Consider the following 113,665-nt stretch of genomic DNA (forward strand, 5'->3'; position numbering starts at 1 on the left):
ACACGATGGAGTTCGCCGCCGTCCGCGACCAGGTCGGCGTGAGCGACTCGGTGCTGTCCAAGCACGTCAAGCAGCTCGAGGAGGCCGGCTACGTGCGGGTGAGCAAGGCGACCGTCGCGGCCCGCCAGCGCACCAGCCTGTCGCTCACCCGGGACGGGCGGCGGGCGTTCGACGCGCACGTCGCCGAGCTGCGCCGCATCGCCGGCGTGTGAGGATGCCCCGGCCCGACCCGCGACGGCTCGCCGACGGCGCCCTGGTCCTCGCCGGTGCGGTCCTCGCCGGCTGGCTGCTCGACCGCCTCGGCGTCCCGTCGGGCGGGCTGTTCGGCGGGCTGCTCGCCGGGCTGGTGCGCGGCCTGGGCGGGCGCCGGCCGCTCGACGTGCCGCGGGCGGCGACGGCCGCGGCGCAGTCGGTCGTCGGCGTCTCGATCGGCTCGCTGGTCGACCCCGACACCCTCGCCGCGATCGGCGAGGAGTGGCTGCCGGTGCTGCTGGTCACCGTGGCCACCCTGCTGCTCACCGTCGCCGCCGGGCTGCTGCTGCGGCTGCAGCCGGGGATCAGTCCGGTGACCGGGGCGTTCGCGATGATCGCCGGCGGCGCCTCGGGCATCACCGCGATGGCCCGCGACCTCGGTGCCGACGACCGGATGGTCGCCGTCCTGCAGTACCTGCGGGTGCTGCTCATCGTCGTCGCGATGCCGGTGGTCGCGACGACGGTCTACGGGGCCGACCCCGCTGCCGGGGGCGCCGTCGTCGAGGTGACCGGGCCCGGCTGGCCGGCCGGGCTGGTGTTCACCGTCGCCTGCGCGGTGGCCGGCGGGTGGCTGGCCCGGCGGGTGCGGCTGCCGGTGCCGGCACTGCTGGGCCCGCTGCTCCTCGCCGCCGCGGCCGACCTCGGCGGGCTCTCCGGTGGGGCCGCCGTGCCCGGGCCGGTCGAGGCGGCGGCCTTCGTGCTCATCGGCCTGCAGGTGGGCCTGCGGTTCACCGTGGCCAGCCTGCGCACCGTCGGCCGGGCGCTGCTGCCGGCGCTGGCGGTGATCGTCGGCCTCGTCGTCGCCTGTGCCGGGCTGGGCGTCGTCCTCTCGGCGGCCACCGGCGTGACCAGGCTCGATGCCTACTTGGCGACGACGCCCGGCGGGCTCTACGCGGTGCTGGCCACGGCCACCGGCACGGGGGCCGACGCCACCTTCGTCCTCGCCGTCCAGGTGTTGCGGCTGTTCGTCATGCTGCTCAGCGCTCCGCTGGTGGCCCGACGTCTGGGGCGCCGGGAGGACTGATCCCGTCGTCCGGGCGCCTACCCTCGACCGGGTGAGCGCAGCCAGGAGGGGGAGCGACCTGTCCGACGTCGAGCCGTCCGGGGTGCCCGAGCGAGTGGGTCAGGAGGACGCCCAGGACACCGTGCTGCTCTTCGTGGGCGGCCCGCTCGACGGGCGGGTCGAGGTCCGCGCCGCCCGCCACGGCGACCCGCTGCCCACGGTCACCCACGTGCACCTGCACGACGGCCCCAAGGTCGTCTCCCGCTACGACCTGCACCCGCTGCCCGGGCAGACCGGGGTCTACCACCTGCGCCCGCCGGTGCGGCAGGTGGCGCGGGACGAGTCCGCGGCCGACTGACGGCTGTTCGCCTGGGCCGGTGACCGCCGGCACCGGCGCCCGCGGCGGCCGGACCGGTCACCAGCCCTGGGTGCGGCGGGCGGCGGTGACCACCCGGTCGAACACCTCCCGGTCCAGCGCGGCGCCCTCCCGCCGGACCCGCCCGGGGTCGAGCACCAGCAGCCGGTCGAGCCGGACCTCGCTCGGCCGGTGGCGGCTGTCCCACCCGCCGGTGCCGACGTCCATCCAGGTCCGCCCGTGGCGGGCCTCGTCGGCGGCGTCGCGGTCGTGGTCCTGGCTGCTCAGCGCCAGCCCGACCAGCTCGTCGCCGCGCCGGCCGAGCACCAGCACCGGGCGGTCCTTGCCGCGGCCGTCCCCCTCGTCGAAGGGCACCCAGGCCCACACGACCTCGCCGGGGTCGGGCCGGCCGTCGGCGCGGGGCCGGTAGGCGACGTCGATGCCGGCGGGCGCCGAAGCGGCCGGACGCCCCGCCGGGGGACGGGACCGGGGCGCGGCGGCACGCACCAGCCGGACGAGGGTGTCCACGAGACGGCGCGGGCGGTCCATCCCCGCACCGTACGGACCGGCGCGGCCCGGCGAGGTGCCGGCGACGGCCCGGGAGGTCCCGCTCGTCCCGTTCGTCACACCAGTACCAATTCGTGTCGGTACCGGTTCAGGTGGCCCTCGCGCGGGCACCATCGTCGCCACGGGGCACAGGGCGTGGGTCGCCGGCGCCCCGGGAGAGGGGGCTCCCATGACCTCGGCCCAGCCCGTGATCCCGACCGGTCCGCGTCCGCGGGAGGTGCGGGCGAGCGTCCTCGCCGCGTTCCAGCTCGTCGAGGACGCCCGCTACCTGGGCACCGGACGCGGTCCCCGGCGCCGCCGCGCCCGCCGCGTCACCGAGCGCACCATCGCCTACCGCCGGCTGGCGCGCGACGTCCGTCTCGGCTGACGGTCCCCGCCGCGGGCCGGCGTCAGGTGACGCAGAACTCGTTGCCCTCGGGGTCGGCGAGCGTCACCCACTCGGAGGGGCCCTGCGCCCCGCGCCACAGCTCGGTGGCGCCCGCGCCGACCAGCCGGGCGACCTCGGCCTCCCGCCGCTCCGCGCCCACCCGCAGGTCCAGGTGCAGCCGGTTCTTGACGGTCTTCGCCTCCGGCACCCGCTGGAACAGCACCCGCGGCCGGTGCGGGTCCGGTGAGGTGATCGCCGCGCCGACCGCCCACACCAGCGCACCACGGTGGGTGGTGGTGTCGCTCTCGGCGGCGGCGCCGGTGTCGACCATCCGCCGGATGAACGCCTCATCCTGCCGCTCCACCTGCCACCCCAGCGCCTCGGCCCACCAGTCGGCCAGGGCGTGCGGGTCGGCGGCGTCGATCACCACCTGGAAGTCGGTCGCCATGGCCGCAGCCTGGCACCGGCCACCGACAGGTCAGAGCTCCAGGGCCAGCTCCGCGCGGATCGTCGCGTCGTCGGGCAGCGGCGTCTCCAGCCGGCAGTGGTCGCGGATCATGACGCCGAACGGCGGCAGGGCCGAGCGCTCCACCCGCGCGGCCGGGTCCCACAGGCCCGAGCGCATGACCGCCTTGGCGCACTGCAGGTAGGCCCGCTGCACGGTGACCACGAGCACCGAGCGGGGCGCCCGGCCGAACTCGGTGAGGTCGACGTCGAGGGCGTCGGCGGCCACCACCTCGGCGGCGCCGAACACCTTGAGGGTCTCCTCGACGCCCGGCACGAGGAACAGCAGCGCCACCTGCGGGTTGGCCGCCACGTTGCGCAGGCTGTCGAGCCGGTTGTTGCCCTGCCGGTCGGGCAGCGCCAGGCGGTGCTCGTCGAGCACCCTGACGAAGCCCGGGTCGCCGCCGCGGGGGGAGACCTCCGGTGCGCCGGCGGCGTCGGCGGTCGACAGCACCGCGAACGGGGCCAGCTCGACGAAGGCGCGGCAGTGGGCGTCGAGGTGGTCGACCTCCTTGTCCATCACCAGTTGCGAGGGCGGCCGGTAGGACGCCAGGACGGGGTCGGGGGAGCCGTCGGCCTGCACGGGGGGACGGTAGCCCCCGCTACCGTCCCCGGACGTGTCCGTGTCCTGGAGCTTCCCCGGTCCGCTTCGTCGAGTGCGACCAGCAGGGGGTGGTGTTCAACGCCCACTACCTGGTCTGGGCCGACGAGGCGTCGATGGTGTGGTGGTCCTCGGCCGGGCTGCCGTGGGACGACCTGGTGACCCGGGCCGACCCGGTGGTCAAGGCCAGCGCGCTGGAGTGGTCCGCGCCGGCCCGCTGGGGCGACACGGTCACCGTCGACGCCCGGACCGAGCGGCTGGGCCGCACCAGCGTCACCGTGCGGTTCACCGTCCGCGTGGGCGAGCGGGTGTGCTGCGTCGTCCGGAACACCTACGTCGCCACCGTGGGCGGCGCCGCCGTGCCGTGGCCCGACGACGTCCGGGCCCGGCTGGAGGCGGTCAGCGCGGGCTGAGCCCGGCGCCCGGCGGCAGCAGCGGCAGGCCGTCCGGCGGCCCCTGCTCGACCAGCCGCCACAGCGCGCCGGTGTCGGCGTGCTCGGCCACCAGGTCGCCCAGGGCGTCCAGCCGCTGCTCGCGCACCGCGGCGAAGGAGGTCCCCGGCGCCGGGACGAAGCGCCGTCCGGCCGCCCGCGCCACCTCGGCGAGGAACGCCCGCCGGAACCCGTCGTTCTCCAGCGCGCCGTGCCAGGTGGTGCCCCACACCGGCCCGGCGCGGCCGCCGTCGAGGAACGGCTCGGCGCCGGCCTCGTCGTAGGTGACCACCCCGTGGTGGATCTCGTAGCCGCGCACCGGGTGCCCCAGCGCCTCCCCGGCCGGGCGGCCGAGCGTCTTCGCCCGCGCGAACCGGACGTCGGCCGGGAGCAGCCCGAGCCCGGCGACGGCGCCGGCCCGCGACTCGACGTCGTCGGTGATGGTGCGGGCCAGCATCTGGTGCCCGCCGCAGATGCCGAGCACCGGCCGACCCTCGGCCGCCCGCCGGGTCACCGCGTCGGCCAGCCCGGTGGCGCGCAGCCAGCCGAGGTCGGCCACCGTCGCCCGGCTGCCGGGCAGGACCAGCAGGTCGGCGTCGGCGGCCTCCTCGGGGCGGGTGACGAAGCGGACCAGGACGCCGGGCTCGGCGGCCAGCGCGTCGACGTCGGTGGAGTTGGACAGGCGGGGCAGCCGGGCGACGGCCACCCGCAGCACGTCCTCGCCGTGGGGCGGGCCGGCGGAGGAGACGCCGGTGGGGATGCCCAGGGAGTCCTCGACGTCGAGCGCCGCGCCGGGCAGCCACGGCAGGACGCCGAGGGTCGGCCGCCCGGTGAGCGCCGCCAGCCGGTCGAGGCCGGGCGCCAGCAGCCGGACGTCGCCGCGGAACTTGTTGACGAGGAACCCGGCGACCAGCCGCTGGTCGCCCGGCGGCATGAGCGCCACCGTGCCGTAGAGCGCCGGGAAGACCCCGCCGCGGTCGATGTCGCCGACGACGACCACCGGCAGCCCCGCGGCGGTGGCCAGCCCCATGTTGGCGATGTCGTCGGCCCGCAGGTTGATCTCGGTGGGGGAGCCGGCGCCCTCGCAGACGACGACGTCGAAGCGGGCGCGCAGGTCGGCCAGGCAGCTGAGCACCTGCTCGAGCAGCGCCGCCTTCATCGGCCGGTAGGACAGCGCCGTCACCTCGGCCACCGGCCGGCCCAGGACGACGACCTGGCTGGCGTCCTCCCCGCCGGGCTTGAGCAGCACCGGGTTCATCGCCGCCTCGGGCTCGACGCCGGCGGCGGCGGCCTGCATGACCTGGGCGCGGCCGATCTCGGCGCCGTCGGCGGTGACCACCGAGTTGTTGCTCATGTTCTGCGCCTTGAACGGCGCCACCCGCACGCCCTGGCGGGCCAGCCAGCGGCAGATGCCGGCGGTGACGACCGACTTGCCGGCGTCCGACGTCGTCCCGGCGACCAGCAGGGCGCCGCTCACGAGACCCCGCGCGGCGTGCCCGAGGCGGCCCTCCCCCGGCCCCAACCGGCCTTCTCCTGGCCCGACAGCTCCGCGATCGCCTCCATGACCCGGTCGGTGACCTCGCGGCGGACCCGGTTGCTGCCGGCCTGGCCGCGGTGCTCGGGGAAGGTGAGCGGCTCGCCGAAGGTGACGGAGAAGCGGTGCGGCCGGGGCCAGCGCGAGCCCACCGGCTGGATGCGGTCGGTGCCGCGGACGCCGACGGGGACCACTGGGCAGTCGGCGGTCAGCGCCAGCCAGGCCACGCCCGTCTTGCCCCGGGCCAGGCGGCCGTCGCGGGAGCGGGTGCCCTCGGGGTAGATGCCGAAGCCGCCGCCGGCGCGCAGCACCCCGAGCGCGGTGTCCAGCGCCTCCTGGGCCGCCCGGTGCGTCTGCCGCTCGACCGGCAGCGCCCCGAGGGCGGTGAACAGGTTGCGGGTCAGCCAGCCGCCGACGCCCGGGGCGGTGAAGTACTCGGCCTTGGCCAGGTAGCCGACCCGCCGCGGCGCCGAGAGGGGGATGACCATGCTGTCGATGAACGACAGGTGGTTGCTCGCGATGATGAAGGGCCCGGTCGTCGGCACGTTGGCCCGCCCGGTGACCCGAGGCCGGAACACCAGCCAGAACAGCGGCCGCAGCACGAACCGCACGACCAGGTAGAACACGCCGGCCTCCCCTCGCTCGGACGGGGCCGGCGTCGGCGACCCCGTCCCGGTCCCGGGCATCCTCCCCCGCGGCCCCGGTCACCGGGGAGGCAGGGCGACCGGGGACGGGGAGACGGGTCAGGGCACGGGCCGGCCGGGCGGGCAGGCGTCGCGCAGGATCGCCCGGATGTCGGGGGGCAGGGTGCCGTGACCGGACGCCGAGGCGACGAGGTCGACGGCGACCTCGCGCACCTTGCGGTGGGTGTGGCTGGAGATGTGCGCGAGCAGGTCGAAGGCCACCTGGTCACCGCAGCCGGTGAGCAGCATGAGCACGCCCTTGGCCTGCTCGATCGGCGCCCGGCTGGCCATGGCCGTGCGCAGCTGCCCCACCTCGGTCTCCAGGTCGCGGATCCGGTCGTCGGCCGGCGTCGCCGGCCGCGGGACCTCGACCACCACGCCCTCGACGGCCGTCACCGCGCCGTCCGCGTCGAGCTGGGGCTCGCCGAGGAAGAGGACGGGACGGTCGGGGCCGTGCTCGCGCTGCAGCCGGACCTGCAGGCAGAAGGCCTCCGCGCCGGTCGCCGCGCCCGAGAGCGCGTCGATCGCCCGCGGCCGGTCGTCGGGGTGCAGGGCGGCGACGAGGCTCTCCGTGCACGGCCCGGGGCCCTCGAGCCCCAGTCCGTGCAGCGTGGCCATCTCCTCCGACCACTCCCACTCGCCGGTGGTGCGGTCGTAGCGCCAGCGGCCGGCCACGCGGGTGCGCCGGTTGCCCAGGGGCGTGGGCGCCGGCGGGCGGGGGAGGGGCGTGGCCGTGCGCGGGGACGGGGTGCTGTGCCGGGAGATGACACGGGACTGGGTCGACGTCATGGCGTGCTCCGGTGACGCGCGCCGGGCGGGGCCCGGGAGAGCGCCGCGCAGCCGTGTGTTCGACCATCCGCGGGATGCCGGGGTGAGCCGGCCGCTCGGAACGCCCCTGACGGTAGCCGTCCGGCGGTCCCGATGCACGCCCTCGGACCGGCTCCACGGCGTGTTCACACGACCGTGACCGGCCGGGCCGGGGAGCGCACGGGCGGGCCGGTGCGCAGTGCGGCGTCGACGGCGGCCAGCGTGGCGACGGCCGAGCGCAGCTGGTCCGGGGGCAGCGTGAACGGCAGCCGCACGTGGTCGTCGAACGCCGTCCCCGTGCCGAAGGCGCGGCCCTCGGCGAGCACCAGCCCGAGCGGCGCGGCGGCGGCGGCGAGCGCGGCCGAGCCGGGCCCGGGCGGCAGCGCGCACCAGGCCGACAGCCCGCCGGAGGGCCGCGGCGCCGACCAGTGCGGGAGCCGGGCGGCCAGCTCGGCGAGCAGCACGTCGCGGCGCTCGCGGAGCAGGGCGCGGCGGGGGGCGAGCACCTCGTCGAGGCCGCGGACGAGGACCGCGGCGGTGAGCTGGTCGAGCGCGCCGACCGAGAGCTGCCGGCGGCCGAGCGCGGCGCCCAGGGAGGCGGCCAGCGCGGCGTCGGTGCGCAGCCAGCCGATCCGCAGGCCGCCCCAGACCGCCTTGGACAGCCCGCCCACGGTCACCGTCGCCGCGTCGGGCAGGCCGGCGGCGTAGGGCGGCAGCGGCCCGTCGTCGTCGAGCCACAGCTCGGCGGTCACCTCGTCGACGACGGTGAGCACGCCCTGCTGCCACAGCGTGGCGGCCAGCCGGCGGCGGCCGGCCGCCGAGAGGCGCGCGCCGCTGGGGTTGGAGAAGTCGGGCATGAGGAAGGCCATCCGCGGGCTGCTCTGCCGGACGGCGAGGTGCGCGGCGCCCACCACCGCGTCGGGGGAGGCGGCGTCGACGGCCACGGGCACGCAGCGGCCCCCGGCGGCGGTGACCAGACCGAGCGCCCCCGGGTAGGTCGGGTGCTCGACGAGCACCCGGTCGCCGGGCTGCAGCAGCGCGTCGACGACGAGGGCGGTGGCGTCGCCGGTGCCGGCGGTGACCACGACCTGCTCGGGGTCGGTGGGCAGGCCGCGGGCGGTGTAGCGGTCGGCGATCGCGGCCCGGAGCTCCGGCAGGCCGCTGGGCGCGTAGCCGTGGCCGGCCAGGACCGCGGGCAGCCGGGCGAGGGCCCGCTCGTAGGCGGGCAGCAGCTGCGGAGCGGCCTCGGGTGCCGCGTGCGCGAGGTCGAGGACGGCGGGGTCGGTGGTCGGGGCGCTCCAGACGGGGTCGGCCGGGGGCGCCTCGACGACGGTGCCGGCGCCGTGCCGGGTGCTCGCGTGCCCCTCCTCGCGCAGCAGCCGGTAGGCCGAGGCCACGGTGACCCGGCTGACCGCCAGGGCCGCGGCCAGGTCGCGCTCGGCGGGCAGCCGCGTGCCCACCGGCAGCCGGCCGAGGGCCACCAGCTCCCGGACGCGGCGGGCCAGGCCGGCGTAGCGGGAACCGGGCAGCTCGTCGAGGGGGCCGACCAGTGCGGCCAGTTCCGCCGCGGTGGACTGCTCGCCGGGAAGTGGCATGCAGACCACCATGCCGGATTGGACTGGTCCCGTCCAGGTCCGGTGGTGCCACTGTTCGGTCATGACCCCCGGTGGAGTGCTCGTCCTGCTGTTCCTGCTCGCGCTCGGCGGCCTGTCGGTCGCCACGCTCGTCGTCGCCGTCCGCGGCGGCCGCGGCCCGGCGGACCCGCCGGCCAGCCACCCGCGGACCGACCCGGCCGGCTTCCCCGTCCTCCCGGAGCCGCGCGGCGCCCTGCACGGGCGGGGCCCGCGCACGTCCCCGGCCCGGATGCGTCCTCAGCCGCGGCGGGCCAGCCTGCTCGCCGCGGCGAGGGCCGCGGCGGCCAGCCACACCGCCCGCGACAGCCGCACGGCGCGGACGACGTCGTTGCTGCCGGGGGCCCGGCCCTCGCCCAGCACCGGCCGGTCCTCGACCCGGCTGCCGTAGACGTTGCGCCCGCCCAGCCGCAGCCCCAGCGCACCGGCCGCCGCCGCCTCGCAGCGGCCGGCGTTGGGGCTGGGGTGGGCGGCGCCGTCGCGGACCCAGACCCGCAGCGCGCCGCGCGCCGAGCCCCGGGCCAGCGGGGCGGTGGCCGCGGTGAGCGCGGCGGTCAGCCGGGCGGGCAGCCAGTTGGCGACGTCGTCGCCGCGGGCGGCGGCCCAGCCGAAGCGGGTGTGGCGCGGTGAGCGGTGGCCGACCATCGCGTCGAGCGTGTTGACCGCGCGGTACCCGAGCAGACCGGGCAGTCCGGCGAGCGCCCCCCACACCAGCGGCGCGACGGCGGCGTCGGAGGTGTTCTCCGCGACCGACTCCACGGTGGCCCGCGCCAGCTCCCCGGCGTCCAGCACGCTCGGGTCGCGCCCGGCCAGCGTGGGCAGCAGGCCGCGGGCGGCGGGCAGGTCACCGGCCTCGAGCACGCCGGCCATCGCCGTGGCGGCGCGGCCGAGGGAGGTGCCGCCCAGCACCGTCCAGGTGGCCGCGGCGACGGTGAGGGTCCGCGCCACCGGCCGGTCCCGGGTGAGGCGGGTCCCGGCCGCCCCGGCGGCGGCCGCGCCCGCCACGAGGACCGCCGCGTAGCCGGCGCCGGCGGCCCGCGAGTCCCGCCAGACCCGCCGCTCGAGCGCCGCGGCCACCGTGCCGAAACCGGCGACCGGGTGGTGCCGCCGCGGGTCGGCCAGCAGCAGGTCCGCACCCGCGCCGAGCGCCAGGCCGAGGGCGGTGGGGAGGTCCCGGCGGCCGGTCCCGCGGTGGTCGAGCACGGCGCCCATCCTGCCCAGGGCCCCCGGCGCGGACCGCGACGTGTGCACACACCGCGACCGGCCGGGCCCGCGGACGGCGGTCCGTGCACACCGTGCGCGTCGCACCGCGTCGCACCGCGTCGCACCGCGCCCTGAGCGGCCGACGCGCGCCCGGTCGGCCGCTCAGGGCGCTTCCTAGGATCGCCGCATGCGTCTGCCCGGCCGTTACGACGGCGTCGCCCGGCCGATCGTCACGTACGGCAGCGACGAGGTGCTGCACCGCCCGTGCGCGCCGGTGACCGACTTCGACGAGCGGCTGCGCCGGCTGGTGCTCGACATGTTCGCCTCGATGCGCGAGGCCGACGGGGTGGGCCTGGCGGCCAACCAGATCGGCGTCGACGCGCGGGTGTTCGTCATCGACTGCCCCGACGCCCGCGGCGAGGACGTCGTCGGCTACGTCGTGAACCCGTCGCTCACGCTGCTGCCGCCGGCCGACGGCGAACCGGCCGAGGAGGTCACCGAGGAGGGCTGCCTGTCGGTGCCGGGCCCCTACGCCGAGCTGCCGCGGGCCTTCCGCGCCCGGGTCGACGGCGTGGACGTGAGGGGGAGGCCGGTCACGATCGAGGCCACCGGCATGGCCGCGCGCTGCCTGCAGCACGAGGTCGACCACCTCGACGGCGTCGTCTACGTGGACCGGCTGCCCGAGGACCAGCGCGAGCGGCTGCTGGCGGAGGCCGCCGGGCCCGAGGGGGAGCTGCCGGCGTGAGCGGGGTCGTGACCGCGACCCCCGTCGTGGTGGTCGGGATCGGCGCCGACGGGTGGGACGGGCTGGCGCCGACGTCGCGGGCCGAGGTCGAGCGGGCCGACGTGCTGCTCGGCAGCGCCCGCCAGCTCGGCCTGGTGCCGCCGGAGGTGACCGCCGGGCGGGTGCCGTGGCCCTCGCCGCTCACCGAGGCGCTGCCCGGGCTGCTCGCGGAGCACGCCGGCCGCGCCGTGGTGGTGCTGGCCAGCGGCGACCCGATGCTGTCGGGCATCGGCACCACCCTCACCCGGCTGCTCGGCGCCGACCGCGTGCGGGTGCTGCCGGCGCCGTCGTCGGTGTCGCTGGCCTGTGCCCGGCTGGGCTGGGCGGTCGAGGACGCCGACGTGGTCAGCGTCGTCGGCCGGCCGGTGGAGCTGCTGCACCCGCACGTGCAGCCCGGGGCGCGGCTGCTGGTGCTCGGCTCCGACGGCGGCACCCCCGCGCAGGTGGCCGCGCTGCTGGCCGGCCGCGGGTACGGGCAGAGCCGGGTCACCGTCCTCGGCGGGCTCGGCGGCCCCGACGAGGAGGTGCGCACCGGGACGGCGGCCACCTGGTCGCAGCCGGCGCCCGCGCTGGTGGTCACGGCCGTCGAGTGCCGGGCCGACCGTGGCACCGCGCCGCTGCCCACCACCCCCGGCCTGCCCGACGGCGCCTACGAGTCCGACGGGCAGCTGACGAGGTCGGAGGTGCGGGCGGTCACGCTGGCCCGGCTGGCTCCCGTCCCCGGGCAGCTGCTGTGGGACGTCGGCGCGGGTGCGGGTTCGATCGGCATCGAGTGGATGCGCGCCGCCCCCACCAGCCGCGCCGTCGCCGTCGAGGCCTCCGCCGAGCGGGCCGCGCGGATCGCCCGCAACGCCGCCCGCCTCGGCGTCCCGTACCTGCGCGTCGTGCACGGGCACGCGCCCGAGGTGCTGTCCCGGCTGGGCGCGCCCGACGCGGTGTTCGTCGGCGGCGGGCTGACCACACCGCTGCTGGTCGAGACCTGCTGGGACGCGCTCCCCGCGGGCGGCCGGCTGGTGGCCAACGCCGTCACCGTCGAGAGCGAGGCGGTGCTCGCCCGGTGGCACGCCGAGGTCGGCGGGGAGCTGGTGCGCGTCGAGGTGCAGCGCGCCGAGCCGGTCGGGTCGTTCACCGGCTGGAAGCCCGCGATGCCCGTGACGATCTGGTCGGTGACCCGCTGGTGACGGTGCACTTCATCGGGGCCGGCCCGGGGGCCGCGGACCTGGTCACGCTGCGGGCGGCGCGGATCATCGCGAGCGCGCCGGTCTGCCTCTACGCCGGCGCGCTGGTGCCGCGCGAGCTCCTCGACACCGCCCCGTCCGGCGCCCGGCTGGTCGACACCGCCGACCTCGACCTCGACGCGATCACCGCCGAGCTGGTCGGCGCCCACCGGGCCGGCCTCGACGTCGCCCGGCTGCACTCCGGCGACCCGAGCGTCTACAGCGCCATGGCCGAGCAGATGCGCCGTCTCGACGCCGCCGGCGTGCCCTACGACGTCGTCCCCGGGGTCCCGGCGTTCGCGGCGGCCGCGGCGTCGCTCAAGCGGGAGCTGACCGTCCCCGGGGTGGGACAGACCGTCGTCCTCACCCGGACGTCGGCCCGGTCCACGCCGATGCCGCCGGGGGAGGAGCTGGCCGCCTACGCCGCCACCGGCGCCACGCTCGTGCTGCACCTGGCCGTGCAGCGGATCGCCGAGCTCGCGCCGCAGCTCGCCGAGCACTACGGCGACGACGGGCCGGTCGCCGTCGTCGCCCGCGCCAGCCGCGACGACGAGCTCGTCCTGCGCGGCACGCTCGCCGACATCGCCGGGCAGGTCGAGGCCGCGGGGGTGCGGCGGACGGCGGTGGTGGTCGTCGGCCCGGTGCTCACCGCGGGGCAGTTCCCCGACAGCCACCTGTACTCGACCACCCGCCCGCGATGACGGCCACGCTGCGGTCGGAGGACTCCGCTGCGGCCCCGCTGCAGGGTCCCGCCGCGAGCGTGCGAGCGGTGGAGGGCAGCGGGGTCCTCCCTCTAGGCGCGGCCGACCACGTTCCCCGCCCGGTCGATCACCACGACGTCGACCGCCACCGGCGCACCGCGCAGCACGCCGAGCGCGGTCTCCCGCGCACCGGCGGCCACCAGGTCGCCCAGCGGCACCCCGGCCGCCTGGCACTGCCGCAGCGCGTCGAGCGCGGTGTTGGCCCCGCGGACGCCCTCGACCAGCGCCGGGTCGCCGCCCGCGCCGGCCACCCGGGCGGCCAGCGAGTCGAACGACACCTGGGAGCGGCCCGAGTGCAGGTCGAGGTGGCCGTCGGCCAGCTTGGCCAGCTTCCCGATCCCGCCGGCCACGGTCAGCCGCGGCACCGGGTGGCGGCGCAGGTACTTGAGGACGGCGCCGGCGAAGTCGCCCATGTCCAGCAGCGCGTCCTCGGGCAGGCCGTGGAGCGCCTGCACCGTCGCCTCGCTGGTCGAGCCGGTGCAGCCGGCCACGTGCCGGTGCCCGGCGGCGCGGGCGACGTCGATGCCGCGGCGGATCGAGTCGATCCACGACGAGCACGAGTACGGGACGACGACGCCGGTCGTGCCCAGCACCGACAGCCCGCCGAGGATGCCCAGCCGCGGGTTCCACGTCTTCCGCGCCAGCTCCGCGCCGTTCTCGATGGACACCTCGACGACGACGTCGCCGCTGCCGCCGTACCGTGCGGCCACCGCGGCCACGTGCTCGCGGATGAACTGCCGCGGCATCGGGTTGATCGCCGGCTCGCCGACCGCCAGTGGCAGGCCGGGCTTGGTCACCGTGCCCACGCCCTCACCGGCGCGGAAGACGACGCCGCGGCCGGGCTCGCCGTGGGTCACGCACACCGACACCAGCGCGCCGTGGGTGACGTCGGGGTCGTCGCCGGCGTCCTTGACGACGCCGGCCGTGGCGGCACCGGTCGCGAGGGACTCCGTGGCCAGTGCGAAGGCCGGGTGCCGGTCGTTCGGCAGGTCGATGGTCACCGGGTCGGGGAACTCGCCGGTGAGCAGCGCGGTGTAGGCGGCGGTGGTGGCCGCCGTCGCGCACGCGCCGGTGGTCCAGCCGTGCCGCAGCCCGCCGGCGCCGTCCCTGCTCACGGGCCCATGATCCCCGGCGGCGCAGAGTGACCGGGCGGGTGGTGACCGATCGGGTGCTCGTCCTCGGCGGCACCGGCGAGGCGCGCGCACTGGCCGCGGCGCTGGTCGCCGACGGCGTCGACGTCCTCTCCAGCCTGGCCGGCCGGGTCGCCGACCCGCGGCTCCCGCGGGGGGAGGTGCGCGTCGGCGGCTTCGGCGGCGCCGACGGCCTGGCCGCCTGGCTCGCCGGGCACCGGCCGCGCGCCGTCGTCGACGCCACCCACCCCTTCGCCGCCCGGATCACCGCGAACGCCGCCGCGGCCGCCGCCCGCACCGGCATCCCGCTGCTGCGCCTGCAGCGCCCGGGCTGGACGCCCGGGTCCGGCGACCGGTGGACGTACGTGGACTCGCTGGCCGCGGCGGCCGACGCCGTCCGCGACGCCGGGACGGTCCTGCTGACGACGGGCCGGCAGGGCGTGGGCGCCTTCGCCGGGCTGACCGGCCGGGTGGTGGTGCGCTGCATCGACCCGCCCGAGGAGCCGCTGCCGGCCGGGGCGGTGCTGCTGCTGGCCCGGGGGCCGTTCACCGTGGCCGACGAGGTGGCCCTCATGCGCGGGCACGGGGTGGACGTCGTCGTCACGAAGGACTCCGGCGGCGCCATGACCGAGGCGAAGCTGGTCGCCGCCCGGCAGCTCGGGCTGCCGGTGGTGCTCGTCCGCCGCCCGCCGCTGCCCTCCGGCGCGGAGGTGGCCGCCACCGTGGCGGAGGCGCGGGCGTGGACAAACCGGTTGAGACGGACCGGTGCCGGAACGGAGACTGGCTCCTCGTGGAACCGATGACCGACCAGCAGGTGCGGCGCTCCTTCGTCAACTGCTCGAAGGGCGAGGCGAACTCCGCCACCCTCCCGCGCGACCTCGCCGACCTGCCGTGGGACGAGCTGGAGGTGCTCGGCTGGCGGGACCCCAAGGCACCGCTGCGGGGCTATCTCGTGGTGCAGCGGGAGGGCCGGCCGGTCGGCATCGCGCTGCGCGCGGCGGAGTCGCGGATGTCGGCCCGCCGCAGCGTGATGTGCCTGCTCTGCCAGTCGACGCAGTCCGGCGACGCCGTGTCGCTGTTCACCGCCCGGCGGGCGGGGGAGGCCGGCCGCAACGGCAACACGGTGGGCACCTACGTCTGCGCCGACCTCGGCTGCGCCGCGCGGGCGCGGACCGAGATCCCGCCGTGGCTGCGCGACCGCGACCCGGCCGAGGTCGGGGAGGAGCGGGCCGCCGAGCTGCGGGAGCGGGTGCACGGGTTCCTGGACGCCGTCCTGCGCTGACCTGCGCCGGGGGACCGGGCCGGGACTAGGGAGGCCCCGTCCGGGCTAGTACCGGCACGTGACCGCGCCCCCGCTGACCGACGCGCTGCAGGAGCTGCGCGACGCCGTCGCCGCCGCTCCGCTCGGTCTGGCGACCCCGTCCCGCGACGCCACGGCGCGCACCGCCCGGGCGGTGGTCGACCAGGTCGACGACTACCTGCTGCCGCGGCTGCGCGACCTCGACGCGCCGCTGCTCGCGGTGGTCGGCGGCTCGACCGGCGCGGGCAAGTCCACGCTGGTCAACAGCGTGCTGGGCGCCCGGGTCACCACGCCCGGCGTGCTGCGGCCGACCACCCGGGCACCCGTGCTCGTGTGCTCACCGGTCGACCGCGCGGCCTTCTCCGGTGACCGCGTCCTGCCCGGCCTGGCCCGCACGACCGGCGAGGGCGCCGCCGCCGGCGACGTGGCCGGCGGGCTGCGGCTGGTGGCCAGCGAGGCGCTGCCCGCGGGGCTGGCGCTGATCGACGCCCCCGACGTCGACTCGGTGGTGGAGGCCAACCGCGACCTCGCCGGGCAGCTGCTGTCGGCCGCTGACCTGTGGGTCTTCGTGACGACGGCGGCCCGCTACGCCGACGCCGTCCCCTGGGACCTGCTGCGGACGGCGCAGGAGCGCGGCACCGCGCTGGCCGTCGTCCTCGACCGGACGCCCCCCGAGGCGGTGACCGAGGTGGCCGCCGACCTCGCCGCGATGCTGCAGCGCGGCGGCCTGGGCAGCGCCCGGCTCTTCGTCGTCGAGGAGCGGCCGCTGGTCGACGGGTTCCTGCCCGAGGACCAGGTCGCCCCGCTGCGCGACTGGCTGCGCGGGCTGGCCGCCGACCAGGAGCAGCGTGCCGCCGTCGTCCGCCAGACGCTGGCCGGCGCACTGGAGAGCCTCGACGGGCGGGTCGCCGGCGTGGCCGCGGGCGTCGACGAGCAGGCCGCCGCGGCCAACGCGCTTCGGTCGGCCGCGGACGCCGCCTACGACGGGGCGCGGGACGCGGTCAGCGAGGGCGTGGGCAACGGCAGCCTGCTGCGGGGGGAGGTGCTGGCCCGCTGGCAGGACTTCGTCGGCACCGGTGAGTGGATGCGCTCGCTGCAGACGCAGGTGGGCCGGCTGCGCGACCGGCTCGCCGCCGCGCTGACCGGCCGGCCGACGTCGTCGGACTCGCTGCAGGGCGCGCTGGAGTCCGGCGTGGAGACGCTGCTGCGGGCCGAGGCCGACCGGGCCGCCGACCGCACGGTGACCGCCTGGCGGGCGCTGCCCGGCGGACCCGGCCTGCTGGCCGGCCGCGAGGAGGACCTCGGCGGCGTCTCGCCGGACTTCGCGCCCGTCGCGGCCGAGGAGGTGCGCGACTGGCAGGGGTACGTGCTGGAGCTGGTCCGCGAGGAGGGCGCCGGCAAGCGATCGCAGGCGCGGCTGCTGTCGTGGGGCGTCAACGGGGCCGGCGCGGTGGTGATGGTCGCCGTCTTCGCCTCGACGGCGGGGCTGTCGGGCGCGGAGCTGGCCATCGCCGGCGGGACGACGGCGGTCGGGCAGCGGGTGCTCGAGGCGGTGTTCGGCGACGCCGCGGTGCGCTCCCTGGCCACCCGGGCCCGCGAGGACCTCGACGCGCGCGCCGACCGGCTGCTGCGCTGGGAGGAGGACCGCTTCGAGGACCTGCTGGCCGAGGCGGCACCCGCCGACGACGCCGCCGACCGGCTGCGCGCCGCCGTCGCCGCCCTGACCGCCGCGCGCAGGGCCGCCGCGTGAGGGCCCGCGAGCTCTCGCTCGCCGACCGGCTGGCCGCGCTGCGCGAGGCCGTCGGGGTGGCCGAGGGACGGCTGGAGGTGCCCGAGGTGGGCACCGCGCGCTCCCTGTTGGCCAAGGCCGGGGCCCGCGAGGCCCTCGGTGACGCGACCGTCGTGGCGCTGGCCGGGGCCACCGGCAGCGGGAAGTCCACGCTGTTCAACGCGCTGTCGGGGGCCGAGGTGAGCACGCCGGGGGTGCGGCGGCCGACCACCGGCGTCGCGCACGCCAGCGTGTGGGGGGAGCACGGCGCCGACCGGCTGCTCGACTGGCTGGAGGTGCCGCGCCGGCACCGGGTGGACGACCCCGACCCGGCGCTCGACGGCCTGGTGCTGCTCGACCTGCCCGACCACGACAGCGTGCGGCTGGAGAACCGGCTCGAGGTCGACCGGCTGGTGCAGCTGGTCGACGTCCTGGTGTGGGTGCTCGACCCGCAGAAGTACGCCGACGACGCCGTCCACACCCGCTACCTCGCGCCGCTGGCCGGCCACTCCGGGGTGCTGCTCGTGGTGCTCAACCAGGTCGACCGGCTCGACGAGGCGGCCGCCGCCGCGTGCCTGGCCGACCTGCGCCGGCTGCTCGACGAGGAGGGGCTGGCCGGGACGCCGGTGCTGCTCACCGCGGCGCGCACCGGCCTGGGCCTGCCCGAGCTGCGCCGTGAGCTGGCCCGCCGGGTGGGGGCCCGCAAGGCGGCCACCGACCGGCTCACCGCCGACGCCCGGGCCGCGGCCGGCGCCCTGGCCGCGCACTGCGCTCCCGACGCCGGCCGCGACCGCGGTCCCGACCGGGCCGCGCGCGAGGAGCTCACCGGGGCCCTCGCCGACGCCGCCGGGGTGCCGGCCGTGGTGGCCGCCGTCGAGCGCTCGGCCCGCCGCAGCGGGGTCGCGCACACCGGCTGGCCGGTGCTGCGCTGGACGTCGAAGCTGCGCGCCGACCCGCTGGGCCGGCTGCACCTGGGCGACGAGCGGGTGCGCACCTCGCTGCCGGAGGCCGGGGCGGTGCAGCGGGCCGGCATGGACGCGGCGCTTCGCCGGGCCCGGGACGACGCCGGGCGGGGGCTGCCGCAGGCCTGGCGCGACGAGCTGCGCCGGACGTCGGAGGACACCGGGGAGCGGCTGGCCGACCGGCTCGACCGCGCCGTCGCCGGCACCGACCTCGGCCCGGACCGCACGCCGCTGTGGCAGCGCGCCGTCGGCGGCCTGCAGTGGCTGCTGGCGCTGACCGCGCTGGTCGGGGCGCTGTGGCTGCTGGCGCTGGCCGGGCTCGGGCTGCTGCAGCTCGACGACGTCGTCCCGCTGCCGCGCGTGCAGGGGATCCCGCTGCCCACGCTGCTGCTGGTCGGCGGGCTGCTGGCCGGGTTGCTGCTGGCGCTGGTCTGCCGGCCTCTGGTCGCCGCCGGGGCCAGACGCCGGGCGCGGACGGCGCGGAAGCGGCTCACCGCCCGGATCGGGGAGGTGGCCGACGAGGAGGTGCTGGCGCCGCTGGCCGAGGCGCGGGCCGACCACGACCGCTACTGCGCGGCGGTGGGCCGCGCCCGGTCCTGAGGTGGCGCCGGCGGGCGTGGACGCCGGCTGCGCCCGGAGGGGCCGACCCGTCGAGCACCGGGCGACCTCTCGCCCGAGCCCTCCCGCCGGCGGCCTGGCCGGAAACCCGCTTGCCCCGGCCGGGCCGGGTGTGGGCTCGTACTGTCCGTGGCTGACGTGCAGGGCTCGTACGACGACCTGTTCACCGCGGTGCCGACTGTGCTGGCCGGCTTCCTGGACGAGGGGGACGTGGGCGGGTCGGTGTCGGTCGTCGTGGACGGTGAGCCGGTGGTGGACGTCTGGGGTGGCTTTGCCGACGGGGTCCGCACGGTCCCGTGGCAGGAGGACACCCTGACCAACGTCTGGTCGGTCACCAAGACCATGACGGCACTGTGTGCGCTGGTCCTCGCCGACCGCGGCGACCTCGATCTCGCCGCACCGGTCGGCCGGTACTGGCCCGAGTTCGCGGCGGCCGGCAAGGACGAGGTGTTGGTGCGGCACGTGCTCTCGCACTCCGCGGGCCTGCCCGACTGGACCGGGCCCATCGAGGACCTGTACGACTGGCCGGCCGCCACGGCACGTCTGGCCGCGCAGGCCCTGCGGTGGGAACCGGGGAGCGCGGTCGGGTACCACTCGCTCACCCAGGGGTTCCTCGTGGGTGAGGTCGTCCGCCGGATCACCGGCCGCAGCGTCGGTGAGTTCTTCGAGGAGCAGGTGGCCGGACCGCTGGGTGCGGACTTCCACATCGGACTCCCCGCCGAGCACGACCACCGGGTGGCGCGGAGCGTCCCGCCGGCGGGACGGGACGAGGAGCACGTCGCGAGCGCCGGCGGCAGCACCCCCACCGCTACCGCCGGTACCCCGGTGCGGGTCCGAGACGGGAACAGCGTGGCCTGGCGCCGTGCCCAGATCCCCGCGGCGAGCGGCTTCGGCAACGCCCGCTCGGTCGCCCTCGTGCAGTCGGTGGTGGCCTGCGGGGGAGAGGTGCGCGGGGTGCGCCTGCTGTCGCGGGCCGGCTGTGACCGTGCCCGCGAGGAGCAGGTGCGCGGCGAGGACCGCATCCTCGGCATGCCGGTCCGGTACGGGCTGGGCTACGGGCTGTTCGGCACCACCCTGGGGTGGGGCGGTTGGGGCGGCTCCCTGGTCGTGCTCGATCCCGACAGCCGCATGACGGTGGCCTACGTGACGAACCAGATGCGCGAACCCGCAGACGACGACCGGGGACTGGAGCTCGTGATGGCCGCCTACGACGGGCTCGCCGGCCTCCGGGCGTGATCCGAGCGGCACGGCCTCGCCCGCAGAGGCCGTTCTGCCGCGTCCTCCGTCGGGGCGTCCCGACGGATCGCCCGGGGTCGGCAGGCCGGCATCTCGGTGCTTCGACCGTCAGGCGGCCAGCGGTTCCGCGGACTCCTCGGCCGGGACGGCGGCGGGGGCGCGGCCCGCCAGCCGCAGCCCGACCGCCGCGGCGACGGCGAGCACGATGACGACGGCGCCGTAGACCTCGGCGGCCACCTCCAGCCCGACGGCGCCCGCGGCGATGCCGGCCGCGATGGCCGGGATGCTGAAGCCGAGGTAGCCGACCACGAAGATGCTCGACAGCAGCCCCGCCCGGCGGCCCGGGGCGACCCCGGCGGTGACGGTGGCGACCGCGCCGAGGAAGGCCGCGCCGAACCCGAGGCCGGCGGCACCGGCGGAGACGAAGAACAGCCAGGCGGCGCCGGTGACCAGCGAGACCAGCAGCGCACCGACGGCGACGACGAAGAGCAGGCAGCCCCCGGCCATGGCCCGGCGCGGCGCGAGGTCGCGGGCCAGCACGCCGCCGGCGGCCGCGGCGCCCTGCATGCAGAGGATCAGCAGGCTGCCGACCAGGTGGTCGGTGAGGCCGAAGACGCCGGCGGTCAGCGACGGGCCGAGGGAGAGCACCAGCCCGCCCATCGCCCACAGCGCCACCAGGCACGGGACGGCGACGAGGAACGGCCGCCGCTGCGCGCGGGGCACCTCGACCTGCGGGCGCAGGGAGGCCAGCGCGCCGGGCAGCCGCGGCGAGGACTCCGGCAGCGCGTACGCCAGGCCCGCGCCGAGCACGAAGACGACGGTGAGCACGCCGAACACCCAGGGCTGCGGCTCGGCGACGGCCTCGATGGCCAGGCCGGCGCCGACCGCGCCCAGGGAGAGGCCCAGGCCGGGGGAGACGCTGTTGACCAGCGGCCCCAGCGGGCGGTCACCGCGCTGGAGGTCGAGCAGCGCGGCGCCCATGGTGCCGGTGAGCGCACCGGTGGACAGCCCCTGCAGCACGCGCGCAGCGAGCAGCCAGCCGACGCCGTCGGCGGCGAGGAAGACCACCATCGCCACCGCCTGCAGCAGCAGCCCGCCGGCCAGCACCGGCCGCCGTCCCACGTGGTCGGACAGCCCGCCCACCACGAGCAGCGAGGCGAGCAGGGCGAAGGCGTAGATGCCGAAGACCAGCGTCAGGACGCCGGGGCCGAACCCGAACTGCTCCTGGTAGACGCGGTAGAGCGGCGAGGGGACGCCGGAGGCGGCCAACACCAGCACCAGCAGCACGGCCACCGACCAGAACGCGGCCGGGCGGGAGAGTCGGTCGGTCGGCACGACCGTTGCCAAGGCCATCGACCGGCCCGGCATTCCCTCAGGCCGGGTACCGGCGGGGCGTGTACACCTGCCCGGACGGCGTCACCCGCGTCTGCGACGACCCGACGAGCACCAGGCAGCGCATGTCGACCGTCTCCGGGTCGAGCTCGCCGAGCGTGGTGACGACGACGGACTCCTGCGGCCCGCCGACGTCGCGGCCGACGACCACCACCGTGTCGGGCTTGCGCACCTCGCGCAGCGCGGTCAGCGCCTCGCCGAGCTGGTGCGGGCGCGCCCTGGACCGCGGGTTGTACAGCGCGACCACCAGGTCGGCGGCCGCGGCATGGCGCAGCCGGTCGAGGACGACGTCGAACGGCTTGAGGACGTCGGAGAGGCTGATCACGGCGAAGTCGTGCCCGAGCGGCGCCCCGACCCGCGAGGCCACCGCCTGCGCCGCGGTCAGCCCCGGCAGCACCCGCACCGGGACCCCGGCGTGCTCCGGCCGGGCCGCGACCTCCAGCACCGCGGCGGCCATCGCGAACACGCCCGGGTCGCCGCTGGAGACCACCGCGACCCGCCGTCCGGCCCGGGCCAGCTCCAGCGCGTGCGCGGCCCGCTCGGCCTCCACCCGGTTGTCGCTGGGGTGGCGGGTCTGCCGCGGGTTGGCCGGCACCCGGTCGAGGTAGGGGCCGTAGCCGACCAGGTCGTCGGCGCAGGCGAGCGCGTCGGCGGCCTCCGGCGTCGTCCAGCACCGGTCGCCCGGGCCCAGGCCCACCAGCACGACCTCCCCGGTGCGCGCCTCGTCGTCCCGGGGCGCGGGCACGTTCCCCGGCCCGGTCAGCGGGCTGGGCAGCAGCGCGAGGGAGAAGTAGGGGACCGTCTCGGGGTCGACGTCGGCCAGCGGCATCGTGCGCTGCCGGTCGCTGCTCGCGCGCTCGACGTAGAGGGCGCGGTCGAGCACCCCGGCGGCGTCGAACGCCTCGCGCACGCCGCCGAACGTGCGGCCCAGCTTCAGCACGGCGGCGGAGTCGGTGGTGGCCAGCCACTCGGCGAGCTCCTCCACCGGCAGCGTGCCCGGCAGCACGGTGAGCACCTCGTCGCGCTCCACCAGCGGCCGGCCGACCGCCGCGGCGGCGCCGCTGACGCTGGTCACGCCGGGCACGACCTCGGTCGGGTAGCGGTGCGCGAGCCGCTTGTGCATGTGCATGTAGGACCCGTAGAAGAACGGGTCGCCCTCGGCGAGGACGACGACGTCGCGGCCGGCGTCGAGGTGCGCGGCCAGCCGGGCCGCGGCCGCCTCGTAGAACTCGTCGATCGCGCCCTGGTAGCCGCCGGGGTGGTCGGTGGTCTCGGTGGTGACCGGGTAGACCAGCAGCTCCTCGACCTGCCCCTGGCGCAGGTAGGGGGCGGCCACCGCGCGGGCGACCGAGCGGCCGTGCCGGGCGGCGTGGAAGGCGACGACGTCGGCGGCGGCGATCAGCCGGGCGGCCTTGACCGTGACCAGCTCGGGGTCGCCGGGGCCCAGGCCCACCCCGTAGAGGCGGCCGGTCACTCGACGTCGCTCGCGATCGCGTTGACGGCGCCGGCGGTGATGGCGCTGCCGCCCCGCCGTCCGCGCACGACCAGGAACTCCAGGTCGGAGGCGGCCAGCGCCTCCTTGGACTCCGCGGCGCCGATGAACCCGACCGGGATGCCCAGGACGGCGGCCGGCCGCGGCGCGCCCGCGGCGACCATCTGCAGCAGGTGGAACAGCGCGGTCGGGGCGTTGCCGATGGCGACGACGGCGCCCTCGAGGCGGTCGCGCCACAGCTCCAGCGCCGCGGCGGTGCGGGTGGTGCCCAGGTCGGCGGCCAGCGCCGGCACCCGCGGGTCGCCCAGCGTGCAGACGACGTCGTTGTCCTTCGGCAGCCGCCGCCGCGTCACGCCGGAGGCCACCATCGTCGCGTCGCACAGGACCGGGGCGCCGGCGTCGAGGGCCTCGCGGGCACGGGCGACGACGCCGGGGCTGAAGGCGACGTCGTCGACGAGGTCGACCTGCCCGCAGGCGTGGACCATGCGGACCACGACCCGGGCGACGTCGTCGGGGAGGCCGCTGAGATCCGTCTCGGCGCGGATCGTGGCGAACGACTGCCGGTAGATCTCCGCGCCGTCCTTCTCGTACTCGTACATCGGGCAGGAGGCTACGTCGCGTCCGCACCGGGTAGCGGCTCGGCATGGCCCTTCCCCGTGTGCTGGTCCTCGTGCTGGCCGGCGGCGCCGGCGGCCGGCTGGAGCTGCTCACCGAGCAGCGCGCCAAGCCCGCCGTCCCGTTCGCCGGCGTCTACCGGCTGGTCGACTTCCCGCTGAGCAACTGCGAGCACTCGCAGATCGCCGACGTGTGGGTGTCGATCCAGCAGCACCCGACCTCGCTGGCCGACCACCTGGCCAACGGCCGGCCGTGGGACCTCGACCGCACGACCGGCGGGCTGATGACGCTGCCGCCGTTCCAGGGCACCGAGCGCGGCGGGTGGAACACCGGCACCGCCAACTCGCTGTGGCGGCAGGCCGACCTCATCCGTCAGTACGGGGCCGACGCGCTCGTCGTCGTCAGCTCCGACGCCGTCTACAAGCTGGACTACCGGGAGGTCGCCGAGGCGCACCTGGGGTCGGGTGCGGAGGTGACGATGGTGACCACCGAGGTCGCCGCCGACGACGCCGCCCGCTACGGGATCGTCGAGGTCGACGGCGACCGGGTGAGCGGCTACGCCTACAAGCCCGACGAGCCGGCGACGACGACGGCCACCAACGAGGTGTTCGTCTTCAGCCCCGGGCCGACGCTGGACCGGCTGGAGCAGCTGCAGTCGGAGGTGGGCCAGGACGGGCTGGAGGACCTCGGCACCCACCTGTTGCCGGCGCAGACCCGTGACGGCCTGGCGCGGGCGTACCCGCTGCAGGGCTACTGGCGCGACGTCGGCACGGTCTCGTCGTACTGGGAGGCGCACCGCGACTTCCTGTCCGCCGAACCGCCGATCGACCTCGACGAGCCGGCCTGGCCGGTGCACACCCGCGGCGGCCGGCACAGCGCGGCCCGGGTGCTCGACGACGGCCAGATCGAGAACAGCCTGCTCTCCGGCGGCACCCGGGTCTCGGGCAACGTGCGCGGCTCGGTGCTCTCACCCGGCGTGGTCGTCGAGGCCGGCGCCACCGTCGTCGACTCGGTGCTGCTGCCCGGCGCTCGGGTGCGGTCCGGTGCCACGGTGACCCGCGCGGTGGTCGACGACGGCGTGGACGTCGGCCGCGGCTGCACGGTCGGGGGGGACGGCGACGTCGCGCTGCTCGGCCGCCGGGCGCAGCTCGCCGAGGGCACGGAGGTCGCGGCCGGGGCCCGCTACCCCGCGGACGACTGAGGAAGGGCTCCACCCACGCGGTAGCCCTCGCCGGTCGCGACGACGTCGAGGACCTCGCCGCGGGGGCGGCCGCACCGGCGCTCGCAGCCGGCCCAGTGCAGCCGCGCGACGTCCGGCACCGTCCCGGCGGCGACGGCCGCGGCCGCGTCGGCACGGACGTCGGCCAGCGACTTCGCGCACCCCGGTCGCCCCGTGCACGCGGTGACCCGCGTCCACGGGCTCCCGGCGTCGAACACGACGCCGGTCCGGTGCAGGTCGACGGCGGCGTCGTCCACGCGGTCCTCGGCGAGGTCGGGGACGACGACGCTGCGCCACGGCGTCAGCTGGACCTCCCCGCCCAGGCGGGCGAGGAGGTCGGCCTGCTCGGCGGTCAGCCGGCCCAGCGGGAGGACGCCGACGAGCGCCGTCCGCCCGTCCCGCTGGGTCACCGCGCCGACGGGACCCGTCGCGGGAGCCGGGGGCGGGGGGACGGCGGCCGCGCGCGGGCCAGGCAGACGGGCGGCCACCCGCGCCGGGCCGTCGGTCAGCTCGGCCAGCCGCCAGGCGGTGTCCCCCTGCGCGGCCCGCTCGGCGAGGAGGGCGCGCGTGGCGCCCAGCGCCAGGTCGACGGCGTCCCGGGGTGCCGCGCGCAGCCCGCTGTCGGACCCGGCGAGCGTCAGGGCCACCGTGCCCGGGTCGAGGGCGAGCAGGCCGACGTCCCCGCCGAGGCCGGTGACGTCGCCGCGGCCGTCGTCGAGGGTGGCGAGGAAGCGGCCGGGCAGCGCGGCGAGCGACGGGTCCGCGCGCAGCCCGGCGTCGAACGCGGCCACCCACGGCCGGACGTCGAGGTGCCCCCCGGCCCGACCGGTCAGCACGCTGGCCAGCACGTTGCGCACCCGCTCGTGGCTCTCGCTCGGCAGCAGGCCGGCGGCGGCCAGGCGGTCGCCGAGCGCCGCCGCCGCCCCGGTGGCCAGCCCGCGCAGCTGCAGGTTGCCCCGGCTGGTGAGCTCCAGTGCCCCGTCGCCCAGGTCGCGCGCGGCCCTGGCGAGCACCCGCAGCTGGCCGGCGGTGAGCAGGCCGCCGGGCACGCGCACCCGGGCCAGCTCCCCGTCGGCGGCGGAGTGGGTCTGCAGGGCACCGGGACAGGCGTCGGCGCGCAGGCGTGCGGGGGAGGAGGTCATGGCACCCGCGAGGTTATGTCGCGGGTGCCACGACCCTCCTGGCGTCAGGCGTCGCGGCGGGCGCGGTCGAACGACATCCACACCTCGCGGCGCTCCTTGCGGGTCTGCACCTGGGCCATGGCGGCCACCCGGCGCCGCTGCTCGAAGGACGCGATGTGCTGCACGACGGCGACCTCGGCGTCGCGCATCGCCCGCTCGGCGGCGAACTCGGCCGGCGTCGACGGGTACTCGTCGGGGGAGACCGGCGAGACCTCGCCGTCGGCCGGCTCGCGCGCGTACGGGCTGTCGGCCGGCAGGTTGCCGCTCACCCGGCCGTAGGCGCCGAGGAACAGCAGCACCAGCCCGGCTACGACGGAGAAGCCGACGTTGCTCAGCCCGAAGGCCAGGACGTTGAGGTCGCTGTTGAGCACCGCCAGGTTGGCCAGTGCCGACACCAGGAACAGCACGCCGATGACGATCATCATCGTCGAGGCGGTGCGGGGGCTGCGGAAGGCGGAGACGACCAGCACGACCGCGGTGACGATCGAGATGGTCGACAGCAGGCCGTTGGAGGACAGGCCGAGGATCCGCTCGCCGTCGGTGGAGAAGAACGCCAGGCCGTTGGCGAACCCGAGGACGCCGAAGACGGCGATCACCCCGGCGACGACGAACGCGCCGGTGCGCTGGACGGCGTAGACGCGGCTGCCGCGCCCGGCCGTCCGGGGGGTGGGGATCTGCGGCGCGGGTGTCTCCGGTGCCGGGGCCGGTGGCTCCGGGGCGGGGTGCGCGTCCGCGGGCGGGGCGGCCGGCACTGTGCGGCCGGCCGTCCGGTGGCGGTGCAGGGACAGGGCCATGGCGGGCTCCTCGGGTCGGGTGGCGCTGGCACCGGTTGTTCCCAATTGAGTGGCGTCCGGATGCAGGTCGATCCGGACTTCCTCGTCCCACATGCGGCCGGGCGTGTCGTGATCTCGGGAAGACGTCTCCCGGCGACGCCGTTGTGCGGGCATGACCCAGCCGTTCGAGACCGACCTGCACTCGGAGTACCTGCGCGCCGACCTGTTCTTCTCGATGGGTCAGCCCGTCGAGGCCGCGCGTCTCCTCGAGCCGCTGGTCGAGGCCGAGCCCGGCAACCAGGCGGCGCTCGAGCTGCTGGCCCGCAGCTACTTCGGCTCGGCGCAGCTGCGCCGGGCGGAGGAGTCGCTGCTGCGGCTGGTCGAGCTCGCGCCGGCCAACGGGTGGGCCCGCCGCGCGCTGGCCCGCACGCTGGAGCGGCAGAGCCGCGCCGCGGAGGCGACGGTGCACCACCGCGTGGCCGACGCCCTCGGCGCGGAGTGACCGCCCTCGGCGCGGAGTGACCGCCCTCGGCGCGGAGTGACCGCCCTCGGCGCGGAGTGACCGCCCTCGGCGCGGAGTGACCGCCCTCGGCGCGGAGTAGTGCGGTCGGGAGTCGTGGTGTCCCCCGTGGACGGTGGTCGGCAGACGCCGCCCCTGCCCGGCCCGGGCCACCGACGTGCACCGGCTGACCTGCCGGTTCCCTGTGAGCCGGACGGCGGCCGCGGCACGGGCGGTAGCGTCTGACCGCGTGTTCGTCCTGCTGTCCACCAGCGACACCGACCTGCTCTCCGCCCGCGCCAGCGGCGCCGACTGGCGGCTGGGCAACCCCGTCCGGCTCGGCGACGACGGCACCGCCGCGCTGACCGAGGGCGCGCAGCTGGTCGTCGTCCGCATCCTCGGCGTACGGCGGCAGTACGAGGAGGTGCTCGCGCCGCTGCTGGCCGGGCCCGCGCCGGTCGTCGTCCTCGGCGGGGAGCAGGTCCCCGACGCCGAGCTGATGGAGCTGTCCACGGTGCCGATGGGCGTGGCCACCGAGGCGCACGGCTACCTGGCGCAGGGCGGCCCGGACAACCTCGTCCAGCTGCACCGGTTCCTCTCCGACACCGTGCTGCTCACCGGCGAGGGCTTCGACCCGCCGTCGGTCGCGCCGGACTGGGGGGTGCTGCAGCGGTCGTCGTCCGGCAGCGGCCCGCGCATCGCCGTCCTCTACTACCGGGCACACCACCTGGCCGGGAACACCGCCTTCGTCGAGTCGCTCTGCTCGGCGGTCGAGGACGCCGGCGGGCAGGCCCTGCCGGTGTTCGTGCAGCTCGCTGCGCAGCGTCCCGGACGACCTGCTCGACGTGCTGCGCACCGCCGACGCGCTCGTCGTCACCGTGCTCGCCGCCGGCGGCTCGCGCCCGGCCACCGCGCAGGCCGGCGGGGACGACGGCGCCTGGGACGTCGGCCAGCTCGCCGCGCTCGACGTGCCGGTGATCCAGGGGCTGTGCCTGACCCGCTCGCGGGCCGACTGGCTGGCCGACGACGACGGCCTCTCGCCGCTCGACGTGGGCAACCAGGTCGCGATCCCCGAGTTCGACGGCCGGCTGATCGGCGTGCCCTTCTCCTTCAAGGAGACCGACGCCGACGGCCTGACCCACTACGTCGCCGACCCCGAGCGGGCGGCCCGGGTGGCGGGGACGGCGGTGGCGCACGCGCGGCTGCGGTCGGTGGCGCCGCGGGACCGCCGGATCGTGCTCATGCTCAGCGCCTACCCGACCAAGCACGCGCGGATCGGCAACGCCGTCGGCCTGGACACCCCGGCCTCGGTGGTGCGGCTGCTGGCCGCCATGCAGGGCCAGGGCTACGACATCGGCCCGTTCGACGGGCCCGACGCGCTGCCCGGCGTGGCCGACCTCGACGGCGACGCGCTCGTCCACGCGCTCATCGCCGCCGGCGGGCAGGACGCCGACTGGCTGACCGAGGAGCAGCTCTCGGGCAACCCGGTGCGCATCCCGGCCGCCGACTACCGGCGGTTCTTCGACACGCTGCCGGCCGACCTGCGGGCGGCGATGGTGTCGCACTGGGGCGAGGCGCCGGGGTCGCTGTTCGTGGACGGCTCCGGGGACGAGCGGGCCATCGTGTTCGCCGCGCTGCGGGCCGGCAACGTCGTCGTGATGGTGCAGCCGCCGCGCGGCTTCGGGGAGAACCCGATCGCGATCTACCACGACCCCGACCTGCCGCCCTCGCACCACTACCTGGCCGCCTACTGGTGGCTGCGGTCGGTCTTCGGCGCGCACGCGCTGGTGCACGTGGGCAAGCACGGCAACCTGGAGTGGCTGCCGGGCAAGACGGTGGGTCTGTCGGCGTCCTGCGGGCCCGACGCCGCGATCGGCGACCTGCCGCTGGTCTACCCGTTCCTGGTCAACGACCCGGGCGAGGGCTCGCAGGCCAAGCGGCGGGCGCACGCGACGCTGGTCGACCACATGGTGCCGCCGATGGCCCGCGCCGACTCCTACGGCGACATCGCGCGGCTCGAGCAACTGCTCGACGAGCACGCGAACGTCGCGGCGATGGACCCGGCGAAGCTGCCGGCGGTGCGCGCGCAGATCTGGACGCTGCTGCAGGCGGCGAAGCTCGACCACGACCTGGGGCTGGCCGAGCGGCCGGAGGACGACCACTTCGACGAGATGATCCTGCACGTCGACGGGTGGCTCTGCGAGATCAAGGACTCGCAGATCCGCGACGGCCTGCACGTGCTGGGGACGCCGCCGTCGGGCGCCGACCGGGTCGACCTGGTGCTGGCGATGCTGCGCGCGCGGCAGATCTGGGGCGGGTCGGTGGCGCTGCCCGGGCTGCGGGAGGCGCTCGGGCTGACCGAGGACGGCACCGCGGGCCTCACGGCGACCGACGCCGTCGAGGCGCAGGCCCTCGCCCTGGTCTCGGGCATGGAGGACGCCGGGTGGACGATCGGCGCCGTCGGGCCCGTCGTCCGGGAGGTGCTCGGGTGCGAGGACGACGGCGTCGCGGCCGTGCTGCGGTTCGCCGTCGACGAGGTGGTGCCGCGGCTGGAGCGCACCACCGACGAGCTCGACGCCACGCTGCACGCCCTCGACGGCGGCTACGTGCCGGCCGGGCCGTCGGGCTCGCCGCTGCGCGGGCTGGTCAACGTGCTGCCGACCGGGCGGAACTTCTACTCGGTCGACCCGCGCGCCGTCCCCTCGCGGCTGGCGTGGGAGACCGGGCAGGCGATGGCCGACTCGCTGCTGGAGCGCCACCTCGCCGACACCGGGGAGTACCCGCCGTCGGTGGGCCTGTCGGTGTGGGGGACCTCGGCGATGCGGACGTCGGGCGACGACGTCGCCGAGGTGCTCGCGCTGCTCGGCGTCCGACCGGTGTGGGACGACGCCTCGCGGCGGGTGACCTCGCTGGAGCCGGTGCCGCTCGACGAGCTGGGCCGGCCGCGGATCGACGTCACCGTGCGGATCTCCGGGTTCTTCCGGGACGCGTTCCCGCACGTGGTGACCATGCTCGACGACGCGGTGACGCTGGTGGCCGGACTCGACTCGGAGTCCCCGGAGCAGAACTTCGTGCGGGCGCACGTCGAGGCCGACGTGGCCGGGCACGGCGACCGGCGGCGGGCGACCACCCGGGTGTTCGGCTCCAAGCCCGGCGCGTACGGGGCCGGCCTGCTGTCGCTGATCGACTCCCGCGACTGGCGCGGCGACGCCGACCTCGCCGAGGTGTACGCGGTGTGGGGCGGCTACGCCTACGGCCGCGACCTCGACGGCGTGCAGGCGCGGCCGGACATGGAGGCGGCCTACCGGCGGATCGCGGTGGCGGCGAAGAACGTCGACACCCGCGAGCACGACATCGCCGACTCCGACGACTACTTCCAGTACCACGGCGGGATGGTGGCGACCGTCCGCGCGCTGACCGGCTCGGCGCCGCGGGCCTACGTCGGCGACTCGACCCGGCCCGAGCAGGTGCGCACCCGGTCGCTCACCGAGGAGACCTCGCGGGTGTTCCGGGCGCGGGTGGTCAACCCCAAGTGGCTCTCGGCGATGCGCCGGCACGGCTACAAGGGCGCCTTCGAGCTGGCCGCCACCGTCGACTACCTGTTCGGCTACGACGCCACGACCGGTGTGGTGGCCGACTGGATGTACGAGAAGCTGACCGAGACCTACGTGCTCGACCCGGAGAACCGGGAGTTCATGGAGCGGTCCAACCCGTGGGCGCTGCACGGCATCGCCGAGCGGCTGCTGGAGGCGGTCGACCGGGGCATGTGGGCCGAGCCGGACCCCTCGCTGCTGGCCGGGCTGCGGCAGGCCTACCTCGACACCGAGGGCGACCTCGAGGGCGGGGAGACGCCGGCACAGCGGAGCGCGACGACCTGAGGACCCTCCTGCCCTGACCGCCTGCCCCACCGCCCGCGGGCCCGCGGCGGCCCCTGCAGCAGGACCGATCGACCGATTCGCGCGACCGACCACGGGGTAACCCCGGGACATGGGCATCCTGAACCGACTCCTCGGAACTGCTGAGAACACGGCTCGTCGGGGCGCCGCCGGAGGCCGCGCCGCTGCGGGGCGTGCATCGACCGGCCGCGGTATGGGCCGCACCACGGGCACCGGGCGTGGCACGGGCACCGGACGCGGCATGGGCCGCACCCGGATGTCGGCCGGCACGCCGACCCGGCGCATGGGCCGCGGCGCACCGACCACCGCTGCCTCCGGCGGGCTGGGCCGGCTGCTCGGGTCGCTGACCGGCCGCCGCTGATCGAGGGCCCCGCTGCAGGGGCCGCTAGGCCGTACCGGTGAGGGCGGCGGCGACCACGAGCACGACGGTCGCCGCCGTCTCCCCCATGGCACCCATCACGTCCCCGGTGACGCCGCCGAGGCGGTCCGTCGCGCGGGTCAGCACGGCCTCGGCCGCGAACAGCCCCGTGGCCGTGCCCGCGACCAGGACCGCCGCGGCGACCGGGCCGGCGAGCAGCCACGCCCCCGCCCCCGCCAGCACGGTGACGGCCGCCGACCAGCCCGCCAGCCACGGCCGGGACACCGTGCCCGCCACCGCGGCGCCGAGGGAGGACCCCTCCGCCGTCGCGACGCCGGGCAGCCCCGTGCGCGCCATCGCCAGCCGGGCCACGACCACCGCGGTCCCCAGCGCGAGCCAGCCGCCGTCGCGCTCGAGCAGGGCCGCCGCGGTCGCCGCCTGCAGCAGCAGGGTGAGCACCAGCGTCACGACCCCGAACGGACCGACGTCGCCCTGGTGCATCACCTGCAGCGCCCGCTCCCGGCTCCGCAGCGGGCCCAGCCCGTCGGCGGTGTCGGCCAGCCCGTCGAGGTGCAGCGCCCGGGTGAGCGCAGCCAGCACGGCCAGCGCCGCCACCGCACCGGCCAGCGGGGACACCAGGTGCGTGCCGAGCACCGCCGTCCCGGCCGCCACGCCGCCGAGCGCCAGCCCGACCAGCGGCGCCCACGGCAGCACCCCGCGGGTCGAGGCCGCCGCCGCGGACGGCACCCGCACCACGGTGAGCAGCGCGACCGACTCCAGCGGGCCGACCCACCACGCCACCCGGCGCCCGCTCACCGCAGCCGCTGCGGCAGGCCGGCGACCACGAACCACACCTCGTCGGCGGTGCCGGCCAGCCGCTGGTTGACCTCGCCGAGGGCGTCCCGGAACAGCCGTCCCGCCCGGGTCTCCGGCACGACGCCCAGCCCCACCTCGTCGCTCACCGCCACCACGTGGGCCGGTGTCATCGTCCAGGCGCCGACCAGGGCGTCGCAGCGGCCGGCCAGCCGGTCGAGCGCGCCGGTCTCGTCGGCCCACACGCCGGTCTCCTCCATCAGCGCCGCCACCCACGTGGTCACGCTGTCGACGAGCACGGTGCCGCGGCGCAGCAGGTCGCTCGGCGCCGTCGTCTCCAGCGTCGTCCACCCGGCCGGGCGCCGGGCGCGGTGGGCGGCCACCCGCTGCGCCCACTCCGCGTCGTCGGGCGCCGCCGTGGACGTGGCCAGGTAGACGACATCGTCGCGGTCGGCGACCAGCGACTCCGCGTGCGCCGACTTGCCCGACCGCGAGCCGCCGAGCACCAGCACCCGGCTCACGGTGCCGCCGGCCGGGGGAGGTCCAGGCGGGTGACCGAGCCGTTGTGCGGGGTCACCGCCGGGAGCCGGTCCGGGCCCAGCCCGGCGGCCACCGCCTGGACGGCCCGGATGGTGTCGCCGTGGGTGACCAGCCCGACGACGTCGGCCGGCGGCGTCACCTGCAGCTCGGCCAGGAGGTCCGCGACCCGGGCGTGCAGCTGGGCCAGGCTCTCGCCGCCCTCGGCCGCCCAGTGCGGATCGGTCCAGTCGACGACGTCCCACAGCTCGCGCGAGGGCCGGCCCTCGAGCACGCCGTAGCCCTGTTCGCGCAGCGCCGCGGTCGTGGTGAACGGCAGTCCGGTGGCGCGCGCGCAGTGCTCGGCGGTCTGCACGGCGCGGCGCAGGTCACTGGAGAGCAGCGCCCCCGGCCGCAGGACGGCCAGCTCGCGCGCGGCGGCGGCGGCCTGCTCGTGGCCCAGCCCGGTCAGCGGGACGTGCGCGGTCTGACCCTGCATCAGCCCGGCGGCGTTCCACTCGCTCTGGCCGTGCCGGACGAGCAGGAGGGTGAGCGGGCGGGCCATGGTGGTCGCCGAGCGTAGGGCAGCAGGGCGGGCCCCTCGGTCGCGGGACGGTCCCGCCGGAGCCGCGCGGCCGGGCTCGTACCGTCGGTGCGTGAGCATCCCCGTCCGTCCCGGCGCCGCCGCAGCCGCCCGGCCCACCGGCCCCGACCCGCTGGCCCCGCTGCTGGACCTCCCCGGCGTCCGCGAGGCCGCCGACGCCGCGCGCGCGGGCATCGACCGGCTGCTGGCGCACCGGCTCATGCGCAACCGGTCGGCCGAGGTGAGCACCGAGTCGGCGCTGCGGGGCGCACGCGCCTCGGCGGCCCTCGACGGGGTCGACGTCCCGCTGGCCGACCTGCGCGCCGGCTCCGTCGACGACCCCGTGGTGCAGGGCTCGCTGCGCGTCTCGGTCGGGCTCGGCTCGCTGGTCGAGACCTGGTCGCGGGCGCCCGGGCAGGTGCTCGCCCGGCTGCACGTGCTGGCCGCCGCCGACCTGGTCGACCGCGCCGACCTCGGCCGGCCGGCACCGCACGCCGGCCCGCGGCTGGGCGGGCTGTTCCAGGTGGTCACCGGCACCTCGACGGTGCCCGCGGTGCTCGTGGCCGGTCTCGTCCACGGCGAGCTCGCCGCCCTGGCGCCCTTCGGCACCGCCGACGGCGTGGTGGCCCGCGCCGCCGGCCGGCTCACCACGATCGGCCGCGGCCTGGACCCCAAAGCGGTGTCGGTGCCCGAGGTGGGCTTCATCGAGCTGGGCGCCGAGGAGTACCGCGCGCGCCTGGCCGGCTACGCCGCCGGGGGGCCCGAGGGCGTGGCCGCCTGGCTGGTGCACTGCTGCCGCGCCACAGAGCTCGGCGCCCGCGAGGGCCTGGCCGTCGCCGAGGCGATCCTGCGCGGCTGACTCCCCGGCTCCCGTCCTGCGGCACCACCCGGCCCGGGGGAGGGTGGACGGATGCGCTACCTCGACGTCGACGGGCTCGGCCCGGTCAGCCGGATCGGCCTGGGCACCTGGCAGTTCGGGTCCCCCGAGTGGGGCTACGGCGAGGGCTACGCCGCCGGCGCGGCGCGGGACATCGTGCGCCGGGCCCGCGACCTCGGGGTCACCCTGTTCGACACCGCCGAGGTCTACGGCTTCGGCCGCAGCGAACGGATCCTCGGCGAGGCCCTGGGCGACGAGCGCACGCAGGTCGTCGTCGCCTCGAAGCTGTTCCCCGTGGCGCCGTTCCCACCGATCGTCCGGCGCCGGCTGGAGGGCAGCGCGCGGCGGCTGGGCCTGGACCGCGTGCCGCTGTACCAGGTGCACCAGCCCAACCCCGTCGTCCCCGACACCGTGACGATGCCCGGGCTGCGCATGCTGCTCGACGAGGGCCGCATCGGGGCCGTCGGCGTCTCCAACTACTCGCTGGCGCGCTGGCAGGCGGCCGACGCCGCGCTGGGCCGGCCGGTGGTGAGCAACCAGGTGCAGTTCTCCCTCGCCCGTCCCGGGGCGCTGGCGGACCTGGTGCCCTTCGCCCAGCGGGAGGGGCGCGTGGTCGTCGCCTACAGCCCGCTGGCGCAGGGTCTGCTCGGCGGCCGGTACGACGTCGGCAACCGGCCCGGCGGCGTGCGCGCGGCCAACCCCCTGTTCGGCACGCAGAACCTGCGCCGCGTGCAGCCGCTGCTCGACGTTCTCCGCGAGGTCGCCGACGCGCACGGTGTCCGCCCCGGCACCATCGCCCTGGCCTGGCTGGTCTCCCTGCCGCAGGTCGTGGTCATCCCCGGCGCCTCGAGCGTGGAGCAGGTGGAGGCCAACGCCGCGGCCGGCGACGTCGACCTGCGCCCCGACGAGCAGGAGGCGCTCACCCGGGCGGCGCGGGCGTTCACGCCGGTCTCGGCGGCCCGCACGCTGGTCGACGGCGTCCGGGAGCGGCTCCCGATCTGACCGGTGGCCCTCCGGCTGGAGGTCCTCCCTCAGGCGCCGCGGCGGCGCCAGCGACCGGTGGCCGGGGACAGCGGCGCCACGGCGGCCGGGGCGGCGGCGAGCAGGCGCAGCGCCCGCCGCCGCGCGTACCAGGCCAGGCCCGCCACCGCCGCGCCCACGCCCATCGCCGCTCCGGTCACCACCGGGGCCGGCCGGCCGAAGCGCGACCGCATCGACACCGGCCGGGTGAACTCCAGCACCGGCCAGCCCCGCTCGGCGGCGGCCCGGCGCAGGGCCCGGTCGGGGTTCACCGCCGTGGGGTGCCCGACGGCCGTGAGCATCGGCAGGTCGGTGACCGAGTCGCTGTAGGCGTAGCAGTCGGCGAGGTCGTAGCCGCTCTCGACGGCCACCCGGCGCATCGCCTCGGCCTTGTTCTCCCCGTAGGCGTAGAAGTCGATCTCGCCGGTGTAGTGGCCGTCGGCGACCACCATCCGCGTGGCCACCACCCGGTCGGCCCCGAGCATCTCGCCGATCGGCTCGACCATCTCCGCGCCGCTGCTGGAGACGATGACGATCTCCCGCCCGGCCGCCCGGTGCTCCTCGATGAGGTCGGCGGCCTCGGCGTAGACCAGCGGGTCGACGATCTCGTGCAGGGTCTCCCGGACGATCTCGTGCACCGTCCCGACGTCCCAGCCGGTGGCCATCCGCGTGATCTGCGTCCGCATCCGCTCCATCTGCTGCGCGTCGGCGCCGGCGAGGGAGAAGGTGAACTGCGCGTAGGCGCCCTTGAGGACGGCACGGCGGTTGATCAGCCCGCCCGCGAAGAAGGGGCGGCCGAAGGCCAGGGTGCTGGATGTGGCGATGACCGTCTTGTCCAGGTCGAAGAACGCCGCGGCGCGGGTCACAGCTCACGACTGTAAGCGGACCCGCGGGGTGTGACCCCGGCCTCGGCGCCGTCCACACCCGTGCGGGTCATCCACAGATCCCGGCCGCGGCGCCGCGGCACGGTCCTCCTGCGCTGGGCTCGGCCGCGTGCCCGCCTCGCCGTCCCGCCGTGTGTCCCCCGCTCCGCGCGCGTCCTCGCGTCCGCTGGTCGTCAGCTCCGACGAGGACCTCCTCGACGACGTCCTCCGGGTCCTCGCCGCGGCCGGCACCGAGCCGCAGGTGGCCACCGGGGGGCCCGCGCTGCGCCGGGCCGCGCGGGAGGCCGCGGTCGTCCTGCTCGGCGCCGACGTGCTCACCAGCCCCGCGGTCCGCACGCTGCCCCGCCGTCCGGGCGTGGTGGTCGTCGCGGCGGACCCGCTGCCCGCGCCCGCCTGGGCGGCCGCGGTCGAGCTGGGCGCCGAGCGCGTCGCCGTCCTGCCCGGGGACGAGGCGTGGCTGGTCTCCCGCGCGGCCGACGCCGTCCGCTCGCCGGTCGAGCGCGGCCGGCTGGCCGTGGTCGGCGGCAGCTGCGGCGGCGCGGGGGCCAGCACGCTGGCCGCCGCGCTGGCCCTCACCGCGGCCGAGGACGCCGACGGCGTGCTGCTCGTCGACGCCGACGCGTGGGGCGGCGGGCTGGACCTGCTGCTGGGCGCCGAGGACGCCGAGGGGCTGCGCTGGCCGGCGCTGACCGGTGTCCGCGGCCGGGTGGCCGGCGACGCGCTGCTCGCCGCGCTGCCCGAGGTCGGCGGGGTGCGCGTGCTGGCCGCCTCGCGGGAGGACCCGGCAGCCGTGCCCGCCGAGGCGCTGACCGCCGTCGTGGACGCCGCCCGGGCGTGCGGGTGGCCGGTCGTCGTCGACCTGCCGCGCCCGGGGGGCGACGGCGGTGCCCTGGCCGAGGCGGCGCTCGCCGAGGCCGACCTGGGCGTGCTCGTCGTCCCCGCCCGGTTGCGCGCCGCCTCGGCCGCCCGGCTGCTGCTGTGCGGTCCGCCGGGTGGGCCCGCGCCGTGGTCGGCGGCCCGCGTGGTCGTGCGTCCCGTGCCCGGCGGGCTGTCGACCCAGGACGTGGCGGTCGTGGCCGGGCGCCCGGTGGCCGGGGAGCTGGGCCACGACCGCGGTGCGCTGACGCGGGGGGAGCGGGGCGAGCCGCCGGCCGTGGGACCGCGCAGCCCGCTCGGTGCGCTCGCCCGCCGGCTGCTGGGCGGGGTCGACCGGCCCGGGTGGGCGGCGTGAGCGCACTGCCGCTGGTCGAGCGCGTGCGCGCCCGCCTGGCGCTCGAACCGGGACCGCCCAGCCGCGCGACCGTCGCCGCCCTGGTCCGCGAGGAGGCCGGGCTGCTGGGGGACGCCGACGTCCTCGCCGCGGTGCGCGACGCGGTGCACGAGCTGGCCGGCGCCGGACCGCTGGAGCCGCTGCTGCGCGAGCCCGGGGTCACCGACGTCCTGGTCAACGGCCCCGCCGAGGTGTGGGTCGACCGCGGCGCGGGTCTGGAGCGCGCCGGGGTGCGCTTCCCCGACGAGGACGCCGTCCGCCGGCTCGCCGTGCGGCTGGCGGCCAGCGCCGGGCGCCGCCTCGACGACGCCGCGCCGTGGGTGGACGCCGGACTGCCCGACGGCACCCGCCTGCACGCCGTCCTCCCGCCGGTCGCCGGCGCCGGCACCTGCCTGTCGCTGCGCGTCCTGCGCCGCTGCTCCCTGGGCCTGGCCGACCTCGCCGGCCGCGGCACGCTGCCCGGCGCGGCGGAGGGCCTGCTGCGGGCGGTGCTGCGGGCCCGGCTGGCCTTCCTCGTCACCGGCGGCACCGGGTCGGGCAAGACCACCCTGCTGTCCGCGCTGCTCGGCGAGGTGCCCGACGCCGAGCGGATCGTGCTGTGCGAGGACGCTCCGGAGCTGACGCCGGCCCACCCGCACGTCGTCCGGCTGGTGACCCGCCCGCCCAACGTCGAGGGCGCCGGCCGGGTGACGCTGCGCGACCTCGTGCGCCAGGCGCTGCGGATGCGGCCGGACCGGCTCGTCGTCGGTGAGGTCCGCGGCGCCGAGGTGACCGACCTGCTCGCGGCGCTCAACACGGGGCACGACGGCGGGTGCGGCACCCTGCACGCCAACCGGCCCGGTGAGGTGCCGGCGCGGCTGGAGGCGCTCGGGGTGGCCGCCGGCCTCGACCGCAGGGCCGTGCACAGCCAGGCGGCAGCCGCCCTCGCGGTCGTCGTCCACCTGCGCCGTGCCCCGGCGGGCCGCCGGGTGGAGGAGATCGGAGTGGTCCGCCGCGACGGTGACCTGGTGGCCGTCGAACCGGGCTGGCGCGCCGACGGCGGGCCGTGCCCGGGGGAGCGGCGGCTGGCCGCGCTGCTGGACGGGACGGCGGGGTGAGCGGCGCACTGCTGCTCGTCGCGACGGCGACCCTGCTCTGGCCCGGCCGGTCGGCCCACCGCCGCCGGCGGCTGCGCCGGCTGACCCGGGGACAGGCGGCGCCCACGTCGCTCGTGACCGCCCTGCCGCCGCCGGCCTGGCCCGTGGCGGCCGCGGCGCTCGCCGCTGCCGGCGCCGCGGTGCTGAGCACGCCGCTGGTCGCCGTCCTGGCCGGCGTGCTGGGCGCCGGCGGCGTCCGCGCCCTCGTCCGGCAGCGGGAGCAGCGGCGGGACGACGCGCGGCTCGACTCCCTCGCCGAGGCCCTCGCCGCCCTGGCCGCCGAGCTGCGCAGCGGCCGCCCGCTCGAGGCCGCCACCGGGGCGGCGGTCGCCGTGTGCGCCGACGGGCGGAGCGGCGCGGCGCTCGCCCGGGCGCTGCGCGCCCCGGAGGCCGGTCCGCCGGAAGTCGGATCGGACCTCGACCGCGCCCTCGGGCGGATCGCGGCGGCGGTGCTGCTCAGCGCCCGCACCGGCTGTTCGCTGGCCGCGGTGGCCGGCGCGGTCGAGGACGACCTGCGCGCCCGCCGGCGGCAGCGCCTCGAGCTGCGCTCGGCGACCGCCGGTCCGCGCGCCAGCGCCGCGCTGCTGGCGGGGCTGCCGCTGCTGGCGCTGGCGATGGGCAGCGGCATCGGTGCGGACCCGTGGGCGGTGCTCACCACGACCGCTGCCGGGCAGGTGCTGCTCCTCCTCGGCGTCGCCCTGGAGGCCGCCGGGCTGGCGTGGTCGGCACGCCTGGTGCGGCGGGCACTGCGGTGAGGGGGACGCCGTGACACCGGTCCTGGCGGCCCTGCTGCTCGCCGCCGCGCTGGCCGTGTGGCCGCCGCCGGCCGCGCGACTGGCCGCGCGGGTGCGTGCGGTGACCCGGCCGCCCGTGGCGGTCCCCGTAGCTGGTCCCGTGGCGCCACGGGCGGCCGTCGAGGAGCCGCCCGGCGGGGTCCGGCGCCTCGTGCTGCCGGCGGCGGCCGGTCTGGCCACCGCCCTGCTGCTCGGCGGGCCGGCCGGCGCCGGGGCGGGCGTCGTCGCGGCCGTGCTGGCCGACCGGCTGCTGCGGCGGGCGGCGGTCCGGGACGACGCGGGTGCGGAGGTGGCGGCGGAGCTGCCGGTGGCCTGCGACCTGCTGGCGGTCTGCCTCGGTGCGGGCCTGCCGGTCGGCAGTGCGCTGGCCGCCGTCGCCCCCGCCCTGCCCGGCCCGCTGGGCGGGGCGCTGGCCGACGTCGCGGGCCGGCTTCGGCTGGGCGCGGCCGCGCGCGTGGCCTGGAGCGCGGCACCCGAGGAGCTGGCCGGGCTGGGGCGCGTGCTGGTCCGGGCGGGGGAGTCCGGCGCCGCGGCGGTGCCGGCGCTGCGCACCCTCGCCGGCGAGGCCCGCACGGCGGCCCGCAGCCGCACGGAGGCCGGGGTGCGCCGGGCGGGGGTGTGGGTGCTCGCCCCGCTGGGGGCGTGCTTCCTGCCGGCCTTCGTCTGTCTGGGCATCGCGCCGCTCGTGCTGGGCATCGCCGGCCAGGTCTTCGGGTGAGCACCACCCGCGGGCCGGCGCGGACGCCGGGGTCACCGGTCGCCCGGCCGGGTAGCCGGAGGGCATGGACCTGCTCGCCCTGCCCCGCGCCGCCACGGCGGCCTCCCTCGCTCTCGGCACGGCGCTGCGCGGGGCGCGGGTCTTCCACCCCCGAGGACACGCCTCCACCGCGACCGTCGTGACCGACGGCGGTGGCCGCTGGGGCGCCCGGGTGCTCGACCAGGCCGGCCGGCACGACGTCGTGGTCCGCGTCTCCCGCGCCGTCGGGCTGCCCGCGCCACTGCCGGACGTCGTCGGGCTCGCCATCCGGTTCCCCGGGCTGGGCCGCGACCACGGGCCGCTGGACGTGCTGGTCAACACCGCCGGCGGGCCGCCCGGTCTGCGCCACGTGTTCCTGCCGGAGCCGTTCGGCCGGACGTACTCCGCCGTGCTGCCTCACCGGACCGGCAGCGGGCGCGTGGTCGTGCTCGGGGCGCGCAGCGAGGGCACCGGAGCGGACTGGGAGCTGCTCGCGGCCTCGCTCGCCGGCCGCTGGACGCGGTGGGGACGGCTGACCCTCGGCCCGGCGCTGCCCGACGCGGAGGCGGAGACCCTCCGCTTCCTGCCCACCCTGGGCGCGGAGGACCTCCAGCCGGTCCCCCTCCTCCGCGCCGTGCGGGACCGGTCCTACCGGCAGAGCCAGGCGCTGCGCCGCTGAGGCGACCCGGCGCCTCGCCGCGGCGGGGCGCCGGCGAGGCGTCGGCAGCGCTGTCCGGCGCGGTGCCGGGGCGCCGTCCACAGGCGGACCGCCCGCCCACAGGTCGGCGCAGGCGCTGGAGCGGGCCGGCGGGCGCGGCGAGGGTCGGGGCGTGTCCCGCAGCGGCGGGGCGGACCCCGAGGAGGACCCGTGACCGTCAAGAACCCGCACACCCCCGAGCCCCCCGCCTCCGAGAGCGCCGCCTCCGAGAGCGCCGCCTCCGAGCGCGCCGCCTCCGAGCCCCCCGCCTCCGGGCGCGCCGCCCACGAGGTCGCCCACGAGGCCGCCGACGAGGCCGCCCTCCGGGGCGAGCCACCGGCCCCGCCGCAGGGGCTCGCCGGCCGCTGGGCGCGCGTCACCGCGCAGCCGGAGGCCGGGATGAGCACCGCCGAGTACGCCGTCGGCACGGTGGCGGCGTGCGCCTTCGCCGCGGTGCTCTACCGCGTGGTGACCGGCGGCTCGATCGTCAGCGCACTCGGTGACCTGGTCGAGTCCGCGCTCGGCGTCCTCTCCTGACCGTGCGTCGGCCGCAGCCGGGGAGCGTCCCGGCGGACCGGCGGGAGGCGGGCATGGTGACCGCCGAGACCGCCGTCGTCCTGCCCGTGCTGGTGCTGGTGCTGGCCGCCGTCGTGGCCGCCGTCGTGGTCGTCGGTGCGCAGCTGCGCTGCGTGGACGCCGCGCGGGAGGGGGCACGGGCGGCCGCCCGCGGGGAGGACCCGGCCGTGGTCCGCGCGGTCACCGCGCGTGCGGCGCCCGACGGCGCGGTGACCACGGTGTCGGTCGAGGGGGCCGAGGTCCGGGTGACGGTCAGCGCCGAGGTCGTCCCCGTCGGGCCGGTGCGCCTGGGCACCGGGGTCGGCGCGACCGCGGTCGCCCGCCTGGAGCCGGGCGTGGCCACCGGGGAGCCGGGGTGAGCGGCCGGGACCGGGAGCGCGGATCCGCCACGGTGTGGACCGTGGCGCTGGCCGGCGTCCTCGCCGCCGTCGGCCTGGCCGCGCTGCTCGTCGGAGCCGCGGTCGTCGCGCGGCACCGTGCGGGCTCCGCGGCCGACCTGGCCGCCCTGGCCGCCGCGTCCCGGGCGGTGGCCGGGGACCCCGCGGCCTGCACCGCCGCCGGCGAGGTGGCACGGGCCAACGGAGCCGCGCTCACCGCCTGCTCCGTGGAGGACGGCGCGGTGGTCACGGTGACCGCCGAGGTCGCCGTCCGGCTCGGCCCGCTGGGCACCCGTGGAGCAGTGGCGAGCGCCCGGGCGGGACCGGTGGAGGAGGCGGTCGCGGGGCCGGACCCGCCACCCAGCCCGTCCGCCGTGCCGACCTAGACTCCGCCCGGGGACGGGTCGAGGCCGGCCCGACGGAGGAGGGGAGCCGTGAGCCGGACGGTTCGCGGGCGTCTGGGGCGGCGCCGGTCCGGGCCCGAGCGGTCCGTGCCGCTGGCGATCCTGCTGAGCAAGCTGGATCTGGTCCAGGTGGTCGGCGTCTACTTCCTCCTCGTCCTGGGCTGGACCCTGGTGGTCTCGACGGTCCTGCTCGTCGACGACGGAGGCAGCTCCGGGTTCGTCGACGTCGTGCGCCGGGCGTTCCAGGCGATGTGGGGACCGGACTCGCTGTTCGGGGAACCGGGGCGCTCGCTCCTCTACTACGCCCTCGCGCTGCTCAACGCCCTGGTGAGCGTGCTGCTGCCGGTGTTCGTGCTCGGTGCCTTCGTGTTCAAGCTGTTCTCGCACGATCCGCTGCGGTGGCGGCAGCGGCCGACACTCGAGGTCCACCCGCCCGGGTACTTCGTACTGGCGGTGCGCTTCTACAACCGGCTGACCGTCGACCTCGCCGACGTGCGGGTGCGGGCGTGGCTGAAGTGGACCCCGCAGGACAGCCCCACCGTGCACCGCAACAAGCAGCTGGACCTGGTGCGCGGGGAGCACGGCACCGAGCACGTCTGGCCGATCGCCGGAGAGGGCGAGCCGACGACCTTCCGCGTCGTCCTGGGGCCGACCGACCGGCCGGGGCTGCCCGTCGGCCCGGAGACCATCGAGGTCCAGGGGCACCTGGTCCGACGCGACACGGCCCGGCTGCTGGTCATCGTGGAGGGCGTCATGACCTCGACGAACGAGCAGTTCCGGAGCAGGTGGGTCTATCCGTTGCGTGCCGCCGACGGCAAGCGCCCGAGCGACATCGACGAGGAGGGGATCTTCCAGGACATCGGGCCCGAGATCGGGGCGGACTCTGGCTGGGGCAACTTCCACGGGGTCCAGGACGTGTACGTCTTCGTCTACGGCTCGCTCATGCGCGACGCGGACCTCAGCGCTGCCGGCCTGGACCCCGGCGACGCGCGGACGGCCACCCTGCAGGGGTGGCGACGGCGGTGGAACGTCGCCAGCGACCCGGCGCACAAGCACCGGCGCTACCGCCATCTCACCCCGGGCCGGCCGGTGTTCACCGGACGGATCGTCAGCCTCGGCCTCGAGCGGGAGGACGGTGCGTCGGTCCGCGGTGTGGTCGTCCGCGTCGGGCCCAGGCAGTTGGCCGACTTCGACCTGCGGGAGCAGGACTACGACCGCACCGACGTCAGCGCGGCCGTCAGCTGGCCCGACCGAGACGAGCGTCGTCCACCGCGGGTGTTCACCTACGTGCCCAAGCCGGCGGCGGTCGCCGACTTCCGCCGCCGCCGGGGCACCGGCGAGCTGGTCATCGAGCAGAGCTACTTCGACTCGGTCCGCGACGCCGCCGCCCGGATCCAGGGCACCGCCGACGGCTTCGCCGGCGTGGCGGAGCTCGACGGAGCCTCCGTCGAGCCCCTGGACCGGGAGGACGGCGTCGCGCCGCCGGTCCAGCCCCAGTGACCGGCGACGTCGGTCAGGGACGTGCGACCACGGGGAACTGACTGCCGGATCCCGTGGGAGGAGGGCCTGCCGGACGTGGCCTGGGCTGCTGAGGGCACCAGGACACGGACCAGCAGGCTGCTGGTGGCCGCGCTGGTGCCGCCCTGACTCCACGCCGGCGTCTGCGCCCGGCCCGCGCCCTGGTCGAGGAGGGGTGGACCACCGCCCGCGCCGCGGCGGCCTCCGGCCCCGCCCGCCCACGGCCGAGCACCGGGCGGTCTCCCACGGGCAGGCCGGGGCGAAGCCGCCACGGTCGACCGCGGGCCGGGGCCGCACCGCTGCCTGCGGCGCGTCCCGCCGCTGCCTGCGGCGCGCGACCGCCGCAGGTCGAGCACGTCATGCGCCCGGGCCCACCGGCTCGGGCCGGTGGAGACCGCTGCTCGCCTCGGGTACCGGCGCCCACCGGCTGTGCGGTGCTGCACCGCTGCGGCCCTCGCCGTGCTCCGCCGGGCGGTGGCCGGGTGCCGTCCGGCGATCAGCCGCGCGACCCACCTGCCAGGGCAGGACACCCAGCACCGGCCGGCGGCGCTACCGGCCGGGTCCCGGTGCCGGTGAGAGGTGCTCGTGGACGGCCAGCCACCGCCCGGACGGCTCGCGGGCGAAGACGATCGTCTCCCGCTCCCGCAGCTCCTCCCGCCCCGCCCGGCTGGACACCGTGGTGCGCACCGCGTGGGTCAGCACGGCGGTGTCCCCGAGCACCTGCACGTGGGTGCCCGACGTCTCGCACCCGAGGACCCGGAAGTCGTCGTCGCGGACCCAGGAGGACCACTCCTGCCGGTACTCCTCGCGGGAGGTCAGCAGCCGGCCGGTGGTGTGGAACAGGAAGGTGGCGTCCTCGCGGAAGCAGCCGAGGTACTCCTCGAGGTCGTTGCGCCCGAAGGCCGCCACCAGCGCGGCGGCCGCGCGCCGGACCGCGCCGTCGGCGTCGGTGTGCCCGGTCATCGGCTCACCGGCTCCTCGGCCGCCGGCAGCGGACGGCGGCGGCCGGCGCGGTGCACGGAGGCGCGCGGGTCGTCGGTCACCGGGGGCACCTCCGACTCCCGGGCCGGGACCAGCCGCGGGCCGGCGGCACCGAAGACGTACCGGGGCTCGGGGACGGCGAACAGCAGGGCCAGGTAGACGACGGCCGCCACGCCGAGGGACATCGGCAGGCTGATGTCGACCCCGCCGGCCGCGTTGCGGAACGGGCCCTCGATCAGGGGCGGGTAGTTGGCGAACAGCAGACCGACGATCGCGGCCGGGATCCAGGCCACCATCCCGCGCCAGTTGACCCCGCCGCTGAACCAGTACCGCCCGCCGATCCGGCCCTGGTTGAAGACCTGCACGTCCTCGGGGGAGTAGGAGCCCCGGCGCACGAAGTAGCCGATCGTCATGATGACCATCCACGGCGTCGTGCAGATGACGATCGCGCCGATGAAGGCGTTGACGCTGGCCAGCAGGTCGAACACCAGCCGGCCCACGAGGATGAAGGCGAAGGCCAGCACCCCGATCGACAGCGACGCCTGCACCCGGTTGAGGCGGGGGAAGACCGAGGAGAAGTCCAGGCCCGTCCCGTAGAGGGAGGTCACGCCGGTCGACATGCCGCCGAGGAAGGCCACGACCATGAGCAGCACGGCGTACCACAGCGGCGAGGCCTGGATCAGCGCGAACACGTAGTCGGCCTCACCGGCGACGATCGTCGCCGTCCCCACCCCGAACAGGAACGGCACCAGCGTGGCCAGCTGACCGAGGAAGGTCGCCCCCATCAGCCGCGACGGGCGGGTGTCGGCCGGGATGTAGCGCGACCAGTCACCGAGGAAGGCGCCGAAGCTGACCGGGTTGCCCATGACGATCAGCGCGGAGAGCACGAACGTGGGCCAGAAGCCGCCCAGCGCGTAGGCCTGCGGACCCGGGTCGTAGGAGGGGTCGAACAGCGTGGCGTAGGCGACCAGCCCGAGCAGCATCAGAGCCGTGTTGGCCACCACCACGACCTTGTTGACCAGCAGCATCAGCTGGTAGCCGTAGATGACCACGACGATCACCAGGGCGCCGAGGACGGCGTAGATGACCCCGCGGAGCAGGTCGGAGTCGCCGGTGCCGAACAGCCGCGTGGAGGCGCCGACGAGGGCGTCGCCGCTGACCCACACCGAGATCGAGTAGAACGAGATCGCGGTCAGCAGCGACAGGAACGAACCCAGGACGCGGCCGCGGACGCCGAAGTGCGCGCCGGAGGAGACGGCGGTGTTCGTGCCCGTCCGCGGCCCGAACAGGCCCATGGGCATGAGGATCAGCGCCCCGACGACCACGCCGACGACGGTCGCGGCCACCGCCTGCACCAGGTCCAGCCCCAGCAGCACCGGGAAGGTGCCGAGGATGACGGTGGCGAAGGTGTTGGCGCCGCCGAACTGGATCCGGAAGAGGTCGAGGGGCCGCGACGTCCGCTCGGCGTCCGGGATGGTGTCGATCCCGTGCTGCTCCACCTCGGTGGCCCGCGGCCGCCGCTGCCCGGCCGCCACCCCGGCGACCTCCGCTCCGCTCACGTGCACCTCCCGCTGGGGCGGTGGACGGACCACCGCGGTGCGCAGAGGGTAGAGCCGGGTTGACTCACAGACAACCGCCGTTTCCCACCATGGGGGCAGCATGCTGGGATGCGACGGGCGGATCCGCACCCCGTCCTGCGACCGCCCACCCCGAGGAGCCCCGTGACCGGCCCTGCCCCGTCCCTCCGCGACGTCGTCGACCTCTCCCACCCCCTGGACGACGACACCCCGGTCTACCCCGGGGACCCGGTCGCCCGCTTCTCCCCCGCCGCCACCGTGGCGGCCGACGGCTACAACGTCCTGCACGTCCGCATGGGCTCGCAGACCGGCACGCACGTCGACGCCCCGTACCACTTCCTCGAGGACGGCTCCCGCGTCGACGAGCTGCCGCTCGAGCACTTCCTCGGCCCGGCCGTCGTCGCCGACGTCCGGGGCAAGCCCCCGCACGGCCGGATCGAGTGGGCGGACCTGGCGCCCTGCGCCCCCCTGCTGGGCCCCGGCCGCATCCTGCTGCTGCGCACCGGGTGGGACGAGCACTGGGGGACCGACGCCTACTTCGACCACCCGTACCTGACCGGGGACGCCGCCGCGCGCGTGGTGGCCGCGGGTGTGCGCACCGTCGGGCTCGACGCGCTGAGCCTCGACGAGACCGTCGTCGGCGGTGAGCCCGCCGACGGGTTCGCCGCCCACCTCGAGGTCCTCGGTGCCGGGGGCGTCATCGTCGAGAACCTGCGCGACCTGGGCGCGGTGCCCGACACCGACGCGGTGGTCAGCGTCCTGCCGCTGCGGCTGGCCGGGGCCGACGGGGCCCCGGTGCGGGCGGTGGCGTTCCGGGTGGCGCGCTGAGTCAGGGGCGCAGCGGCCCGCCCCGGCCCACCGTGAGCAGCTGCCCGACGACCGATCCGGCCGCCTCGCCGCACAGGTAGGACACCGCGGCCGCCACGACCTCGGGGGACGGCGGGGCGGCGGGGTCGGTGACCACCTCGTTGACCGTGACGGCGTCGGGGCCGAGGTCGCGGGCGAGGGTCTTCGTCAGCGCGACGAGGGCGCCCTCCGCCGCGCCGGCCGCCGTCGTCCGCGGGCGGTCGACGGCCGTCCACCCGCCGCCCAGGAACACCAGCCGCCCCGCCCCCGAGCGGCGCAGGGCCGGCGCGGCCGCGCGGGCGAGCCGGAAGGCCGGCGTCAGGCAGGCCATCACCCCGGCGTACCACCGGGCGGGGTCGGCGCCGGGGAACGGTGCCTCCGGCGGCCGCCCGACGGCGCAGACGAGGACGTCCAGGCCGCCGTCCCCGACCGCGTCGGCCACGGCGCCGTCCGGGTCGGCGGTGGGCGGGACGACGGTGACGCGCAGGCCGTCGGCGGTCAGCCGCGCTACGACGGCCTCGGTCACCGCGGTGTCGTCGCAGCGCACGAGCGCGTTCCGGCCGGCCATCAGATCGTCGCCCCCGCGTTCGGTGAGAGGACCTGCCCGGAGACCGCCGGGCCCGCCTCGAGCAGGAAGCGCACGGCCGCGGCGATCTCGGCGGGACCGACGAGCCGCTGCACCGGCAGGGTGGCGAGGAAGTCCGCCGCCCGCCACGGCGAGCCGGCGTCGAGCATGGGGGTGTCGGCCGCGCCGGGCGCGACCGTGTTGACGGCGACGCCCGTGCCCTCGACCTCGACGGCCAGCGCGCGGGTGAACCCGACGATCGCGCCCTTGCTGGCCGCGTAGTGGGCGTCGCCCTGGCTGCCGCCGACCCCCAGGTCCGACGAGATGGTCACGACCCCGCCCCGGCCGCGGGCCACCATCCGCGGGACGACGGCGGCGCAGGCGTTCGCGGTGCCCGAGAGGTTGACCGCCATCATCCGGAGCCAGCGCGCGTCGTCGATCTCCTCGACGGGCCGCATCTCGTACACGCCCGCGGCGGTGACCAGGGCGGCGAGGGCGCCCAGCTCCCGCTCCACGCGGTCGACGGCCGCCGCGACCGCGGCCGCGTCGGTCACGTCCACCTCGATGCCCAGCGCCGTCGCCGGGCTGGGCCGCAGGTCGAACCCGGCGACCCGCCACCCGGCAGCGGTCAGCGCGCCGGCGACCGCCGCGCCGAGGCCGCTGGCGGCTCCGGTCACGACCGCGACGCCCGGCCGGTCCGACTCGTCGGCCACGCCACGCCACCCCCCGGTGCCGTCGCGCCGGTCCGCCCGGGCGGACCGCCGGTGCGCGGCGGCGGCCCAGTCTCGCAGCCGCCGCGTCCGCGGCGGGCCGGGGTCAGCCGATCCGGCCGGCGGACGGGATGAGCGACCACGCGGCGGGCACGCCCTCGGGGGCGGCGGACGAGCGGGCGGCGGACGCGGGAGTCGGCGCGAGGTCGAGCACCATCCGGGTGGGCTGGAACGCCTCGGCGTAGCCGATCCGGGCGTGCGCCCCCCAGTGGCGGGCCGAGGCCACGACGGCGTCGGGCTCGACCATCGCCGACATCTCCACCTGGGAGGCGTGCGCGGCGAGGGCGGCGAGCTTGCCGGTGACGGAGGCCGTGACGTCGACGTAGACGCTCGGGGTGAAGGTCAGGGTCGAGGGGCTCTGGTAGTGCAGGACGCGGGGCAGCCGCCGTGCCGCGGCCAGCGTGGCGCCGGCGACCGCCCGGTGGTCCTGGTGGCTGTCGTCGGGCGCGTGCACGTAGACGAGGTCGGCCCGGGTGGACTCCAGGACCTGCTCGATGCGGCGGACCGTGCCGGAGTCGGCCGCGACCTCGCAGTCGAGCAGGCCGCCCCACAGCAGCCGGGCGCCCAGCAGCGCGGCCGCCCGCTCCTGCTCGGCGCGGCGGCCGGCGATGCGGAGGTCGTCACCGGGCCCGTTCTCCCCGCCGGTCACGACCAGCATGGTCACCGTGTCGCCGGCCGCCGCGTGCGCCAGCAGGGCGCCGCCGCAGCCGAGCTCGATGTCGTCGGGGTGCGCCCCGATGGCCAGGACGCTGCGTCCCGTGCTCCCCGTCCGTCCGCCGTCCATGGCCGGTGTCCTCCACGACTCGAGGCGGCCTCCCCGCCCGACACCTCCTCATCGGCGGATCCGGCGCCCGCGTGGAGCGCGACGGCCGGTCCTCCCCCTTCCGGGGGAGGACCGGCCGTCAGGGAGTCGGGTCCGCGGGTGACGTCAGGTCGACGCCGCGGCCGCCTCGGTGGTGTCCGCGCGCCGGCGCCGGGAGACCGCGATCGACACCGCCCCGACGACCCCGGCGGCGACCAGCACCATCGGGGCACCCAGGCCGTTGCCGTCGGCCGGCAGCTCGGTGGCCGAGGGGCAGCGCGCGCTCCCGTCGAGCGAGGCGGTGGCGTGCCGGCTGTGCACCTGCCAGTCGACGCTCGGGGTGGACGCGGGGACCCGGACGGAGAACGCGCCCGGGTGGGTGCCCGGCGCGAACGAGGTGACCTGGACGCCGTCGAGACGGGCGGGGGTCAGCTCGTTGTCGAAGCCCCGGGACTCGTCCCAGGTCAGCGGCGTGGGGTTGTCGTAGCCGAAGACCGCCGTCCAGGAGCCGTCCTGCACCGGGAGCACGCAGGTCACCAGCGGCTTCATCGGGCCGCCGGCGGCCGTCCCCACCCCCGGTGTCCCGAGGACCACGACGGCTCCCGCCGCCGCCGTCACCGCCAGGCGCGTCCCGAGGGACGGCCGCCGACGCCGCCTGTTGCCTGCCATGGTCGAACTCCTCCTGACCGGGCGCACGACCGCCCACCAGGGGCCATCGGCCGGCGGGGCCGGCGACCACAGGGGGACGCCGCCGGGTCCACCCCTCCGGGGGATCACCGCCTGGCGGCGGCCGGCGCCAGCACCGCGAGGGCCAGGTCCGCGGCGGCGGGGAAGGAGTCGGTGACGGCCCACGCCGCCGGCCGGTCCGGCGCCGCGGCGTGCTCGCCCTGCCGGACGCGGACCGCCCGCGCGCCCACCGCGGCGGCGACGGCGACGTCCTTGGCCGGGCGGTCGCCGATCACCAGCAGCCGGTCGGCGGGGACCCCGAGCCGGGCGGCCAGCTCGAGCAGCCCGCCGGGGGCGGGCTTGCGTGCGGCCCGGCCGCCGAGCGCGTCGGTGACCACGACGCTGCCGAGCAGCGGGCCGAGGCCGGTCGCGGCGAGCTTGGCGGCCTGGATGGCGGGGTTGCCGTCGGTCAGGCACCCGACGGCGGTGACCTGCCCGAGGGCGGTGAGGGCCTCGACGACCCCCGGGTAGGGCGTGAGGACGTCGGGCGCGTGGGCGGTGAACGCGGCCACCAGGGCGGGGACCCGCGCCGCCACCTCCGCGGCGGGGACCCCGGCGGCCAGCAGCGCGCGGTCGACGGTGCCCCCGCTGTCGGAGCCCGCGGCGAGCTCGCGCAGGAGCGCGGTGTGCACCCGCTCCCCGTCCAGTCCGGCGGCCGAGGCCGCGGCACCGACGGCCGCGGCGGCGCCGGCCAGGTAGCCGGCCTGCGGGTAGAGGGTGTCGTCGAGGTCGACCACCACCGCCAGCGGCGAGGGCCCGTGCCACGGCGGCGCCGGTCGCGCGCTCACCACGGCAGCCGGCCGTCGGAGAAGTCCGGCTCGTCGAGGGTCAGCAGCGCGTCGGTCGCCCCGTCGGCGAGCAGGGCGGCCACCTGCTCGCCGGTCGTCCCGTCGCCGTAGGGGCAGGGGAGCGTCGCGGCACGGGCCTGCCCCTCGGCGGAGGTGTGCCGCGCGGCGGCGGCGAGGACGGCGCCGGCCGCGGCGTCGTCGGCCAGGCTCGCCAGGGTGGTCGTGCCGGCCTCCACGCCCTCCCACCGCGGCGTGGACCCGCGCAGCACGACGACGGGGACGCCGAGGAAGGCCGCCTCCTCCTGGATGCCGCCGGAGTCGGTGACGGCGAGCCGGGCCGAGGCCAGGGCGCCCAGCAGGGCGTCGTAGTCGACCGGGCCGGTGAGGGTGACGTCCGGGTGCGCCAGCTCGGCGTCCAGGCCAGTGTCCGCCAGCCGGGCCGCCGTGCGCGGGTGGACCGGGAAGGTCACCGGCCCCACCCGGTCGGCCAGGGCGCGCACGACCCCGACGAGGCGCTGCAGGCGCACCGGGTCGTCGACGTTGGTCGGCCGGTGCGCGGTGACCAGCACCCCGGCGCGCTCGGCCACGGGCACCGGGCGCACCCCGCGGGACACCAGGGTGTCGACCACCGGGTTGCCGACGACGAACACCCGCTCGGCGGGCACCCCCTCGGCCGCGAGGAAGGCCGCCGCCCGGCGCGTGGGGGCCAGGTGCAGCGCGGCGACCGCCGCGGCCACCCGCCGGTTGACCTCCTCGACGCTGCGCGGGTTGAGGCTGCGCAGCCCGGCCTCCAGGTGCGCGAAGGGGACCCCGGCGCCGCGGGCGGCCAGCGCGTAGGCGGGGACGGTGTTCGTGTCGCCGAGGGCCAGGACGACGTCGGGCCGCAGGCCGGTCACCGCCCGCGCCGCGTCGGCGTGCAGCGCCCCGAGTCGGGCGGCGGGGTCGCCGGCCGGCAGCGTGAACCGGCGGCCGGGCGCGAGCCCCAGCGCCTCCTGCAGCCGCGTCGACAGGGCCGGGTCGGTGTGCTGCCCGGTGTCGACGACGTCGACCCGGTGTCCCGCGGCGGTGAGCGCGGCCACCACCGGGGCGAGCTTGACCACCTCCGGCCGGGTGCCGAAGGGCACCAGGACGCGCCGCGCGCGGGTCACGCCCGCACCTGCGCCGTCGCGCAGGGGTCGGGCACCGGGCTGCCGTCGTCGGCGCTGTAGGTCTCGGCGAAGTACCGGCTCATCCGGACGCCGGGGGTGAACCACAGGGAGGGGAGGTCGGCGCCGGGGTCGCGGATGCCGGCCAGGTAGGTGCTGACGACGTCCGCGCCGGCCGCCAGCGTCAGCGGCAGCCCGCCGGAGAAGCGGGGATTGACCTCGACGACGGTGGCGCGGCCGTCGTCGGCCACGAACCCCTGCACGTTGGCCGGGCCGGTCAGCCGCACGGCCCCCAGCGCCCCGGCGACCACGTCGGTCACGGCCGGCGAGTCGAAGGTGGTGCCCTTCACCGAGATGCCCGCCCGGGTGTCGTCCCGCCACCGCGGCACCACCGTGAGCAGCCGGCCGTCGCGGGCGACGAGGGCGTCGGCGGTGAACTCGCGGCCGCCCAGGCGGGTCTGCGCGAGCAGCGACGGGTCCTCGCGCAGGGCGTCGGCCACCGCGGCGCGGGTGTCGAGCATCCGCACGCCCCGGCTGCCCCGGCCGGCGCGCGGCTTCACCACCCACGGTCCGGGGACCTGCGCCAGGCCGGCTCCGGTGTCCGCGGTGGCGGGGTGGGGCACGCCGGCCGCCCGCAGGGCGCGGGCGAACGCGGCCTTGTCGCAGCACAGGGCCACGGCGTCCGGGTCGGGCAGCCACGTCGCCACGCCGGCCCGGGCCAGCTGCTCGGCGCCCGCGGCGAGGGCGGGCAGCTCCTCGGCGACGGTCCCGACGAGGGCGTCGGCGCCGGAGGCGGTCGCCACGGCCACGAGGGCGTCGACGAACCGGGCGTGGTCGGCGCGCGGCACCGTGGCCCCGACGGTGGCCAGCGCCGCGCCGGCGGCCGTCGGGTCGGCGTCCACCCCGACGACCCGGTGGCCCAGCGCTACCAGGCGGCGGATCACGGCGACGCCGGCCGGGCCGCCGGCGCCGGTGACGACCACCGCCGGCGGCCCGGGCCGCTGCTCCGGCCGGGAGCCGGGCGGGGTCGGGGAGGCCGGCCGGGCCGGCAGGGTCGAGGTCACCGGGGAGCCTCCGGGAGGTCGGGCGCGAGGGACGGACGCGCGAAGGTGAGGGGGCGCGGGGCGGCGTCGACGTGCGCCGGGCGGACCCGCGGCGGCGCCGCCGGGGGACCGGCCGGGGCGCCGGCGGTCGGGGGGACGGCGATCCGGCAGACGGGCACCGTGGCGTGCGTCCCGGCGGGGGAGGCCGGCAGCGGACCGGGGTCGTCGTCCTGCGGTCCCCGGGCCAGCAGCCACCCCCGGGCCCACAGCCGCAGGGCGGCCACGCGGTCGCCGGTCACCGGCTCCCACTGGCGGGCGGCCACGGCCTCGGCGAGGGCGTCGAGGACGACGGGGTCCTGCTCGTAGGTGGCGACCGCCACCAGCGACGCGGCGTGCGCGCCCAGCCCGTCGGCGGCCAGCTCCCGGACGCGCTCCACCCGCTCGTGCGCGGGCAGGTGCCCCAGCCGGTAGTCGATGCGCCGGGCCTCCCGGCGGGCGGCCAGCCACCCGGAGAGCCGGCGCGGGTACACGTAGCGGTGCAGGAGCCCGGTGAGCGTGACCCGCCGGCGACGTCCGCGCCGGTCGTCGTCCTCCGGCGCGCGGTAGCCCAGCCCGGGCCGGGCCCAGCTGTCGGGACGGCGCGCGGTGTGCCGGCCCTCCACGTCCTGCTCCGCCCGGTCGAGGGCCGGCAGGGCGATCCACACCATGAGCAGGAAGCCGCCGAGCGTGGCGACCAGGTTCCACAGCGTGCCGACCCAGTCGTGGAAGCCCACCAGGGCGCCCTCGCCCCACCACAGGCCGGCGAGGGCGGAGAGCAGCAGCCGGCCGTGGTTGAGCACCAGCAGGGCGGCGACGGCGACCAGCAGGCCCGCCACCGCGTGCAGCCCGCGGCCGCGGAGGACCACGGCGGTCAGCGCGACGAGCCCCAGCACCGACAGCACCGAGGAGCAGGACAGCGTGACGACCGCGTCGATGATCTCGCCGTCGCCGCGGAAGAGCAGGACGTGCGTGGGGACGACGCCGGAGGCCTGCCCCGGCGCGATCCAGCCCAGGACCCGGGCGAGGCCGGCCGCCTCCAGCACCTGCAGGGGCCGGGCGAGGTACCGGAAGCCGAGCAGGCAGATCGCCGCGGCGAGCAGCAGGTCCAGCACGACCGGCAGCAGCCGCCGCTTCGCCGCGCGCCACGGGCTGCGCCGGGCCGGCGGGAGCGCCAGGCCGCCGGCGGTCACCGCGGTCCCCCGAGCGGTCCGGGGCCGGCGGCCAGGGCGAACGAGCGCGGCCGGGACCCGGGGACGGCGACGTCCGGCCCCGTGCCGGCGGGCGGCAGTGCGGGGTCCACGGTCGAGGTGGCGCCCGACCGCGTCGTCTTCACCCAGCTGTAGGGCCGGCCGAGCATGCCGTCGACGTAGGCCCGCGAGGTGATCCAGACGGACAGCGCGAACGCGGGCAGGAAGCCGAGCAGCCGCCAGGCCGAGCGCCGCTCCACCCGGCCGACCAGCAGGCCGACGCACAGCTCGGCCAGCGGGCCGATGAACAGCAGCATGGACAGCGGCAGCAGCCCGACCACCGGCAGGTCGCCGATCCCGAACGCGCGCAGGACGGTGAGCAGCAGGCCCAGGCCGCTGAGCATCGGCACGTGGTAGACGGCCAGGAACAGCGAGGTCTCCACCTTCTCCAGCAGGGAGAGGTGGGGCGTGCGCATCAGCGGCCGCCAGTAGTCGCGCAGGCACTTCTGGTGGCCGCGGGCCCAGCGGTAGCGCTGCTTCCAGAAGCGCTGGGCGCTGACCACCGCCTCCTCGAAGTCGATCGCCGAGACGTCGTAGCGCACCCGCTGCCCGGCCGCGAGGATCCGCAGGGTGAGGTCGGTGTCCTCGGTGACCGTCTCGGGGTTCCACCCGCCGAGGGCGCGCAGCGTGGACATGCGGACGGCGCAGTTGGCCCCGCCGTAGGCGGGCAGCTCGAACAGCGCCTGGCGGCCGTACTCGTTGACCAGGTAGCCGGACAGGTAGTCGACGAACACCGTGCCGGCCATGTGCGAGTCCCGGCCGTTGCGGATCACGCACCGGCCCATGACGGCGCCGACGACGGGGTCGCGGAAGTGCCGCACCAGGCGGCGCAGCGCCGAGGACTCCGGCTCGTGGTCGGCGTCGAAGACCAGCACGACCTCGGCCTCGACCAGGTCCAGCGCGTCGTTGAGGGCGCCGGACTTGCCCCCGCCGGAGCCCGGCGGCCGGTGCAGCACGCGCAGCCGGGGCTCCCGCGCCGCCCACGCGTCGAGCTTGGCGCCGGTGGCGTCGTCGGAGCCGTCGTCGACGACGACCAGGGTCAGTCGGTCGGCCGGGTAGTCCAGCGCCAGCAGCGCCGCGACCATCCCGTCGACGACGAGCTCCTCGTTCTTGCACCCGACGAGGACCGCGACCGGCGGCGTGTAGGTGTCCAGGCCGACGTCGGCGGCGAGCAGGTCGCGCTCGGCCCAGCGGGCGGCGGCCACGGCGAAGGCCAGGTGCCGGCAGAAGTAGACCCCGAAGACGACGTTCAGCGCGCCGGCGAGGACGCCGAGGACGGGGTCGAGGCCGAAGACGACCGCGGCGGCGGTGACGGCGACGACGTAGCCGGCGAGGACCAGCGGCCGGCCCTCCGGGCGATCGCTGCCGTGTGCCACGGGTCCTCCTCCTGCGCGCGCCGGGGACGCGCCTGCGCCACCTCACGGGTGGATCGGCAGCGGGAGGACCCACCTCAAGCGGAAGCGGCGACGGCGGACGTCGGCGGGCGACAGCCGCCGTCGGGGGAGCCCGGCGTCAGAAGACGAGGCCGTCCTCGACGTGACCGGCGGCGGGGACCGCGGGGGACGGGTCGGGGTCGGGAGCCGCGCCGGCGGGGACCCGCCCGGTGACCGGCCGCCGCAGGAGGCCGCGCACCGGACCGGTGGGGACCTCGGCACCGCCGTCGCCGTCGCCGTCGCCCTCGCCCTCATCGCCGTCGTCCTCGGCGGCGGCCAGCTCGTCGAGCACGACGTCGAGGACACGGACGGCGCCGGCCTTGTCCAGCGGTTCGTTGCCGTTGCCGCACTTGGGCGACTGCACGCAGGAGGGGCAGCCGCTCTCGCACTCGCAGCTGGCCACGGTGGCCCGCGTCGCCGTCAGCCAGCGCCGCAGCGCGGCGAACCCCCGCTCGGCGAACCCGGCGCCGCCGGGGTGCCCGTCGTAGACGAACACCGTCGCGGTGCCGGTGTCGGGGTGCAGCGCGGTCGACAGCCCGCCGAGGTCCCACCGGTCGCAGGTGGCCAGCAGCGGCAGGATGCCGATCGCGGCGTGTTCGGCGGCGTGCAGCGACCCCGGCAGCGCCAGGTCGTCGACGTCGGCACGGGCGACGGCCTGCGCGTCGAGGGTCAGCCAGACCGCGCGGGTGCGCAGCTGGCGGGCGGGGAGGTCCAGCGGGAACTCCGCGAGCACCTCGCCGGTGCCGGCCCGGCGCCGCTGGTAGGCCACGACCTGGTTGGTCACGTCGACGACGCCGGTGTGCGCGGTGACCGTGCCCAGCCGGCGGGTCCGGTCGGTGGTGACGATGCCCAGGTCGGTCACGTCGCGGGCGACGGTGGTCCACTCCGGCGCCTCGGCGTGCACGACGGCGCAGGCGTCGTCGAGGTCGAGCTCGTCGACGACGTAGGTCTCGCCGCGGTGGACGTAGAGCGCGCCGGTGTGCACGGTCGCGTGCGCGGCACCGCCGTCGACGGTGCCCAGCAGCCGGCCGGTGTCGCCCTCGATAATCGCCACGGGCTCGCCGCCGCTGCCGCGGATGTCGACGTCGGGACGCCCGCGGCCGGCCCAGTACCAGCCGGCCGGCCGCCGGCGGAGCACGCCGGCGGCGACGAGCTCCTCCAGCCGGGCCTGCGCCACGGCGCCGCCGAACGCGGGCAGGTCCTCGGGCGTGAGGGGCAGCTCGGCCGCCGCGCAGCACAACTGGGGCCCGAGGACGTAGGGGTTGGCCGGGTCGGTGACCGTCGCCTCGACCGGCCGGCCGAAGACCGCCCGGGGGTGGTGGGCCAGGTAGTGGTCGAGCGGGTCGTCGCGGGCGACGAAGACGACCAGCGACTCGCGCTGCGCCCGCCCGGCGCGGCCGGCCTGCTGCCAGAGGGAGGCCAGCGTGCCCGGGTAGCCGGCCAGCACCACGGCGTCCAGGCCGGCGATGTCGATGCCGAGCTCGAGGGCGTTGGTGGTCGCCACCCCGAGCAGCTCGCCGGCCGAGAGGGCCCGCTCGAGCTCCCGGCGCTCCTCGGGCAGGTACCCGCCGCGGTAGGAGTCCACGCGGCGCACCAGGTCGTCACGGCCGCGGTCGGCGAGCAGCCGGCGCGCCTGCTCGGCCACCGTCTCCGCGCTGCGCCGGGACCGGACGAAGGCCAGCGTGCGCGCGCCGCGCTCGACGAGGTCGGCGAGCAGCCCGGCCGTGTCGGCGGCCGCCGACCGGCGCAGCGGCGCGCCGTGCTCCCCGGTGCGCTCGGTCAGCGGCGGCTCCCACAGCGCGAAGGTGGCGCCGGGCCGGGGCGACCCGTCGTCGGTGACCGCCACGACGGGCGCCCCGACCAGGCGGGTGGCGGCCACGGCCGGCTCGGCGACGGTCGCCGAGGCCAGCACGAACACCGGGTCGGCGCCGTAGCGGCGGCAGATGCGCCGCAGCCGGCGCAGCACGTGCCCGACGTGCGAGCCGAACACCCCGCGGTAGGCGTGGCACTCGTCGACGACGACGTAGGCCAGCCGGCGCAGCGTCGAGGACCAGCGCTGGTGGGCCGGCAGCACGCCGCGGTGCAGCATGTCCGGGTTCGTGACGATCCACCGCGAGTGCCGGCGGACCCAGTCGCGCTCCTCGGCCGGGGTGTCGCCGTCGTAGGCGGCCGGGCGCACCGAGGGGTCGGCGAGCGCGGCCACCGAGGCGAGCTGGTCGCGGGCCAGCGCCTTGGTCGGGGCCAGGTAGAGCACGCAGGCGCGCGGGTCCTGCGCCAGCCGGGTCAGCGCGGGAAGCTGGTAGGCCAGCGACTTGCCCGACGCCGTGCCCGTGGCCACGACGACCGAGGTGCCCTCGTGCGCCAGCCGGGCGGCCTCGACCTGGTGCCGCCACGGCTCGCGGACCCCCGCCTCCTCCAGCCGCTGCCGGAGGCCGGGGTCGACCCACGCCGGCCACGGCAGGGTGCGGCTCTCGCGCACCGCCAGGCGGTGGACGTGGGTGACCGGGTGCTCGTCGTCCGGGGTCCCGGCGAGCAGCCCCTCCAGCAGCTCGGCGCCGGGCGGGACGGCACTGGGCGGGACGGCACTGGGCGGGACGGCACTGGGCGGGACGGGACCGGGACGGACCGGGCCGCCGGACCCGTGGGCGGCGGCCGACGCGTGCACCGCCGGGTCGGCGGGCGTGCCCCCTGGGCCCGGGTCGCCCCCGGGTGCACCCTCCGGGCCGGATGGGGGAGCAGCCGGCCGGACCGGGTGGAGCGTGGTCACCCTCCCACTGTCACACCCGCGGGCAACCCGCTGCGCTCCCGCGAGCGCGTCCCCGGGGCCCGGGCCGAGGGGCAGACGCAGAGTGTGATCTCCAATACAGTGACGCGGCGCCCGGGGGTGGGAGACCTCCCACCCCCGGGGGGCCCTCCGCCGACCGGGGACGCGGGCCGCCCGGCGGCACCCGACCGCACGGAGGTATCCATGCCGGACACCCATCTCTCCGGCGGGGACGTCGTCCTCGTCACAGCAGCCCTCGTCGTCTCGCTCGCCGCACTGCTGTTCGCCGGGTCCCTGGTGCGCGCCGTCCTGGGCGCCGACCAGGGGACGACGCGGATGCGCGAGATCGCCCGGGCCGTCCAGGAGGGAGCGGGCGCCTACCTGCGCCGGCAGTTCCGGACACTCGGGGTCTTCGCCGTCATCGTCTTCCTCCTGCTGCTGGTGCTCCCGGTGACCGAGGGCGGCTGGGGCACCCGGGTCGGCCGCGCCGTGTTCTTCCTGGTCGGCGCGCTGTTCTCGGCGTCGGTCGGGTTCATCGGCATGACGCTGGCCACCCGCGGCAACGTCCGGGTGGCCGCGGCGGCCCAGGCCGGCGGGTACCGGCCGGCCTTCCGCATCGCCTACCGCACCGGCGGCGTCTGCGGGATGATCACCGTCGGCCTGGGCCTGTTCGGGGCGTCCCTGGCGCTGCTGCTCTTCGACGACACCGCGCCGGTGGTCCTGGAGGGCTTCGGCTTCGGTGGCGCGCTGCTCGCGATGTTCATGCGCGTGGGGGGCGGCATCTTCACCAAGGCCGCCGACGTCGGCGCCGACCTCGTCGGCAAGGTCGAGGCCGGCATCCCCGAGGACGACCCGCGCAACGCCGCGACCATCGCCGACAACGTGGGCGACAACGTCGGCGACTGCGCCGGGATGGCCGCGGACCTGTTCGAGTCCTACGCCGTCACGCTGGTCGCCGCCCTCATCCTCGGGCAGGTCTTCTTCGGCTCCGACGGCATGGTCTTCCCGCTGGTGGTGGCCGGCATCGGCGTGCTCGCCTCGGTCGTCGGCATCCTGGCCAGCAACCCCGGCAAGAACGACGCCAGCGGCCTGGCCCCGATCAACCGCGGCTTCTTCACCTCCGCGGTCGTCTCCCTCGTGCTCGTCGCCGCCGCGGCCTTCACCGTGCTGCCCAGCGTCGCCGACGTCCCCGACGCGGTGGTCAACCCGCAGGTGCTCGGGTTCGTGTCAGTCCTCATCGGCATCGTCCTGGCCGCGGCGATCCAGCAGCTCACCGGCTACTTCACCGAGACCTCCCGCAAGCCGGTCCGCGACGTCGGCCGCAGCTCCCTCACCGGCCCGGCGACCGTGGTGCTCTCGGGCATCTCGCTGGGCCTGGAGTCGGCCGTCTACGCCGCCCTGCTCATCGGTGCCGCCGTCTACGGCGCGTTCCTCATCGGCGGTGGCGCGGCGCTCTACGCCGTCGCCCTGGCCGGCTGCGGGCTGCTGACCACCGCCGGCGTCATCGTCTCCATGGACACCTTCGGCCCGGTCAGCGACAACGCCCAGGGCATCGCGGAGATGTCGGGCGACATCGACGAGGCCGGTGCCCGGGTGCTCACCGACCTCGACGCGGTCGGCAACACGACCAAGGCGATCACCAAGGGCATCGCGATCGCGACCGCGGTCCTGGCCGCGACGGCACTGTTCGGGTCGTACAACGAGCAGGTCCGCACCGCGCTGGGCGACGTCGACCTGGCGCAGTCGTTCAGCCTGGTCGCACCGGACAACGTCGTCGGGGCGGTGATCGGCGCGGCCGTCGTGTTCCTCTTCTCCGGGCTGGCGATCAGCGCCGTCTCGCGGGCCGCCGGCCGGGTGGTCTTCGAGGTCCGCGAGCAGTTCCGGACCCACCCGGGGATCATGGACTTCTCCGAGCGGCCGGACTACTCCGCCGTCGTCGACATCTGCACCAAGGACTCCCTCCGCGAGCTGGCCACTCCCGGCCTGCTCGCCGTCCTGGCGCCGGTCGCCGTCGGCTTCGGGCTCGGCTTCGGCCCGCTGGCGGCCTACCTGGTCGGCGCCATCGCGACCGGCACGCTCATGGCCGTCTTCCTCGCCAACTCCGGCGGGGCCTGGGACAACGCCAAGAAGATGGTGGAGGACGGCGCCTTCGGCGGGAAGGGCAGCGAGGCCCACGCGGCCACCGTCATCGGTGACACGGTCGGCGACCCGTTCAAGGACACCGCAGGCCCGGCGATCAACCCGCTGATCAAGGTGATGAACCTGGTGGCGCTGCTCATCGCCCCCGCGGTGGTCGGGCTCTCGGTCGGGGACGACGCCAACACGACGGTGCGCCTGCTCATCGCCGCGGCCGCGGCCCTGGTCGTCGTCGCGGCCGTGGTGGTGTCCAAGCGCCGGTCGGTCGTCGTCGGCGGGAGCGCCGACGACACCGCCGGTCCGGGACTGACGGCGCCGGTTGTGGACGGGACCCCGGCTGTGGACGACGCGACACCCGCTGCCCGTCCCCGCTCCTAGCGTGCGCGGCGCCGGTCCACCCCGGGCCGGCGCCGTCACCGGGAGGGTCCCTTGTCCGTGCAGATCGCCGTCGAACTGACCGCCGTCCAGGGGCTCGGTGAGGAGCTCGCCGCCCTCGCCACCGAGCTCTCCGGGGACGCCGACCTCTGCCGCTCCACGGCGGTGTCCCTGGCGACGGCGGTCACCGGCGACGCGGCGGAGCAGGCCGGCGCCACGGGCCGGGCCTGGGCCACCCTCGTCACCGACCTGGGAGCCGGGGCCGCGGCGACGGGGGAGACGCTGCTGGGTGCCGTGCGCTCCTACCGGCTGGCCGACGCCGCCGTCTCCGACTCGCTGCTGCGCGCGCGGGCCTGCCGCGGCACCGGGACGACGGCGTGAGCGCCCCGGGTCTGACCGGCGTCGCCGCCTGGGACACCTCGCTGCTCGACGGCGCGGTCTACACCCTCGAGGCGGTGGCCGAACGGCTGCCGCGCTGGCGGGCGCGGCTGGAGGGGGTCGCGCGCAGCCTGGCCGACGCGCGGTGCTGGTACGGCGACGCGGCGCAGCAGGCCGCCCGCGTGCTCGGCGAGGTGTCGACGGTGACGACGGCCGTGACCGTGGCCCTCGACTCCTCCCTCGACCGGCTGTGGGACACGGCGCGGCAGGCGCGCACGGCGCAGGAGCTGGCCGCGCAGGCGCTCGCCGAGGCCGCGGCGAGCGGCGTGACGGTCGACGAGGCCGGCGGGGTCGGCACCCCGGCGCCGCTCGCGCCATCCGCCGGCGCGACGCCGCAGGCGCTGGCCGACCACGCCGCCGCGGCGGCCGAGTGGGCGGCCGCCGCCGAGCGGGTGGCCGCGCTCGCCGCCGACGCCCTCCACGCGGCCGCGCAGGCGGCCCTGCACGCGGCGGGGTCGGTCGAGGCGCTGAGCGCGGTCGGCGGCACCGGCGCGGTGGTCCCCGCCGACTTCGCCGGCCTGCACGCGGCGGTCGGTGCCGGTCTCCCTCCGGTGGGGCTCCCGGTCGACCGCTCACCGGGGGCGGTCACCGCCTGGTGGGCCGGGCTCCCGGAGCCGGCCCGCGACACGCTGACCACGCTGGACCCCCGGTCGATCGGCGCGCTCGACGGCCTCCCGGCCTGGGCCCGTGACCGGGCCAACCGGCTGCTGCTCGACCGGACGCTGGCCGACCCGTCGAGCACCGGGTACGCGACGGCCCGGGCGGCAGCCGCCGAGCTCGCCGCCGAGGAGGCGGCCGGCCGGCCCGTGCAGCTGTGGGTCTTCGACCCGCAGCAGGGCCAGGTCGCGGTCTCCTACGGCGACCTGGACACCGCCGAGGACGTCGCGGTCCTCGTGCCGGGCATGGGCAACGACCCGGACGAGGACCTCGACGACCTCGGGGACCGGGCGCAGTCGGTCGCCGACGCCGCATCGGCCGCGGCGCCCGCCGCCTCGGTCGCGACCGTCGCCTGGTTCGGCTACCGGCCGCCGTCCGGGATGCAGTCGTGGCGCGTGCTCCTCCGGGGGAGGGCGGAGCAGGGCGGGGCGGCGCTGGCCGGCGACCTCGCCGGGCTGGCCGCGGCCCGCGCGGCCGACCCCCTGCGCCCGGGCGATTCCCGCGTCACCGTGGTGGCGCACAGCTACGGCACGGTGGTGGTGGACGAGGCCGCGGACGTGCCGGGTCGGCTGGCCGCCGACGCGGTGGTGCTCAACGGCAGCCCGGGCATGGAGAACGACGCCGCAGGCCTGGAGGTGGCCGAGGTGTACGAGGCGTCCTCGCCCGTCGACCCCGTCACCTCCTGGGACCACCACGGGCAGTACCCGACCTGGCGCGACGACTTCGGCGCTGTGGAGCTCCCCACCGGCTGGTCGATGATGCACGGGGAGTACTACGACGAGGGCTTCCCGACCCGGGCGGCGATCGGCGAGGTCGTCGTCGACACCTACGAGCCGGCATGACAGCGAGCCGGCGTGACAGCGAGCCGGCGTGACGGGAACACGCAGCGCCCTGGCCCGTTGGTGCCGGTGACGGCGCGCCCACGCGGGGTCGCCAGCCGGTCGCGTTCCGGGGTCGTGGCCTACCGTGGCCCGCCGAGGGGCGCACCAGGTGTCGACCACCGCGCACCGCGCCGCCGCGACCTCGCACCACCGACAGGAGCACCGTGCCCACGAAGACCGCGAAGAACGGCGAGAGCGCCGGCCGCACGGCCGGCGGCACCAGCACGCCCGCCCGCCGCCGGAGCGCCGCTCCCGGGGGTGGCCGCCCGCTGGTCATCGTGGAGTCGCCCACCAAGGCCGGGAAGATCGCCGGCTACCTCGGCAACGGCTACGTCGTCGAGGCCAGCGTCGGGCACATCCGCGACCTGCCGCGCAACGCCGCCGACGTGCCCGCCGAGCACAAGGGCGCCTCGTGGGCCCGGCTCGGTGTCGACGTCGACAACTCCTTCGAGCCGCTGTACGTCGTCAGCCCCGACCGCAAGCAGCAGGTCAGCCGGCTCAAGCAGCTGGTGAAGGACGCCAGCGAGGTCTACCTCGCCACCGACGAGGACCGCGAGGGCGAGGCCATCGCCTGGCACCTGGTCGACACCCTCAAGCCGCGGGTGCCCGTCCGCCGCATGGTCTTCCACGAGATCACCCCCGAGGCGATCGCCCGCGCCGTGGCCAACCCGCGCGAGCTCGACACCGCGCTGGTCGACGCGCAGGAGACCCGCCGCATCCTCGACCGGCTCTACGGCTACGAGGTCAGCCCCGTGCTGTGGAAGAAGGTCCTGCCCAAGCTCTCGGCCGGCCGTGTGCAGTCGGTGGCCACCCGCATCGTCGTCGAGCGGGAGCGCGAGCGGATGGCATTCACCGCGGCCGACTACTGGTCGCTCGACGGCGTCTTCGCCGTCCCCGGCACCGCCGGTGCCGACGCGGGCGAGCCCACGACGCTGCGCGCCCGGCTGGTCGGCGTCGACGACAGCCGCGTGGCCACCGGCCGCGACTTCGACCCGGCCACCGGCCAGGTCACCGGCGACGTCGTCCACCTCGACGAGGCCGGCGCCCGCGGCCTGGCCGCCCGGCTCGAGGGCCGGCAGGTGACGGTCGGCCGGGTCGACGAGAAGCCCTACCGGCGCCGTCCCTACGCGCCGTTCACCACCTCCACGCTGCAGATGGAGGCCGGCCGCAAGCTCGGCTGGTCCTCGGCGCAGGTCATGCGGGTGGCCCAGCGGCTGTACGAGAACGGCCACATCACCTACATGCGGACCGACTCGACGAACCTGTCGAACGAGGCGATCAACGCCGCCCGCACCCAGGCCCGCGAGCTCTACGGCGACGCCTACGTGCCGGCCGAGGCGCGCCGCTACAGCAAGAAGGCCAAGGGCGCGCAGGAGGCCCACGAGGCGATCCGCCCCGCCGGTGACTCCTTCCGCACCCCCGGCCAGCTCGCCGGGCAGCTCGCCCGCGACGAGTTCCGCCTCTACGAGCTGATCTGGCAGCGCACCGTCGCCTCGCAGATGGCCGACGCCGTCGGGCAGACCGTCAGCATCCGGCTGGCCGGGCGCAGCACCACCGACGAGCGGGTGGAGTTCACCGCGTCGGGGCGCACCATCACCTTCCCCGGCTTCCTGCGGGCCTACGTCGAGTCCCGCGACGAGGGCGCCGCGGGCGGCGACGACGAGCACGGCAGCGACGACGCCGAGCGCCGGCTGCCCCGCGTCGAGCGCGGCCAGCAGCTCGACACGCGGTCGCTGGAGCCCAAGGGCCACACCACGACCCCGCCGTCGCGCTACACCGAGCCCAGCCTGGTCGCCCGGCTGGAGGAGCTCGGCATCGGCCGCCCGTCGACCTACGCGTCGATCATGCAGACCATCCAGGACCGCGGGTACGTGTGGAAGAAGGGCTCCGCGCTGGTGCCCACCTTCGTGGCCTTCGCCGTGGTCAACCTGCTGGAGCAGCACTTCGGCCAGCTCGTCGACTACGACTTCACCGCGTCGCTGGAGAACGAGCTCGACGAGATCGCCGCCGGCGCCCTGGGCCGGGTGGACTGGCTGACGGAGTTCTACTTCGGCGGCGAGGGCCGGCACGCCGGCGGGATCGCCGCCTCCGGCGGCCTGAAGTCGGTCATCGGCCAGCAGCTGGAGGAGATCGACGCCCGCGGGGTCAACTCGATCCCGCTGCGCGCCACGGGGCCGGACGGTGAGCCGGTCGTCGTCCGGGTCGGCCGCTACGGTCCCTACCTGCAGGCCGGCGGCGAGGACGGGGCGCGGGTCAGCCTCCCCGAGGACCTCGCGCCCGACGAGTTGACCGGCGACACGGTCGCCGAGCTGCTCGCCGCGCCGTCGGGTGACCGCCAGCTGGGCACCGAGCCCGGCACCGGGCACCCCGTCGTGCTCAAGGCCGGGCGCTACGGCCCCTACGTCACCACCGTCGTGCCCGAGGGGAGCAAGGAGGCCCCCCGCACGGCCAGCCTGTTCTCCTCCATGTCGCCGGAGACGGTCACCCTCGACGACGCACTCCGGCTGCTGACCCTGCCGCGCAGCGTGGGCACCGCGCCCGACGGCGAGGAGATCCAGGCGCTCAACGGCCGGTACGGGCCCTACCTGAAGAAGGGCAGCGACTCGCGGTCGCTGGAGAGCGAGGACCGGCTGTTCACCGTCACCCTCGACGAGGCGCTGGCCGTGTTCGCCCAGCCTAAGCAGCGGGGACGGCGGGCCGCGGCGGCGCCGCTCAAGGAGCTGGGTGCCGACCCGGTGACGCAGGGCCAGATCACCGTCCGCGAGGGCCGGTTCGGCCCCTACGTGACCGACGGCGAGACCAACGCCAGCCTGCGCAAGGGCGACGACGTCGAGACCATCTCCCTCGACCGGGCAGCCGAGCTGCTCGCCGACCGTCGCAGCCGCCCGGCCGCGACGAAGAAGAAGGCCACCCGCACGACCACCACGGCCGCGAAGAAGACGACGGCGAAGAAGACGACGGCGAAGAAGACGACGGCGAAGAAGGCCACCGCGAAGAAGGCGACCGCGAAGAAGGCGGCCTCGTCCGACGCGGTCCCCGCGAGCTGAGCGCCACCGGCCGCGCCCAGCCGGCTACGCGCCGTCGAGCCGCCCCACCGCGAACACCCGGCGGAACGGCAGCGCGGTCGTCCCGTCCGGCCGAGGCGGGTAGGCCGCCCGCAGCGCCGCGGCGTAGGCGGCGGTGAGCTCGGCGGCCCCGTCGTCGTCCAGCAGCGCCACCACCGGCCGCAGCACCGTGCTGCGCACCCAGGTGAGCACCGGGTCGGGGCCGCGCAGCACGTGCAGGTACGTCGTCTCCCAGACGTCGGCGGCCAGCCCGGCCCCGGTCAGGACGTCGAGGTAGCCGGCCGGCTCGAGGACGGCGTCCGGCGGGGGAGCGGCACCCGCCAGCCGGTCCGACCACCGCGGCGAGGTGCACAGCTCGGCCAGCAGCCGGTGGGTCGGGGCGGTGTGGTTGCCCGGGACCTGCACCGCCAGCCGGCCCCCGGGCGCCAGGTGCCCCGCCCACCGGGCCAGCAGCGACGCGTGGCCGGACACCCAGTGCAGGACGGCGTTGCTGACCACGACGTCGACCGGCCCGTCCGGGCGCCAGTCCCGGACGTCGCCGCGGACGAACCCCACCCGCCCGGGGACCGCGTGCGCGGCCGCCGCGGCCAGCATCTCCGGCGAGGAGTCGACGCCGGTCACCCGCGCACCCGGCCAGCGGGCGGCGAGGGACGCGGTCAGCGCGCCCTCGCCGCAGCCGAGGTCGACGACCACCCGCGGGTCGGCCGCGTCCACCCGGGCCAGCAGGTCGGCGAAGGGCCGCGCCCGCTCGCCGGCGTAGCGCAGGTAGACGGCGGGGTCCCAGGCGGCGTCCACGGCACCGACGGTAGGAGCCCGCCGCGTGCCCGGGGACGTCGGTGCCGGCCGGTACCGTGGACCGGCCGTCGGAGGATCCCCGTCCCCGTCCCCACCGAGCCCCGGGAGCACCCGATCACCGCCCACCCGCGCCTGCCCGGCCGCGGGCTGTTCGTCGCCTTCGAGGGCGGCGAGGGCGCGGGCAAGTCCACCCAGGTGCGGCGGCTGCTCGACTGGCTCGGCCTGCACGAGATCCCCGCGCGGGTCACGCACGAGCCCGGCGGCACCGCCCCCGGCGCGCGCATCCGCGCGCTGCTGCTCGACCCGGCCACCGGTGACCTGTCCCCGCGGGCCGAGGCGCTGCTCTACGCCGCCGACCGCGCCCAGCACGTGCACGCCGTGGTGCGCCCGGCGCTCGACGTCGGCGAGGTGGTCGTCACCGACCGCTACGTCGACAGCTCGCTGGCCTACCAGGGCGCCGGCCGCGCCCTCGCGGTCGAGGAGGTCCGCCGGCTGTCGGCCTGGGCGACCCGGGGCCTGGTGCCCGCGCTCACCGTGCTGCTGGACCTGCCGCCCGCGACCGGGCTGCAGCGCGCCCGCGGCCGGGGCGCCGCCGACCGGCTGGAGGCGGAGTCGCTGGACTTCCACGAGCGGGTCCGCGCCACGTTCCTCGAGCTGGCCGCGGCCGAGCCGGAGCGCTACCTGGTCCTCGACGCGACCCGCCCGGCCGACGAGATCGCCGCCGCCGTCCGCGACCGGGTCGCCGCCCTGCTGCCGGGACGGGTCGCGTGAGCACCCCGGCGGTCCCCGAGGGCGTCTGGGCGCAGGTCGTCGGCCAGCCCGCCGCCGTCGCCGAGCTCCGCGCCGCCGTCGCCGACCCCACGGCGATGACCCACGCGTGGCTGTTCACCGGCCCGCCGGGCTCCGGCCGGTCGGTCGCCGCCCGCGCCTTCGCCGCCGCCCTGCAGTGCCCCGACGGCGGCGACGGCACCTGCCACGCCTGCCGCACCGTGCTGGCCGGCACCCACGCCGACGTGCAGGCCGTCGTCCCCGAGGGGCTGTCCATCGGGGTGGTGGAGGCGCGGGAGCTGGTGCGGCTGGCCGGACGGGCGCCGTCGCAGGGGCGCTGGCAGGTCGTCGTCGTCGAGGACGCCGACCGCATGACCGAGCAGGCGGCCAATGCGGTGCTCAAGATGATCGAGGAGCCGCCGCCGCGGACGGTGTTCCTGCTGTGCGCCCCCAGCCTGCACCCCGAGGACGTGTCGGTCACCATCCGCTCCCGCTGCCGCGTGGTCGGCCTGCGCACCCCGCCGGTCGACGCGGTGGCCGACGTGCTGGTGCGCCGCGACGGGATCGACCCGGCGCTGGCGGCCTGGGCCGCGGGCGCGGCCGGCGGGCACGTCGGGCGGGCGCGGCACCTCGCCCGCGACGAGAGCGCGCGGCTGGCCCGCAAGGCGGTGCTCGACATCCCGCTGTCGCTGGTCTCCCTGGCCGCCTGCCTGACCGCCGCCGACGACCTGGTGAGCGCGGCCAAGGAGGAGTCCGACCGCACCAGCGCGGCCCTCGACGGCGCGGAGACCGAGGCGGTCAAGACCAGCCTGGGCGTCGGGGCCCGCGGGCCGGGGGTCGCCGCCGCCAGCCGCGGCGCCGGGCAGCTCAAGGAGCTCGAGCGCCGGCAGAAGTCGCGGGCCACCCGCATCGGCCGGGACTCGCTGGACCGCGCCCTGGTCGACCTCGCCGGGCTCTACCGCGACGCACTGGTCCTGGACGCCGCCCCGGGGGAGACGCTGCCGCTGGACCACCCCGACCGGCGGGCCGACGCCGAGGAGCTGGCCCGCCGCATCGGCGCCGAGGGCGCGCTGCGCCGCATCGACGCGGTGCTGGCCTGCCGGACGGCGCTCGAGCAGAACGTGAAGCCGCAGGTCGCCGTCGAGGCGCTCACCGTGGCGCTGCGGCTGCCGGCCTGAGGGAGCACCCTCCTGCCCCGCACGCCCCGCACGCCCCGCACGCTCCGCGGGCCCGGCGCGGCCGTGCCGTAGGCTGTGACCCGCACGCCCGCCGCCTTAGCTCAGTCGGTAGAGCATCTCACTCGTAATGAGAAGGTCGTCGGTTCGATTCCGACAGGCGGCTCTCCTCCTCCCGGCCTCCCGCCGGGGCACTCGGCCGTGTCGGCCGCCCTCGCCCACCCCGGTCCGGCATCATCGCTCCCCGGCGCCCCGCGTCCTCCCCCTTCGGGGGAGCCGGTCCCGACAGCCCTCGCCTCCGCGCGGCCGGGTGCCGATGCACCTCCCGTGCGCCCTCCGCGGGCGCCCGCCCCATGCACGCCGAACGAGAGGAACAGCGATGAGCACGCCGGGAGTCGACCACCCGGAGGAGCGGTCGGTCGTCGACGTCAAGGCGGTGAGCCGCGACGACGTGCTCCTCAGCTTCGTCGAGGAGGCGTCGGCCAGCGAGCTGGTGCTCAGCGTCGGGACCGACGCCGCGCAGCGCCGCGTCAAGCTCGAGCCCGGGGAGCACCTGGAGCTCATCTGGCGGGGACCGGAGGAGCTGCGGTCGGTGCCGGCCGAGCTCGTCGCCGTCAGCACGGGGGACGACCCCACCTGGCGGGTGCGCACCGTCGGGCCTGCCTCGCGCGGTCAGCGCCGCGCCGCCGTCCGCGCCCCGCTGGCCGTGCCGCTGCAGCTCAAGGTCGGCGGGACCGTCCTGCAGGGTGCTACCCTCGACCTCAGCGAGGGCGGCAGCCGCTGTCTGCTGGCCAGCGACGCCGCGCAGCAGCCGGCCGTCGAGGCCGGCACGGTCGTGCCGGTGACCGTCGACCTCGACGGCGAGCAGCTCACGGTCGACGCCGAGGTGGTGCGCCACCACCCGCGCGAGGACGACCGCACGGAGCTGTCGCTGCGCTTCCTCCGCATCGGCGAGAAGCGGGAGGACACCATCCGGCGCCGGGTCTTCGCCGAGCTGCGCGACCTGCGCTCCCGCGGCGTGATGTGAGCCCGGGCGGCGGTGACCCACCGCCGCCCGGCCAGGATGCCCCCGTGGACCGGGCCCGGCTCAGCGCGATCGCCCACCGCTGGCACCCCGTCGCCGCCCCCGTCTCCGACGGGAGCCTGCGCCGGCTGCTCGAGCGGCTGGACCCGCCCCGCCGCGGCCGGGTCCTCGACCTCGGCTGCGGCACCGGGGCCTGGCTGCTGCCGCTGCTGGCCGCGCACCCCGGCCTGACCGGCGTCGGCGTGGACACCTCCGCGCCGGCCCTCGACGCCGCCCGCGACCGCGCGGCGACGGCGGGGCTGGCCCGTCGGGTCGAGTTCGTGCAGGCCGATGCCGCCACGTGGCGGGGCGGCGAGCTCGACGTCGTCGTCTGCGTCGGTGCCGCGCACGTCTTCGGCGGCCCCGCCGGCACGCTCGCCGCGCTCCGCGGCCACCTGCGTCCCGGCGGCCGGCTGCTGTTCGGCGACGGCTTCTGGGAGGCCGGCCCGAGCCCGGCGGCGCTGGCCGGGCTGGGTGCCGGTCCCGGCGACCTGCCCGACCTGCCCGGGCTGCTGGCCGAGGTGGCCCGCGCCGGCCTCGAGCCCGGCTACGCGCACCTGAGCACGCTGCCGGAGTGGGACGAGTACGAGTGGTGCTGGACCGGCGCGCTCACCGACTGGGCGCTCACCGGGGCGCCCACCGCCGCCGAGCGGGAGCAGGCCCTCGACGCCGCCCGCACCCACCGCCGCCAGTGGCTGGAGGGATACCGCGGCGAGCTCGGCTTCCTCACCGCCGTCCTGCACGACACGCGGGGCTGACACGACGACGGCGGTGCAGCCCCGCGGAGGGGTGCACCGCCGTCGGTCGTCCGTCGTGCGGTCGGGGCCCGAGGGCCGGAGCAGGGGGCCGGCGCGCGGCCGTCAGTGGTCGCCGGTCTCCTGGGCCCGCTCGAGCGAGGCCTCGATCTCGGCCTGGGCCTCTGCCCGGCCCACCCAGTTGGCGCCCTCGACCGACTTGCCGGGCTCCAGGTCCTTGTAGGTCTCGAAGAAGTGCTGGATCTCCAGCCGGTCGAACTCCGAGACGTCGCTGATGTCCTGGAGGTGGGCCATGCGGGGGTCGGTGGCCGGGACGGTGAGCACCTTGTCGTCCCCACCGGCCTCGTCGGTCATCCGGAACATGCCGATGGCCCGGCAGGTGATCAGGCACCCGGGGAAGGTCGGCTCCTCCAGGAGCACCAGGGCGTCGAGCGGGTCGCCGTCCTGGCCCAGCGTGTTCTCGATGTACCCGTAGTCGGCCGGGTACCGGGTGGAGGTGAACAGCATCCGGTCGAGCCGGATGCGCCCGGTGGCGTGGTCCAGCTCGTACTTGTTCCGCTGGCCCTTGGGGATCTCTACCGTCACGTCGAACTGCACGGGACGTAGTGTGGCCCACCGGTACCAGGTCCACCGGTGCAGGTCTGCTCCGGGGACCTCTCCGGGGGGTGGGCACCATCGCGCAGGGCGGGTCGACGAGCGTCACGCCGAGCTACCGGCGGCTGCGCCGACGGCTCCTGCTGACCGTCCTGGCGGCCGTGGTGGTGGCCGCCCTGGTCGTCACCGGGCTGGTCGTCGCCGCCGGGGACGACGCCGCCGGGGACGGCGGCGGGGAGGCCGCCCGCGCCGCCGCCGCGCTGCCCGAGGTCGGCGAGCCCGACCCGGTGCTGGCCGCGCTGTCCACCGAGGCGCCCGCGCCCGACCCCGACGTGCTGACCACCCGGCTGACCCCGCTGCTGGCCGCCCCCGCGCCGCTCGGCGGCGTGTCGGCCGAGGTGGTCGACGTCGCCGACGGGCGGACGCTGTTCGACCAGGACGCCGACGCCCCGGTGACCCCGGCCTCGACGGCCAAGCTGCTCACCGCCGTCGCGGCCCTCACCACGCTCGACCCCGAGGCCACCCTGGAGACGACGGTCGTCGCCGGGGCCACCCCCGACGAGGTCGTGCTCGTCGGCGGCGGTGACCCCACCCTGTCGACCACGGACCCCTCCCCGACCTACCCGGGCGCGGCGACCGTCGCCGACCTGGCCGCCCAGGTGCAGGCCGCGCTCCCGCCCGGGACGGTGGTGCGCCGGGTCGTCGTCGACAGCTCGCTGTTCGAGGGGCCGCTCACCGCCGACGGCTGGGGTCCCGACGACGTGCCGTCGACCTACGCCGCCCCGGTCACCGCCACCGCCGTCGACGGCGCCCGCGTCACGCCGGGGGAGGACGCCCGCAGCGGGCAGCCCGGCACCGACGCCGGCGCGGCGCTGGCCGCGGCCCTGGGCGTGCCGCGCGCGACCGTGCAGCTCGGTACGGCGCCCGAGGGCGCGGCGACGCTCGGCAGCGTGCGCTCCGCCCCGGTCGCCCGCCTGGTCGAGCAGGCGCTGTCGCAGTCGGACAACCTGCTGGCCGAGTCGCTGGCCCGCCAGGTGGCGCTCGCCCGCGACCTGCCGCCGACCTTCGAGGGCTCGGCCCAGGCGGTCACCGAGGCGCTGGACGAGGCCGGGCTCGACGTCTCCGACGTCGAGCTCCACGACGGCAGCGGCCTCTCCCGCCTGGACCTGGCCACCCCCGACGTCCTCACCGACCTCGTCGCCGGTGTCGCCGACGGCTCGCTGGAGGGCGCCTCGGCGGTCCTGTCCGGCCTCGCGGTGGCCGGCTGGGACGGCACGCTGTTCGACCGGGGGGACGACGACCCGGGGACGGCGCCCGGCTCGGTCCGCGGCAAGACCGGCACCCTGCTCGGCGTGCACGCCCTCGCCGGCACCGTCGTGACCGCCGACGGCCGGCTGCTGGCCTACGCGCTCGTCGCCAACGGCACCTCCGGCGGCGGGGACCCGGAGGAGGCCGCGCTGGACGCCGTCGCCTCCGCCCTGGCCGCCTGCGGCTGCAGCTAGGGCGGCCGCGGGAGGCCACGGGCTCCCGGGCCGTCCGCGTACGGTGAGGCGATGACGAGCAGCGCGTTGGTCGACTGGGACCTCGCCGGGCGGACCGCCCGCAAGCTGACGGGGCCGGGGCCGGCGACCACCCGGGAGGAGGCCGCGGACGTCGTCCGCGAGCTGCACGAGGCCTCGGCCACCGCGGTCGCCCACGTCGAGGCCCTCACCGGCCTGCGCCCCGTCGAGGGCGGGCCGGTGCCCGAGGTCGCCGTCGTCGACCGGCCCGGCTGGATCGACGCCAACGCCGCCGGCATGGCCGCCCTGCTCGACCCGCTGGTGCAGGCCCTCACCGAGCGGCAGGAGACCCGGCCCGGGCCGCTGGCCACCGCGATCGGCTCGCGCGCCACCGGCGTGCAGGCCGGCGGTCTGCTCGCCTTCCTGTCCTCCCGGGTGCTGGGCCAGTACGAGGTGTTCGGCACCGGCGGCCGGCTGCTGCTCGTGGCGCCCAACATCGTCGACGCCGAGCGCAAGCTGGGCGTCGACCCGTCGGACTTCCGGCTCTGGGTGTGCCTGCACGAGGTCACCCACCAGCTGCAGTTCACCGCCTTCCCCTGGCTGCGCGAGCACCTCGAGGCGCAGATCAGCGAGTTCGTCGAGGCCACCGACCTCAGCCCCGACGCGCTGCGCGACCGGATGAGCGACCTGGTCCGCGGGATCACCGACGCCGTCCGCGGTGGGGACGACGACAGCGGCTCGCAGGGCCTGATGGCGCTGGTGCGCGACCCCGCCCAGCGCGAGGTGCTCGACCGGGTCACCGCCGTGATGAGCCTGGTCGAGGGGCACGCCGAGTACGTGATGGACGGCGTCGGCCCCGACGTCGTCCCCTCGGTGCGCACCCTGCGCAAGCGCTTCGCCCAGCGCCGCAAGGGCCGCGGCCCGCTCGACCGCGTGCTGCGCCGGCTGCTCGGCCTGGAGCAGAAGATGAAGCAGTACGCCGACGGCCGGTTCTTCGTCGGCGGCGTCGTCGACCTGGTCGGCATGGACGGCTTCAACCGGGTGTGGGCCGGGCCGGAGAACCTGCCGCTGGTCGACGAGCTCACCGAGCCCGCCCGGTGGGTCGAGCGGGTGCACGGCCGCCCGGCCGTGACCGCCTGACACCCGGACGCCGGTGAGCGGACCGCCGCCGCCGGTCGCGGCCGTCCGCGGCGCCGTCCGCCCGGGGCTGCGCGGCTCCGCCCAGCCGGTGCTGGTGGCCGTCAGCGGGGGAGCGGACTCCCTGGCCCTGGCCGCCGCGGTGGCCTCCGAGGCGCCGCGCGCGGGGGTGCCGGCCGGCGCGGTCACCGTCGACCACGGCCTGCAGGACGGCTCGGCCGAGCGGGCCGGGCGGACGGCGCACCTGCTGCGCGACCTCGGCCTGGACCCGGTGCTCGTCCTGCCCGTCGACGTCGGCCCCGCCGGCGGCCCCGAGGGCGCGGCCCGCGCCGCCCGCCACGCCGCCCTGACCGCTGCCGCCGCCGGGCACGGGGCGCGCGTGGCGCTCGGGCACACCCTCGACGACCAGGCCGAGACCGTGCTGCTCGGGCTGGGCCGCGGCTCGGGCCCGCGGTCGGTGGCCGGCATGGTGGCCGAGCGCCCCCCGTTCTGGCGCCCGCTGCTCGGCGTCCGCCGCTCGACCACCCGCGCGGCGTGCACCGCGCTGGGCCTGCCGGTGTGGGACGACCCGTGGAACACCGACCCGGCCCACCGCCGCTCCCGGCTGCGGGCCGAGGTCCTGCCCCTGCTGGAGGACGTCCTCGGCGGCGGGGTGGCCGGCGCCCTGGCCCGGACGGCGGACCTGCTGCGCGAGGACCTCGACCTCCTCGACGCCCTCGGCGACGCCGAGCGCGCCCGGCTGGCCGACGGCGGTGGCCTCCCGGCCCCCGAGGTGGCCGCGCTGCCCGCCGCGCTGCGCCGCCGGGTGCTGCGCGGGTGGCTGCGCGACGCCGGGGTCCCGGACCTGCAGGCGGCCCACCTGGGCGCCGTCGACGCGCTCCTCACCGGCTGGCGCGGTCAGGGACCGGTGACGCTCCCGGGCGGTGCCGAGGCGCTCCGGGCGTCTGGCAGGCTGGTGCTGCGGCCCGCCGGCTCCCGGGGCGGGAGGGCCCGGCCGGCCACTGCCGGCCCCACCCGAGCCCCCAGCCCGGTCCCCGAGCCCGAGGAGCAGCACCCGTGAGCGAGACCGCGTCGACCGAGGCCGTCCCCGGCGGCCTGGGGCCCGACCACGGCTACGGCCCCGACATCGACCACGTGCTGCTGTCCGAGCGGGAGATCCAGGACAAGATCACCGAGCTGGCCACCGAGGTCGCCCGCGACTACGCCGGCCGCGAGGTCCTGCTCGTCGGCGTCCTCAAGGGCGCCGTGCTGTTCATGAGCGACCTCGCCCGCGCCCTGCAGCTGCCCACCCAGATGGAGTTCATGGCCGTCTCCTCCTACGGCAGCTCCACCAGCTCCTCGGGCGTCGTCCGGATCCTCAAGGACCTCGACCGGGACATCTCCGACAAGCACGTGCTGGTGGTCGAGGACATCATCGACTCCGGCCTCACGCTGTCCTGGCTGCTGAAGAACCTCGGCGGACGGCGGCCGGCGTCGCTGGAGGTCTGCGCCCTGCTGCGCAAGCCCGACGCGGTGAAGGTCGACGTGCCGGTGCGCTACGTCGGCTTCGACATCCCCAACGAGTTCGTCGTCGGCTACGGCCTCGACTACGCCGAGCGCTACCGCGACCTGCCCTACATCGGGACGCTCAAGCCCGAGGTCTACACCACCTGATCGCGGCCACCTGATCGCGGTCCCGCGGACCGCACCGCCACCGGACGCCGCCCGGACCCGCGTCGGGTGCGTCCGTCGCACCCCTCGCGGAGCCCTCCGGAGCCCACCCGGGCGGGACCCGGACGGGGGACCCGGCAGCGGGTGTGCAGCTCGCGGACAGGGGGCGCACAGCCCGCCCGGTGTACCGTCGAGCGCAACGACGCTGGACCGCGCGAGGGTGCCCGCCCGGCGCGCGCGGCGCGTCACCCGGACGATCAGGAGGGTCGACGGGCCAGGCCGGAGCCCTCCGGCCGCCCGGCATCGGTGTATGGAACGCAAGAAGATCTTCCGCTCCGTGTGGTTCTGGGTCGTGCTCGTCGTCCTGGTGGCCCTCGGACTGTCCTCGTTCCTCGGCGGCGGCTCGAACTACGAGCAGGTCGACACCTCCGTCGCGCTGCAGCAGATCGAGGACGGCAACGTCGACTCGGTCACGATCAACGACAAGGAACAGACGCTCGACCTCGACCTGACCAACCCGGTCGACGGCAGCGACCAGATCAGCGCGTCCTACCCGATCGGGGCCTCCGACGACGTCTTCGCCTTGGTCTCGGGGATCGGTGCCGACGGCACCAGCACCGGGAACGGCGTCGACTTCACCACCAACGTCACCCAGGACAGCGTCTTCGTCAGCGTCCTGATCAGCTTCCTGCCCTTCCTCATCCTCCTGCTGCTGCTGTTCTGGCTGTTCAACTCCATGCAGGGCGGCGGCCGCGGGGTCATGGCGTTCGGCAAGTCCAAGGCCAAGCAGGTCACCAAGGACACCCCGAAGACGACGTTCGCCGACGTCGCCGGTGCCGACGAGGCCATCGAGGAGCTGCAGGAGATCAAGGACTTCCTGGCCAACCCGGTCAAGTTCCAGGCCGTCGGCGCCAAGATCCCCAAGGGCGTGCTGCTGTTCGGCCCGCCCGGGACCGGCAAGACGCTGCTGGCCCGCGCGGTGGCCGGTGAGGCCGGGGTGCCGTTCTTCTCCATCTCCGGCTCGGACTTCGTCGAGATGTTCGTCGGTGTCGGTGCCAGTCGCGTCCGCGACCTGTTCGAGCAGGCCAAGAGCAACGCCCCGGCGATCATCTTCGTCGACGAGATCGACGCCGTCGGCCGGCACCGCGGCGCCGGCATGGGCGGCGGCCACGACGAGCGCGAGCAGACGCTCAACCAGATGCTCGTCGAGATGGACGGCTTCGACGTCAAGGGCGGCGTCATCATGATCGCCGCCACGAACCGGCCGGACATCCTCGACCCCGCGCTGCTGCGCCCGGGCCGCTTCGACCGCCAGATCGCCGTCGACCGGCCCGACCTGGAGGGCCGCAAGCGGATCCTCGAGGTGCACGCCAAGGGCAAGCCGCTCGCCCCCGACGTCGACCTGGAGACCGTCGCCCGCCGCACCCCCGGCTTCACCGGCGCCGACCTCGCCAACGTGCTGAACGAGGGCGCCCTGCTCACCGCCCGCGGCAACGGCTCGGTCATCACCGACGAGGCCCTCGAGGAGGCGATCGACCGCGTCATCGCCGGCCCCGAGCGCAAGACGCGGGCGATGAGCGAGAAGGAGAAGAAGGTCACCGCCTACCACGAGGGCGGGCACGCCCTGGTGGCGCACGCGCTGCCCAACCTCGACCCGGTGCACAAGGTGACGATCCTGCCGCGCGGCCGCTCGCTCGGGCACACGCTCGTCCTGCCGACCGAGGACAAGTACACCCAGACCCGCTCGGAGATGATCGACACCCTGGCCTACGCCCTCGGCGGGCGGGCGGCCGAGGAGCTGGTCTTCCACGAGCCGACCACCGGCGCCGGCAACGACATCGAGAAGGCCACCTCGATGGCCCGCGCGATGGTCACCCAGTACGGCATGAGCGCCAAGCTCGGCGCGGTCAAGTACGGCAGCACCGACTCCGAGCCGTTCCTCGGCCGCGACATGGGCTCGCGTCCGGACTACTCCGAGGCCGTCGCCGCCGACATCGACGGCGAGGTGCGCGCCCTCATCGAGGCCGCGCACGACGAGGCGTGGGAGATCCTCGTGGAGTACCGCGGGGTGCTCGATCAGCTCGTGCTCGAGCTGATCGAGAAGGAGACCCTCTCCAAGGAGGACATGGCCCGCATCTGCGCGCCGGTCACCAAGCGGCCCTCGCTGGCGCCCTACAACGGTTTCGGCAAGCGGACGCCGTCGGACCAGCCGCCGGTGCTCACCCCGGCCGAGGCCGCCGCGCAGGCCAACGGCCACGGCACCAACGGGCACGGCGCCACCGGCAGCAGCCTGGTGAAGGGCGGCAGCACCGCGGTGGGTGACGTCGGCGCGCCCGCGCAGCGGTGAGCGGGCTGGCGGGACCGGCGACCGGCGGGTCCCCGGAGGACGGGACCCGCGCCGACCGGTCGCGGATCGACACCGCCCGGGCCGAGGCCGCCGTCCGTGAGCTGCTGCTCGCGGTGGGGGAGGACCCCGACCGGCCGGGACTGCAGGACACCCCGGCCCGGGTGGCCCGCGCCTACGCCGAGACCTTCGCCGGGCTCTGGCAGGACCCCGGCGAGGTGCTCGCGACGGTGTTCGAGGAGGACCACGACGAGCTCGTGCTGGTCAGGGACATCCCGATGTACTCGACCTGCGAGCACCACCTGGTGCCCTTCCACGGCGCCGCGCACGTCGGGTACATCCCGGGCGAGGACGGCCGGGTGACCGGCCTGTCCAAGATCGCCCGGCTGGTCGACGTCTACGCCCGCCGGCCGCAGGTGCAGGAGCGGATGACGCGGCAGATCGCCGACGCGCTCGCCGAGCACCTCAAGCCACGCGGCGCGATCGTGGTCATCGAGGCCGAGCACCTGTGCATGGGCATGCGGGGCATCCGCAAGCCGGGCTCGATCACGGTCACCTCGGCCGTGCGCGGCATCTTCCGCGACAGCGCCGCCACCCGCGCCGAGGCGATGAGCCTCGTCCTGGGCCGGTGAACGCCGTCCCGCTGCTGCACCCTGCGCGGTGCGTCGTCATGGGCGTCCTCAACGTCACGCCCGACTCCTTCTCCGACGGCGGCTGCTTCGCCGACCCCGAGGTCGCCGTCGCCCACGGCCTGGCCATGGCCGCCGCCGGCGCCGACTACGTCGACGTCGGCGGGGAGTCCACCCGCCCGGGCGCGGACCGGGTCGACGCCGACGAGGAGTGCCGCCGGGTCGTGCCGGTGGTGCGCGCGCTGTCGGCCGCGGGCGTGCGGGCCAGCGTCGACACCACGCGCGCCGAGGTCGCCGAGGCCGCGCTCGGGGCCGGTGCGGTCCTGGTCAACGACGTGAGCGGCGGGCTGGCCGACAAGAACATGGCCGAGCTGGTCGCCGAGGCCGGCGTCCCCTGGGTGCTCATGCACTGGCGCGGCCACAGCCGCGAGATGTACGCCGCCGCGCAGTACGGCGACGTCGTCACCGAGGTGTGCGCCGAACTCACCGCCCGGGTCGAGGACGTCGTCGCCGCCGGCGTGGACCCGCGGCAGCTGGTGGTCGACCCCGGGCTGGGCTTCGCCAAGCGCGCCGAGCACAACTGGGCGCTGCTGGGCGGCCTCGACCGGCTGATCGCCCTCGGGCTGCCGGTGCTGGTCGGTGCCTCCCGCAAGACGTTCCTCGGGCGGCTGCTGGCCGGACCGGACGCCGAGCCGCGCCCGGCCGAGCAGCGCGACGCCGCCACCCTCGCCACCACGGTGCTCGCCGCCGAGGCCGGTGCCTGGGGCGTGCGGGTGCACGACGCCGCCGCCTCGGTGGACGCCGTGCGCACCGTGGCGGCCGTGCGCGCCGCGCGGGGGGCCCGCCGTGGCTGACACCCACCCGCCCCACCACCCCGGCCACGTCCCCGACCGGATCGCCGTCCGCGGGCTGACCGCGCACGCCCACCACGGCGTCTACGGCTTCGAGCGCGAGAACGGCCAGACCTTCTCCGTCGACGCCGTCCTCGAGGTCGACACCGCGCCGGCGGCCGCCACCGACGACCTCGCCCTCACGGTGAACTACGCCGAGCTCGCGCAGCGGCTGCACGCCGTCCTCACCGGGGAGCCGGTCGACCTGCTCGAGACCCTCTGCCAGCGGCTGGCCGACGTCTGCCTGGCCGACCCGCTGGTGCAGGCCGCCGAGATCACGGTGCACAAGCCGCAGGCCGACCTCGGCGTCGCCTTCGACGACGTCACCGTCACCATCCGCCGCGAGCGGTCATGACGCGCGCCGTGCTGTCCCTCGGGGCCAACCTCGGCGACCGGGCCCGCGCGTTGCGCGATGCGATCGAGGCGCTCACGGGCGATGGGCTGGTGGCCCGCTCGACGCTCTACGAGACGCCGCCGTGGGGGCCGGTCGAGCAGCCGCCCTACCTCAACGCGGTGGTGTTCGTCCGCGGCGACCGCGACGCCGCCGGCTGGCTGGCCCGTGCGCAGGAGCTCGAGCAGGCTGCCGGACGCACCCGGGAGGTGCGGTGGGGCGCCCGCACGCTCGACGTCGACGTCGTGACGGTGACCGGCGACGACGGCCGCCCGGTGCTCTCCGACGACCCCGCGCTCACGCTGCCGCACCCCCGGGCGCACGAGCGGGCCTTCGTGCTGGTGCCGTGGCTGTCGCTGGACCCCACTGCGGTCCTGCCCGGGCACGGCCGGGTGGCCGACCTGGTCGCCGCGCTGCCGGCCGACGACGTCGCCGCGGTCGTGAAGTGGGAGCACCTGCATTGAGACCGGTGAACCGGCGGGACCTCCTCGTCGTCGCGGTCGGGCTGGCGCTGGCCGCCTGGCTGGTCGTGCGCGCTACCTACGGCGCCCTGCCGCCGCTGCGCTGGTGGCTGCCGGTGCCCCTGGGCGTGCTCGCCCTCGCCGAGGCCCTGGGCGCCCGCACCCTGCGCGCCCGGCTGGCCGCCCAGCGGGAGGCCCGCCGGAGCGCGCTCGGCGGCCGCACCGCCGAGCCGGCCGCGCCGCTCGTCCGCCCGGTCGAGCCCCTGCTGGTGGCCCGGCTGGCGGTGCTCGCCCAGGCCAGCGCCTTCGTCGGCGCGGTCTTCGTCGGCGTCTGGGCCGGGGTGCTGCTGCACGTCGCGCCCGCCGTCCCACGCCTGCAGGCCGCCGGCAGCGACACGGTCACCGCCGTGCTGGGCGTCGTCCTCGCGGCGGCGCTGGCCGTCGCGGCGCTGTGGCTGGAGTCGATGTGCCGGGTGCCGCCCGAGGAGCACGACGACCAGCGGCCCGGGAGCGGCGTGCGCGCCTAGCCGTGGCGATCCCTAGCGCGCGGGGACGACGGCGCCGGCGGTCTCGGGGACCGTGCCCTCCACCGAGCGGCGCAGCGCCGCGTGCAGGGACTCGGGTGTGAGCACCCCGAGGAAGACGTCGCCGTCGAGCACCGCCACCCAGCCGGCCTCGTGCTGCAGCATCGTCGCGAACGCCGTCTTGAGCGTGGCGTCGACCGGCACCCAGGCGTCCATGCGGCGCGCCGCCGACCCCACGGTGCCGGCGCCGGAGGCCCGGTCCGCCGACAGCCACCCGTGCAGCCGGCCGCCGTCGTCGAGGACGACCGCCCAGCGGGCGCCGGTGGCCTGCAGCGAGGCGCGCGCGTCGGCCAGCCCGTCGGCGGCGCGCACCACCGGCGGCCGCTCGAGGTCGTCGACCTCGATCCCGGTGACCGCCAGCCGCTTGAGGCCCCGGTCCGCGCCGACGAAGTCGGCGACGAAGGCGTTGGCCGGCCGGCCCAGCAGCTCGGCGGGCGGTGCGAACTGCTCGACCCGGCCCCCGGTGCTCATCACCGCGATCCGGTCACCGAGGCGCACGGCCTCCTCGATGTCGTGGGTGACGAACACGATCGTCTTGCGGACGGTCTCCTGCAGCCGCAGGAACTCCGTCTGCAGCCGCTCGCGCACGACCGGGTCGACGGCGGAGAACGGCTCGTCCATGAGCAGGACGGCGGGGTCGGCGGCCAGCGCGCGGGCCACCCCGGCCCGCTGCCGCTGACCGCCGGAGAGCTGGGCGGGGTAGCGGTCGCCGTGGACGGCGGGGTCGAGGCCGACCGTGGCCAGGAGCTCGTCGACGCGCGCGTGGACCCGGCGGCGGTCCCAGCCCAGCAGCCGCGGCACCGTGGCCACGTTGGCGCGCACCGTCTGGTGGGGGAACAGGCCGACGTTCTGGATGACGTAGCCGATGCGGCGGCGCAGCCGGTCGGCGTCGACCCGGGTGACGTCCTCGCCGCCGAGCAGGATCCGGCCCGTCGTCGGCTCGATGATGCGGTTGATCATCTTCATCGTGGTCGTCTTGCCGCAGCCCGAGGGGCCGACCAGGACACTGAGCTCGCCGGCGGCGAAGGTCAGGTCCAGCCGCTCGACGCCCACCGTGCCGTCGGCGTAGGTCTTGCTGACGCCCTCGAGCCGGATCTCCTGCGCGGCACCGTGCGGCGGGGCGCCGTCCTGCGTGGTGCGGCGCGTGCCGCCCTGAGCAGTAGCGTCCACGGGGTGACCTCCCTGGGTGTGCGTCCGCTGCTGGACGCGGTGAGCGACCCCGCGGTGGGGGTGCTCGCGGTGGACGAGGCCCCGAACCCGTGGTTCGAGCCGTCCTACGTGCGCGACAACTGGGACACCATCCTGGCCTACGCCGGCGAGCACGTCCGGCTCACCGTGGCCGCCGTCGTCCTCGGCGCGGTCCTCGCGCTGCCGCTGGCCCTGGCCGCCCGGCGCACCCGGTTCCTCGCGGCGCCGGTGCTGGGCCTGTCGACCGTCGTGTACACGATCCCGTCGCTGGCGACGTTCGCGCTGCTGGTGCCCTTCACCGGCCTGTCGTCGACGACGGTCCTGGTCGGCCTGGTGGTGTACTCCCTGGTCATCCTGGTGCGCAACTTCCTGGCCGGGCTGCAGGGTGTGCCCGCCGACGTCCGCGAGGCCGCCCGCGGCATGGGGCTGTCGGGGGTGCAGACGTTCTGGCGCGTGGACCTGCCGCTGGCCCTGCCGGCGTTCATGGCGGGACTGCGGATCGCCACCGTCTCCACCGTCGCACTGACCACCGTCGGCGTCCTGGTCGGCCACGGCGGCCTGGGACAGCTGATCACCGGGGGGTTCGCGGCCAACTTCTACCGGGCCGAGATCGCGACCGGCGCGGTGGGCTGCATCCTGCTGGCCCTGGCCGCCGACCTGCTGCTGGCCGGCGTCGAGCGGCTGCTCACCCCCTGGGTGCGGGCGGCGCGGGCGTGAACGACTTCTCGCGGGCGCTGGCCTACCTCAACGACCCGTACAACTGGAGCCGGCCGAGCGGCATCGTCGACCTGACGCTGGAGCACCTGTGGATCTCGGCGGCCGCGGTGCTCGCCGCGATGGTCGTCGCGCTCCCGATCGGTACCGCCCTCGGGACGAGCCGTCGCGGCGCGGGCCTGGTCGTCGTGCTGTCCAACGTCAGCCGCGCCGTGCCCACCCTCGCGCTGCTCACCCTCTTCGCGGTCGGCCCGATCGGCTTCGGCAACCGGGCGACGGCGATCGCGCTGGCGGTCTTCGCCGTCCCGCCGATCCTGACCAACACCTTCGTCGGCTTCCGCGGGGTCGACCCGGAGGTTCGCGAGGCCGCCCGTGGCATGGGCATGAGCCGCGGTCAGGTGCTCACCCGGGTCGACCTGCCCCTGGCGCTGCCGCTGGTCATGACCGGCATCCGCACCGCCACGGTGCAAGTCGTGGCGACGGCGGGGCTCGCCGCGCTGGTCGGCGGCGGGGGACTGGGCCGGATCGTCAACCTGGGCTTCGGCCAGCAGGACTACGGCGTCATGATCGCCGGCGCGATCCTGGTGGCAGGACTGGCGCTGCTGGCCGAGCTGGTGCTCGCCGTCGTGTCCTGGGCCCTCGCGCCCGGCCCCCGCCGGTTGCCGTTCCTGCAGGTCAGGACGTCGGAGGGGCCCGGTCGAGTTCCGGAACCGACGGCCAGCGGGGTCCCGCTGTGAGCCGGCTCGCGCCTGCGGGCCCCGCTCTGTAACGACCCGGCAACACATCCGCGCCGCGATTGCCCCGCCGTGAGCAGCGGGAGTTGCATGGCCGCGCGGGAACCCCCGCCAGACACGCGTCGCGGCCGCCCGCCGCACGGGACACAGAAGGCGGATCCATGCGCAAGGCACGCGCCCTCGCCCCCCTCCTCCTGACCGGACTGCTGCTCACCGCGGCCTGTGGCGAGTCCGGCTCCTCCGGCACCGGCGGCAGCACCGGTGCCAGCGGCTCGGCCGCCACCGGGGACGCCTGCGCCCCCGTGGCCGGCGACCAGCTCGTCGTGCTCGAGGACGACCAGCACCTGCAGCTCGCCGACAACATCGTCCCGGCGGTCACCTCCGCCACCGCCGCGGCCAACCCCGCGGTCCTCCCCGCGCTCGACGCGGTCTCGGCCGCGCTGACCACCGAGCAGCTCGTCGACATGAACGCCGCCGTCGACCTCGAGCGGCAGAGCGCCGAGGACGTCGCCGCCGCCTGGGTCCAGGACAGCGGCGTCACCGAGGGCCTCGAGCCGGGCAGCGGCCCGATCGTGGTCGGCGCGGGCAACTTCACCGAGTCGACGGTCCTGGCCAACGTCTACGCCGGGGTCCTCGACGCGGCCGGCTTCGACGCCTCCGTCCGCGAGGTCGGCAACCGCGACCTCTACCTGCCGGCCCTCATCTCGGGCACCGACCTGCAGGTGTTCCCCGAGTACCTGGCCACGGTCACCGAGGCGCTCAACGCCCAGGTGAACGGCCCCGACCCCACGCCGATCGCCAGCGGGGACGCGCAGGCCACCCGCGACGCCCTGCAGCCGCTGGCCGACCAGGTCGGGCTGACCTTCGGTACGCCGTCGGAGGCCGCCGACCAGAACGCCTTCGCGGTGACGCAGGAGTTCGCCGACGGGCTCGGCGTCACCACGCTGTCGGAGCTCGCCGATGCCTGCGGGGACGGCTCCCTCGTCCTAGGCGGTCCGGCCGAGTGCCCGACCCGGTCGTTCTGCCAGCCGGGCCTGGAGGAGACCTACGGCCTCCAGTTCGCCGAGTTCCGCGAGTTCGACGCCGGCGGCCCCGCCACCAAGGCCGCCATCCAGCAGGGCGAGGTCTCCATGGGCCTGGTCTTCAGCTCCGACGGCGCCCTCGCCCAGCGCTGAGCACGACCCCGTGCACGGCCGACTCCGGCACGCAGCCGCCTGCGTGCCGGAGTCGGCCGTTCGCTCAGCGTTACCCTGAGCCCATGCGGGGAGACGACACGGCGACCCGTCGGGCACCCGGTGCGGCCGGCTCCCCGCGGCTGCGGGCCGCCGGACTGGCCGTCGCCTGCCTGGTGGCTCTCGCCGCCACCGCCGCCGTCTTCCTGACCGACGACCCGCAGCTGCTCCGGATCGCCGTGGTGGCCGTCGCCTGGGCGTGCCTGGCCGCGGCGTTCGCGGCCGGGCGCCACCGGGGACCCGACCCGTCGGCCGCCGAGAGCCCCGCCGTCGACACGCTCGCGGCCGGCGTGGCGGCGGTCGAGGCGGAGCTGCGCTCGGCCTACGACCGGGAGCTCGAGCGCGAGGTCGCCGCCCGCCAGCAGTACGAGCTGGAGCTGGAGAGCTCCCTGCGCCGCGAGGCCGAGGAGGCGATGCGCGCGGAGCTGGACGCGCTGCGCGCGGAGCTGGCCGGCCTGCGCGCGGGTCTGTCCGGGCTGAGCGGACTGCGCGAGGAGGTGGCGGCGGTCGCCGCCCTGCGCGGGGAACTGGCCGCCGTCGCCGCCCTCCGCGGGCAGCTCGAGGGGCTCGGTGACCTGCGGGCCGACGTCGGCCGGCTGCGGACCGAGCTGACCGAGCGGCTGTCGGGCGAGATGCACGTCGAGCGCCTGGTCATGCGCACCCAGTCGGTCCGGGCGACGCCCGGCCGGGAGCTCCTCGAGCCCGCGGCCACGGCCTGGCACCCCGACCCCGCTCGCGACCTGTCCGCCGGCTGGCCGGTGCCGTCCCGCGAGGACCGGCGTCCGCAGGAGGCGCCCGTGCCGACCACGGTCCTGCCGGGGGTGGACCCCGCGCCGGCGGTCCAGCCCCTGCCGCCGCTGCGCACGCTCCCCGTGCGGGAGGAGCCGGGTGGCACCGCGGACGACGGGGCGGACGACGGGGCGGACGACGGGGCCGCCCGGCGCCGTCGTCGCACCGACCCGGTGGGTGCGCCGCTCCCGGCGCCGCTCACGGCCGAGCAGCTGACGGTCGAGCGGCCGGCCGTGCACGCCGCCGCGGCCGACCACGCCGCGGGCGGGTGGTCGCCGGCCGCCTCCGCGCCGTTCACGCCGGTCGCGCCGCAGCCGGACGACGCCGGGTCGGCGCGGCTGGCGCAGATCCTCGCCGAGAGCGGCGTCACCCCCGGCGGCCGCCGGCACCGGTACCGCGACGAGGACCCCGGCGAGGACGTCCTCGCCCGGGTCCTCGGCCGCTGAGTCGCCCCGCGCAGGGCCCCGACCGGCGGAGCGGGAGACGGCCCCCTCGCAGGGGCCCGCCGCGAGCCTGCGAGTGGCGGGGGGCGAGGGGGTCCTTTGTCAGGCGGGGCCGCGGGAGAGCGCGCCGCCGTCGAGCACCAGCGTCTGACCGGTGACCCAGCCGGCGCCGAGCAGGTAGGCCGCGGCCTCGCCGACGTCCTCGGGCTCGCCCAGCCGACCGGCGGGGTAGGCGCGGGCGGCCTCCTCGCGGCCCTCGTACAGCGCGCCGGCGAAGCGGGTCTTCACCACGGCCGGGGCGACGGCGTTGACGGTGACCGTCGGGCCGAGTTCCACGGCCAGCTGCGTCACCAGGTTGACCAGCGCCGCCTTGCTGATGCCGTACCCGCCGATCATCGGCGAGGCCTTGAGCCCGGCCACCGAGGCGACGACGAGCACCGAGCCGCCGTGCTCGGCCATCCACGCCCGCCAGGCCTCCTGCACGAGGCCGAGCGTGCCGACGACGTTGGTGTCGAGGATCTTGCGGAAGGCGTCGAGGTCGAGGTCCACCAGCGGCCCGTAGACCGGGTTGATCCCGACGTTGCCGACGAGCAGGTCGAGGCTGCCGAAGCGCTCGACCGCGGTGCGCACGGCCTCCGCGCGGTGCCCGGCGTCACCGGCGTGGCCGGGCACGCCCACGGCGACCTCCGCGCCGCCGAGGGCGGTGACCGCCTCCTCCAGCGCCTCCGGCTTGCGGGCGGTGAGCACCACCCGCGCGCCCCGGTCGACCAGGCTGCGCGCGATCGCCAGCCCGATGCCCCGGCTGCCGCCGGTGACCAGTGCGGTGCGCCCCTCGAACGTGTCCACGGAACTCCTCGTGTCCGCGCGCCCGGCCCCGGTGCCGGTCGCCGTCGCTCACGGTAGGGCCGCACCGGAACGGCGCCGTCCCCACCCCTGGGGGACCGGACGGAGTGACCCACCCCACACGGGCGTTCCGTTGCAGCGGCGCACGGGGCGTCCCACACTCGCGGTCGGCGCCTGCCCGCGTGACACACCTGGTCGCAGCGGGGCAGCCACCGGCACCGCCCGCACGACCCGCACCGCCCGCACGACCCGCACGACCGGAGCCGCCGACGACGGCGACCCGACCCGAGTCCGGTACCCGACAGGGACTGGAACGAGAGGTGCACCGATGCCTGCTGCCCGCAGGACCCCCCGCGCTGCCGGGCTCCCGCCCGCCGCCAGCGCCCCCGCCCGCCTCCGCGTCGGCGTGATCGGCGCCGGCCGCGTCGGCGCCGTCCTGGGCGCCGCCCTCGCCGCCGCCGGCCACGACGTGGTCGCCGCGGCCGGCCTGTCACCCGCCTCCGCCGAGCGCGCCGCCCGGCTGCTGCCCGGTGTCCCGCTCCTGCCCGCCGACGAGGTCGTGGCCGCGGCCGACCTGGTCGTCCTCGCCGTCCCCGACGACACGCTCCCCGGCCTGGTCGCCGGCCTGGCCGAGACCGGGATGTGGCGGGCCGGCCAGCTGGCCTTCCACACGTCCGGCGCGCACGGCCTCGCCGTCCTGGAGCCCGCCGAGCGGGCCGGCGTCCTGCCGCTGGCGCTGCACCCCGCGATGACCTTCACCGGCGCCCCCGAGGACGCCGAGCGGCTCGTCGACGCCCCGTTCGGCGTCACCAGCCGCCCCCGGCACCGGCCGGTCGCCGAGACGCTGGTGCTGGAGATGGGCGGCGACCCGTTCTTCGTCGCCGAGGACGACCGGCAGCTGTACCACGCGGCGCTGGTGACCGGCGCCAACCACCTGGTCACCCTCGTCGCCGAGGCGGCCGACCTGCTGCGCGCCGCCGGCGTCGGCTCGCCCGCCCGCGTGCTGACCCCGCTCTTGACCGCCGCGCTCGACAACGGCCTGCGCCGCGGCGACCGGGGCCTCACCGGGCCGGTCAGCCGGGGCGACGTCGGCACCGTGCGCGACCACCTGCTGACGCTCACCGAGCGGGCGCCGGCGTCGGTCGCGGCCTACGTGGCGATGGCGCAGCGGACCACCGAGCGGGCCCTGGACGCCGGCCGGCTCAAGCGGCACGAGGGCGTCCCGCTGCTCGACCTGCTGTACGAGGCCGCCGACCCGGCGGGCTCCCGGTGACCACCGTGACCCGGCCGGCTGTCGCCGAGACCACCGCCGAGCTGGCCCGGCTGCGCGCCGCCCTCCCCGGCCCGGTGGCCCTCGTGCCGACCATGGGCGCCCTGCACGAGGGGCACCGCACCCTGGTCCGCGCCGCCCGCGAGCGCGCCGGCAGCGTCGTCGTCTCGGTCTTCGTCAACCCGACGCAGTTCGGCCCCGGCGAGGACCTCGACCGCTACCCCCGCACGTGGGACGCCGACCTCGTCGCGCTGGCCGAGGAGGGCGCCGACGTCGTCTTCCACCCGCCGGTGGAGGAGGTCTACCCGCCCGGCGCGGCCGGTGTCACCGTGCACCCGGGGCCCCTCGGCGACGTGCTGGAGGGCGCCGTCCGGCCCGGCCACTTCACCGGGGTGCTGACCGTCGTCGCCAAGCTGTTCGGCCTGGCCCGCCCCGACCTGGCGGTCTTCGGCGAGAAGGACTACCAGCAGCTCACCCTGATCCGGGCGATGGTGCGCGAGCTCGTGCTGCCGCTGGAGGTCGCCGGCGTGCCCACCGTCCGCGAGGACGACGGCCTGGCGCTGTCCTCCCGCAACCGCTACCTCTCCCCGGAGCAGCGGGCCACGGCCGTCACCATCTCCCGCGCGCTGCGGGCCGGCGCCGACGCCGGACATCGGGGGGCCGACGCCGTCCTGGCCGCCGCCCGGGCCGTCCTGGCCGGGGCGCCCGACCTGGTCCAGGACTACCTGGAGCTGACCGACCCCGACCTCGGGCCGGCGCCGGCCACGGGCCCCGCCCGGCTGCTGGTCGCCGCCCGCGCCGGCAGCACCCGGCTCCTCGACAACACCGCCGTCCGGCTCGGAGTCACCCGATGATGCGCACAATGCTCAAGTCCAAGGTCCACCGGGCGACGGTCACCCAGGCCGACCTGCACTACGTGGGCTCGGTGACGATCGACGAGGACCTGCTCGACGCCGCCGACCTGCTCCCCGGCGAGCAGGTCGCCGTCGTCGACGTCACCAACGGCGCCCGGCTGGAGACCTACGTGATCCCCGGGGAGCGCGGCAGCGGCGTCATCGGCATCAACGGTGCCGCCGCGCACCTGGTGCACCCGGGCGACCTGGTGATCCTGATCAGCTACGGCCTGATGGACGAGGCCGAGGTCGAGCGCCACGTCCCGAGGGTCGTGCACGTCGACGCCGCCAACCGCGTCGTCGCGCTGGGCGGGGACCCCTCGGCCCCGGTCCCCGGCGCTGCGGACCATCGGCGGAGCCCGCTGGCAACCGCTGCTCGGCCTCGTCCCGGGTTCCCTCGCGAGCTCGCGAGCGGAGGGGAGGACGAGCAGAAGGACCCCCTCCTCCCCACCCCTCGCACGCTCGGGGCGGGACCCGGGAGGGGGCCGCAAGGGCGGAGCGACCTGGGTGTGCCGGTCCGGTGACGGTGCTGGCGCCCGTCGTCGGCCTGCCCACCCGGCTGGCCGCCCCCGCGCCGGGCTGGCAGCTCGCGGCCGACGTCTGCGTGGTCGGCTCCGGCGTCGCCGGCCTGTGCGTCGCGCTGCACGCGCGGGCGGCCGGGCTGTCGGTCGCCGTCGTCACCAAGGTGCGGGTCGACGACGGCTCGACGCGCTGGGCGCAGGGCGGGATCGCCGCCGTCCTCGACCCGGCCGACACCGCGGAGGCGCACGCCCGCGACACCGAGGTGGCCGGCGTCGGGCTCTGCGAGCCGGAGGCGGTGCGGGCGCTGGTGACCGAGGGGCCGGCGCGGCTGCGCCAGCTCATCGAGTGGGGCGCCGCCTTCGACCGCGACGCCGCCGGGGATCTCCTGCTGACCCGCGAGGGCGGGCACTCCGCCGACCGGATCGTGCACGCCGGCGGCGACGCGACCGGCGTGGAGGTCATGCGCGCACTGTGCGAGGCGGTGCACGCCGACCCGGGCATCACCCTCGTCGAGCACGCGATGGTGCTCGACCTGCTGCACGACGCCGGCGGGCGCGCGGCCGGCATCACTCTGCACGTGCTCGGCGAGGGCACCGAGGACGGCGTCGGCGCGGTGCGCGCCCGTGCGGTCGTGCTCGCCACCGGCGGGATGGGGCAGGTCTACGCCGCCACCACCAACCCCTCGGTGTCCACCGGCGACGGCGTGGCCCTCGGCCTGCGCGCGGGTGCGGTGGCCACCGACCTGGAGTTCGTCCAGTTCCACCCGACGTCGCTGTACCTCGGCCCCGGCGTCCGCGGGCAGCAGCCGCTGGTGAGCGAGGCGCTGCGCGGAGAGGGCGCGGTGCTGCGCGACGGCGCGGGGGAGCGGTTCATGGTCGGCGTCCACCCGCTGGCCGAGCTCGCCCCGCGCGACGTCGTCGCCAAGGCGATCACCGGCGTGCAGCTGCGCGACGGCGTCGACCACGTGTGGCTCGACGCCCGCAGCGTCCTCGGCCTGGCCGGCCGGTTCCCGACGATCGTCGCCCGCTGCCGGTCCGAGGGCATCGACCCGGTCACCGACCTGGTTCCGGTCACCCCCGCCGCCCACTACGCCTCGGGCGGGCTGGTCACCGACCTGGCCGGGCGCACCACCGTCCCGGGCCTCTACGCCTGCGGCGAGGTGGCCTGCACCGGCGTGCACGGGGCGAACCGGCTGGCGTCGAACTCGCTGCTCGAGGGACTGGTCTTCGCCGCCCGCATCGGCGCGGAGCTCGCCGGGTCGCTGCCGCCGACCGGGGAGGTGTGCGAGGCCGCTCCGGCGACGGCGGGCCTGCTCGACCCGGCCGGCCGCCGCGCGGTCACCGACACCATGTCGGGCCGGGTGGGGGCGCTGCGCAGCGGCGGAGGACTGGCCGAGGCGACCGCCCGGCTGGCCGCCCTCGCCGGCGGCCTCGGCACCGAGGCGGCCCCCGGGGTGGCCGGCTGGGAGGCCACCGACCTGCTCACCGTCGCCGGCGCCCTGACCGCCACGGCCACCGCCCGGGAGGAGACCCGCGGCTGCCACTGGCGCGAGGACCACCCCGGGACCGCCGACGACTGGCGGGTGCACCTCGACGTGCGCCTCGACGACGACGGCCGGCTGCGGCTGACCCGCCGCCCGGTCGGCACCCCGGCGGTGGCGGCGTGGTGACCGCCGACGCGCGCTCCCTGGAGGGCACCGGGCTGTCGGAGGCCTGGGTCGACGACCTGGTCGAGCGCACCCTGGCCGAGGACCTCGCCGGCGGCGCCGCCCTGCCCGGCGCGCCCGACCTCGCCGTCTCCTGCGATGTCACCAGCGCCGCCACGGTGCCACCGGCGCAGCTCGGCACCGCGGACCTGGTCGCCCGTGCCGACGGCGTCGTGTCCGGCCTGCCGGTGGCCGCGCGGGTGTTCACCCGCCTGGCGCCCGGCGCCACCCTGACCGCCGGTGCCGCCGACGGCGACCGGGTGCGCCGCGGCGACGTGCTGCTCACCGTCCGCGGCCCGGTGCGGGCGCTGTTGGCCGCCGAGCGCAGCGCGTTGAACATCGCCAGTCGGGCCAGCGGCATCGCCACCGCCACGCGTGCCTGGGTCGACGCCGTCCAGGGCACCGGGGCGGTCGTCCTGGACACCCGCAAGACCACGCCGGGCCTGCGCCCGCTGGAGAAGTACGCGGTGCGCTGCGGCGGCGGGTCGAACAAGCGGATGGGCCTCTACGACGTCGCGATGGTCAAGGACAACCACGTCGCCGCGGCCGGGTCGGTGGCCGCCGCGGTCGCCGCCGTCCGCGAGCGGGCGCCGCGGGTGCCGGTGCAGGTGGAGGCCGACACCCCGGCCCAGGCGGTCGAGGCGGTCGAGGCCGGCGCGGACTTCCTGCTGCTGGACAACATGCCGCCGGCGGTGCTGCGCGAGGTCGTGGCGCTGGTGGGCGGCCGCGCGGAGCTGGAGGCCACCGGCGGGCTCACCCTCGCCGTCGCCCGCGAGGTCGCCGCCACCGGCGTGGACTTCCTGTCGGTCGGCGCGCTCACCCACTCCTCGCCGATCCTCGACCTCGCCCTGGACCTGCGGAGCTGAGCCCCGTGCTGCTCACCGTCGACGTCGGCAACAGCCAGACCGTGCTGGCCACCTTCGACGGCGCCCGGCGGGTCGGCGGCTGGCGGGTGACCACGCACGCCCGGGCCACCTCCGACGAGCTGCGGATGCTCTGGCGCGGGCTGCTGCGCGACACCGAGGTCACCGGCGTCGCCGCCTGCTCGACCGTGCCGGCGCTGCTGCCGGCGCTGCGCGGGCTGCTGGACTCCCTCGAGGTGCCGGTGGTGCTCATCGGGCCCGGGGTGCGCACCGGCGTCCCGCTGCACGTGGACAACCCGCGCGAGGTCGGCGCCGACCGGGTGGTCACCGCGCTGGCCGCGCACGAGCTGTACGGACGGCGTCCCGACGGTGGCGGGCGCCCGGTCGTCGTCGTGGACTTCGGCACCTCGACCAACGTCGACGCCGTCGGCCCCGACGGGCAGTTCCTCGGCGGCGCGCTGGCACCCGGCGTCGAGGTGAGCCTGGAGGCGCTGGCCAGCCGGGCCGCGCAGCTGCGCTCGGTCGAGCTGACCGTGCCGCCGCAGGCGATCGGCAAGAACACCGTCGCGGCGCTGCAGTCGGGCCTGGTGCTCGGCTTCGCCGGCCTGGTCGACGGGCTGGTCGGCCGCATCGCCGCCGAGCTGGTGGCCCAGTTCGGGGCGGCGCCGGTCGTCGTCGCCACCGGCGGGCTCGCGCCGCTGGTCGCCGACAGCTGCCGGACCATCGCCGAGCGCGAGCCTGACCTCACCGTGCACGGCCTGCGGCTGGCCTTCGAGCGCCAGCAGGCGCCCGGCCGCCGCCAGGGAGCGTGACGGGGTGGCGCGGCCCACGCCCGTAGGCTCGGGCGCCGTGACCGACCTGCCCCCCGGCTCCCCGGACGACGAGCTCCCCGAGCAGGTGCGCGTCCGCCGCGCCAAGCTCGACCGGCTGCGGGAGGCCGGCGTCGACCCCTACCCGGTCACCGTCGCGCGGACGACGTCGCTGGCCGACGTCCGGGCGGGGCACCCCGACCTCGAGCCGGACACCATGACCGGCGAGCGGGTCGGCGTCACCGGCCGGGTGATCTTCAGCCGCAACACCGGCAAGCTGTGCTTCGCGACGCTGCGCGAGGGCGACGCCGAGCTGCAGGTGATGCTCTCCCGCGACCGGGTCGGCGAGGACGCGCTGGCCGCGTGGAAGGCCGACGTCGACCTCGGCGACCACGTGCTGGTCACCGGGGAGGTCGGGACGTCGCGGCGCGGCGAGCTGTCGGTGTTCGCCGACTCCTGGCAGCTGGCGGCCAAGGCGCTGCGGCCGCTGCCGGTGGCGCACCGGCCGATGAGCGAGGAACTGCGGGTCCGGCGCCGCTACGTCGACCTCATCGTCCGCGACGAGGCGCGGCGCACGGTGCGGCAGCGGGCCACCGTGGTCGCGGCGCTGCGCGCGGGGCTGACCGGCCGCGGCTTCCTCGAGGTCGAGACGCCGATGCTGCAGACCGTCCACGGCGGCGCCGCCGCCCGGCCGTTCCGCACCCACATGAACGCCTTCGACCTCGACCTGTACCTGCGGATCGCGCCCGAGCTGTTCCTCAAGCGGTGCATCGTCGGCGGGCTGGAGAAGGTCTTCGAGATCAACCGCAACTTCCGCAACGAGGGCGCCGACAGCTCGCACTCACCGGAGTTCGCGATGCTGGAGTTCTACGAGGCCCACGCCGACTACACCGACGTCGCCCGCACCACCCGGGAGCTGGTCCAGGAGAGCTGCACCGCGCTGTTCGGCGACCTCGTCGCCCGCCACCACGACGGCACCGAGGTCGACCTGTCGGGGGAGTGGCCGCAGGTGCCGCTGTACGCGCTGGTGTCCGACGCCGTCGGCGAGGAGGTCACCCCGCAGACCCCGCCCGAGCGGCTGCGGGCTCTCGCCGAACGGCACGACGTCGGCGTCGACCCGGCGTGGCTGCCCGGCAAGGTGGTGGAGGAGCTCTTCGAGGCGCTGGTGCAGGACTCGCTGCAGGCACCGACGTTCGTCGTCGACTACCCGGTCGACACCTCGCCGCTGACCCGCGCCCACCGCTCCACCCCGGGGCTGGCCGAGAAGTGGGACCTCTACATCGGCGGCCTCGAGCGGGGCACCGGCTACTCCGAGCTGGTCGACCCGGTGGCCCAGCGCGAGCGGTTCACCCAGCAGGCGCTGCTGGCCGCCGCCGGTGACCCTGAGGCCATGGTGCTCGACGAGGACTTCCTCGAGGCGCTCGAGTACGGCATGCCACCCACCGGTGGAGTGGGCATGGGGATCGACCGCCTGATGATGACGCTCACCGGCCTCGGTATCCGCGAGACCATCCTCTTCCCCTTGGTGCGCCCACTCTCGTGAAACGGTGTCGTCCTCACATTCGCCGTGCTTTCTCCCCCGGAATGGGCGGGTCACTCCGCGTGATTGGTGCGTCCCGTGGATTGTGTGGTCGAATGGCCCCAGTGTCCGGAGCAGGCGGACGACAATCCGATACCGGCCCTGTGCCGGGGAACTGGGAGGAAGAGCGACAATGGCGCGTAAGGTGCAGGTCATCCTGAGTGATGACCTCGACGAGGACCTCCCCGCCGACGAGACGGTGAGCTTCTCGATCGACGGCACGAACTACGAGATCGACCTGTCGGAGAAGAACGCGACGGAACTGCGCGACACCTTCTCCCGGTACGTGCAGGCCGCCCGCAAGGTCGGCCGCGGCGGCGGACGGGCCTCGGGCGGCGGTCGCTCCCGCGCCACCGGCGGCGGTGGCCGCATGGACCGCGAGCAGGCCGGTGCCATCCGCGACTGGGCCCGCAAGAACGGCCACAACGTCAGCGACCGGGGCCGCATCCCGGCCAGTGTCGTCGAGGCCTACGAAGCAGCCCACTGAGGAAGGACCCTCCTGCCCACACCGCTCGCGAGCTCGCGGCGGGCCCCTGCAGGAGGGCCGTTCCCGCACGTCACCGGGCTCGCGGCGGCCCCTGCGAGGGGGCCGTTCCAGCACGTCACCGACGGCCCGGCACCCACGGGTGCCGGGCCGTCGGCGTCGCGGCACCGCGACGCGCCGTCCGCTGTCGGCGTAACGGCACCGGAACACCGCCCGGCCACGGTCAGTTGGACCGGGCAGCCACCCACCGACCCCCGGTCGTGCGCCGACGGGACGGCGTGGTCCGTGACTACAGTGGAAAGACCGGTGCCCCAGCGCGCCGACGGACGTCGGGTGCTCCTCCCCGCTCGTGGGGAGGACAGTGCCGGACCAGCCGGTCAGAGGAGAAGCAGCAGATGTTCGAACGGTTCACCGACCGAGCCCGTCGGGTGGTCGTCCTGGCCCAGGAAGAGGCCCGGATGCTCAACCACAACTACATCGGCACCGAGCACATCCTCCTGGGCCTGATCCACGAGGGTGAGGGTGTCGCGGCCAAGGCCCTCGAGTCCCTCGGCATCTCGCTCGAGGGCGTCCGCCAGCAGGTCGAGGAGATCATCGGCCAGGGCCAGCAGGCCCCCTCCGGCCACATCCCCTTCACCCCGCGGGCGAAGAAGGTGCTGGAGCTGTCGCTGCGCGAGGCGCTGCAGCTCGGCCACAACTACATCGGCACCGAGCACATCCTGCTCGGCCTCATCCGCGAGGGCGAGGGCGTCGCCGCCCAGGTCCTGGTGAAGCTGGGTGCCGACCTCAACCGCGTCCGCCAGCAGGTCATCCAGCTGCTGTCGGGCTACCAGGGCAAGGAGCCGGCCGCCGCCGGCGGCCCCTCGGAGGGCACGCCGTCGACCTCGCTGGTCCTCGACCAGTTCGGCCGCAACCTGACCCAGGCCGCGCGCGACTCCAAGCTCGACCCGGTCATCGGGCGGGCCAAGGAGATCGAGCGGGTCATGCAGGTCCTCTCGCGGCGGACCAAGAACAACCCCGTCCTCATCGGCGAGCCCGGCGTCGGCAAGACCGCCGTCGTCGAGGGCCTGGCCCAGGCGATCGTCAAGGGCGAGGTCCCCGAGACGCTGAAGGACAAGCAGCTCTACACCCTCGACCTCGGCGCCCTCGTCGCCGGGTCGCGCTACCGCGGTGACTTCGAGGAGCGCCTGAAGAAGGTCCTCAAGGAGATCCGCACCCGCGGCGACATCATCCTGTTCATCGACGAGATCCACACCCTCGTCGGTGCCGGTGCCGCCGAGGGCGCGATCGACGCCGCCAGCATCCTCAAGCCGATGCTGGCCCGCGGCGAGCTGCAGACCATCGGTGCCACCACGCTCGACGAGTACCGCAAGCACCTGGAGAAGGACGCCGCGCTGGAGCGCCGCTTCCAGCCGATCCAGGTGGGCGAGCCGACGCTCACCCACACGATCGAGATCCTCAAGGGCCTGCGCGACCGGTACGAGGCGCACCACCGGATCAGCATCACCGACGGCGCCCTGGTCGCCGCCGCGACGCTGGCCGACCGCTACATCTCCGACCGCTTCCTGCCCGACAAGGCGATCGACCTGATCGACGAGGCCGGCGCCCGGATGCGGATCAAGCGGATGACCGCGCCGCCGGACCTGCGCGAGTTCGACGACCGGATCGCGACCATCCGTCGCGAGAAGGAGTCGGCGATCGACGCGCAGGACTTCGAGAAGGCCGCGTCGCTGCGCGACAAGGAGAAGACCCTCCTGGGCGAGAAGGCCGAGCGCGAGAAGGCGTGGAAGGCCGGCGACATGGACGTCGTCGCCGAGGTCGACGACGAGCAGATCGCCGAGGTGCTGGCCAACTGGACCGGCATCCCCGTCTTCAAGCTCACCGAGGAGGAGACGACCCGCCTGCTGCGCATGGAGGACGAGCTCCACAAGCGCATCATCGGGCAGGAGGAGGCCATCAAGAGCGTCTCCCAGGCGATCCGGCGCACCCGCGCGGGCCTCAAGGACCCGCGTCGCCCCGGTGGCTCGTTCATCTTCGCCGGCCCCTCGGGTGTCGGTAAGACCGAGCTGGCCAAGGCGCTCGCGCAGTTCCTCTTCGGCGAGGACGACGCGCTCATCCAGATCGACATGGGCGAGTTCCACGACCGGTTCACCGTGTCGCGTCTCGTCGGTGCGCCTCCCGGTTACGTCGGTTACGACGAGGGTGGCCAGCTGACCGAGAAGGTGCGGCGCAAGCCGTTCTCGGTGGTCCTCTTCGACGAGATCGAGAAGGCGCACGCGGACGTGTTCAACACGCTCCTGCAGGTGCTGGAGGACGGCCGGCTCACCGACGGTCAGGGCCGGATCGTGGACTTCAAGAACACGATCCTGATCCTCACGACCAACCTCGGTACGCGGGACATCTCCAAGGCCGTGGGTCTGGGCTTCCAGGTCGGCAACGACACGCAGTCGAACTACGAGCGGATGAAGCTCAAGGTCAACGAGGAGCTCAAGCAGCACTTCCGGCCGGAGTTCCTCAACCGCATCGACGACATCGTCGTGTTCCACCAGCTGACCGAGGACGAGATCATCGAGATCGTCGACCTCATGGTCGCCCGCGTCGAGGGCCAGCTGGCCAACAAGGACATGTCGCTGGAGATCACGCAGGACGCCAAGAAGCTGCTGGCGCACCGCGGGTTCGACCCGGTGCTGGGCGCCCGGCCGCTGCGCCGGACCATCCAGCGCGAGATCGAGGACGCACTGTCGGAGAAGATCCTCTACGGCGAGCTGACCGCCGGTCAGATCATCGTGGTGGACGTGGAGGGCGAGGGCCCGACCGCGACCTTCACCTTCCGCGGCGAGGCCAAGCCGATCGACGTGCCCGACACCCCGCCGGTCGCCCTGGCGGTCGGTGACGACGAGGACGGCGACGGGCCCACCTCGCTCAAGAAGAGCCAGTGACCCGATAGCCCGACCACAGGGGCCGTCTCCCACCCGGGAGGCGGCCCCTGTGCCGTCCCGTGCCCGGGGCGGCCACGATCAGTGGGAGGCCTCCCTGCCCCCCACCACTCGCAGGCTCGCGGCGGGACCCTGCAGGGAGGCCGACCGGTGCGGGAGGACGCCGCCCGGGCGGGAGGAGGTGGCCGTGGCGCGCGGTGACCACCCGAGGCGGACGCCGGTCTACGGCGGGCTGCTGATCGCCGCGGCGATGGTCGGCGCCACGCTGGTCGTGGTCGACGGCACGCGGCTGCCGACCGCCCTGCGCGCCGTCCTGCTGGTCCTCTGCGGCCTCGCGGCGCTGGCCGGGTGGCTGATGACCTTCCGCGACCTCACCCCGCGCCGGCGCCCCTGAGCGTCAGGCGGGCAGCGTGAAGCGGCCGTCGGGCAGCTGCTCGAGCAGCCCGTCGGCGAGCAGGGAGTCCAGGCAGCGGGCGCGCTGTGCCGCGTCGTCCCAGGCCGCGTCCAGGTCCGCGGCGGGGACCGGGCCCTCCGCGGCGCGCAGGACGTCGAGCAGCCGGCCGCGCACCTGCCGGTCGGTGCCGGCGAAGCGCTGCACCCGGCGCGGCGGTCCGTCGGACGCCGGAGCGCCGGCCAGCCGCCAGGCGCAGCGGTCCCGGACCGGGCAGACGGCGCAGCGCGGGGTCCGGGCCACGCAGACCAGCGCCCCCAGCTCCATGGCCGCCACCGAGCAGCGCACCGCGCGGTCCCGGTCGGCCGGGGCGAGCGCCGCGACGTCGGCGAGGTCGGCGGCGCGCGCGGTCCCCGCCTCGGCCCGGCCGTGCACCAGCCGGGCCACCACCCGGCGCACGTTGGTGTCCACGACCGGCTGCGGCCGGCCGTGGCCGAAGCAGGCGACGGCGCGGGCGGTGTAGGTGCCGATCCCCGGCAGCGCCTCCAGGGCCGCCACGTCGGCCGGGACGACGCCCCCGTGCCGCTCGACCAGCGCGACGGCGGTCTCCCGCAGCCGCAGCGCGCGGCGCGGGTAGCCGAGCTTGCCCCAGGCGCGGATGACCTCGGCCGGTGAGGCGGCGGCCAGGTCCGCGGGGGTGGACCACCGTCGCACCCAGTCCCGCCACACCGGCTCGACCCGCGCGACCGGCGTCTGCTGCAGCATGACCTCGCTGACCAGCACCGCCCACGGGTCCACGCCCGGACGGCGCCACGGGAGGTCGCGCGCCGCGGTGTCGTACCAGTCGACGAGGGCGTCGCCGACCTCTGCGGCGGCGGCGGTCGGGGGAGCTGCGGCGGGGCTGTCCACGGGGGTCCAGTGTGCCTGCCCGGCGGGGCGGCGTGCCGTCCTCGGGAGGGGAGCGGGCGCGGACTACGGTCGTCGGCGTGCTGCACCCGGTCGGGCCCCTCCCGGCCGCCGTCTACTGGCGGCGGCGGCTCCTGGCGCTGGTCCTCCTGCTGGCCGTCCTGGGCGGCGGGGTGTGGCTCGGTGCGGCTCTGCTGACCGGTTCCGACGGCGAGGCCACGGCCGCCGAGGCGACGACGACGTCGACCCCCGCCGGCGCCCCCGCCCTCGACCGCGTCGTGCCGTCACTCGCCAGCGTGCAGACCCCGACGCCGCCACCCACCAGCCCCCCGGCACCGGCCCCGGCCGCCCCGGCCGCCCCGGCGGCCCCGGTGCAGGAGGCCGGCGCCCCCTGCCGCGACGACGTCCTCGCCCTGGAGGTGCGCACCCCGGGCACCGTCGCGACGGGCTCGCGGCCGGTGTTCGAGCTGGTGGTGACCAACACCGCGACCGTGCCCTGCACCCGCGTGCTCGACAAGGGCCTGCAGGAGATGGTGCTGCTCGACGCGGGGGGCAACCGGCTGTGGGGCAGCAACGACTGCGTCCCCGAGGTCAGCAGCGACACCCGCACGCTCGCGCCCGGCGAGCAGGTGGTCTTCCCGCTGACCTGGAGCGGGACGACCAGCGAGCCGACGTGCACCGCGGCGCGGGTGCCGGTGGGGCCGGGGCAGTACGTGCTCCGAGCCCGGCTGGACACCAAGACCAGCCCGGACGCCGTCCTGCAGATCAGCTGAGCGGCCCCTGCCGAGCAGGGCGGCCGCTCAGCTGTAGCGGTCGAGGATCGAGGTCTCGGCGAGCCGGGACAGCCCCTCGCGGATGCCGCGGGCGCGGGCCTCGCCGACGCCCTCGACGGCCAGCAGGTCCTCGATGGTGGCCGCCAGGAGCTTCTGCAGGCCGCCGAAGTGGTCGACCAGCCGGTCGATGATCCCGGCCGGCAGGCGCGGCACGCGGGCCAGCAGCCGGAAGCCCCGGGGGCTGACGGGGGAGTCCAGCGCCTCGGCCGAGGTGGGCAGCCCGTAGCAGCGCGCGACGGCGGACAGGTCGAGCAGCTCGGTGGCCGACAGCGCCCGCAGGTCGGTGAGGACCTGCTCGATGCTGCGCGGCCGCCGTCCGACGCCGCCGGGCAGGTAGTCGCGGACCAGCAGCGCGCGGTCCTCCTCGACACCGGCCAGCATCTCGTCGAGCTGCAGGGCCAGCAGCCGGCCGTCGGTGCCGAGCTCGACGACGAAGCCCTCGATCTCGTCGGCGATCCGCCGCACCATCTCCAGCCGCTGGCTGACGCTCATCGCGTCGCGGACCGTGACCAGGTCCTCGATCTCCAGGGCCGACAGCGTGCTGGCCACCTCGTCGAGCCGCAGCTTGTAGCGCTCCAGCGCCGCGAGGGCCTGGTTGGCGCGGGCGAGGATCGTCGTCGGGTGCTCGAGGGTGTAGCGGCGGCCGGCCACGTAGACGCTGATGATGTGCATCGACTGGCTGACCGAGATGACCGGGAACCCGGTCTGCACGGCCACCCGCTCGGCGGTGCGGTGCCGGGTGCCCGACTCCTCGGTGGGCACCGTCGGGTCGGGCATCAGGTGCACGCCGGCGCGGACGATGCGCAGCCCGTCGGAGGAGAGGATGACCGCGCCGTCCATCTTGGCCAGCTCCCGCAGCCGGGTGGCCGACAGGGCGACGTCGAGGGCGAAGCCGCCGGTGCAGATGGACTCCACGACCCGGTCGTAGCCCAGCACGATCAGCGCTCCGGTGCGCCCGGCCAGGATCCGCTCGAGACCGTCGCGCAGCGCGGTCCCCGGGGCGATGCGGCCGAGGAGCTCGCGGAGGGCGACCTCGGAGTCCACAGCGGGGGGCACGGGCGCTCCTGACGTCGACGTGGTGCGGGATCCGAGTCTACGTGGCACGCCTCCCGGCCGGTCGCGAGGAGGGTGCGGTGGGCAACGGTCCCCGAGGACCTCCGGCGGGGCCGTACCCGGGACGGCCGACGTCAGCCGGGGAACAGCCCGGACAGCGCCGCGCCCAGGTCGGGGACCTCCATCAGCCGCATGCCCTTGGGCACGGGACCGGCGTCGGGGGGCACGAGGGCCAGCCGGTAGCCCTGGCGGGCGGCCTCGGCCAGCCGCCGGCCGGTGCCGCCGACCCGGCGGATCTCCCCGGAGAGCCCGACCTCACCCAGCGCGATCATGCCCTCGGGCAGCGGGGTGTCCCGCGACGCCGAGGCGATGGCCAGGGCCAGCGCTAGGTCGGCCGCGGGCTCGGCGATCTTCACCCCGCCGACCGAGGCGGCGAACACGTCGGCGTCGGCCAGCCGGATCCCGCCGCGCCGCTCGACGACGGCGTTGACCATGGCGACCCGCTGGGAGTCCAGGCCGCTGACCGCCCGCCGGGGCGAGCCGCCCCCGGCGCTGGTGGCGACCAGCGCCTGCACCTCGGCCAGCAGCGGCCGGCTGCCCTCCAGGGTGACGGTGACGCAGCTGCCGGGCACCGCGGCCGTGCGGCGGGAGACGAACAGGTGCGAGGGGTCGGGGACGCCGACGACGCCGCCGTCGCCGATCTCGAAGCAGCCGATCTCGTCGGCCGGGCCGAACCGGTTCTTGGTGGCGCGCACCAGCCGCAGCGTGGAGTGGCGCTCGCCGTCGAAGGAGACGACGACGTCGACGAGGTGCTCGAGCGCCCGCGGGCCGGCGATCGCGCCGTCCTTGGTGACGTGCCCGACGAGGATGGTGGTCATCCCGCGGGACTTGGCGACGGCGGTCAGCGCCGTGGCCACCGCGCGCACCTGGGTGGCGCCGCCGTCGGTGCCGTCGACCGCGGGGGAGCGGACCGTCTGGACGCTGTCGAGGACCAGCAGCGAGGGCGCCACCTGCTCGACGTGGGCGAGCACGGCCGACAGCTCGGTCTCGGCGGCCAGATACAGCCGGTCGTGCAGGGCGTCGATGCGCTCGGCGCGCAGCCGGACCTGGGCCGCGGACTCCTCGCCCGAGACGACCAGCGTCGGGCCGTTGCTCGCCGCGACCCGGTGGGCGACCTCGAGCAGCAGCGTGGACTTGCCCACCCCGGGCTCGCCGGCGACGAGCACCACCGCGCCGGGGACCAGGCCGCCGCCGAGCACCCGGTCGAACTCGGGGATGCCGGTGGGGACGGCGCGGGCGCCGGTCAGCTCCACCTGCGCGATCGGCCGGGCCGGGGCGGTGACCGGGCCGGCGGCGACCGAGCGCAGCGCCGGGGCGGCCGGCCCGACCTCCTGCAGGGTGCCCCAGGCCTGGCACTCGGGGCACTTGCCCATCCACTTGGCCGAGGTGAAGCCGCACTCGGTGCAACGGTGGGCGGGGCGCGCGGCCTTCACTCCGGACGGGGGCATGCCTGGACGGTAACCGCGGGCACCGACAGTCCCGCGGAGGTCGCGGCGACCCGTCCGCGGTCAGCCGGAGGAGCGGCTCAGCGCCTCGTCACTCCCCCTCGGTGTTGGGCTCGTCGGACTCCTCCTCGGTGTCGAACGAGAAGGGCTCCCCCCGCTCGAGCTCCTCCTGGGGACCGGCCACGACCACCTGCGTGGTGATGTCGCCGGCCTGCTCGAAGCTGAATGTCAGCGTCAGGTCCTGCCCCGGGGTGAGCGGCTCGGCGAGGTCCTGCAGCGTGATCGTCGCGCCGTCCTCCCGCCCGATGTAGAGGGCGGTCTGGGCCGGGACGTCCAGGGCCAGCCGCGAGCTCGCGCTGGGGGAGGCGGTCGTCGCCGCGGCGCCGGTGGGCGTGGCGGGGGTGGCGCCCGACGTCGTCCCTGGCGTGGCGCCGGTGCTGCCGGGCGTCGGGGTGGCCGTCGGCTGGTCGCCGGCGGGGGAGGACGGGGACGGCGTGGGCCCGGTGGCCGCGACCTGCAGCCCCGAGAAGCCCTCGCCCTCGATCCCGGTCAGGGTGTCGTCCCGCTCGGAGGAGTTGACGATCGTGACGATCAGCTCGGCGTCGTCGCCCTCCTCGTACCGCCCTCCCTCGGGGTAGGCGAGCAGGACCTGGCGGAGCAGGATGTCCTCCACCTGCGCCTGGGGACCGACCTTGTCGCGGTCCTGGGTGCCGGTCTGCGAGACCTGGCCGGCGCTGCAGGCGCCGAGCGTGACCGGGCTGAGGACGAGGACACCCACGACGGTGGCGCGCAGCGCGCGGTTCACAGCGGTCGACCTCCAGGAGGACACAGGCCGGCCACCGTGAGTTCGATGGCCCGAGTCGCGCCGAGCCTAACGGTCCGCCCAGGATGTCCGCCGGGAGGTGAGGCGGATGGGGCGTCCCGGATCCGGCAGCGGCGCCGGGGGGCGCGACCCTGCCCTGGCCGACTTCCCCGAGCGGTCCCCGGGCACCCGGCGGTGGGCCTTCGCCGACCAGCTCGGCCCGCACTTCCTCGACGCGCCCGACCAGCCCGTCCTGCTGATCGAGTCCAAGGCCGTGTTCGCGCGCCGTCGCTTCCACCGGCAGAAGGCGCACCTGGTGCTGTCCGCGCTGCGCCACCGGGCCGCCGAGCTGGGTGAGCAGGCGCACCTGCACCAGGTCACCACGTACGCCGAGGCGCTCGACCGGTACGACGAGCCGCTGTCGGTGTGCGCGCCGACCACGTGGAGCAGCCGCGACTACGTGCTGCGCCGGCGCGGACTGCAGGTGCTCGCGGCGCGCGGGTTCGTCAGCAGCCAGGGCGAGTTCGCCCGCTGGGCCGTGGGGCGCGGCGGGCGCCGGCTGCTGATGGAGGACTTCTACCGCGACGCCCGCCGCCGGCTCGGCGTCCTGATGGACGGCGTCGAGCCGGTGGGCGGGCGGTGGAACTACGACCAGGAGAACCGCGAGCCCGCACCCCGCGACGGCCGCTCCCCGGCGCCGGAGCCGTGGTGGCCGGCCGAGGACGAGATCGACGAGCAGGTGCGCGCCGACCTCGACCGCTGGGAGGGCGACGGCGACGTCTCCTTCGTCGGTGACGACGGCCCGCGGCTGTTCCCCGTCACCCGCGAGGAGGCGCTCACCCGGCTGCACGACTTCCTCACCCAGCGGCTGGGCGTCTTCGGCCCGCACGAGGACGCGATGCTGGCCGGCGAGCGCTGGCTGGCCCACTCGCTGCTCTCCCCGGCGATGAACCTCGGGCTGCTCGACCCGCTGGAGGTGGTGCACGCCGCCGAGGACGTCGCCCGGGCACGCGCCGTCGACGGCGACCCGCTGCCGCTCAACAGCGTCGAGGGCTTCGTCCGGCAGGTCATGGGCTGGCGCGACTACATCTGGCACACCTACTGGCACTTCGGCCGGAACTACCGGCACGCCAACGCCCTCCGGGCGACCGAGCCGGTGCCGGACTGGATGGCCGAGCTCGACGACACCGCCGTCGACGCGGCCTGCCTGTCCGACGTCCTGGGCGACCTGCGCCGCGACGGCTGGGTGCACCACATCCCCCGGCTGATGGTGCTCGGCAACTACGCCCTGCAGCGCGGCATCGACCCGCTGGCGATGACCGACTGGTTCCACCGCACCTTCGTCGACGGCTACGACTGGGTGATGGTGGCCAACGTCGTCGGCATGAGCCAGCACGCCGACGGCGGGGCGCTGGCCACCAAGCCCTATGCCGCCGGCGGGGCCTACATCGACCGGATGAGCGACTACTGCGGCGGGTGCCCCTACGACCCCCGGCGGCGCCTCGGGGACGACGCCTGCCCCTACACCGCCGGCTACTGGGCCTTCCTCGACCGCAACCGCGAGCGGCTGGCCGGCAACCAGCGGATGCGCCGCCCGCTGCTGGGCCTCGACCGGCTCAAGGACCTCCCGCTGGTCGTCGAGCAGGAGGCCGCCCGGGGTACCGCCGCCCCCTGAGCCCGCCGCCCGTCCGGGTGACGGGTGGTCCAGTCCGGGCCCGCTCCTGCCGATGCCACTCCCGCACAGGGGGAACGGCAGGAGGTGCAGGTGGCGAGCGGTTCCGTCTTCGACGACGTCCTCGCGGCGGCCCAGGCGGGCGCCGGGTGGGCCTTCGAGGTGCTCTACCGGGACCTGTCCCCGGCGGTCACCGGGTACCTGCGGCTGCACGGGGCGCTCGACCCCGACGACCTGGCCAGCGAGACCTTCCTCGCCGTCTTCCGCGGCCTCGGCGGCTTCACGGGGGACGAGGACGCGCTGCGCTCCTGGGTGTTCACCATCGCCCACCGCCGGCTGGTCGACGACTGGCGCCGGCGCAGCCGCCGGCCGCAGCTGGCCGACGACCGTGCCGCGCCGCCGGAGACCCCCGGCGGTGACGTGGAGGACGACGTCCTGACCCGGCTGGGCACCGAGACCGTGCACCGGATGTGCGCGGGCCTCCCGGAGGACCAGCGCTCGGTCCTGCTGCTGCGCGTGCTGGCCGACCTGACCGTCGAGCAGGTCGCCGAGGTGATGGGCCGTTCGGTGGGCTCGGTCAAGGCGCTGCAGCGGCGGGGTCTGCGCCGGTTGCGCGCCGACCTCGAGCCGGCCGGTACCCCCCGGACGGGTGGGACGGATGGGACGACCGAGGAGTCGGGCGCACCCCTTACGGCCCGCCCGGCGATGACAGGAGCGAGATGACCACTCCAGCCGACGCCCGGACCGACGAGGCGGCCTTCGCGGCCTGCCTCGCCGGCCGTCCCGTGCCCGAGGGCGCCGCGCACCTGACCGCGTTCACCGACGCGGTCCGGGCCGGCGCCGCCACGCCCGGGCGGCCGAACGCGGCCCTGGCCCAGCTGCTGGCGACCGGTCTGCTCACCGACACATCGGAACCGTCCACGCGGACGGCCGGGCACCCCGCCCGGGCCTCACGGAAGAGACCCCGCATGATCCTCAGCACCCTGACCGCCAAGTTCGCCGCCGCCGGCGCCGTCGCCAAGGCCGCCTGCGCGACCGGCGCGGTCGCCGTCGCCCTGACCGGCGCCGCCGCCAGCGCCGAGATGCTGCCCGGCCAGGACGACGGGACCGCCGTCGTCCAGCCTGGCGACACCGGCACCGTCGACCAGCAGCCGACCGACGAGGTCACCGTCGACGAGGTCGAGCCCGGTGCCACAGACGACTCCGCGGTCACCGACGACGACACAATCGTGGGGAACGACACCGAGGAGAGCGACGGCGCCGAGGGCGACGGCGCCAGGAGCGACGGCGCCGAGGGCGACGGCACCACGAGCGACGGCGCCACCGGCGAGGAGATCGCCGAGGTGTCCGACGACGCGGTGCCCGTGCCCGAGCTGACCCAGGAGGCGTGGGAGATCGGCCCGCAGCCGGGACAGTCCCACGGCGACTGGGTCAGCGAGGGCGCCCGCAACGGCTGGGTGAGTGGTCAGGACGTCAGCCGCGAGGCCCACGAGCGCAACGACGCGCGGCAGACCGCCCGCAACGGCGCCGCTACCCCGGCACCGGTCGAGGCGCCTGCCGAGCAGCAGGTGACCCAGGAGGCGGCTCCTGCGCCGGCTCCGGCCACCGTGCCCGCCGCGCCCGATGGCGGCCAGGCCAATGGCAACGGGCACGGCAACGGCAACGCGGGCGGCAACGGCAACGGCCGCAGGTGAGCCAGGGCGGGGCCGCGCTCAGGTGAGCGCGGCCCCGCCGGCCACCAGCAGCACCACGTCCAGGACGGTCAGGACCATCACCGCCGGGAACGCCAGCCGGCGGAACCGGGCCGTCCCGGCGAGCGCGGCCACGGCGACCGCCGGCACCGCGAGCACCAGCCCGGCCCAGCCCCACCACGCCGGTGGCCCGTCCGGGCCGAGCACCAGCACCAGCGACGCCGCGCCGAGCAGCAGCGCCCCCGCGGTCGCCGAGACCCGCGCGCCCAGCCGGTGCGGCAGCCCCCGGACCCCGGTGGCCAGGTCCTCCTCGAGGTCCGGCGCGACGTTCGCCAGGTGCGCCGCGGCGCCCAGCGCGGCACCCGCGGCCGGTAGCCACCACGGCGCCGGCGGCGCGCCGGGCGCGGCGGCCACCACCCCGGCCGGCAGCGCGCCGAACCCGGTCACGTAGGGCAGTCCGGAGGCCGCCGTCCGCTTGAGGCCGGCGTTGTAGGCCCACCCGCTGGCCAGCAGGACCAGCAGCAGCGACCCCGGGACCCAGCCGAGCAGCAGCGAGAGGACGACGGCCGCGGCGGCCGCGGCGAGCGCCGCCGTGCGCAGCACGCGCGGGTCCACCGCGCCCTGCACCACCGGCTTGTCCGCCCGCGCGACGGCGCGGTCGCGGTCGGCGTCGAGCCAGTCGTTGCTCCACCCGATGGACGCCTGACCTGCGAGGACGGCCGCACCCACGAGCGCCACCCGTCCGGCCGGCAGCTCCGCGGCGACGGCCAGCAGGGTCGCGACGACGGTCACGGCGACCGCCGGCGGGGCGTGCGTGGCGCGGACGAGGGCCCCGACGGACGGCGTCCGCGAGCGGTGCGCACGCACACCGACCACCCTCTGTCAACCCCTCCCCGGTACTTCACCAGGCCTCTGACCTGCGCTTATGAGATGACGGCTCTGTCCGGACGTCAGTCTGCCGTGCTAACCTGGGGACAGCGAAAGGGGTCACACACACATGGGCTTCACTGTCGGCGAGACCGTCGTCTACCCGCACCACGGGGCCGCTCTGATCGAGGCGATCGAGACGCGGACCATCAAGGGTGAAGAGAAGGCCTACCTCGTGCTGAAGGTCGCCCAGGGCGACCTGACCGTGCGCGTGCCGGCCGACAACGCAGAGATCGTCGGCGTGCGCGACGTCGTGGGGCAGGACGGGCTCAACCGGGTCTTCGAGGTCCTGCGCGCCCCGCACACCGAGGAGCCGACCAACTGGTCGCGCCGCTACAAGGCCAACCTCGAGAAGCTGGCCTCCGGTGACGTGAACAAGGTGGCCGAGGTCGTCCGCGACTTGTGGCGCCGCGACAAGGACCGTGGCCTGTCCGCCGGCGAGAAGCGGATGCTGTCCAAGGCCCGCCAGATCCTGGTCAGCGAGCTCGCGCTCGCCGAGGGCACCAACGAGGACAAGGCCGAGGTGCTGCTCGACGAGGTCCTCGCCAGCTGAGCTCCGCCTCGGCACCCCGCACCACCCCGACCACTCCCGTGTCCGCTGTCGGCATCGTCGCTGCGGCCGGGAGTGGTCTGCGTCTGGGGGCCGACCGCCCCAAGGCACTGGTCCCGCTCGCCGGCCGGCCGCTGGTCGCCTGGTCGGTGCAGACCCTGCTCGACGGCGGGGTCGACGAGGTGCTCGTCGCCGTCCCGGCGGCCGACCACGACGCCTTCACCGCCGTCCTGCCCGACGGGGTCCGCCTCGTCGAGGGCGGCGCCACCCGCACCGCCTCCGTCCGCGCCGCCCTGGCCGGGGTCCCGGGTGGGGCGTCGGCCGTCCTCGTCCACGACGCGGCCCGCCCGCTGACCCCGCCCGCCGTCGCCACCCGGGTGCTCGACGCGCTGCGGTCCGGCGCGCCCGCCGTCGTCCCGGTGCTGCCGGTCGTGGACACGACCGTGGTGGTCGACGCCGGCGGCACCGTGACCGCGGCCCCCGACCGCGCCACCCTGCGCCGGGTGCAGACCCCCCAGGGCTTCGCCCACCGCGTGCTCGTCGAGGCCTACGACGCGCTGCCTGACGGCGTCGAGCTCACCGACGACGCCGCCGTGGTCCGCGCCATCGGCGTCCCCGTGCGCACGGTGGCCGGCGACGAGCGCGCCGCGAAGGTGACCGTGCCGCACGACCTCGCGCTGGCCGAGCTGCAGGTGACCCGGTGAGCGACCTGCCCCGCGTCGGCCTCGGCGTCGACGTCCACCCCGTCGAGGCCGGCCGCGCGTGCTGGCTGGCCGGGCTGTCGTGGCCCGGCGCCGACGGGTGCGCCGGCCACTCCGACGGCGACGTCGCCGCGCACGCGCTCACCGACGCCGTCCTCTCCGCTGCCGGGCTCGGCGACATCGGCGGGCTGCTGGGCACCGACGACCCGCGCTGGGCCGACGCCCGCGGCGTCGCCGTCCTCGAGCACGTCCGGGAGACCCTGGCCGCCGCCGGCTGGCGGGTCGGCAACGCCGCCGTGCAGCTGGTCGCGCCGACGCCGAAGCTCGGTGCGCGGCGGGCCGAGGCCGAGGCGGCGCTGTCGGCCGCGCTGGGCGCCCCGGTGAGCGTCACCGCCACCACCACCGACGGGCTCGGGCTGGTCGGGCGCGGGGAGGGGCGGGCGGCCGTCGCGACCGCGCTGGTGGTCCGGGCGGGGTCCGTAGACTCCGCGCGGTGAGCCTCCGCCTGTACGACACGGCCGCCCGCGCGGTCCGCGACTTCACGCCCCTGCGTGCGGGACAGGCCTCCGTGTACGTCTGCGGACTCACCCCGCAGGGCCCACCCCACGTCGGCCACGTCAGGTCCGCGCTGGTGTTCGACGTGCTGCGCCGCTGGCTGACCGCCGGTGGGCTCGAGGTCACCTACGTGCGCAACGTGACCGACATCGAGGACAAGATCCTCACCAAGGCCGCCGAGAACGGCGTCCCGTGGTGGGCCTGGGCCTACCGCTACGAGCTCGCGGTCACCCACGCCTACGACGCGCTCGGCGTGCTGCCGCCCACCTACGAGCCACGCGCGACCGGGCACGTGCCCGACATGGTCGAGCTCATCGCGCGGCTCATCGAGCGCGGCCACGCCTACGCCGTCGACGGCGACGTCTACTTCGACGTCCGCTCGTTCCCCGAGTACGGCGCGCTCACCAACCAGCGGCTCGAGGACCTCGAGCCCGCCGCCGACACCGACACCGACGAGCGCAAGCGCGACCCCCGCGACTTCGCGCTGTGGAAGGCGCACAAGCCCGGGGAGCCCGACACCGCCGCCTGGCCGACGCCGTGGGGCCGCGGCCGGCCCGGCTGGCACATCGAGTGCTCGGCCATGGCCGGGCGCTACCTGGGCCCGGACTTCGACCTGCACGGCGGCGGGCTGGACCTGCGCTTCCCGCACCACGAGAACGAGCAGGCCCAGTCGCGCGCGGCCGGCGACGGGTTCGCGCGCTACTGGCTGCACAACGGCTGGGTGACCCTCGGCGGCGAGAAGATGAGCAAGTCGCTGGGCAACACCGCGCTGGTCGAGGAGGTGGTGCAACGGGTGCGGCCGGTGGAGCTGCGCTACTACCTGGTGGCCCCGCACTACCGGTCGACGATCGAGTTCACCGACGCCGCCCTGGCCGAGGCGGGCGCGGCCTACCGGCGGATCGAGTCGTTCGTGCAGCGGGCCGCCGAGCGGGTGGGCGCCGAGCAGGAGGCCGACCTGCCGAAGGCCTTCCGCGACGCGATGGACGACGACCTCGGCACACCCGCCGCCGTCGCCGTGGTGCACGAGACGGTGCGCGAGGGCAACACCGCGCTGGCCGCCGGTGACGACGCCGCCGTCGCCGCGGCGCTGGGCTCGGTGCGGGCGATGCTGGCCGTCCTGGGCCTGGACCCGCTCGACCCCCACTGGGCCGGTGGCGGCGCGGACGACCGGCTGGCCGAGGTGACCGACGGGCTGGTCCGGCTGGCGCTGGAGCAGCGGCAGGCGGCCCGGGCGCGCAAGGACTACGCGGAGGCCGACGCGCTGCGTGACCAGCTCACCGCCCTCGGCGTGCAGATCGAGGACACCCCCCAGGGACCCCGATGGGAGCTGACCCGCTGATGGCCGGCAACAGCCAGCGCCGCGGCCGCACCAGCGGCGCCGGCAAGAAGACCGCCACCGCCGGCACCGGCGGCAAGAACCGCCGCTCGCTGGCCGGCCGCGGGGCCACCCCGCCGGCGGAGAAGCGCACGGGCCACCCGGCCCAGCGCCGGGCGCAGGCCGACGCCCGCCGCCGCACCGAGCGCGACCGCAGCCGGCAGCGTGCCGACGAGGCGCCGGAGCTGCTGCTGGGCCGCAACCCGGTGGTCGAGGCGCTGCGGGCGCACATCCCCGCGACCGCGCTCTACGTCGTCACCGGTGACAGCGCCCGCACCGACGAGCGGGTCGCCGAGGCGGTGCAGCTGGCCGCCGACCGCGGCCTGCCGCTGCTGGAGGTGGGGAAGGCCGAGTTCGACCGGATGTCGAACGGCGCGCTGCACCAGGGCATCGGCCTGCAGGTCCCGCCCTACGAGTACGCGCACCCCGACGACCTGCTCGACGTCGCCCGCGACTCCGGCCGCCCGCCGCTGGTGGTGGCCATGGACGGCGTCACCGACCCGCGCAACCTCGGCGCCGTCGTCCGCTCGGCGGCCGCGTTCGCCGCGCACGGCGTCGTCGTCCCGCAGCGGCGCGCCGTCGGCATGACCGCCTCGGCGTGGCGCACCAGCGCGGGCGCGGCGGCCCGGCTGCCCGTCGCCCGCGCGGTCAACCTGGCCCGGGCGCTGGCCTCCTACCAGGACGCCGGCCTGATGACCGTGGGCCTGGCCGGGGACGGCGACACCGACCTGCACGACTTCGACGGCTTCGCCGACCCGCTGGCGCTCGTGGTCGGCGCGGAGGGCACGGGACTGTCGCGGCTGGTCCGCGAGCGCTGCGACGTCGTCCTGCGCATCCCCATCGCCCGCGACACCGAGTCGCTCAACGTCAGCGTCGCCGCGGGCATCGCGCTCTACGCCGCGGCCGCCGCCCGGCGCTGACCGCCGCGGTCCCGCGCACCGGACGGGTGGCGGGCACCGCGGCCGGGCTGGTTGGTTGAGCGGGTGCCCTCGCTGACCTCCCTCGTCGGGGCGGCCACGACCGCCTTCTCGGCGGCGCTGCTCGTGGCGCCCGGGATCCTCATCGGACCCGCCCGGCTCGCCGACACCGCCGACACCCGCGCGCTGGTCCGCGCGCTCGGCGCCCGGGACGCCGTCAGCGGCCTCGCCCTGGTCCTGGCGCCGCCCGGCCGGCCGCGGCGCCTCGCGGCCACGGCGCGGGCGCTGTGCGACTGGACCGACGCGGTCGTGTTCCCCCCGGCGCTGTCCGGCCGGGGGACGCGGGGCCTGGTCGCCGCCTCCGCCTGGGCCTGGGGCGCGCTCGCCCTCGGCGCGCTGGTGCTCGACGAGCGCGCCGGCCGCTGAGCGCCGCTCAGCCCAGCAGCTGGGCGACGGTGTAGATGACCAGGCCGGCCAGGCCGCCGACGACGGTGCCGTTGATCCGGATGAACTGCAGGTCGCGGCCCACCTGCAGCTCGATGCGGCGGCTGGTCTCCTCGGTGTCCCAGCGGGCGACCGTGGTGCCGACGACGTCGGCGAGGTCGCCGGAGAAGCGCTCGACGAGGTAGCCGGCCACGCGCACCGCCTGGCGCTGGACCCGCTCGCGCACCCGGGGGTCGGTCTGCAGCAGCCGGGCGGCGTCGCGGACCAGGCCGGCGACCCGTGCCCGCAGCTCGGAGTCGGGGTCGGCGGCGGCGGCGAGGAACGCGGTCTTGGCGTTGGTCCACAGCGACGACGACCAGGTCCGCACGGCGGGGTGCTCGAGCAGCTCCTTCTTGAACGCCTCGACGCGGGCCGCGGTGTCGGGGTCGGTGCGCAGCGCGTGCACGTAGGCGCGCAGCCGGGCGTCGTACACCCGGCGCAGCTCGTGGTGCCGGTCGTCGCCGACCTCGTCGAGGAAGGACTGGACGCCGGCGAAGACCCGGTCGAACACCCGGTCGTCGACCCAGTCGGGCACCCACGCCGGGGAGGCGTCGCCGAGCTGGGCCCGGAAGACGACGCGGTTGTCCTGCAGGAAGCGGGCGAGGTAGCGCAGCGCCGCCGACAGGACCTCCTGGTGGCGGTCACCGTCGACGACCAGCTCGAGCACCCGGGCCAGGACCGGCGCGGCCGGCGTCTCGTGCAGCTTGCGGTCGACCAGCCCGGCCACGGCGTCCTGCACGTCGTCGTCACGCAGCAGCTCGGTCAGGCCGGCCAGCGCGGCGGCGGCGTCCCCCGACAGCCGCTCGGCCCGGCCGGGCGCGGCCAGGAAGGCGCCGAGCCGGCCGGGGACGTCGACGGTGGCCAGCTTGTCGTCCACGACCGCGCGGGTGAGGAAGTTCTCCTCCACGAAGGCGCCCAGGCTCGCGCCGATCTGGTCCTTCTTGCGCGGGATGATCGCCGTGTGCGGGATCGGCAGCCGCAGCGGGTGCCGGAACAGCGCGGTGACGGCGAACCAGTCGGCCAGGGCCCCGACCATGGACGCCTCGGCGGTGGCCCGCACGTAGCCAACCCAGGCGCCGGCCTCCTCCCCGAGCAGCACGCACGCGAGGAAGACGACCGCGGCCGCCACGAACAGCCCGGTCGCCAGCCGCTTCATCCGGCGCAGCCCCTCGGCGCGCTCCGGGTCGTCCAGCGAGGAGGTCAGCGGAGCGCTCGGGGACGACGACACCCTCCCGAGCCTAGGAGGCCCGGGAGGGTGCCCGTGGGGTGCCGGAGTGCTCAGCGGTCGCTGCTGCCGAGGGTGACCTCGACGGTCGTCGTCTGCCCGCCGCGGCGGACGGTGAGCGTGACCTTCGAGCCCGGGGCGGCGCTGCGGACGGCGGCGGTCAGCTCGGTGGAGGTGGTGACCGCCCGGTCGCCGACCGCCGTCACCACGTCACCGGGCTGCAGCCCGGCGGAGGCCGCCGCCCCGCCGGCCTGCACCTGCACGAGCCGGGCGCCGGTGCCGACCTCGCTGCTGGTGTCGCTGGCCGCGGTCTGCGCCTGCACCCCGAGGACGGCGTGGGTCGCCGAGCCGTCGTCGACGATCTCCTGGGCGATCCGCTTCGCGGTGTTGCTGGGGATGGCGAAGCCGACGCCGATGTTGCCGCTCTGCGCGTCCTGGCCGGGCGCGCCCGAGGCGACCGAGGCGATGGCGGTGTTGATGCCGACGACCTCGCCGGCGGCGTTCACCAGGGCGCCGCCGGAGTTGCCCGGGTTGATCGCGGCGTCGGTCTGCAGCGCGTCGATGACGGTCGCGTCGTCCTGGGTGGAGCCGGTGGCCACCGCGCGGTCGGTCGCGCTGATGATCCCGTCGGTGACGGTGTCGGACAGGCCCAGCGGCGCGCCGATCGCGACGGCGAGGTCACCGACCTGCACGTCGTCGGAGTCGGCGAAGGTGGCCGGGGT

Annotated in this window: 110 protein-coding genes, 1 tRNA gene and 2 pseudogenes (2 of these 113 only partly in view); 72 read left to right on the forward strand and 41 right to left on the reverse strand. The window is 76.8% G+C overall.

The features are described 5' to 3' along the window. The 3 genes in view from ACWIZO_RS09320 to ACWIZO_RS09330 are tightly spaced (at most 31 nt apart) and all read left to right on the forward strand, a layout consistent with a single transcriptional unit that may run on beyond the window. A protein-coding gene (locus ACWIZO_RS09320; protein WP_448642194.1) for a transcriptional regulator crosses the window boundary here: on the forward strand, positions 1-212 show its 3' portion. Its footprint begins 82 nt before the window's first position; 212 of the gene's 294 nt are visible here — the last part of the coding sequence; its start codon lies off the left edge, out of view; it ends in the stop codon at positions 210-212. Between the two features lie 2 nt (positions 213-214). Further along, the gene (locus ACWIZO_RS09325) at positions 215-1,276 is read left to right on the forward strand and encodes an AbrB family transcriptional regulator (protein WP_448642195.1); all 1,062 of its coding nucleotides are present in this window, start codon (positions 215-217) and stop codon (positions 1,274-1,276) included. A gap of 31 nt (positions 1,277-1,307) precedes the next feature. Beyond that, positions 1,308-1,613 (forward strand): hypothetical protein, encoded by a 306-nt coding sequence (locus ACWIZO_RS09330; protein WP_448642196.1) that lies wholly within the window; start codon positions 1,308-1,310, stop codon positions 1,611-1,613. A gap of 57 nt (positions 1,614-1,670) precedes the next feature. Here ACWIZO_RS09330 and ACWIZO_RS09335 read toward each other — a convergent pair whose 3' ends face one another. Further along, a complete protein-coding gene (locus ACWIZO_RS09335; protein WP_448642197.1) occupies positions 1,671-2,159 on the reverse strand; it encodes a type II toxin-antitoxin system PemK/MazF family toxin in 489 nt (162 codons plus the stop codon). Positions 2,160-2,346: 187 nt separating this feature from the next. On the opposite strand from ACWIZO_RS09335, the gene ACWIZO_RS09340 reads away from it, so the two are divergent. Further along, positions 2,347-2,544 carry a hypothetical protein gene (locus ACWIZO_RS09340; RefSeq protein WP_446758469.1) on the forward strand — a complete coding sequence of 66 codons (198 nt, stop codon included), beginning with the start codon at positions 2,347-2,349 and terminating at the stop codon, positions 2,542-2,544. 22 nt (positions 2,545-2,566) lie between these two features. Here the strand turns inward: ACWIZO_RS09340 and ACWIZO_RS09345 are convergent, their stop codons facing one another. Both ACWIZO_RS09345 and ACWIZO_RS09350 read right to left on the reverse strand, forming a co-directional pair. Further along, a complete protein-coding gene (locus tag ACWIZO_RS09345; protein ID WP_448642198.1) occupies positions 2,567-2,992 on the reverse strand; it encodes a VOC family protein in 426 nt (141 codons plus the stop codon). A gap of 30 nt (positions 2,993-3,022) precedes the next feature. Next, complete coding sequence (locus ACWIZO_RS09350) at positions 3,023-3,631, reverse strand: MSMEG_1061 family FMN-dependent PPOX-type flavoprotein (protein ID WP_448642199.1); 609 nt, start codon at positions 3,629-3,631, stop codon at positions 3,023-3,025. A 71-nt stretch (positions 3,632-3,702) separates the two neighbouring features. Between ACWIZO_RS09350 and ACWIZO_RS09355 the strand changes: the two are divergent. After that, positions 3,703-4,062: pseudogene (locus ACWIZO_RS09355) on the forward strand (acyl-CoA thioesterase); the annotation flags it as partial. Here ACWIZO_RS09355 and ACWIZO_RS09360 read toward each other — a convergent pair. From ACWIZO_RS09360 to ACWIZO_RS09380, 5 genes are all read right to left on the reverse strand, one after another. Beyond that, entirely contained in the window at positions 4,049-5,557 is a 1,509-nt protein-coding gene (locus tag ACWIZO_RS09360; RefSeq protein ID WP_448642200.1) for a cobyric acid synthase, read from the reverse strand. The pseudogene ACWIZO_RS09355 and the gene ACWIZO_RS09360 overlap by 14 nt on opposite strands. Then, positions 5,554-6,240 carry a lysophospholipid acyltransferase family protein gene (locus ACWIZO_RS09365; protein ID WP_448642201.1) on the reverse strand — a complete coding sequence of 229 codons (687 nt, stop codon included), beginning with the start codon at positions 6,238-6,240 and terminating at the stop codon, positions 5,554-5,556. Before ACWIZO_RS09365 ends, ACWIZO_RS09360 begins: the two co-directional genes overlap by 4 nt. A 117-nt stretch (positions 6,241-6,357) precedes the next feature. Further along, positions 6,358-7,086, reverse strand: coding sequence for an ANTAR domain-containing protein (locus ACWIZO_RS09370; RefSeq protein WP_448642202.1), 729 nt, complete (start codon positions 7,084-7,086; stop codon positions 6,358-6,360). Between the two features lie 164 nt (positions 7,087-7,250). Then, a complete protein-coding gene (gene yczR / locus ACWIZO_RS09375) occupies positions 7,251-8,699 on the reverse strand; it encodes a MocR-like transcription factor YczR (protein WP_448642203.1) in 1,449 nt (482 codons plus the stop codon). Between the two features lie 276 nt (positions 8,700-8,975). Then, the gene (locus tag ACWIZO_RS09380; protein WP_448642204.1) at positions 8,976-9,938 is read right to left on the reverse strand and encodes a cobalamin biosynthesis protein; all 963 of its coding nucleotides are present in this window, start codon (positions 9,936-9,938) and stop codon (positions 8,976-8,978) included. A gap of 187 nt (positions 9,939-10,125) precedes the next feature. Here ACWIZO_RS09380 and def point away from each other — a divergent pair, with 187 nt between their 5' ends. The 3 genes from def to cobM are packed head-to-tail and all read left to right on the forward strand — an operon-like array spanning position 10,126 to position 12,640. After that, positions 10,126-10,683, forward strand: a complete 558-nt coding sequence (def, locus tag ACWIZO_RS09385; RefSeq protein ID WP_448642205.1) for a peptide deformylase — start codon at positions 10,126-10,128, stop codon at positions 10,681-10,683. Beyond that, a complete protein-coding gene (cbiE, locus tag ACWIZO_RS09390) occupies positions 10,680-11,903 on the forward strand; it encodes a precorrin-6y C5,15-methyltransferase (decarboxylating) subunit CbiE (protein WP_448642206.1) in 1,224 nt (407 codons plus the stop codon). The genes def and cbiE overlap by 4 nt, the downstream gene beginning before the upstream one ends. Further along, positions 11,900-12,640, forward strand: a complete 741-nt coding sequence (gene cobM / locus ACWIZO_RS09395) for a precorrin-4 C(11)-methyltransferase (protein WP_448642207.1) — start codon at positions 11,900-11,902, stop codon at positions 12,638-12,640. The genes cbiE and cobM overlap by 4 nt, the downstream gene beginning before the upstream one ends. A gap of 92 nt (positions 12,641-12,732) precedes the next feature. Here cobM and ACWIZO_RS09400 read toward each other — a convergent pair whose 3' ends face one another. After that, positions 12,733-13,815 (reverse strand): cobalt-precorrin-5B (C(1))-methyltransferase, encoded by a 1,083-nt coding sequence (locus ACWIZO_RS09400; protein WP_448642208.1) that lies wholly within the window; start codon positions 13,813-13,815, stop codon positions 12,733-12,735. Positions 13,816-13,856: 41 nt separating this feature from the next. Here ACWIZO_RS09400 and ACWIZO_RS09405 point away from each other — a divergent pair, with 41 nt between their 5' ends. From ACWIZO_RS09405 to ACWIZO_RS09425, 5 genes are all read left to right on the forward strand, one after another. Next, positions 13,857-14,633, forward strand: a complete 777-nt coding sequence (locus ACWIZO_RS09405) for a cobalt-precorrin-6A reductase (RefSeq protein ID WP_448642209.1) — start codon at positions 13,857-13,859, stop codon at positions 14,631-14,633. Further along, the gene (locus ACWIZO_RS09410; protein WP_448642210.1) at positions 14,630-15,112 is read left to right on the forward strand and encodes an FBP domain-containing protein; all 483 of its coding nucleotides are present in this window, start codon (positions 14,630-14,632) and stop codon (positions 15,110-15,112) included. The genes ACWIZO_RS09405 and ACWIZO_RS09410 overlap by 4 nt, the downstream gene beginning before the upstream one ends. 58 nt (positions 15,113-15,170) lie before the next feature. Beyond that, positions 15,171-16,880: an ABC transporter gene (locus tag ACWIZO_RS09415; RefSeq protein ID WP_448642211.1), complete on the forward strand. Its 1,710-nt coding sequence runs from the start codon at positions 15,171-15,173 to the stop codon at positions 16,878-16,880. Beyond that, entirely contained in the window at positions 16,877-18,460 is a 1,584-nt protein-coding gene (locus tag ACWIZO_RS09420; RefSeq protein ID WP_448642212.1) for a GTPase, read from the forward strand. Before ACWIZO_RS09415 ends, ACWIZO_RS09420 begins: the two co-directional genes overlap by 4 nt. A 147-nt stretch (positions 18,461-18,607) precedes the next feature. Next, on the forward strand, positions 18,608-19,714 hold the full coding sequence (locus tag ACWIZO_RS09425; RefSeq protein ID WP_448642213.1) for a serine hydrolase domain-containing protein: 1,107 nt from the start codon (positions 18,608-18,610) through the stop codon (positions 19,712-19,714). 108 nt (positions 19,715-19,822) lie between these two features. On the opposite strand, the gene ACWIZO_RS09430 is transcribed toward ACWIZO_RS09425, so the two are convergent. Genes ACWIZO_RS09430 through ACWIZO_RS09440 form a run of 3 tightly spaced genes read right to left on the reverse strand, consistent with a single transcriptional unit; the run spans position 19,823 to position 23,197 of the window. After that, positions 19,823-21,049, reverse strand: coding sequence for an MFS transporter (locus tag ACWIZO_RS09430; protein WP_448642214.1), 1,227 nt, complete (start codon positions 21,047-21,049; stop codon positions 19,823-19,825). Positions 21,050-21,086: 37 nt separating this feature from the next. Further along, positions 21,087-22,580, reverse strand: coding sequence for a precorrin-2 C(20)-methyltransferase (locus ACWIZO_RS09435; RefSeq protein ID WP_448642215.1), 1,494 nt, complete (start codon positions 22,578-22,580; stop codon positions 21,087-21,089). Then, positions 22,577-23,197: a precorrin-8X methylmutase gene (locus ACWIZO_RS09440; protein WP_448642216.1), complete on the reverse strand. Its 621-nt coding sequence runs from the start codon at positions 23,195-23,197 to the stop codon at positions 22,577-22,579. Before ACWIZO_RS09440 ends, ACWIZO_RS09435 begins: the two co-directional genes overlap by 4 nt. A 44-nt stretch (positions 23,198-23,241) precedes the next feature. Between ACWIZO_RS09440 and ACWIZO_RS09445 the strand changes: the two genes are divergently transcribed. Next, complete coding sequence (locus ACWIZO_RS09445; protein WP_448642217.1) at positions 23,242-24,414, forward strand: glucose-1-phosphate adenylyltransferase family protein; 1,173 nt, start codon at positions 23,242-23,244, stop codon at positions 24,412-24,414. Here the strand turns inward: ACWIZO_RS09445 and cobG are convergent. Further along, a complete protein-coding gene (gene cobG, locus ACWIZO_RS09450; RefSeq protein ID WP_448642218.1) occupies positions 24,396-25,574 on the reverse strand; it encodes a precorrin-3B synthase in 1,179 nt (392 codons plus the stop codon). The genes ACWIZO_RS09445 and cobG overlap by 19 nt on opposite strands. Before the next feature lie 44 nt (positions 25,575-25,618). After that, positions 25,619-26,407, reverse strand: coding sequence for a DUF4383 domain-containing protein (locus ACWIZO_RS09455; protein WP_448642219.1), 789 nt, complete (start codon positions 26,405-26,407; stop codon positions 25,619-25,621). Between the two features lie 151 nt (positions 26,408-26,558). Between ACWIZO_RS09455 and ACWIZO_RS09460 the strand changes: the two genes are divergently transcribed. The 3 genes and pseudogenes from ACWIZO_RS09460 to cobN all read left to right on the forward strand — a co-directional run bounded on the left by ACWIZO_RS09460 (position 26,559) and on the right by cobN (position 30,763). Further along, on the forward strand, positions 26,559-26,888 hold the full coding sequence (locus ACWIZO_RS09460) for a tetratricopeptide repeat protein (protein WP_446758495.1): 330 nt from the start codon (positions 26,559-26,561) through the stop codon (positions 26,886-26,888). A 517-nt stretch (positions 26,889-27,405) separates the two neighbouring features. Continuing rightward, a pseudogene (locus ACWIZO_RS09465) lies at positions 27,406-27,639 on the forward strand (cobaltochelatase subunit CobN); the annotation flags it as partial. Positions 27,640-27,730: 91 nt separating this feature from the next. Further along, the gene (cobN, locus tag ACWIZO_RS09470) at positions 27,731-30,763 is read left to right on the forward strand and encodes a cobaltochelatase subunit CobN (RefSeq protein ID WP_448642220.1); all 3,033 of its coding nucleotides are present in this window, start codon (positions 27,731-27,733) and stop codon (positions 30,761-30,763) included. Positions 30,764-31,166: 403 nt separating this feature from the next. On the opposite strand, the gene ACWIZO_RS09475 is transcribed toward cobN, so the two are convergent. The 3 genes from ACWIZO_RS09475 to ACWIZO_RS09485 are packed head-to-tail and all read right to left on the reverse strand — an operon-like array spanning position 31,167 to position 33,033. Further along, positions 31,167-31,955: an adenosylcobinamide-GDP ribazoletransferase gene (locus tag ACWIZO_RS09475; protein WP_448642221.1), complete on the reverse strand. Its 789-nt coding sequence runs from the start codon at positions 31,953-31,955 to the stop codon at positions 31,167-31,169. Further along, complete coding sequence (gene cobU, locus ACWIZO_RS09480; protein ID WP_448642222.1) at positions 31,952-32,473, reverse strand: bifunctional adenosylcobinamide kinase/adenosylcobinamide-phosphate guanylyltransferase; 522 nt, start codon at positions 32,471-32,473, stop codon at positions 31,952-31,954. The genes ACWIZO_RS09475 and cobU overlap by 4 nt, the downstream gene beginning before the upstream one ends. Next, positions 32,470-33,033, reverse strand: a complete 564-nt coding sequence (locus ACWIZO_RS09485) for a histidine phosphatase family protein (protein WP_448642223.1) — start codon at positions 33,031-33,033, stop codon at positions 32,470-32,472. The genes cobU and ACWIZO_RS09485 overlap by 4 nt, the downstream gene beginning before the upstream one ends. Before the next feature lie 91 nt (positions 33,034-33,124). On the opposite strand from ACWIZO_RS09485, the gene ACWIZO_RS09490 reads away from it, so the two are divergent. Both ACWIZO_RS09490 and ACWIZO_RS09495 read left to right on the forward strand, forming a co-directional pair. After that, entirely contained in the window at positions 33,125-33,910 is a 786-nt protein-coding gene (locus tag ACWIZO_RS09490) for an oxidoreductase (protein WP_448642224.1), read from the forward strand. Positions 33,911-33,961: 51 nt separating this feature from the next. Then, the gene (locus ACWIZO_RS09495) at positions 33,962-34,930 is read left to right on the forward strand and encodes an aldo/keto reductase (protein WP_448642225.1); all 969 of its coding nucleotides are present in this window, start codon (positions 33,962-33,964) and stop codon (positions 34,928-34,930) included. Between the two features lie 29 nt (positions 34,931-34,959). On the opposite strand, the gene ACWIZO_RS09500 is transcribed toward ACWIZO_RS09495, so the two are convergent. Further along, positions 34,960-35,814, reverse strand: coding sequence for an HAD family hydrolase (locus ACWIZO_RS09500; RefSeq protein ID WP_448642226.1), 855 nt, complete (start codon positions 35,812-35,814; stop codon positions 34,960-34,962). A gap of 127 nt (positions 35,815-35,941) precedes the next feature. Here ACWIZO_RS09500 and ssd point away from each other — a divergent pair, with 127 nt between their 5' ends. The 9 genes from ssd to ACWIZO_RS09545 all read left to right on the forward strand — a co-directional run bounded on the left by ssd (position 35,942) and on the right by ACWIZO_RS09545 (position 43,322). After that, positions 35,942-37,063 (forward strand): septum site-determining protein Ssd, encoded by a 1,122-nt coding sequence (gene ssd, locus ACWIZO_RS09505; protein WP_448642227.1) that lies wholly within the window; start codon positions 35,942-35,944, stop codon positions 37,061-37,063. Further along, entirely contained in the window at positions 37,060-38,199 is a 1,140-nt protein-coding gene (locus ACWIZO_RS09510; protein WP_448642228.1) for a TadA family conjugal transfer-associated ATPase, read from the forward strand. Before ssd ends, ACWIZO_RS09510 begins: the two co-directional genes overlap by 4 nt. Then, positions 38,196-38,993: a type II secretion system F family protein gene (locus ACWIZO_RS09515; protein WP_448642229.1), complete on the forward strand. Its 798-nt coding sequence runs from the start codon at positions 38,196-38,198 to the stop codon at positions 38,991-38,993. Before ACWIZO_RS09510 ends, ACWIZO_RS09515 begins: the two co-directional genes overlap by 4 nt. 10 nt (positions 38,994-39,003) lie before the next feature. Continuing rightward, positions 39,004-39,750 (forward strand): type II secretion system F family protein, encoded by a 747-nt coding sequence (locus tag ACWIZO_RS09520; protein WP_448642230.1) that lies wholly within the window; start codon positions 39,004-39,006, stop codon positions 39,748-39,750. Positions 39,751-39,814: 64 nt separating this feature from the next. Beyond that, complete coding sequence (locus tag ACWIZO_RS09525; protein ID WP_448642231.1) at positions 39,815-40,447, forward strand: hypothetical protein; 633 nt, start codon at positions 39,815-39,817, stop codon at positions 40,445-40,447. A 189-nt stretch (positions 40,448-40,636) separates the two neighbouring features. Then, entirely contained in the window at positions 40,637-41,002 is a 366-nt protein-coding gene (locus ACWIZO_RS09530; protein ID WP_448642232.1) for a DUF4244 domain-containing protein, read from the forward strand. A gap of 53 nt (positions 41,003-41,055) precedes the next feature. Further along, on the forward strand, positions 41,056-41,400 hold the full coding sequence (locus ACWIZO_RS09535) for a TadE family type IV pilus minor pilin (protein WP_448642233.1): 345 nt from the start codon (positions 41,056-41,058) through the stop codon (positions 41,398-41,400). Then, positions 41,397-41,804 carry an Rv3654c family TadE-like protein gene (locus ACWIZO_RS09540; protein ID WP_448642234.1) on the forward strand — a complete coding sequence of 136 codons (408 nt, stop codon included), beginning with the start codon at positions 41,397-41,399 and terminating at the stop codon, positions 41,802-41,804. The genes ACWIZO_RS09535 and ACWIZO_RS09540 overlap by 4 nt, the downstream gene beginning before the upstream one ends. 48 nt (positions 41,805-41,852) lie before the next feature. Continuing rightward, on the forward strand, positions 41,853-43,322 hold the full coding sequence (locus ACWIZO_RS09545; protein WP_448642235.1) for a gamma-glutamylcyclotransferase family protein: 1,470 nt from the start codon (positions 41,853-41,855) through the stop codon (positions 43,320-43,322). A gap of 567 nt (positions 43,323-43,889) precedes the next feature. Here the strand turns inward: ACWIZO_RS09545 and ACWIZO_RS09550 are convergent. Both ACWIZO_RS09550 and ACWIZO_RS09555 read right to left on the reverse strand, forming a co-directional pair. Then, positions 43,890-44,303, reverse strand: a complete 414-nt coding sequence (locus ACWIZO_RS09550) for a YybH family protein (protein ID WP_448642236.1) — start codon at positions 44,301-44,303, stop codon at positions 43,890-43,892. Beyond that, entirely contained in the window at positions 44,300-45,880 is a 1,581-nt protein-coding gene (locus ACWIZO_RS09555; protein ID WP_448642237.1) for a purine-cytosine permease family protein, read from the reverse strand. The genes ACWIZO_RS09550 and ACWIZO_RS09555 overlap by 4 nt, the downstream gene beginning before the upstream one ends. 162 nt (positions 45,881-46,042) lie before the next feature. Here ACWIZO_RS09555 and ACWIZO_RS09560 point away from each other — a divergent pair, with 162 nt between their 5' ends. After that, positions 46,043-46,726 carry a cyclase family protein gene (locus tag ACWIZO_RS09560; protein WP_448642238.1) on the forward strand — a complete coding sequence of 228 codons (684 nt, stop codon included), beginning with the start codon at positions 46,043-46,045 and terminating at the stop codon, positions 46,724-46,726. A 1-nt stretch (position 46,727) separates the two neighbouring features. Here ACWIZO_RS09560 and ACWIZO_RS09565 read toward each other — a convergent pair whose 3' ends face one another. The 10 genes from ACWIZO_RS09565 to ACWIZO_RS09610 form a co-directional block, all read right to left on the reverse strand. Then, the gene (locus ACWIZO_RS09565) at positions 46,728-47,312 is read right to left on the reverse strand and encodes an SDR family oxidoreductase (protein ID WP_448642239.1); all 585 of its coding nucleotides are present in this window, start codon (positions 47,310-47,312) and stop codon (positions 46,728-46,730) included. Next, positions 47,312-48,022 (reverse strand): SDR family NAD(P)-dependent oxidoreductase, encoded by a 711-nt coding sequence (locus ACWIZO_RS09570; RefSeq protein WP_448642240.1) that lies wholly within the window; start codon positions 48,020-48,022, stop codon positions 47,312-47,314. Before ACWIZO_RS09570 ends, ACWIZO_RS09565 begins: the two co-directional genes overlap by 1 nt. 103 nt (positions 48,023-48,125) lie before the next feature. Then, positions 48,126-48,863, reverse strand: coding sequence for a PIG-L deacetylase family protein (locus ACWIZO_RS09575; RefSeq protein ID WP_448642241.1), 738 nt, complete (start codon positions 48,861-48,863; stop codon positions 48,126-48,128). A 144-nt stretch (positions 48,864-49,007) separates the two neighbouring features. Next, positions 49,008-49,550 (reverse strand): hypothetical protein, encoded by a 543-nt coding sequence (locus ACWIZO_RS09580; protein WP_448642242.1) that lies wholly within the window; start codon positions 49,548-49,550, stop codon positions 49,008-49,010. A 104-nt stretch (positions 49,551-49,654) separates the two neighbouring features. Beyond that, positions 49,655-50,395: an HAD family hydrolase gene (locus tag ACWIZO_RS09585; RefSeq protein WP_448642243.1), complete on the reverse strand. Its 741-nt coding sequence runs from the start codon at positions 50,393-50,395 to the stop codon at positions 49,655-49,657. Next, positions 50,392-51,543, reverse strand: coding sequence for a non-hydrolyzing UDP-N-acetylglucosamine 2-epimerase (gene wecB / locus ACWIZO_RS09590; RefSeq protein ID WP_448642244.1), 1,152 nt, complete (start codon positions 51,541-51,543; stop codon positions 50,392-50,394). The genes ACWIZO_RS09585 and wecB overlap by 4 nt, the downstream gene beginning before the upstream one ends. Further along, positions 51,540-52,604, reverse strand: coding sequence for an ATP-grasp domain-containing protein (locus ACWIZO_RS09595; RefSeq protein WP_448642245.1), 1,065 nt, complete (start codon positions 52,602-52,604; stop codon positions 51,540-51,542). The genes wecB and ACWIZO_RS09595 overlap by 4 nt, the downstream gene beginning before the upstream one ends. After that, on the reverse strand, positions 52,601-53,812 hold the full coding sequence (locus ACWIZO_RS09600; RefSeq protein WP_448642246.1) for an exosortase/archaeosortase family protein: 1,212 nt from the start codon (positions 53,810-53,812) through the stop codon (positions 52,601-52,603). Before ACWIZO_RS09600 ends, ACWIZO_RS09595 begins: the two co-directional genes overlap by 4 nt. Beyond that, entirely contained in the window at positions 53,809-55,245 is a 1,437-nt protein-coding gene (locus ACWIZO_RS09605) for a glycosyltransferase (protein ID WP_448642247.1), read from the reverse strand. Before ACWIZO_RS09605 ends, ACWIZO_RS09600 begins: the two co-directional genes overlap by 4 nt. 136 nt (positions 55,246-55,381) lie before the next feature. Further along, entirely contained in the window at positions 55,382-57,967 is a 2,586-nt protein-coding gene (locus ACWIZO_RS09610; RefSeq protein WP_448642248.1) for a DEAD/DEAH box helicase, read from the reverse strand. A gap of 303 nt (positions 57,968-58,270) precedes the next feature. Here ACWIZO_RS09610 and ACWIZO_RS09615 point away from each other — a divergent pair, with 303 nt between their 5' ends. From ACWIZO_RS09615 to topA, 4 genes are all read left to right on the forward strand, one after another. After that, complete coding sequence (locus ACWIZO_RS09615; RefSeq protein WP_448642249.1) at positions 58,271-60,580, forward strand: sodium-translocating pyrophosphatase; 2,310 nt, start codon at positions 58,271-58,273, stop codon at positions 60,578-60,580. A gap of 51 nt (positions 60,581-60,631) precedes the next feature. Next, positions 60,632-60,958, forward strand: a complete 327-nt coding sequence (locus ACWIZO_RS09620) for a hypothetical protein (RefSeq protein WP_448642250.1) — start codon at positions 60,632-60,634, stop codon at positions 60,956-60,958. Next, positions 60,955-62,514, forward strand: coding sequence for an alpha/beta hydrolase (locus ACWIZO_RS09625; protein ID WP_448642251.1), 1,560 nt, complete (start codon positions 60,955-60,957; stop codon positions 62,512-62,514). Before ACWIZO_RS09620 ends, ACWIZO_RS09625 begins: the two co-directional genes overlap by 4 nt. Positions 62,515-62,717: 203 nt before the next feature. Then, a complete protein-coding gene (gene topA / locus ACWIZO_RS09630) occupies positions 62,718-65,600 on the forward strand; it encodes a type I DNA topoisomerase (RefSeq protein WP_448642252.1) in 2,883 nt (960 codons plus the stop codon). A gap of 24 nt (positions 65,601-65,624) precedes the next feature. Here topA and ACWIZO_RS09635 read toward each other — a convergent pair whose 3' ends face one another. Then, on the reverse strand, positions 65,625-66,413 hold the full coding sequence (locus ACWIZO_RS09635; protein ID WP_448642253.1) for a trans-aconitate 2-methyltransferase: 789 nt from the start codon (positions 66,411-66,413) through the stop codon (positions 65,625-65,627). Between the two features lie 147 nt (positions 66,414-66,560). On the opposite strand from ACWIZO_RS09635, the gene tmk reads away from it, so the two are divergent. The 5 genes from tmk to ACWIZO_RS09660 all read left to right on the forward strand — a co-directional run bounded on the left by tmk (position 66,561) and on the right by ACWIZO_RS09660 (position 70,177). Next, positions 66,561-67,184, forward strand: a complete 624-nt coding sequence (tmk, locus tag ACWIZO_RS09640) for a dTMP kinase (RefSeq protein ID WP_448642933.1) — start codon at positions 66,561-66,563, stop codon at positions 67,182-67,184. Then, positions 67,181-68,359 carry a DNA polymerase III subunit delta' gene (locus ACWIZO_RS09645; protein ID WP_448642254.1) on the forward strand — a complete coding sequence of 393 codons (1,179 nt, stop codon included), beginning with the start codon at positions 67,181-67,183 and terminating at the stop codon, positions 68,357-68,359. Before tmk ends, ACWIZO_RS09645 begins: the two co-directional genes overlap by 4 nt. A 90-nt stretch (positions 68,360-68,449) precedes the next feature. Next, positions 68,450-68,522, forward strand: a tRNA-Thr gene (locus tag ACWIZO_RS09650). Between the two features lie 213 nt (positions 68,523-68,735). Next, complete coding sequence (locus ACWIZO_RS09655) at positions 68,736-69,383, forward strand: flagellar brake protein (protein ID WP_448642255.1); 648 nt, start codon at positions 68,736-68,738, stop codon at positions 69,381-69,383. 44 nt (positions 69,384-69,427) lie between these two features. Beyond that, a complete protein-coding gene (locus tag ACWIZO_RS09660) occupies positions 69,428-70,177 on the forward strand; it encodes an SAM-dependent methyltransferase (RefSeq protein WP_448642256.1) in 750 nt (249 codons plus the stop codon). A 102-nt stretch (positions 70,178-70,279) separates the two neighbouring features. On the opposite strand, the gene ACWIZO_RS09665 is transcribed toward ACWIZO_RS09660, so the two are convergent. Then, positions 70,280-70,771: an inorganic diphosphatase gene (locus tag ACWIZO_RS09665; RefSeq protein ID WP_448642257.1), complete on the reverse strand. Its 492-nt coding sequence runs from the start codon at positions 70,769-70,771 to the stop codon at positions 70,280-70,282. 68 nt (positions 70,772-70,839) lie between these two features. Here ACWIZO_RS09665 and dacB point away from each other — a divergent pair, with 68 nt between their 5' ends. The 10 genes from dacB to ACWIZO_RS09715 all read left to right on the forward strand — a co-directional run bounded on the left by dacB (position 70,840) and on the right by ACWIZO_RS09715 (position 80,296). Further along, a complete protein-coding gene (gene dacB, locus ACWIZO_RS09670) occupies positions 70,840-72,270 on the forward strand; it encodes a D-alanyl-D-alanine carboxypeptidase/D-alanyl-D-alanine endopeptidase (protein ID WP_448642258.1) in 1,431 nt (476 codons plus the stop codon). A gap of 51 nt (positions 72,271-72,321) precedes the next feature. Next, positions 72,322-73,407: a zinc-dependent metalloprotease gene (locus ACWIZO_RS09675; protein WP_448642259.1), complete on the forward strand. Its 1,086-nt coding sequence runs from the start codon at positions 72,322-72,324 to the stop codon at positions 73,405-73,407. A gap of 13 nt (positions 73,408-73,420) precedes the next feature. After that, the gene (tilS, locus tag ACWIZO_RS09680) at positions 73,421-74,464 is read left to right on the forward strand and encodes a tRNA lysidine(34) synthetase TilS (RefSeq protein ID WP_448642260.1); all 1,044 of its coding nucleotides are present in this window, start codon (positions 73,421-73,423) and stop codon (positions 74,462-74,464) included. Next, positions 74,461-75,057, forward strand: coding sequence for a hypoxanthine phosphoribosyltransferase (hpt, locus tag ACWIZO_RS09685; protein WP_448642261.1), 597 nt, complete (start codon positions 74,461-74,463; stop codon positions 75,055-75,057). The genes tilS and hpt overlap by 4 nt, the downstream gene beginning before the upstream one ends. Positions 75,058-75,364: 307 nt before the next feature. Beyond that, positions 75,365-77,401 (forward strand): ATP-dependent zinc metalloprotease FtsH, encoded by a 2,037-nt coding sequence (gene ftsH / locus ACWIZO_RS09690; protein ID WP_448642262.1) that lies wholly within the window; start codon positions 75,365-75,367, stop codon positions 77,399-77,401. Next, the gene (gene folE / locus ACWIZO_RS09695; protein ID WP_448642263.1) at positions 77,398-78,030 is read left to right on the forward strand and encodes a GTP cyclohydrolase I FolE; all 633 of its coding nucleotides are present in this window, start codon (positions 77,398-77,400) and stop codon (positions 78,028-78,030) included. The genes ftsH and folE overlap by 4 nt, the downstream gene beginning before the upstream one ends. Then, on the forward strand, positions 78,027-78,881 hold the full coding sequence (gene folP, locus ACWIZO_RS09700) for a dihydropteroate synthase (protein ID WP_448642264.1): 855 nt from the start codon (positions 78,027-78,029) through the stop codon (positions 78,879-78,881). Before folE ends, folP begins: the two co-directional genes overlap by 4 nt. Continuing rightward, positions 78,874-79,272 carry a dihydroneopterin aldolase gene (folB, locus tag ACWIZO_RS09705; protein WP_448642265.1) on the forward strand — a complete coding sequence of 133 codons (399 nt, stop codon included), beginning with the start codon at positions 78,874-78,876 and terminating at the stop codon, positions 79,270-79,272. Before folP ends, folB begins: the two co-directional genes overlap by 8 nt. Continuing rightward, positions 79,269-79,772 (forward strand): 2-amino-4-hydroxy-6-hydroxymethyldihydropteridine diphosphokinase, encoded by a 504-nt coding sequence (folK, locus tag ACWIZO_RS09710; protein WP_448642266.1) that lies wholly within the window; start codon positions 79,269-79,271, stop codon positions 79,770-79,772. The genes folB and folK overlap by 4 nt, the downstream gene beginning before the upstream one ends. Before the next feature lie 5 nt (positions 79,773-79,777). Further along, positions 79,778-80,296, forward strand: coding sequence for a DUF3180 domain-containing protein (locus ACWIZO_RS09715; protein WP_448642267.1), 519 nt, complete (start codon positions 79,778-79,780; stop codon positions 80,294-80,296). Between the two features lie 12 nt (positions 80,297-80,308). On the opposite strand, the gene ACWIZO_RS09720 is transcribed toward ACWIZO_RS09715, so the two are convergent. Further along, the gene (locus ACWIZO_RS09720; RefSeq protein WP_448642268.1) at positions 80,309-81,523 is read right to left on the reverse strand and encodes an ABC transporter ATP-binding protein; all 1,215 of its coding nucleotides are present in this window, start codon (positions 81,521-81,523) and stop codon (positions 80,309-80,311) included. Positions 81,524-81,526: 3 nt separating this feature from the next. Between ACWIZO_RS09720 and ACWIZO_RS09725 the strand changes: the two genes are divergently transcribed. From ACWIZO_RS09725 to ACWIZO_RS09740, 4 genes are all read left to right on the forward strand, one after another. After that, positions 81,527-82,258 carry an ABC transporter permease gene (locus tag ACWIZO_RS09725; protein ID WP_448642269.1) on the forward strand — a complete coding sequence of 244 codons (732 nt, stop codon included), beginning with the start codon at positions 81,527-81,529 and terminating at the stop codon, positions 82,256-82,258. Beyond that, the gene (locus tag ACWIZO_RS09730; protein ID WP_448642270.1) at positions 82,255-82,992 is read left to right on the forward strand and encodes an ABC transporter permease; all 738 of its coding nucleotides are present in this window, start codon (positions 82,255-82,257) and stop codon (positions 82,990-82,992) included. The genes ACWIZO_RS09725 and ACWIZO_RS09730 overlap by 4 nt, the downstream gene beginning before the upstream one ends. A 158-nt stretch (positions 82,993-83,150) precedes the next feature. Continuing rightward, the gene (locus ACWIZO_RS09735; protein WP_448642271.1) at positions 83,151-84,164 is read left to right on the forward strand and encodes a glycine betaine ABC transporter substrate-binding protein; all 1,014 of its coding nucleotides are present in this window, start codon (positions 83,151-83,153) and stop codon (positions 84,162-84,164) included. 83 nt (positions 84,165-84,247) lie between these two features. Continuing rightward, complete coding sequence (locus ACWIZO_RS09740; RefSeq protein ID WP_448642272.1) at positions 84,248-85,456, forward strand: DUF6779 domain-containing protein; 1,209 nt, start codon at positions 84,248-84,250, stop codon at positions 85,454-85,456. Between the two features lie 99 nt (positions 85,457-85,555). Here the strand turns inward: ACWIZO_RS09740 and ACWIZO_RS09745 are convergent, their stop codons facing one another. After that, positions 85,556-86,299 carry an SDR family oxidoreductase gene (locus ACWIZO_RS09745; RefSeq protein ID WP_448642273.1) on the reverse strand — a complete coding sequence of 248 codons (744 nt, stop codon included), beginning with the start codon at positions 86,297-86,299 and terminating at the stop codon, positions 85,556-85,558. A gap of 325 nt (positions 86,300-86,624) precedes the next feature. On the opposite strand from ACWIZO_RS09745, the gene ACWIZO_RS09750 reads away from it, so the two are divergent. The 10 genes from ACWIZO_RS09750 to ACWIZO_RS09795 all read left to right on the forward strand — a co-directional run bounded on the left by ACWIZO_RS09750 (position 86,625) and on the right by ACWIZO_RS09795 (position 97,751). After that, entirely contained in the window at positions 86,625-87,569 is a 945-nt protein-coding gene (locus ACWIZO_RS09750) for a Rossmann-like and DUF2520 domain-containing protein (protein WP_446758549.1), read from the forward strand. Between the two features lie 5 nt (positions 87,570-87,574). Continuing rightward, positions 87,575-88,420 carry a pantoate--beta-alanine ligase gene (gene panC / locus ACWIZO_RS09755; protein ID WP_448642274.1) on the forward strand — a complete coding sequence of 282 codons (846 nt, stop codon included), beginning with the start codon at positions 87,575-87,577 and terminating at the stop codon, positions 88,418-88,420. An 8-nt stretch (positions 88,421-88,428) separates the two neighbouring features. Then, complete coding sequence (panD, locus tag ACWIZO_RS09760; protein WP_448642275.1) at positions 88,429-88,983, forward strand: aspartate 1-decarboxylase; 555 nt, start codon at positions 88,429-88,431, stop codon at positions 88,981-88,983. Further along, on the forward strand, positions 88,980-90,650 hold the full coding sequence (locus tag ACWIZO_RS09765) for an L-aspartate oxidase (protein ID WP_448642276.1): 1,671 nt from the start codon (positions 88,980-88,982) through the stop codon (positions 90,648-90,650). Before panD ends, ACWIZO_RS09765 begins: the two co-directional genes overlap by 4 nt. Continuing rightward, a complete protein-coding gene (gene nadC / locus ACWIZO_RS09770; protein ID WP_448642277.1) occupies positions 90,647-91,552 on the forward strand; it encodes a carboxylating nicotinate-nucleotide diphosphorylase in 906 nt (301 codons plus the stop codon). The genes ACWIZO_RS09765 and nadC overlap by 4 nt, the downstream gene beginning before the upstream one ends. 5 nt (positions 91,553-91,557) lie before the next feature. After that, positions 91,558-92,361, forward strand: coding sequence for a type III pantothenate kinase (locus ACWIZO_RS09775; protein WP_448642278.1), 804 nt, complete (start codon positions 91,558-91,560; stop codon positions 92,359-92,361). A 37-nt stretch (positions 92,362-92,398) separates the two neighbouring features. Then, positions 92,399-93,901, forward strand: coding sequence for a lysine--tRNA ligase (gene lysS / locus ACWIZO_RS09780; RefSeq protein ID WP_448642279.1), 1,503 nt, complete (start codon positions 92,399-92,401; stop codon positions 93,899-93,901). Positions 93,902-94,070: 169 nt separating this feature from the next. Next, the gene (locus ACWIZO_RS09785) at positions 94,071-94,424 is read left to right on the forward strand and encodes a histone-like nucleoid-structuring protein Lsr2 (protein WP_448642280.1); all 354 of its coding nucleotides are present in this window, start codon (positions 94,071-94,073) and stop codon (positions 94,422-94,424) included. A gap of 392 nt (positions 94,425-94,816) precedes the next feature. Further along, entirely contained in the window at positions 94,817-97,360 is a 2,544-nt protein-coding gene (locus ACWIZO_RS09790) for an ATP-dependent Clp protease ATP-binding subunit (RefSeq protein WP_448642281.1), read from the forward strand. A 184-nt stretch (positions 97,361-97,544) separates the two neighbouring features. Further along, a complete protein-coding gene (locus ACWIZO_RS09795) occupies positions 97,545-97,751 on the forward strand; it encodes a hypothetical protein (protein WP_448642282.1) in 207 nt (68 codons plus the stop codon). Positions 97,752-97,754: 3 nt separating this feature from the next. Here ACWIZO_RS09795 and ACWIZO_RS09800 read toward each other — a convergent pair whose 3' ends face one another. Next, positions 97,755-98,657 (reverse strand): A/G-specific adenine glycosylase, encoded by a 903-nt coding sequence (locus tag ACWIZO_RS09800; protein WP_448642283.1) that lies wholly within the window; start codon positions 98,655-98,657, stop codon positions 97,755-97,757. A 77-nt stretch (positions 98,658-98,734) separates the two neighbouring features. Here ACWIZO_RS09800 and ACWIZO_RS09805 point away from each other — a divergent pair, with 77 nt between their 5' ends. Next, positions 98,735-99,427, forward strand: coding sequence for a MucR family transcriptional regulator (locus ACWIZO_RS09805; RefSeq protein WP_448642284.1), 693 nt, complete (start codon positions 98,735-98,737; stop codon positions 99,425-99,427). A gap of 27 nt (positions 99,428-99,454) precedes the next feature. Here ACWIZO_RS09805 and disA read toward each other — a convergent pair whose 3' ends face one another. The 3 genes from disA to ACWIZO_RS09820 form a co-directional block, all read right to left on the reverse strand. Then, positions 99,455-100,543, reverse strand: coding sequence for a DNA integrity scanning diadenylate cyclase DisA (disA, locus tag ACWIZO_RS09810; protein WP_446758561.1), 1,089 nt, complete (start codon positions 100,541-100,543; stop codon positions 99,455-99,457). A 131-nt stretch (positions 100,544-100,674) separates the two neighbouring features. After that, on the reverse strand, positions 100,675-102,048 hold the full coding sequence (gene radA, locus ACWIZO_RS09815) for a DNA repair protein RadA (protein ID WP_448642285.1): 1,374 nt from the start codon (positions 102,046-102,048) through the stop codon (positions 100,675-100,677). A gap of 88 nt (positions 102,049-102,136) precedes the next feature. Continuing rightward, complete coding sequence (locus ACWIZO_RS09820) at positions 102,137-102,850, reverse strand: hypothetical protein (protein WP_448642286.1); 714 nt, start codon at positions 102,848-102,850, stop codon at positions 102,137-102,139. Positions 102,851-102,956: 106 nt separating this feature from the next. Between ACWIZO_RS09820 and ACWIZO_RS09825 the strand changes: the two genes are divergently transcribed. The 3 genes from ACWIZO_RS09825 to ACWIZO_RS09835 all read left to right on the forward strand — a co-directional run bounded on the left by ACWIZO_RS09825 (position 102,957) and on the right by ACWIZO_RS09835 (position 106,213). After that, on the forward strand, positions 102,957-104,522 hold the full coding sequence (locus tag ACWIZO_RS09825; RefSeq protein ID WP_448642287.1) for a cryptochrome/photolyase family protein: 1,566 nt from the start codon (positions 102,957-102,959) through the stop codon (positions 104,520-104,522). Between the two features lie 90 nt (positions 104,523-104,612). Continuing rightward, positions 104,613-105,242: an RNA polymerase sigma factor gene (locus ACWIZO_RS09830; RefSeq protein WP_448642288.1), complete on the forward strand. Its 630-nt coding sequence runs from the start codon at positions 104,613-104,615 to the stop codon at positions 105,240-105,242. Continuing rightward, complete coding sequence (locus ACWIZO_RS09835; protein ID WP_448642289.1) at positions 105,239-106,213, forward strand: hypothetical protein; 975 nt, start codon at positions 105,239-105,241, stop codon at positions 106,211-106,213. Before ACWIZO_RS09830 ends, ACWIZO_RS09835 begins: the two co-directional genes overlap by 4 nt. An 18-nt stretch (positions 106,214-106,231) precedes the next feature. On the opposite strand, the gene ACWIZO_RS09840 is transcribed toward ACWIZO_RS09835, so the two are convergent. Then, the gene (locus ACWIZO_RS09840) at positions 106,232-107,077 is read right to left on the reverse strand and encodes a UbiA family prenyltransferase (protein ID WP_448642290.1); all 846 of its coding nucleotides are present in this window, start codon (positions 107,075-107,077) and stop codon (positions 106,232-106,234) included. A 130-nt stretch (positions 107,078-107,207) separates the two neighbouring features. Between ACWIZO_RS09840 and ACWIZO_RS09845 the strand changes: the two genes are divergently transcribed. From ACWIZO_RS09845 to ACWIZO_RS09870, 6 genes are all read left to right on the forward strand, one after another. Further along, a complete protein-coding gene (locus tag ACWIZO_RS09845; protein ID WP_091373028.1) occupies positions 107,208-107,690 on the forward strand; it encodes a CarD family transcriptional regulator in 483 nt (160 codons plus the stop codon). 38 nt (positions 107,691-107,728) lie between these two features. Beyond that, entirely contained in the window at positions 107,729-108,391 is a 663-nt protein-coding gene (ispD, locus tag ACWIZO_RS09850) for a 2-C-methyl-D-erythritol 4-phosphate cytidylyltransferase (RefSeq protein ID WP_448642291.1), read from the forward strand. Next, a complete protein-coding gene (gene ispF / locus ACWIZO_RS09855) occupies positions 108,388-108,885 on the forward strand; it encodes a 2-C-methyl-D-erythritol 2,4-cyclodiphosphate synthase (RefSeq protein ID WP_448642292.1) in 498 nt (165 codons plus the stop codon). Before ispD ends, ispF begins: the two co-directional genes overlap by 4 nt. Then, positions 108,882-110,282: a cysteine--tRNA ligase gene (gene cysS, locus ACWIZO_RS09860; RefSeq protein ID WP_448642293.1), complete on the forward strand. Its 1,401-nt coding sequence runs from the start codon at positions 108,882-108,884 to the stop codon at positions 110,280-110,282. The genes ispF and cysS overlap by 4 nt, the downstream gene beginning before the upstream one ends. Continuing rightward, a complete protein-coding gene (gene rlmB, locus ACWIZO_RS09865) occupies positions 110,264-111,238 on the forward strand; it encodes a 23S rRNA (guanosine(2251)-2'-O)-methyltransferase RlmB (RefSeq protein WP_448642294.1) in 975 nt (324 codons plus the stop codon). The genes cysS and rlmB overlap by 19 nt, the downstream gene beginning before the upstream one ends. Before the next feature lie 63 nt (positions 111,239-111,301). Further along, entirely contained in the window at positions 111,302-111,661 is a 360-nt protein-coding gene (locus tag ACWIZO_RS09870; protein WP_448642295.1) for a hypothetical protein, read from the forward strand. 7 nt (positions 111,662-111,668) lie between these two features. On the opposite strand, the gene ACWIZO_RS09875 is transcribed toward ACWIZO_RS09870, so the two are convergent. Then, positions 111,669-112,946, reverse strand: coding sequence for a DUF445 domain-containing protein (locus ACWIZO_RS09875; protein ID WP_448642296.1), 1,278 nt, complete (start codon positions 112,944-112,946; stop codon positions 111,669-111,671). A gap of 50 nt (positions 112,947-112,996) precedes the next feature. Continuing rightward, positions 112,997-113,665, reverse strand: partial view of a S1C family serine protease gene (locus ACWIZO_RS09880; protein ID WP_448642297.1) — the 3' portion only. Its footprint extends 603 nt past the window's final position; only the last 669 of its 1,272 coding nucleotides appear in the window; its start codon lies beyond the right edge, outside the window — the gene reads right to left on this strand; its stop codon occupies positions 112,997-112,999.

The organism is Geodermatophilus sp. URMC 63, assembly GCF_053502565.1.

Bases quoted from the DNA above. Each gene is read 5' to 3' on its own strand.
- ACWIZO_RS09785 (WP_448642280.1), top strand. From the start codon at position 94,071: ATGGCGCGTAAGGTGCAGGTCATCCTGAGTGATGACCTCGACGAGGAC.
- ACWIZO_RS09460 (WP_446758495.1), top strand. From the start codon at position 26,559: ATGACCCAGCCGTTCGAGACCGACCTGCACTCGGAGTACCTGCGCGCC.
- ACWIZO_RS09565 (WP_448642239.1), bottom strand. From the start codon at position 47,312: ATGGCCGGCCGGAACGCGCTCGTGCGCTGCGACGACACCGCGGTGACC.
- ACWIZO_RS09825 (WP_448642287.1), top strand. From the start codon at position 102,957: ATGGGGCGTCCCGGATCCGGCAGCGGCGCCGGGGGGCGCGACCCTGCC.
- ftsH (WP_448642262.1), top strand. From the start codon at position 75,365: ATGGAACGCAAGAAGATCTTCCGCTCCGTGTGGTTCTGGGTCGTGCTC.
- def (WP_448642205.1), top strand. From the start codon at position 10,126: ATGCGTCTGCCCGGCCGTTACGACGGCGTCGCCCGGCCGATCGTCACG.
- ACWIZO_RS09845 (WP_091373028.1), top strand. From the start codon at position 107,208: ATGGGCTTCACTGTCGGCGAGACCGTCGTCTACCCGCACCACGGGGCC.
- ACWIZO_RS09550 (WP_448642236.1), bottom strand. From the start codon at position 44,303: ATGACCGGGCACACCGACGCCGACGGCGCGGTCCGGCGCGCGGCCGCC.
- panD (WP_448642275.1), top strand. From the start codon at position 88,429: ATGCTCAAGTCCAAGGTCCACCGGGCGACGGTCACCCAGGCCGACCTG.
- ACWIZO_RS09835 (WP_448642289.1), top strand. From the start codon at position 105,239: ATGACCACTCCAGCCGACGCCCGGACCGACGAGGCGGCCTTCGCGGCC.
- ACWIZO_RS09535 (WP_448642233.1), top strand. From the start codon at position 41,056: ATGGTGACCGCCGAGACCGCCGTCGTCCTGCCCGTGCTGGTGCTGGTG.
- ACWIZO_RS09580 (WP_448642242.1), bottom strand. From the start codon at position 49,550: ATGGCAGGCAACAGGCGGCGTCGGCGGCCGTCCCTCGGGACGCGCCTG.
- ACWIZO_RS09740 (WP_448642272.1), top strand. From the start codon at position 84,248: ATGCGGGGAGACGACACGGCGACCCGTCGGGCACCCGGTGCGGCCGGC.
- ACWIZO_RS09455 (WP_448642219.1), bottom strand. From the start codon at position 26,407: ATGGCCCTGTCCCTGCACCGCCACCGGACGGCCGGCCGCACAGTGCCG.
- ACWIZO_RS09345 (WP_448642198.1), bottom strand. From the start codon at position 2,992: ATGGCGACCGACTTCCAGGTGGTGATCGACGCCGCCGACCCGCACGCC.
- cobG (WP_448642218.1), bottom strand. From the start codon at position 25,574: ATGACCTCCTCCCCCGCACGCCTGCGCGCCGACGCCTGTCCCGGTGCC.
- radA (WP_448642285.1), bottom strand. From the start codon at position 102,048: ATGCCCCCGTCCGGAGTGAAGGCCGCGCGCCCCGCCCACCGTTGCACC.
- folK (WP_448642266.1), top strand. From the start codon at position 79,269: ATGACGCGCGCCGTGCTGTCCCTCGGGGCCAACCTCGGCGACCGGGCC.
- ACWIZO_RS09370 (WP_448642202.1), bottom strand. From the start codon at position 7,086: ATGACGTCGACCCAGTCCCGTGTCATCTCCCGGCACAGCACCCCGTCC.
- yczR (WP_448642203.1), bottom strand. From the start codon at position 8,699: ATGCCACTTCCCGGCGAGCAGTCCACCGCGGCGGAACTGGCCGCACTG.
- ACWIZO_RS09615 (WP_448642249.1), top strand. From the start codon at position 58,271: ATGCCGGACACCCATCTCTCCGGCGGGGACGTCGTCCTCGTCACAGCA.
- ACWIZO_RS09445 (WP_448642217.1), top strand. From the start codon at position 23,242: ATGGCCCTTCCCCGTGTGCTGGTCCTCGTGCTGGCCGGCGGCGCCGGC.
- ACWIZO_RS09340 (WP_446758469.1), top strand. From the start codon at position 2,347: ATGACCTCGGCCCAGCCCGTGATCCCGACCGGTCCGCGTCCGCGGGAG.
- ACWIZO_RS09735 (WP_448642271.1), top strand. From the start codon at position 83,151: ATGCGCAAGGCACGCGCCCTCGCCCCCCTCCTCCTGACCGGACTGCTG.
- ACWIZO_RS09790 (WP_448642281.1), top strand. From the start codon at position 94,817: ATGTTCGAACGGTTCACCGACCGAGCCCGTCGGGTGGTCGTCCTGGCC.
- ACWIZO_RS09575 (WP_448642241.1), bottom strand. From the start codon at position 48,863: ATGGACGGCGGACGGACGGGGAGCACGGGACGCAGCGTCCTGGCCATC.
- ACWIZO_RS09440 (WP_448642216.1), bottom strand. From the start codon at position 23,197: ATGTACGAGTACGAGAAGGACGGCGCGGAGATCTACCGGCAGTCGTTC.
- ACWIZO_RS09750 (WP_446758549.1), top strand. From the start codon at position 86,625: ATGCCTGCTGCCCGCAGGACCCCCCGCGCTGCCGGGCTCCCGCCCGCC.
- ACWIZO_RS09325 (WP_448642195.1), top strand. From the start codon at position 215: ATGCCCCGGCCCGACCCGCGACGGCTCGCCGACGGCGCCCTGGTCCTC.
- ACWIZO_RS09525 (WP_448642231.1), top strand. From the start codon at position 39,815: ATGGACCTGCTCGCCCTGCCCCGCGCCGCCACGGCGGCCTCCCTCGCT.
- ACWIZO_RS09410 (WP_448642210.1), top strand. From the start codon at position 14,630: ATGACCGACCAGCAGGTGCGGCGCTCCTTCGTCAACTGCTCGAAGGGC.
- rlmB (WP_448642294.1), top strand. From the start codon at position 110,264: ATGGGAGCTGACCCGCTGATGGCCGGCAACAGCCAGCGCCGCGGCCGC.
- ACWIZO_RS09655 (WP_448642255.1), top strand. From the start codon at position 68,736: ATGAGCACGCCGGGAGTCGACCACCCGGAGGAGCGGTCGGTCGTCGAC.
- ACWIZO_RS09675 (WP_448642259.1), top strand. From the start codon at position 72,322: ATGACGAGCAGCGCGTTGGTCGACTGGGACCTCGCCGGGCGGACCGCC.
- ACWIZO_RS09495 (WP_448642225.1), top strand. From the start codon at position 33,962: ATGCGCTACCTCGACGTCGACGGGCTCGGCCCGGTCAGCCGGATCGGC.
- ACWIZO_RS09335 (WP_448642197.1), bottom strand. From the start codon at position 2,159: ATGGACCGCCCGCGCCGTCTCGTGGACACCCTCGTCCGGCTGGTGCGT.
- ACWIZO_RS09485 (WP_448642223.1), bottom strand. From the start codon at position 33,033: ATGGCCCGCCCGCTCACCCTCCTGCTCGTCCGGCACGGCCAGAGCGAG.